We start from the raw sequence: 115,343 nt of genomic DNA, 5'->3' as shown, positions 1-115,343 counted from the left end.
ATGACGATCGCGGTCGACATCGTCCCGACGGTCGAGGCGAGCACCTCGACGCTGTCGCCGCCGAAGAAGTTGATGATGTCGTTGACCGGCCCCTGGTTCTCTCCCACTGCGACGAAGCTCTTGAACAGCAGGGCGACGGCGACGGTGGGCAGCACGGTGGGGAAGAACACGATCGTGCGGACGAACGACGACCCCTTGCGCAGCACGAAGACGTAGAGCAGGGCGAGGCCGTAGCCGAGCGCCACCTGGCCGACCGTGGCGACGATCGCGAAGAAGACGCTGACCCACAGGGACTGCAGAGCCGCGCCATCGGTGAAGAAGGTCGCGAAGTTCTGGAAGCCGACCCACTCGAAGCCGCGCAAGGTGTTGCCCTCGAAGAAGGACAGGCCGAACGACCACAGCACCGGCACGATCTTGAGCAGCGTGTACAGCAGGAGTGCCGGTGCCAGCAGGATGAAGATCGTCTTGCGATCTCCGAAGATCGAGTTCATCCTCGAAACTGCTTTCTCTCAGGGAAGGAGCCGGCCCCCGGAGGCGAGAGTCTCCGGAGGCCGGCGTCGGGTCAGCTGTTGGCGTCGATGCTCGCCTGGAGCTCTTTCATGTAGTCCTCGGCCGTCATCTGCCCCGTGGTCAGCAGCGTCGCGTTGGTCGAGGCCAGGGAATTGCTCTTCGGGTCGAACAGCGCCTCGAACCACAGGACCGTCTCGTCGATGCCTTCGATGCGCTCCTGGATCTCGGCGGTGTTCTCGGAGAGGTCGGTGACTTCGCCGTTCACCTTGAAGCCCGAGATGACTCCGGCGTCCTGCAGCGCCTGCTGGCCGTAGTTCTCTGCGATGCAGCTGATCCAGTCCTGAACCTTCGGTCCGAACTGCTTCGCGTTGACGATCATGGGAGCGCCCGCGTTGGCCGGGTACTGGTCGATCGATCCCTCGCCGCCCTCGACAGCCGGGAACGGCATGAAGCCGACGTTCTCGCCGCCGATCTGGTTGCGCTCCGGGTCGTTGACGGCGCTGAGGAGCCAAGTGCCGTCGTACGTCATCGCCGCCTTGCCGGTGAGGAACATGTTCGACGACGTGTCGCCGTCCCGAGTGGTGAAGCCCTCACCGAAGTATCCCGCATCCGCGTAGTCGGCCAGCGCCTGCGCGCCGGCGACGTACTCCGGATCCGTGAGCTTCGCCGAGCCGTCCTGGATCGCCGTCATGGCCTCGGGACCGACGTTGCGATAGATGTACAGGCCCATGATGCGGGTCAGCGGCCAGCCGTTCGCACCGGCCTCGGTCATCGGGATGACGCCCGCGTCCTGCAGCGTGGCCGAGGCGGTGAGCAGGTCATCCCACGTCTGCGGCTCCTCGACGCCGTTGTCGGCGAAGATCTGCTTGTTGTAGAAGATTCCCTCGATGTTGTACTGGTACGGCATCGAGACGAAGCCGCCGTACACCTGCTCGACCGTGGACTCGGCGGCCGGAAGGACGTTGTCCCAGGTTCCGGCCTCCTCGAGAGCGGCCTTGAGGTCGCCGACGAGGCCGGCCTTGCCGAGATCGCCGTCCGGGCGGATCAGTGCGGTGCCCGCGATCGTGTGCGTCGGCATCGCGTCCTGACTGGCGAGCAGCGTGATCTTCTGCACCGTGTCGGCCTGCGCCACCTTCTGGTGTTCGAGCGGAAGCGCCTCGTTCTCGGCGGTGCAGGCGCCTTCGGCGAGCGCGGTGAGCTGCTCCTCGAGGACAGGGTTCTCGTTCGCCGTCATGACGGTGAAGGTTTCGGGGTCGGCGCCGGAGCCGCCTTCGGATCCGGCACCGTCGGTGCCGCCGGCGCATGCGGCGAGCGGAACCACCGCTGCCAGTGCGAGACCGAGCGTCGCGAGCCGGCGACGGTTGCTGCGTGAGTCCATGGGGGCGTCCTCCTTGACGGGTGCGAAAGGTACAACGACGACAGTAGGAAAGAATTCGAAGTGTGTCAACAGTCAGGGTTGAAATTCTATTCACTTCGTGGTCAAATCGTGACTACAGTGACGTGAACGCCACCTGGAAGGGGCCCACATGACCGCGACGACTTCGCCGCGAGCACACGCTCGCCTGCGTCCGCTGGATGCCGCAGGCGCACGATGGACGAGCGGATTCTGGGGAGAGGTGCACGATCGCACCCGCGATGTCACCATCCCGCAGATCTGGTCGTCTCTGAGCGATCCGAGCGTGAGCCCCGGGCTGACGAACTTCCGCATCGCCGCGGGACTGGAGCAGGGCGAGCACTCGGGCCCGCCCTTCATGGACGGCGACTTCTACAAGTGGCTGGAGGCCGCGATCGCCCGGCTGGAGACGGACCCGGATGCCGAACTCGCCGCCCGCATCGAGGAGATCGCGTCGCTCATCGCCTCCGTGCAGCGCGAGGACGGCTACCTGCACACCCCGACGGTCATCTCCAGCCGCAATCGGGAGGAGGCGATCGAGCTCGCCGACCGGTTCAACTTCGAGACGTACAACCTCGGGCATCTCATCACCGCTGGTGTGCGCCACCACGAGGTCACCGGCTCGAACACCCTGCTGGATGCCGCGCGCAAGGCGGCGTCGTTCCTCGAGGACCTCGCCACGAACAAGCCGCTCGAACTCGCCCGCAGCGCGATCTGCCCGTCGCACTACATGGCTGTGATCGACCTGTACCGGGTGACCGGCGATGAGCGCTACCTGCGTCTGTCCGAGGCCTTCGTGCGCGTGCGGGACGACTTCGAGGGCGGTGACGACAACCAGGACCGGCTCCCGGTGCGCGAGCAGACCGCCGTCGCGGGCCACGCCGTGCGGGCGAACTATCTCTACGCGGGTCTGGCCGACCTCGTCGCCGAGACCGGGGACGCCGAGCTGCAGGCCGTGCTCACCCGGCTGTGGCGGGATGTCGTGGACACCAAGCTGTACATCACCGGCGGCGCCGGCGCCCTGTACGACGGCGCTTCACCGGACGGATCGCCCTGGCAGGGACAGATCAGCCGCGTTCATCAGTCGTACGGACGCGCCTACCAGCTGCCGCACACCACGGCCCACAACGAGTCGTGCGCCAACATCGGCCTCATCTTCTGGGCGGAGCGGATGCTGTCGCTCACCGGCGAGGCGCAGTATGCGGACGTCATCGAGCAGGTCGCATTCAACAGCCTGCTCTCCAGCATCAGCCTGGCAGGGTCCGAGTACTTCTACACGAACCCGCTGCGCCAGGTGCGCGATCTGCCGTTCGCGCTGCGCCGCCCCGGCGATACCGCGCTGCATCCGGTGCCGTCGCCTCCGCCGTCCGACGAGCGACTCCGCGAGTCGTACCTCAGCTGCTTCTGCTGCCCGCCGAACATCGCGCGCACGCTCGCCCGATTCCATGAGCGCGCGGCGTCCGTCGGCGAGGATGGCGTCTACATCCATCTCTACGGCGGCAGCACGATCGACGCGACCGTCGACGGCGGCCGACTCGCACTTCGCGAGGACGGCGGCTACCCCTGGGGCGAGACCGTCCGATTCACCGTGACGGACGCAGCGGGCAGCATTCCTCTGCAGCTGCGGATCCCCGGCTGGTCCACGGATGCGTCGCTCACGGTCAACGGCGAGGCCGTCACCGTGACCGCACCGGGCTCGTACACACGGATCGAGCGCTCCTGGGCCACCGGCGATGTCATCGAACTGACGCTGCCGATGCCCGTCCGCGTCCTGCGCGGTCACCGGCTCGCGGAGGAGACCACCAATCAGGTGGCCGTCCGCCGCGGCCCCGTCGTGTACTGCCTGGAAAGCGCCGACCTGCCGGTCGGCGTGACGCTGGAGCAGGCCGCCCTCCGCCGAGGCACAGTCTTCACGCCGGTGGACGCCGATATCGCCGGCCACTCGGTCGTCGCACTCGAGGCCGAGATCGCCGTGATCCCGCCGACGGACGAGGACTCGCTCTACGCCGATCTCGCCGATGTCGAGCCGTCGTCGGCCGTCGTCCGACTCGTGCCCTACTACGCGTGGGGCAACCGCGGCGCCGGCGAGATGTCCGTATGGCTCCCCCTGGTCTGGTGACGCGCATGGATGCACAGCACGTCATCGCGACGTACATCATCGAGACCTCCCTGCCCCTGCGGCATGCCGCCGAGGTGCTCGCCGGCGAGCAGTCGACCGGCACGTTCGTGCGGGTCGAACGCGAATCGGACGACCTGCGGGCGCGATTCGCCGCTCAGGTGGAGTCGATCGAGGAGGTGCCGCTGACCGGATCGGCTCCGCTGCCCGGCTCGGTCGGCGATCCGGCGCTGCGACGCAGGGCGGTCATGCGCCTGCGATTCCCGCTCGACAACTTCGGACCGTCGCTGCCGAATCTCCTCGCAGCCGTCGCCGGCAACCTGTTCGAGATCAAGGAGCTCGCCGCGATCCGTCTGATCGACCTGGAGCTTCCGCCGGCATTCGCCGACCGGTACCCCGGCCCCGCGTTCGGCATCGAAGGCACCCGGCGTCTCATGGGCCGGCCGGAGGGAACCATGATCGGCACGATCGTGAAGCCCAGCATCGGGCTCTCCCCCGCCGATCTCGCCGACGTCGTCGGCCAGCTCGCGGAGGCCGGCATCGACTTCATCAAGGACGACGAGCTGCAGGGGAACGGGCCTTCCGCTCCGCTCGCCGAACGGGTGCGGGCCGTCATGCCCGTCCTCGAGAGGTATGCCGACCGTACGGGGCGCAAGCCCATGTACGCCTTCAACATCACGGACGACATCGGCCGTCTGGAGGCGAACCATGATCTCGTGGTGTCCGCGGGCGGGACCGCCGTCATGGCGTGCGTCAATCTCCTCGGCATCCCGGGCCTGGAATTCCTGCGGCGTAACGCCGCGGTGCCGATCCATGGGCACCGCGCGATGTTCGGGTCCTTCGGGCGCTCGGATCAGGTGGGGATAGGATTCCGTGCGTGGCAGAAGCTGGCCCGTCTCGCCGGAGCCGATCATCTGCACACGAACGGCATCAGCAACAAGTTCTACGAGACGGACGAACAGGTGCTCGACTCCATCGCCGCCGTGCGCGAGCCGCTCCTCGGCCTCACACCAACGGTGCCCGTGCTGTCGTCCGGGCAGTGGGCGGGTCTCGCGCACGCCACGTACGCCGCGGTGGGGACGACCGACCTGCTGGTGCTGGCCGGGGGCGGCATCCACGGGCATCCCGACGGCGCCGCTGCCGGCGTCTCGAGCATGCGTGAGGCCTGGGCCTCCGCAGCGCGCGGAGAGAGCGCCGACGACGCGTTCGCGGCATCCGAGGCGATCCGTCGCGCCGCCGAGCGGTTCGGGCCCGTCCGTGTCTGATCCGTCGCACGGGGTCGTCGCGTTCTACGGCGACGATTTCACCGGCAGCGTGGATGCGCTGCTGCAGTTCGCTCGGCGCGGCTGGTCAGGACGCCTGTTCACGACGCTGCCGGATGCCGAGACGCTGGCCCGTGCGGCATCCGAAGTCGACGTGGTCGGCGTCGCGGGCATCTCCCGATCGCTGGGCCCGGCGGAGATGGATGCCGAGCTGCGGCCGGTCCTCGAGGCGTTCGCCGCACTGCAGCCGACGCTCGTGCAGTACAAGGCCTGCTCGACGGCGGACTCGGCGCCGGACGTCGGCAGCCTGGGCCGGGTCGTCGAGCTCGGCCGGGAGGTCTTCGGCGAGCGCACCGTGCCGATGCTGTTCGCCCAGCCCGATTTCGGCCGCTACACCGTGTTCGGTCAGCATTTCGCCGCGGAGCGCGGCACCGTGCATCGACTGGACCGCCAGCCGACGATGTCGCAGCATCCGACGACGCCCATGACGGAGGCCGATCTGGCCGTGCACATCGGCCGCCAGACGGATGCCGCGATCGGAGCGGTGTCCCTCCCGGAGTACGACGACCTTCCGCAGCGCCTGCAGGCGAGCTCGATGGCGGGCGTCGTCCTGGATGCGCTGACGGATGATGATCTGGAGGCCGTCGGACGCGCACTGCAGCAGCTGCCCCCTCCCGTGTTCGCGATCGGATCCGGCGGGCTGTCGCACGGCGTCGCGGCGGCGTCGCCCGGCACGGCGCCGTCGATCCCCGCGGCGACGGCGACCGACCAGGCGGTGCTGGTCGTCTCCGGCAGCCGGTCGGCGCAGACCAGACGCCAGGCGGACGCCGCGTCCGCCGCGGGATGGCTCGTAGCGCCGCTCGCCCTCGACGGGACAACTGCGACGCCTGCCGTGATCGAGGCGCTCCGCGCGGGACGCGGCGTGGTCCTCACCTCCGACGACGCCGACACCGGTTCTGCCGCTGGACGCCCCGTGCTGGAAGCGATCGCGGATGCCTCCGCCTCCGTCATCGCCGCGGCTGTGCGAGCCGGCGTGAGCCGACGGGTGATCGTGTGCGGAGGCGACACCTCCAGTCGGGTGACCCGGCTGCTGGGCGTCGACGCCCTGTCCATCGCCGCGAATCCCTGGGGGAACGTCGTGATCCTGCGCGCGCACAGCCGCGATGCGTCGATCGACGGTCTCGAACTGCTGCTCAAGGGCGGCCAGGTCGGAGCAGACACGCTCTTCACGGACGTCTCCGACCTGGGCTCCTCACCCGTCAGCCGCTGAGCGAGCGTCTCGCCCACGGCTCGTCGAGCGAGCGGAGCGAGCCGAAACGCGCCCACCGACGAACGAGGGCCCGCGTCCCGCTCATCGAACGCCGAAGAGCACGCTCCATGTGGTGCGCTCGCGCTTGATCCGATAGCGCTCGGGCAGCGCGGGGCCCACTGACGCGGAGCCGAGGCCCTGCTGCGCGTGATCGATGTTCAGCCACACACGCCCCGAGTCGACGAGCTCGTGCGGCTTCTGCGCGCGCTCCAGGTCGTGCGAGGTCCAGCGGCGAGCCGTGAAGTCGAAATCGGGAGCACCTTCCACGCGGAGCGTCGGCAAGCCCTCGCCGTGCACCTCGAGCCAGCACGTCCGGGTGTGATTGCCGTTCTCCTGCGGCACAGGGTACGGCACCTGCATCTCGTCGATCGATGACGTGAAGCGACCGATGCGCGACCCCTCGACCGAATCGACGTAGGTCTCACCCGGTCCACGACCGAACCAGGTCACCCGGTCGACAGCGCCAGGAAGGCCGAACAGCAGCCCGAGCCGAGGCACCGGGATGTCGCGGTTCATGTACGGCGTGTTCGTCCACGGGCCGACGAAGTCGGCCTCCGCCTCCAGACGGACCCCTTCGCCCTCGGCTGTCCAGGTCATCGTCCACTCGACGCCGTGCGGGTGCGTCCGCGGTGCAGTACGGCCGCGCACCGTGAGCCGGCCGTCCTCAGCGGACACCGAATCCACGCGGTGCAGCAGTCGATCGAGCATCGTCTTGCGCCACACAGCCGCGAGGTTGTTGGTGTCGCCCTGACCTCGATCATTCTCGGTCGGCGCCCTGTGCAGATCGAGCACGGGGCCGTCGATCTCGAGACCGCCGAGACGCAGCAGGCGTCCCGTCGTCGCATCGAAGACCGCGGTGCCCACGTTGAGCTCGCCCGACGCCGCGGCAGCAAGACTCGGCGCCACCGCCGCCTGCTGGACGGGAGCCGCGCGACCCACGACGTTCTGCCCCCAGGACACGATGTGCCCCGCCGGCGCCCACACCGTTTCGGCGGCGAGCGCGGCCTCGACTGTCAGCACGGCATCCCCCGGCGCATCGCTCGAGGCCAGAGCGGCGACCGCGGCATCTGGGATCGGCATGGCGACCCGATCGCCAGGAGCCAGCACCGGCACGTCCAGGATGCCGTCCGCGACGGCCGCGCCGTCGCACTCGACCGACCAGCGGAAGACGAGATCGCCGGTCGAGGTGCTGTGCCGATCGTTCCCGACGGTCACCGCATCCGCGCCGACCGCGATCGGAACGGTCTCGTGCGCCTTGGTCAGCTCGCGCAGCCCCGGCGTCGGCGTGCGATCGCTGAAGACGAGACCATGCAGGCCGAACCGTCCGCCGCGCGGCTCGTAGTCCACGTCGTCGCCGTGCATCGTGCAGGCGACGCCGTCCTCGGTATGCGCGGTGAAGCCGTGGTCGATCCACTCCCAGACGAACGCCCCGCAGAGCCGATCATGCGCGCGGATGATCTCCCAGTAGTCCTGCAGCCCGCCGGGGCCGTTGCCCATCGCGTGGGCGTATTCGACCAGCAGGAACGGCAGGCCCCGCCGGCGCTCGTCGTCGGCGTCGGAGATGCCATCAGGGGCGTCGTCCTCGGCGTCGAACACCATGCCGTGCATGCTGAGTCGTCCGCCGCGCGGTTCCTCGCGCCGCCCGATCTGCTCGAGCAGGTCGAGAGACGGATACATCAGCGAGTAGAAGTCGGAGTCGCGGTAGCGCGGGTCGCGCTCGTACAGCACGGGGCGCGACGGGTCGCGCTCGTCGAGCCACCGGCGCATCTCAGCGAATCCGTCACCGGTCATGCTCTCGTTCGCCAGCGACCATACGACCACGCTCGGTCGGTTCTTGTCGCGCTCGACGGTGCGTGCCAGGCGATCCATGAGCGCATCGCGCCACTCGGGCAGCGCCGGCGGGTTGTGCTCCCAGCCCTCGTAGATGAAGCCGTGCGTCTCGAGGTCGACCTCCACGACGACCCACAGCCCGTATTCGTCGCACAGTCGGATGAACTCGGGATGCGGCGGATAGTGACTCGTCCGCACGGCATCCACGTTCGCCTGCTTCATCAGCACGATGTCGCGGATCATCGTCTCGCGGTCCAGCGTCCTGCCCGTCTCGGGGTGATGCTCGTGCCGGTTGACGCCGCGGAACGTCACCGCCCGCCCGTTGACGGTGAAGACGCCGTCCACGATCTCGACGTGACGGAAGCCGACGGCCAGCTCCACCCGTTCGCCGGCCGAGCGCAGGATGCCGCGATAGAGCCGCGGGCTCTCGGCGCTCCACGGCTCCACCGGAATCGTCGCCGTCTCACCCGTCGCCATGACGATGCCGAGCTCGGGGATCTCCACGACCGCATCCACCGAGGCATCCACCCGCAGGATGCCGAGTCCGGTGGTGTGGTCGTAGTCGGCGTGCACGAAGTGGTCGTCGATCGCGCCCTCCGGTCGGGCGATCAGCTCGACGTCGCGGAAGATGCCGGGCAGCCACCACATGTCCTGGTCCTCGAGATACGTTCCCGCCGACCAGCGCTGCACCCGCACGGCCAGCACGTTCCGGCCGGCGCGCACCGGGGCGTCGAACTCGAACGGCAGCCGCGAACCCATCGACCAGCCGAGCTCTGCACCGTTCAGCCAGACCTTCGCGCAGGAGTCGACGCCTTGGAACCGGAGCACGGCCGGGCCGAACCCCTCGGGCACGTCGAACTCGAGACGATAGTCACCCGTCGGGTTCTCCGTGGACACCCGTGGCGGATCGAGCGGGATCGGGTACGCCGTGTTCGTGTACAGCGGCCCCTCCTCGGTGCCGAGCATCCGTCGTCGTGGACCGCCGGCGAGCGGGGTGAACTCTTCGAGCACCCAGTGCGACGGCACGCGCATCGGATCCCAACCGGAATCGTCGAAGTCCGGGCGGATGAAATCCGAGCCGGTGCCTTCGCCCGTCGCGCTGAGGCGGAATCGCCAGGTCCCGTTCAGGTCGATCACGGGCGCATCGGTCACCGCATCCGCGCGCGGCGCGCGACGACCGTCACCCGGCCGCGTGCTCTCCCAGTAGCGTTCGGTCACGCCTCCACCTCGTATCGCGAGTCGTCGACCGGCGACGGTGCGGGACCGAGCGCGTCGACCGCCGACCAGAGCGCGTCGGGGATCTCGACCGCGTGCAGTGCCAGGAGCTCTTCGATGCGGCGTGCCGACGAGACGCCGACCACCGTGCGGTCCACGAGCGGCGACCGCGTCGAGAAGCGCAGCGCGACGGCGGCGGTCGGAACAGCGTGCTCGGCGCAGACGCGGAACAGCGACGCGGTCCATGTCGCGAGGGCGTCTCCGATCGGGCGGTACTCGTAGCGCGCGCCATCGCGCGGGCCCTTCACGAGCAGGTCGCCTCCGAACGGAGCGGCGTTGAAGACCGTCATCCCTCGCTCGCGCGCGGCCTCGAAGAGCGATCGTGCGCTGTCATCGACGAGGGTGAAGCGGTTGTGGCAGAGCACGGCGTCGAACAGGCCGCTGTCCACGTAGCGGCGCATGAGCGGGACCGGCGCGGCGGCGATTCCGATCGCGTCCACTGCGCCCTCTTCCCTGAGCTGCACGAGGGCTTCCACTGCACCGCCGGGCGCGAGCGCCTCATCCGAGGTCACGGTGTACGGATCGTGCAGATGCAGGAGCGAGAGCCGGTCCACACCGAGCCGTTCGCGCGTTTCATCGAACGAGCGGCGGACGCGGGCGGCATCGAAGACGCCGGTCTCCCGGTCGCCATCCGCTTTCGATACGATCCGGGATGCCGCGGCATCCCGCTCGTCGGCTCCCAGCGCGGCGAGGGCCTCGCCCAGTGCACGCTCGGATGCTCCTCCGGCGTACATGTTCGATGTGTCGACGAGCATGCCGCTGCGGAGCATGGCGCGTGCGGTGTCGGCGGCGGTGTCGGGATCCGAGCCCAGCGACGACGTGCCGAGGACGAGGGATGCGGGGGCGTTCAGCGTCATTTGCATATCCATTCGGTTCTGAATCAAATCTACTTCAGGTGATCGCGCGTGTCCAGGATCTGTCGATCGAGGGGCCGATCTCCATGGAATCGGTCCCACGCAGCGCGGTCGACTACCCTCGGGAACAGCGTCGATCACCCGATGGCGACGCACCCGAAGCCGTGAGAGATGTGTCCTGATGCTGCACCACCCTGTTCGACGCGCCCGCCGTCTCGTCTCAGCCATCGCGGTCGGCGCCCTCGCGCTCACCGGTGCGATCGTCGCCCCGCTCGCCGCAGCTCCGTCGGCCCAGGCCGCCTACCCCGAGACCTTCAATCCGCTCGCCATGAACGGCGGATTCACGGTCTACGCCCGCGAGGACATCACGCTCGGCAACCAGGAGACCGAAGGCAGCATCGCCGCCGGCGGCGTCGCCACCAAACCCGGCGACTCGCAGTACGCGATCATCCATGTCGCTGCGGGCACCGGCGACTACACGATCCCGTCGATCGACGGCGACCCGACGCGACTCCTCGTCGGCGCTTTCTCCCCGTCCAGCGGTGGCATCACCGCGATCACCAGCGCCGGCACTTCGGATCCCGCGCTGCACGGCGACCTGAAGATGGTCGACCGCGACGGGCCGTGGCAGGCATCCGCCAGGGCGGACTGGCTGCGACTCAATCCGAACGCCGCCTCGCCGGACCAGACCCCGATCATCGACGCGACAGCGCAGACATATCCCGATGACGCCGCACCCCCGGCATCCGGGAACGGCGACGGCAGCATCTACACGGCCGACACCTCTGCCACGGCGGTCGCCGACTACGTCGAGGCGAGCGCCGAGGCGTCCTACGACGATGCAGCCGCGTGCCTCGCCGGGCTGCCGACGTCGGCGCATCAGGTCGACGTGACCGAGAACACCGGCGACCGTGCCGTGCTGGCGCCGCTCAGCCCGGACGAGGTGAACGTCGTCGACTACACCGAGATCGCCGGCGCCTCGCTCATTCAGTTCTCCGCCGGCCCTACGCCGGGAATCGAGAACCCGCTCGTCATCCAGGTACCGGCCGGTACGACGTCCGTCACCGGGGCGCGCATCGACCCGCAGGGCGCGTACTCGCCCTACACGCTGTGGGACCTCTCCGCCGTCACGGGCGACGTCTCGATCGACGCCGCCGGGGTGCGCATGGACGGATCGATCTACGCACCGGACGCGAACGTGACCGTGAACGCGTCTCCCCTGGACGGCCAGGTCATGGGGCGCAACGTCATCCTCGAGGGCGGCGAGGTGCACTCGTTCCTCTTCGCCGGTTCGATCGCGTGCGACGACTCCGAAGGCGCCTTCCGCATCCGCAAGGGCCTCGAAGGAATCGACGCGGATCAACTGCCTGCCGGCACGACGTTCACCGTGAACTTCACGGCCACCGAGCCCGATGGGACCGAGACGACGGGAACCCTCGAGGTGCCGGCGGACGGATCCTGGGTCGCCCCCGCCGGATCGTTCCCGGCCGGGACCGTGATCGTCTTCGACGAGCTCGATCCGGAGTCCGTCCCCGGTTACGAGTGGACCGATGCCACGATCACACCCGAGGAGATCACCGTCGGAGACGGCACGGCCGATGTGGTCGTGACGAACGTCGCCGCCGCGCAGACCGGCACGTTCAGCGTGACCAAGAACATCGAGGTGCTCGACGCCGACGCTCCCACGGTCGACGCGACCGGAACCGTCCCCGTGAACTGGGTCGCCTTCTACGCCGGCGAACCGATCGGTTCCGGCAGCATGGACGTCCCCCTCGACGGCACCGCGGTCGCCGTCGACGAGGACTTCCCGACCGGTACCCGCATCGTTCTCACCGAAGACCTCTCGGCTGCTCAGGCGCCGGACGGCTATCACTGGGTCGCGTCGTCCTGGGATCCGGGCCGCACGTTCCTGATCGGTGACGACACCACCGTCGCGGTCTCCCTCATCAACACACTGGCTCCGGATGACGCCGAGCGCACGATCTCGATCGTGAAGTCCGCCGTCGGAACCGATGCCGACTACGAGTACACCGTCAGCTACAACACCGACCCCGCCCCCGCGCGCACCGACCGGGTCCTGCCGCTCGGCGACCCGGAACTGCTCGACGACATCGAGACCGGCGCCGAGACGCTGGAGCTCGCAGAGCACGTGCCCACGCTCGACGGCACCCCGACGGACCCCGCGGACTGGCAGGACCCGGTGTTCATCGTCACTGCGGACGGCGAGACGCAGGAGTACCGCCCCGGCGGCTTCGACGAGATCGCTTCGATCCCCCTGCCCGACAGCGGCGACGTCGTCATCGAGGTCGCGAACGCGCTCGACCAGGGCACCTTCCAGCTGAACAAGGAGTTCGCCTCCGGCATCCATCTTCCGTCCGGCCTCGAGTTCAGCGTCTCCTGGAGCGCGACCACTCCGGGAGGCGTCACCACCGAAGGCGTGCTGCGCCTGCCGGGCGACGGAACGCCGGTCGGACCCGTGGATGCCGCGGGCGACCCGTTCCTTTTCCCGTACGGGACGGTGATCACGTACGGCGAGCTCGGAGCACCCAGCCCGGAGTGGGTCCGGTGGGAGACCCCCGTCGGCAGCACATCCGGTGAACTCGTGATCGGAACCGACGATCAGGGCACCGTGTCCGCCACGATCACCAACGTGCACTCGGCCCGACTGGGGACGTTCTCGGTCGTGAAGGACCTCGCCGGCATCGATCCGGACGAGCTGCTCATCGACTCGTTCACGGTCGAGTACGTGGCCAGCGTGCCGCGCGGCGACGTTCAGACGGGCAGCTTCGTTCTGCCGGCGGACGGCACTCCGGCGAGCCCGACAGATGACCAGGGCAACCCGATTCTGTTCCCGCTCGGCACCGTCGTGCACCTGAAGGAGGCCACGCCCGACGCATCGGCTCTGCCGTCGGGCTACGTCTGGGCCGGCACGACCTGGAGCCCCTCCGATTCGGTCGTCATCCTGGGCGGAGTCCGCGAGCTCGAGGTCACGAACACGGCCGTCGAGATGACCCGTTTCTCGGTGGAGAAGCAGGTCGTCGGGGATGCCGCGGCCCTCGTCCCCGCCGACACCCTGTTCCCGGTCGAATGGCACAAGGTCCTCATCCGCGAGGAGCCGTTGATGGCCGGAATCGACGCACCAGCTGTGTCACCGTACCTGCCCGTCGGAACGGTCGTCGAGCTGCACGAGGGCGAGCTCCCCGTGATCGACGGCGTCGAGTGGGGGACGGTCAGCTGGAGTGTCGGTGGCGAGGAGCTCACCACCGGCCCCCTGGGCGGGGTCACCATGCAGCTGGAGGGCGGCGACGCCCCGGACCCGATCGCTCTCACGATGACCAACACGGCGAACAGCACGCCGACGTCGGCGTTCAGTGTCGCGAAGACGGTCGATGGAGACGGTGCCTCGGACGTGCCGGACGACACGGTCTACACGATCGAGTACTCCCTCGACGGCGGCGCGGTGCAGACCGCGACCCTGACCGCCGGGGAGAGCGCCAGCGTGACTGACCTTCCGGCCGGCTCGTCGCTGCGGATCCGCGAAGTCGCTCCGCCAGCGGTCGACGGCGTGACCTGGGAGACGGCGACCTGGGCGGTCGACGGACAGCCCCTGACGACGGATGCCGATGGCTGGGCGAGCGTCGACCTCGTCGGCGGGGAATCGCTCGCCTTCTCGGTCGTGAACCACGCGGACGCGCCGGACGGCGGCAGCGATACGGATGCGGACAGCGACGCCGGAGCCGACAGCGACGCCGACGCGGACAGCGGCGCGAACGCTGACAGCGGGGCGAATGCGGATACCGGAGCCGACGCGGACAGCGGCGCGAACGCGGACAGTGGTGCTGGTGCGGACGGCGGAGACGGCGAGCTGCCGACGACGGGCGGGCCGGGGGTCCCGCTGCCCGTCATCGTGGGGGCCGTCGTACTCGTCGTCGCCGGAATCGTGTTGATCGTGGTGCGCCGCCGCCGGAACCAGGACTGACCCGCATCGCCCCCGCCCCCATTCGTTCGTTGAGCGACGCTTCGACTCGCTGCGCTCGCTCAGCGGACGAAGAGGGCGGCCCCTCGTTCAACAAGCGAAAACGGTGACTCAGCCGGCGGTCGAGGCGCGGACCACGAGCTCGGGGCGGAAGCGCACGTTGCGCTCGTAGTCCCCGCTCGGGTCGTCGATCGACCGCAGCAGCAGGTCGACAGCGGTGTGCCCGATGAGCTGAGCCGGCTGGCGGATCGAGCTCAGCGGGACGACGGTCGCGGCGGCGAAGTCGATGTCGTCGTAGCCGATCAGCGCGATGTCCGCCGGCACGCGCACGTCGCTGAACATCGTCAGCGCCTGCAGGATGCCGACGGCGAGCAGGTCGTTCGCCGCGAAGATCGCATCCGGCCGGTCGGCGGCGCTGCGACGGACGAGATCCTCCCCCGCGTCCCGTCCGTGCAGCACCGTGAGCGCCGGCATCTCGATGACCTCGAGCGCGGCATCCGCGACCTCGGCCACGGCCCGGCGCGCACCGGCCAGACGATGCCCGACCTGCGCGATCGCCGCGGGGCCTCCCACGAAAGCCAGTCGACGTCGGCCGACATCGAGCAGGTGCTTCGCCGCCAGGTAGCCGCCCTCGACGTCGTCGACCGATACCGAGCTGAAACCGCTCCCCGGGATCTCGTGGTCGACGAGGACGACCGGGGTTCCGGCATCCTGCAGGCGGCGCAGCTTCGCCGCGTCGTCGGATGCCGGTGTGATCAGCACCCCGTTCACCCGCTGCTCGCGGAAGAGGTCGAGGTAGCCGTCCTCGCGAGAGGCGTCCTCGTCGCTGTTGCCCAGCAGGACCGAGAGCCGGTCCTCCTCGGCGCGCGCCTCGGCGCCTCGGGCGACGTCGGCGAAGAACGGGTTGCCGGCATCGAGCACGACCAGCCCGATGCTGCGACTGCGACCGGCGCGCAGCTGGCGAGCCGCGTCATTGCGCACGAATCCGAGCTCGGCGATGGCGGCCTGCACCCGCTCGACGGTGGCGGCGGCGACCTTGTCCGGCCGGTTCAGCACGTTCGACACCGTGCCGACCGAGACCCCCGCGGTCGCCGCCACGTCGCGCACGCTCACTGCCACTGTCCGCCTCTTCCCGGCGCGACCTCTGGTGCTGTCGCGCGCTGTCCGCGAGTGTACGGCATCCGAACGAGCGCTTACGCGCCCGTGCTCCGCCTGCTGCTGAGGGCGGCCAATCGCTGCTCGATCTCGGCCCGCACCTCCGGACCAGCCAGGTGCGCGAGCCGGTCCTCCAGCACCAGCCTGTCGCCCCACTACGTCCTGGCGCGGAAGTCTTCCGCGGCAGACGGGCGCCACGCGTTCAGCGCACCGACGATCTCGGCATATGCCTCGGTGTCGTCGATGATCGCGGCGAGGCTCGAGGAGAGTCCCACCTCGGCCGGGGCGTCGACCGTCGACCGAGCAGCGCACGAGAACCTGTGCTCGCCGGAGCCGACCGCATGCCGCTGCCCGTCGGGCAGGACGACGTCGGCCTCGGTGTTGGCCGGGACGCCGACCTGCACGACGATGCCGTCGCCCTCGCGATCCCAGCGCACCCGCGCCCGGCCGTAGGGCGTGATGTGCTCGGCCTCGGCGAAGTCGAACCCGGGCAGCGGGTGCGGCTCGATGTGCAGGCGCGCGTACCCCGGCTCGGCCGGCGCGAGACCTGCGAGCGAACGGTGCAGCCAGTCCGCGATCGCGCCGAGCGCGTAGTGGTTGAACGAGGTCATCTCCCCCGGGTTGATCGTGCCGTCTGGCAGCATCGAGTCCCAGCGCTCCCAGATGGTCGTCGCCCCCATCGTGACCGGGTACAGCCAGGACGGGTTCTCGGTCGCCGTCAGCAGGCGACCGGCCACGTCCAGATGTCCGGTACGGGTGAGCGCGTCCTGGATGATCGGCGTTCCGACGAAGCCCGTACCGATCCGGTAGCCGCCGAGCCTGGTCAGCTCGGCCAGCCGGTCGCCGAGCGCCTGCCGGCGCTCCGGCTCGATGATGTCGAACACGATCGCGAGCGCGTACCCGGTCTGCGCGTCCGACATCATGCGTCCGACCGGCGTGACGTACTCGGCGAGGAACGCCTGCCGCACCTCCTCGGCGATCCGGGCGTATGCCTCGGCATCCGCTGTTCGTCCGAGCAGCGCGGCCGAGCGGGCCGTCAGATCGGCGGAGCGGAAGACGTATGCGGATGCGACGATGTCGGTCGAGGTCTTGGCCCTGGCCGGCTCGTTCGGCGGAGCATCAGGGTCGAGCCAGTCGCCGAACTGGAACATCCCCTCCCACAGCCGCCGGTCGCCGGCGAGCGCGACGATCGCATCGGTCCAGGCCTTCATGCTGTCGTACTGCCGCTCGAGCGTCTCCCGATCGGCGAACCGCTCGTGCAGCACCCACGGCACCACGGTCGCGGCGTCGCCCCATGCCGCAGCCGGTCGCGCCGGCCCCAGCACGTTCGGCACGACGAACGGCACGACGCCGTCGACCTGCTCAATCTCGAGATCCCGCAGCCACGAGTCCAGGAATCCTCGGACGTCGTAGAGGAAGCTCGCCGTCGGGGCGAACACCTGGATGTCTCCGGTCCAGCCGAGGCGCTCGTCGCGCTGCGGGCAGTCCGTGGGCACCGAGAGGAAGTTGCCTCGCAGACCCCACACCACGTTCTCGTGCAGCTGCCGGACGAGCGCGTGGGACGTGTCGAACCACCCGGTGCGCTCCATGTCGCTGTGGATCACGACCGCGGTGACGTCCGCAGGGTCGAATGGACCGTGCCAGCCGTCGATCTCGGCATAGCGGAAGCCATGGAAGGTGAACTCCGGCTCCCACACCTCGACACCCGAGCCGGCCAACGTGTACCGGTCCGTCGCGGCCGCAGCGCGCAGCGGTCGGGTACCCAGTTCGCCGTGCTCGAGCACCTCCGCATGCCGCAGCGTCACCACAGATCCGGCAGGACCGGACACACGGATGCGCAGCCGGCCGACCAGGTTCTGGCCGAAGTCGAGCACGGTTCTGCCGCTGGGCGTCGTGATCACCTCGGTGACGGCGCGTTCCTCGATGCGCCGCACGAACGGCGAGACGCGGGCCTCGGGGACGGGCAGGTCGTCGACGACCGCGACGGCAGCCCAGTCCTGCGGTGTCCGGCGCGCGTCGTGGTCCTCCCCCGCGTACAGACCGCTCGCCGTGATCGGCCCTGGTGCGCTCTCCCATGTGTCGTCGGTCGTGACGAGCTCAGAGCGGCCGTCGGCGTATTCGATGAGCAGCTGGGCGGCGAACCGCGGCTGGTCCGCGTAGATCGGCTGCGCGTTTTCGCGGAACCCGTACCTCTCGGTCGCCCACGCCCCGGCGAGACGCACGGACATCTCGTTCTCGCCTCCGCGCAGCAGGGCCGTCACGTCGGTGCTCTCGTGCACGGTGCGCGCCTGGAAGGGCGTCCACCCGGGCTTGAGCACCTGGTCGTCGACATCGGTGCCGTTCACGGCGGCCTGGTAGACGCCCACCGCGGTCGCGTACAGCGTCGCCCTGTGCACGTCGCCCGACACCGCGAACGAGCGCCGCAGCACGGCAGGCTGCGCCGGCCCCGAGGGGGCGGCGACCGCGATCGTGCGGGCCCGCCACTCGCCCTCGGCGAGGAAGCCGGCGACGATCCGGCGCGGTGCGCTCCAGTCGGATGCCGAGCCGTCGGCGCCCGTGACGCGCACGCGCAGCGACACCTCCTCACGAGGAGCAAGGGCGCGGAACGGCCAGGCCAGCCGGACGGACCGGCGCCCCTCGACGACGTGAGCGTGCGTGCCGTCGGCCGCGGTCAGCTCGAGCTCCGCCGTCGCCTGGCGCCAGCCCTCGGCATCCGTCTCGGTGATCCATCCGATCGCGGGCGACGCCGTGGCGACGACGTCGCTGCCATGGGGCGCGTCGACGTCGACGCGCGTGATGGTCGTACTCATGCTCACCTCTCGTTCGTGGCGACGGCGGGCGCCGTCACCGTGATCTCGTGCGTTCCGCTGGACAGGGGTCCGGATGCCGGTGCCCCATCGACCGTGACGATCGACGCCGCGGTCACGGGAGGATCCAGTTCCGCCGTGACGCCGAACGGCACCTCCACCGTCGCGCGCAGCTCGCCGGCGTCCAGTCGCCAGTCGATCGCGAGCCGACCGTACGGGGTGTCGACGGATGCCGCGGCATGGTCGAGCCCGGCCGCCGGCCGCGGAGCGATGCGCGCACGACGGTAGCCGGGTTCGGCGGGCGCGAGGCCGGCGACCGTCCGGTAGACCCAGTCGATCATCGCGCCGTACGCGTAGTGGTTGAACGAGAGCATGCTGCCGCCGGAGTCGTGCGAGCCGGCATCCATGTCTCCGGAGTGGATGCTGCCGTCGGCCCGGATCGCATCCCAGCGCTCCCAGACCGTGGTCGCGCCGCGGTCGACCTGGTAGAGCCAGCTCGGCGCCTCACGGCGCAGCAGCATGAGGTAGGCCTCGTCCAGGTGCCCGTTGTTCGAGAGCGCGAACAGCACGAGCGGCGTGCCGAGGAAGCCCGTCGAGATCCGCCCGTTCTCGGCGCGGACGTTCGCGGCGAGTCCGTCGGCGATCGCGGTGCGTTCGACGTCGGGTGCGAGGGCGAACTCCAGCGCCAGCGCCGCGCCGGTCTGGGTCGTCGCGGCCTCGGCACCCCAACGGTTCCACGTCTCGGCCGCGACGCGGTCGGCGAGATCGTCGTACTCGGCACCGCGGGCCGGATCGCCGACGAGGCGCTCGGCTCGGGCGAGCAGCCGGGCGGAGTGCACGTAGAACGCATTCGCGACGTAGTCGCTGGAGACCTTCGCCTCCCACGGCCGCTCGCCAGGAGCATCCGGGTCGAGCCAATCGCCGTACTGGAACGGCTCGGTCGGCAGCACGACGCCGTCGCCGGCGCGGCGCCGCAGGTGCTCGACCCAGCGGCGCATGCTGCCCAGCTGCTGCCGCAGCACCTCGTCGCTGCCGGAGGCCTCGTACACGGCCCAGGGGACGATGGTCGCGGCATCCGCCCAGCCGGCGCGGCCCATGTTGTCCACCGGGCCCTCCCCCATCCGCATGTCCTCGAAGCGGATGATGTCCGGCACCACGGAGGCGACGCCGCCCTCATCGGTCTGGTCGGCCTCGAGGTCGCGCAGCCAGTTCAGCCAGAAGGCTTCGGCATCCATCAGGGTGCTCGCCGTCGCGGCGAACGCCTGCGCGTCGCCGGTCCAGCCCAGGCGCTCGTCGCGCTGCGGGCAGTCGGTCGGCACCGAGACGAAGTTGTCGCGCTGCGACCAGAACACGTTCGAGTGGAACCGGTCCAGCGCGTCGGATGCCGAGCGGAACGTCGACCGCGCCGGCAGGTCGCTCGAGATCGCGACCGCCGTGGCCGAGACGACCTCGACGGGGCCGGTGACCTCGGCGTGCTGGAAGCCGTGGAACGTGAACTGCGGCTCGAGCACATGCTCGCCGTCGCGATCCAGCGTGTAGAGGTCCGTGGCCTTCGCGCTGCGGAGAGCTGCCGTATGCAGATCTCCGGACGGCTCGAGGATCTCGGCATGACGGACGGTCACGACGTCGCCGGCGCTCCCCCGCACCACGAGACGCACCCAACCGGAGATGTTCTGCCCGGCATCGAACTGCACGGCGCCGTCGCGATCGGTGCGGGTCATGTCGCGCTCCGCGACGATGCGGATCGGCGGGGCGGAGCGCGGTTCGAACCGTGCCGGGTCGCTCTCGATGACGGATGCCGGAGTCCACCCCGAGTCGTCGAACGAGGCCTCGTGGACGCCCTGGGCACGCAGGCGCAGATCCGTGACGGTTCCGTCGTAGATGCTCGCGGACCGGACGGAGCCGAAGCCGCCGCGCCAGGTCTCGTCGGTGGCGACGAGGATGCCGTTCTCGGTGTCGATCTGCGCGATCGCGCCGGAGCGGTCGCCGTAGATCGCGGTGCGGTTCGCGAAGCCCATCCGGCCGCGGTACCAGCCGTCGCCGACCTCGAGCACGATGACGTTCTCGCCCTCGCGGAGCAGCGCTGTGACGTCGATCGTGTCCACGAGCACGCGGGTGCCGTACGACGTCCATCCCGGGGTGAGCCGGGCGTTGCTCGCCCGCTCGCCGTTGATCCAGGCATCCACGAGTCCGAGTGCACTCAGTCGCAGGCGGGCGCGTTCGGGAAGCGCATCGACGGCGAAGACCGTGCGCAGCAGGGCGACCGGGCCTTCGATTTCGCTCGGGATGCCGATGACGGCTGCGCCGAGATCACCAGCGTCCAGTCCTGCCTCGACCACGAGCTCATCGCTCCACGGCGTCCAACCGGTTTCGGTGGCGATCCGGACGGAGAACGCCCGGCGCTCACCCGGCGCGAGATCGCCCACCGGGACGGACACGGACTCACCCGATTCGACGACGTCGCCGACGGACGGCTCGGTGCCGACGGACCCGGTGGCGAGCTGGTAGGCGAGCTGGCCGGCACCGGGCGTCGTGCTCTCCGAGCGCCAGGTGAGACGCAGCCCTCGCGACGGGATGCCGAGCAGCTCGGCGCCGTGCTGCGAGCGCAATGACACGACCCGCGTGGAGGCGTCGGTCTGCGTGAGAGGTGGGGTGGCCGCCATGGCGTTGGTTCCTTCCACTGCGCGCGTCGTCGCGCACAACTCATTTCGGAAACGATCGTTGACTCTCGCCGCGGATCGTCGTACCTTACGAGAGTTGAATGGTTTCAACCTCATTCACCATCATGACGGTCTCGAGGCCGAGACCGCAACCGAGAGTCAGCTTTTACATGGAGGTAAAAGGATGGACAGCACCCGTACCCGAAGGGTTCTCCTCGCCGCAACCGGCGTCGCCGCCCTCGCAATTCCACTCGCAGCATGCAGCACCGGCGGCGGCAGCGCCGACGGAAAAGTCGAGATCTCCTTCCTCACGCAGAACACCGGAACGAACATCGAGGCCGCCGAAGCGCTCATCGCGGCGTTCGAAGAGGAGAACCCGGACATCACCGTCAAGTTGGAATCCCAGCCCGCCGGCACTGAGGGCGACAACCTCATGAAGACGAAGCTCTCCACCGGCGAGATGGAGGACGTCTTCTACTACAACTCCGGATCGCTCTTCCAGGCGCTCAACCCGGATCAGAACCTCGTTCCGCTCGACGACCAGCCGTGGGTCGGCGATCTCATCGACACCATGAGCGCCGTCGTGTCGACGGAGAACGGCATCTACGGTGCACCGTTCGGTGCGACCCAGGCCGGAGCCGTCGTCTACAACAAGAAGGTGTATGCCGATCTGGGCCTCGAGGTCCCGACCAGTTGGGACGAGTTCGCCGCGAACAACGAGGCGATCAAGGCCGCAGGCATCACCCCGGTCATCCAGACCTACGGCGACACCTGGACCAGCCAGTTGTTCATCCTCGGCGACTTCGGCAACGTGCTCGCTCAGGACCCGGACTGGGCGGACGAGTACACCGCGGGCAACCGCACGTACGCCGAGGAGCCCGCACTGCAGGGCTTCGCCAACCAGCAGGCGGGCTTCGAGGCCGGCTGGTGGAACGAGGACTACGCATCGGCTCTGTACGACGACGGCGCCCGGATGGTCGCCACCGGTGAGGGAGCGCACTACCCGATCCTCACGGGCATCGTCTCGACGTTCCAGCAGAACTTCCCCGACGAGCTCGAGAACATCGGCGTCTTCCCGCTGCCGGCACAGAACGCCGAGGACACGAAGCTGACGGTCTGGCTGCCGAACGCGGTGTACATCCCGAAGACCACCGAGGGCGACAAGCTCGAGGCCGCGAAGACATTCGTCGCGTTCATCAACTCCGCCGGCGGCTGCGAGGTGCAGACGACGGCCATGGTCCCCAGCGGACCGTTCGCGACCAGCGCCTGCGAGCTGCCCGACGATGTGCCCGGCCTGCTGACGGACATGCAGCCGTACTTCGACGAGGGCAACACCAACCCCGCCCTCGAGTTCCTCTCTCCGATCAAGGGCCCGAACCTCGAGAACATCACGGTCGAGGTCGGCAGCGGCATCCGTCCGGCCGACGAGGGCGCAGCTCTCTACGACGAGGACGTGAAGAAGCAGGCCCAGCAGCTGGGCCTGGACGGTTGGTGATCCGCGACTGACCATGGTGCGGGCCCGCCGTGCGGGCCCGCACCCCCACCCCTTCGACGGAGACATCATGACCGCACCCGCAGCAACGGCGCCCGCTGCCGTCTCAGCTCCCCCGGGGAAGCGCAGAGGCATCAAGAGTTCGTACCCGACGTGGTTCTACATCCCGTCCGCCGTGCTCTACATCGTCCTGTTCGCGATCCCCACGTTCGCCTCGTTCTACTTCAGCCTGACCCGGTGGTCACTGTTCGACATCGAGTTCATCGGCTTCGACAACTACGTCCAGTTCTTCACCGAGCCCATGCTCGTGCAGGGCTTCGTCAACACGTTCGTCTACGGCTTCGTGACCTCGCTGCTGAAGGTCGTGCTCGGCCTCGCCCTCGCCCTGCTGCTGACCGGGTCGATCCTCGGGCGCGGCTATCTGCGCTCGACGATCTTCTTCCCCGTGCTGGTGTCGACCGTCGGCATCGGCATCACGTTCAAGGTCCTCATGGATCCGTTCGACGGCCTCATCAACCAGACTCTGGCACTCATCGGCATCGAGGGCCCCGGATGGCTCACGGACCCCGCGTGGGCGCTGATCTCGGTGGCGCTCGTGGATGTCTGGAAGGGCGTCGGCATCGCGACCCTCATCTTCATCGCCGGCCTCGTCGCCATCCCGCAGGAGTACTTCGAGGCGGCGAAGGTCGACGGCGCGAGCGCCTGGCAGCGCTTCAGGAACATCACGCTGCCTCTCGTGCAGCCGGCCACCGCGACCGTCATCCTGCTCTCGCTCATCGGCGGGCTGCGATCCTTCGAGCTCATCTGGGCGATGACGAGGGGCGGCCCCGGGTTCACCAGCGACGTGATCGCGTCCGTCATCTACAAGCAGTACCAGGCCGGCTTCTACGGTCTGTCCACCGCCGGGAACGTCGTGCTGTTCATCGTGGTGACGGCGATCATCGTGCCCATCCAGTACATCCTCAACAAGAGGCAGGTGGAGTCATGACGCTCACCCGCACCATCACCACCGCCGGGTCCTCGAAGGCGAAGATCGCCCGCTCCGATCGGCGCCCGATGACCCCTCGACTGTTCTTCACCCGCTATGTCATCGGCATCATCGCGATCCTCGCGTCGATCGTCGTGTTCATCGTGCCGTTCGCGTTCATCTTCCTCACGGCGGTGAAGAACCCGCAGGAGGCGTCGCTGTTCGAGTTCTCGCTCCCGGCGCAGGGCTGGTTCCTCTGGGAGAACATCGTCACAGTGCTGCAGGCACGGGACTGGATGCTGGTGACGGCGTTCATCAACTCCACCGTCCTGACCGTGGCGAGCGTGGCGATCATGGTCGTGTTCGCCGCGATGGTCGGCTACATCCTGCAACGGCGCAAGTCGAAGTGGAACCACGTCATCAACATCTTCGTGCTCGCCGGACTCATCGTGCCTCCGGCCGTGGTGCCGACGATCTGGGTGCTGCAGGGCATCGGCCTGTTCAAGACCATGCCCGGCATGATCCTCATCGAGGCGACGTTCGGGCTGAGCTTCTGCATCCTGTTGTTCCGCGCGTTCGTCTCGACCATCCCGCGCGAACTGGACGAAGCGGCTGTGATCGACGGGGCTGGACCCCTGCGGCTGTTCTTCCAGGTCGTGATGCCGCTGCTCAAGCCGGTCGCGGTGACCGTGATCGTCGTGCAGTCGGTCGCCGTGTTCAACGACTTCACCGGCCCGCTGTACTTCCTGCCCGGCGACGCCAACGCGACGGTGCAGCTGACCCTGTACAACTTCCAGAGTCAGAGCCTGAGCCAGTGGAACCTGCTGTTCATGAACATCCTGCTCATCACGATCCCGCCGCTGGTGATGTACGTGTTCTTCCAGCGCCAGATCGTCGCCGGCATGACCAGCGGCGCGGTGAAGGGCTGAACGACGTCAGAAGTACTCGGCCGGGATCGTGCCACGCAGCCACGCGAGCTCGTTGTCGCGGATGAACACCGACAACGACTCGTCGCGGGTCTGATCCCGGCCGAGCCAGTCATCGAGGACGGCGATCAGCGCGTTCGCGGTCGCGATCGACGGCCCGGCGACCACGGCATCCCACGCCGCGACGAAGCCGTCGGGACTCGGGATCTCGCGCACGAGCCGATGGATGTACTTGGGCCCTGGCATCAACCGGTGCGCGCTCGCGAGCGCGGCCCTCGCGGCGGCGAGCGTCAGGTGCACCGCGGCGTGCTGCAGCAGGAACGGATCGCCGTGCTCCTCCGCCTGGCGCAGGAAGTACCCGCCGTACAGGTGCGCCTGCGCGAGGTGCGAGCGGACCCGGCCCGCCCACGCGCCGTCGTCGAGCGTACTGATCCGCTCGACGAGGGACGCGAGTTCGTCGGAACGGCTGAAGACCACCCTGGCTCCGGCGAACGACGCACGCGTCGGATCGTCAGCGCGGTCGACGGCTGTACGCAGGTAGTCGAGGTCCGCGAGCTTCACGTCGATGTACGACCCCGGGTAGTCCAGACCATACCGATCGACCCAGGCCCACCGGTCCTCGGCGGTGGAGGCGGCGAACGCCTCCGCCGTGACGACGAGGTACACGTCGACGTCGGAGTCCTCGCGTTCGGTTCCGCGTGCGACCGAGCCGATCACGACGACGCCGACGGCGTCGGGATCTGCGGCGACCTGTTCGACATAGGCGTCCAGCGCCCGCTGCTGATGCTTCATACCGAGCCACCGTAGCGGACGAGCGATGTTGCGGATCTCGATTCCCAGCCCTATTCTTGAAACGATTCATCCCATTTGAACGAGGAGCCCGTCGACGATGACCTCCCCCACCCGGGTCTGCTTCCAGCTGCAGGTCCACCCAGAACTGCTGGACGAGTACCTGGCACGCCACTCCCCCGTGTGGCCGGAGATGCTCGCCGAGATCGCGGCATCCGGCCGGCGCAACTACTCGCTGTTCCTCGGCGAGCGCGGCACGCTCATCGGCTACTACGAGACCGATGACGATGCGGCAGCGCAGGCGTATCTCGCCTCTTCCGAGATCGCCGGCCGCTGGGAGGCCGAGATGGCCCGCTTCTTCGTCGGCCTCGAAGGCCGCCCCGACCAGGCGGCCGCGCCGCTCACCGAAGTCTTCAATCTGGCGGAGCAGCTCTCCGCCGCAGCATCCGACACCGTAGAAAGCGAGCTCTCATGAGTATCCTCACCCCAGAGAACCTGTCCGCACTGGAACAGCAGGGCATCGAACTGCCCAGCTGGGCGTTCGGCAACTCCGGCACCCGGTTCAAGGTGTTCGGCACGCCAGGCACGCCCCGCGATCCGTACGAGAAGATCGCGGATGCCGCGCAGGTCAACAAGTACACCGCGCTCGCGCCCTCGGTCGCTCTGCACATCCCGTGGGACCTCGTCGACTCCTACGACGACCTGCGCAAGCACGCCGAGGACCTCGGCGTGACGCTCGGCACCATCAACTCCAACACGTTCCAGGACGACGACTACAAGTTCGGCGCGCTCACCCACGAGGATGCCGCGGTGCGCCGCAAGGCGATCGACCACCACCTCGCGTGCATCGACGTCATGGACGCCACGGGCTCGCGCGACCTGAAGATCTGGCTCGCCGAGGGGTCGAACTACCCCGGACAGGCCGACATGCGCGGGCGCCAGGACCGCCTGCACGACTCGCTCGAGCAGATCTATGCGCGACTCGGCGACGAGCAGCGCCTCGTGCTGGAGTACAAGTTCTTCGAGCCGGCGTTCTATCACACCGACGTTCCGGACTGGGGGACGTCCTACGCGCAGGTCAGCGCCCTGGGCGAGAAGGCGATGGTCTGCCTCGACACCGGCCACCACGCGCCGGGCACGAACATCGAGTTCATCGTCATGCAGTTGCTGCGCCTCGGCAAGCTCGGCTCGTTCGACTTCAACTCGCGCTTCTACGCGGACGACGATCTGATCGTCGGCGCGGCAGACCCGTTCCAGCTGTTCCGCATCGTGTTCGAGGTCATCCGCGGCGGCGGGCTGAACAACCCCGACGTGGCGTTCATGCTCGACCAGTGCCACAACGTCGAGGACAAGATCCCCGGTCAGATCCGCTCGGTGCTCAACGTCCAGGAGATGACGGCGCGCGCGCTGCTCGTCGACCGCGACGCCCTGACGGCGGCGCAGAAGTCGGGCGACGTGCTCGCGGCGAACGCCGTGTTCATGGACGCGTTCTACACCGACGTCCGTCCTGCGCTGGCCGAGTGGCGCGAGAGTCGGGGCCTCGCCGCCGATCCCATGGCGGCCTACGCGGCATCCGGTTACCAGCAGAAGATCGCAGATGAGCGCGTCGGCGGCGTCCAGGCCGGCTGGGGCGCCTGACCCGTCTGACCCACAGACCCGCCGGGGATGCGGGATGCCGATCCCCGCATCCCCGGCGTTCACCGTGAGAGGAACCGTATGACCACGCCCTATCCCGCCGCAGATGGACTCGTGCGCGTGTACCCGGCAGAGACGCCCAACGGCACCGGACTCGTCTGGGCCCACGGGGGCGGCTTCCTGTTCGGCGACATCGACATGCCCGAATCCGATTGGGTCGCCCGACAGCTCGCCGCCCGAGGCACGACCGTGGTCTCGGTCGACTACCGACTCGCCCCGGTGCCGGAGGAATTCCACCCCGGCGTCGAGGAAGCGCCCGGCCACGTCTATCCGGCCGGGTCCGACGACATGGTGACGGCCATCCGCTGGACGCGCGAGCACGCCGACGAGCTCGGCATCTCGCTCGATGCTCTCGCCGTCGGCGGAACCAGCGCCGGCGGCAACCTCGCGGCCGGCGCCGCACTCCGCCTCGCCGGGACCGCCGAGGCACCGGCGCTCGCCCTGCTCGCCTATCCGACGCTGCTCGCGGTCCAGCCCACCCCGGATGCCGAGCTGCGCGCCGCCCTCGATGCGAATCCGGACGCGGATCGCTTCGGCCCGGCATCCGTTCTGCGGATGTACGAGAACTATCTCGGCGGCTCGATCGACGACGCACCGCTGCCGGCGATCCCCGGCAATGCGACGGCATCCGACCTCGCGCAGTACCCGACGACGTTCATCGTCAACGGCGACACGGACGAGCTGCGCGTCTCCGGCGAATTCTTCGCCGCGACGCTCGCCGAAGCAGGTCGCGCCGTCGACGTCCTCACCGAACCGGGAACCCAGCACGGACACCTCAACCGACCGGAGGAGCCGGCCGCGATGCGCACGATCGAGCGGTTCGCGGCGCGGCTATCGGCATTGGTGGCGTAGCCGGGCGCGCCCTCAGTGCTCGGGAATCCAGTTCCCGTGGAGCCCGAGCGGGACGCGCGCCGGAAGGTGAACCCGCGCCAGCGGTTCGCCGCTGAAGTCCTGCGCAGCCAGCACGACCAGGTCTGCGGCGCCGCGTTCGGGATCATGGACGTAGAGCAGGTTGTATCCGTCGTCCTCGCCGGTCGCGTTCGCCGCCGGCACGAAGACCGTCTCACCGACCGCCGCGTCGCGCCCGAACTCGCGCGCCTCGGTCGTTCCGGTGGTCAGATCGTGCTTGAGCACGGCGTTCGAGAAGCCCTCTTCCGGCCGGTCGGGATCCGTGACGCTGGTCGGCGCGTACAGCTCGGTGGCTGCGGAGTAGCCGTACCGGTACGGGCGGCCCTGGTATCCGCCGTTCATCCGGGGGAAGTCCTGCGGCCTGTCATGGAGCAGCTCGGTGCGGACCCGCCCTGCGGCGAGGTCGACGGTCCAGCGCTCGAGGACCGGGCGTCCAGCGCCGATGTCGACGAGGCTGAACACGCCGCGGTGCACGACGACGTCCGCGACGACCCGGCCCGCCTCCTCGTAGGCGTTGAGGGTGTGTCCGACCATGCCCGGCGGCAGGTCCATCCAGCGGACGGTGCCCCCGGCCCGCGGCATGACACCGATCCGGGTCGGCAGATCGTGATTCCAGCCGAACGGGACGCCGGTGGCGAAGAGCTCCGGGTTGAACACCATGGGTGACACGTAGATGAGAACGAAGTTCTCGGTGAGTCCGAAGTCGTGCAGGTACGGCATCGTCGGCGCGGGAATGTTCGTCGCACGGCGGACGGCACCGCCTGGCTCGAAGACGATGTGCTGGATGAATTCGACGCCGTACTGGAACGCCAGCGAGTGCATCTCGCCGGTCCGGTGGTCGTATTTGGTGTGGGCATTGGCATTGAAGCCCTCCGGCGTGGCACCGAGATCGGAGGGCCCGACGGTGTCGAGCTCGCCGGTCAGCTCGTACGGCGCCAACCCGCCCTCGATGAGGGCGTAGAAGCGTCCGCCGTGGCCGGCGACCTGCACATTCGGAGCGAAGTCGAACCGTTCGTCCACGGCTCGCCCACGACGTGGTTCGCCCAGACGGTCAGCGACGGACGCCGAGCGCACCCAGCGGTTCCGGTACCACTCCGCGCGTCCGTCGCGCAGCCGGACGCCGTGCACCATGCCTTCGCCGAGCGTCCACAGATGCGCCGAGGCGTCCTCCAGCCCGAGCGGGTTGGGGCCGATGCGCAGGTATCGCCCATCGAGGTCCTCGGGGATCTTCCCGGTGACCGGCAGGTCGAAGGCGGTGATCTCTTCTGTGACCGGGGCGAAGTTGCCTCGGATGTATCGCTCGAGTCGCACGGCGGTTCCTCTCGTCGGTTTACACGAACGTATCATACGCTTGTATAAATAGTGAAGAGGTCGCCTAGAATCGGAGGCATGGGACACCGGGAGGACCTGCTCGAAGGCGCCAAGCGCTGCCTGATCGAGCGCGGCTACAGCCGGACGACCGCCCGCGACATCGTCGAGGCATCGAACACCAACCTCGGCTCGATCGGCTACCACTACGGCACGAAGGACAAGCTCCTCCTGCAGGCGATGATCGAACTGTCCGGCGACCTGGCCGAGACGATGATCACGGTCGGCACCGGAGCGGATGCCGAAGACGCCGGCGAGCGGCTCCGCACGTTCTGGTCGGGCATGATCGACTCCTTCCGGAACGACAGGGCCCTGTGGAAGGCGAACCTCGAGATCCTCACGCAGACCCTGCACGACGACGAGCTGCGCCAACGGCTCGCGGATACGCAGGAGCGCGGACGCGTCGGCCTCGGCGAGGCTTTCACCTCGGCGGGCGGCGATGCGGGGCGGGCCGCCGGGGCGATCCAGTTCGCGCTCATCACGGGCGTCATGACCCAGCACCTGGTCGACCCCGACCGCGCCCCGACCGCCGATGACGTCATCGCCGGGCTGCGGGCGATCGCCGCAGTGCGCTGACGCGCGGATAGATTCCTCTCATGGCACTCTCCGGCAACCTGGACGCGCAGCGTCGCAGAGACGAACTCGTCGAACTCGCGGGCACACCCCGTGGCGTACTGATCGACGAGGCGGCCGAGCTCTTCGCGGTGTCTCCGATGACGATCCGCCGCGATCTGCTCGAGCTCGAAGCCGAGGGCCGCGTACGTCGGGTGCGCGGCGGCGCCACCGCGGCGCCTCGCGCCCGCCCGTTCGATGCGCGTCGGGCAATGCGCGCCACGGCCAAGCGCGCCATCGCCGAGAAGGCACTGGACCTGGTTCCCCGTTCCGGGAACGTCGCCTTCGATGCGTCGACCACCGTGAGCACGCTCGCGTCGGCGATCGGACCGAGGGACGGGCTGACCGCCTACACGAATTCGTTCGAGAGCTTCCAACTGATGCAGCCCTTCGACGGCGTCAGCGCGGTGATCTCCGGCGGCACGGCGGAGCCGACGACCGGCAGCCTCGTCGGCCCGCTATCGCGGCGCAGCATCCGCTCGGTGTATTTCGACGTCTTCTTCTCGTCGGCGGACGCTCTCGACAGCACGGACGGAACCTCCGAGGTCTCGCTCGAAGAGGCTGAGCCCAAGCAGGCCATGGCGACGAATGCGGCGACGACCGTCGTCCTGATCGATTCGAGCAAGCTGGAACGCCGATCTGTCGCTCGCGCCCTCGAGGTGCGCGAGATCTCCGTGCTGATCACGGAGCTGGACCCACGGGACGACCGGCTCGACCCGTTCCGCGAGATCGCCGACATCCGATGATCCCTTCCGTCGAATGTTAGTTTTGTGTTATATTTCACATGATCTAACAGCTCGACCGCGCGGGTCGTGCGTCGTTCCTATCCTGGAGAGCTCATGACCAACCCGACCCCCGCCGCCCTCATCGAGCGATCGAACCGCCTGGGCGCCGACCCGAAGAACACCAACTACGCCGGCGGCAACACGTCGGCCAAGGGCACCGAGACCGACCCGGTCACCGGCCAGCCCGTCGAGCTGCTGTGGGTCAAGGGATCCGGCGGTGACCTCGGCACCCTGAAGGAGTCTGGCCTGGCCGTGCTGCGCCTGGACCGCATGCGCGCGCTCGTCGACGTCTACCCCGGCATCGACCGCGAGGACGAGATGGTCGCCGCATTCGACTACTGCCTGCACGGCAAGGGCGGCGCCGCCCCGTCGATCGACACCGCGATGCACGGACTCGTGGATGCCGCGCACGTCGACCACCTGCATCCCGACTCGGGCATCGCGATCGCCACGGCCGCAGACGGAGAAGAGCTGACGACGAAGATCTTCGGCGACAAGGTCGTGTGGGTGCCGTGGCGCCGCCCCGGCTTCCAGCTCGGCCTCGACATCGCCGAGATCAAGAAGGCCAACCCGCAGGCCATCGGCTGCATCCTCGGCGGCCACGGCATCACCGCGTGGGGCGACACGTCCGAGCAGTCCGAGGCCAACTCGCTGTGGATCATCGACACGGCTGCCGCCTACATCGAGGCGAACGGCAAGGCCGCGCCCTTCGGCGGCGTGCGCTCCGGTTTCGAGGCCCTGCCGGATGCCGAGCGGCGGGAGCGCGCGGCATCCCTCGCCGCCACGATCCGCGGCATCGCCTCGCACGACAAGCCCATGGTCGGCCACTTCACCGACGCAGACGTCGTGCTCGACTTCCTCGCCTCCGAGCGCGCCCCCGAGCTCGCAGCCCTCGGCACGAGCTGCCCCGACCACTTCCTGCGCACCAAGGTCAAGCCGCTGATCCTCGACCTGCCGGCGACGGCACCCCTGGAGGACCAGATCGCCCGACTGCACGAGCTGCACGAGCAGTACCGCGCCGACTACCAGGCGTACTACGACGCGCACGCGACGGCCGAGTCCCCCGCGATCCGCGGCGCGGACCCGCTCATCGTCCTGATCCCCGGCGTCGGCATGTTCTCGTACGGCGCGAACAAGCAGACGGCGCGCGTCGCCGGCGAGTTCTACATCAACGCGATCAACGTCATGCGCGGCGCCGAGGCGCTGTCGACCTACTCCCCCATCTCGGATGCCGAGAAGTTCCGCATCGAGTACTGGGCGCTCGAAGAGGCCAAGCTCCAGCGGATGCCGAAGCCGAAGTCCCACCAGGGCCGCATCGCCTTCGTCACCGGCGCGGCATCCGGCATCGGCAAGGCCATCGCCACCCGTCTTGCGGCTGAAGGCGCCTGCGTCGTCGTCGCCGACCTCGACCTGGAGAAGGCGCAGGCCGCCGCCGCCGAACTCGGCAGCACGGACGTCGCGATCGGCGTCGCCGCGAACGTCGCGGATGCCGAGGCGATCCAGGCAGCGCTGAACGAGGCCGTGCTGGCTTTCGGCGGCGTCGACCTCGTCGTCAACAACGCCGGACTCTCGCTGTCGAAGCCCCTGCTGGAGACCACCGAGAAGGACTGGGACCTGCAGCACGACGTCATGGCGAAGGGCTCGTTCCTGGTGTCGAAGGCCGCGGCCAAGGTCCTGATCGACCAGAAGCTCGGCGGGGACATCATCTACATCTCGTCGAAGAACTCCGTCTTCGCCGGGCCGAACAACATCGCCTACTCCGCGACGAAGGCCGACCAGGCGCACCAGGTGCGGCTGCTGGCCGTCGAGCTCGGCGAGTTCGGCATCCGCGTCAACGGCATCAACCCCGACGGCGTCGTCCGCGGATCCGGCATCTTCGCCTCCGGCTGGGGCGCGAACCGCGCGGCCACCTACGGCGTGAAGGAAGAGGACCTCGGCCAGTACTACGCCAACCGCACGATCCTCAAGCGCGAGGTCGTCCCGGAGAACGTCGCGGACGCCGTCTTCGTGCTCACCGGTCCGGAGCTGAGCCGCACGACCGGCCTGCACATCCCGGTCGATTCCGGCGTCGCGGCCGCGTTCCTGCGATGAGCATGCACGTCTCGCTCGCCCCCTCGTTCAGCGAACGATGCGGGATGCTCCGATGACACGCGCGGTCGCCGCAGTCGATCTCGGCGCGACATCAGGACGCGTCGTGATCGGGCGCATCGACGATGACATGCTCGATCTCGAACTCGTGGCCCGCTTCCCGAACGGGCCGGTCAAGCGCGAGGACGGACTGCACTGGGACTTCGACGCCCTGTACGGGCACATCGTCGACGGCCTCGCCGAGGCCGTGCGGCGCGAGCCTGCGATCGAGAGCATCGGCATCGACTCGTGGGCGGTCGACTACGGTCTGCTGCGCGACGGCGAACTGCTCGCGGAACCGTTCCACTACCGCGACGAGCGCACCGAACGCGGCGTCGCCGAGGTGCATGCGATCGCGCCGTTCGCCGAGCTCTACCAGCGCGGCGGCCTGCAGTTCCTGCCGTTCAACACGCTGTACCAGTACCGGGTGGACGCCGCTGTCGCGGGCGCCGACGCCGCCCTGCTCATCCCCGACCTCGTCGCGTACCTGCTCACCGGCGTCCAGGTCGCCGAGCGCACGAACGCCTCGACGACCGGACTGCTGGCGGTCGGATCCTCGGAGTGGGATCTGGAGCTGGCCGAGCGTCTCGGCATCCCCTCCGGCATCCTGCCCCCGCTCGTCGACCCTGGCACCGTGATCGGAACGCTCCGCCCAGAGCTCGCCGAGCGCATCGGCAAGGACCTCCCGATCATCGCCGTCGGCTCGCATGACACGGCATCCGCTGTCGTGGCCGTGCCGCTGTCGACCGCCGATTCGGCGTACATCTCGTGCGGCACGTGGGGCCTGGTCGGCGTCGAGCTCGCAGAGCCGGTGCTGACGGATACCGCGCGCGAGGCGAACTTCACGCACGAGCTGGGTGTGGACGGCCGGTTCCGGTTCCTCCACAACGTCACCGGCCTCTGGCTGCTCAGCGAGTCGGTGCGCGCCTGGGAGGCCGAAGACGGCACACCGATCGATCTTCCGGACCTGCTGGATGCCGCGGCCGCCGTGACCGGGGATATCCCGCGGTTCGATGCGAACGACCCGTCGCTGAGCGCCCCCGGCGACATGCCGGCGCGCATCGCCGCGGTGCTGACGGCGGCGGGTTCGGCCGTGCCGACCGGTCGCGCGGCGTTCGCCCGGACCATCGTGGAGTCGATCGCGCAGGCCTTCGCGGATGCCGTGCGCACTGCCGGTGAGCTGTCCGGCCGCGAGATCGATGCGATCCACCTCGTCGGCGGCGGATCGCTGAACAGGCTGCTGTGCCAGGCGACGGCCGACCGTTCGGGCGTTCCGGTGCTCGCAGGTCCTGTGGAGGCGACGGCGCTGGGCAACGTCCTCGTGCAGGCGCGTGCGCTCGGTGCCGCACCATCGACGCTCGAGGAGCTGCGCGCGCTGGTGGCTCGCACGCACGAGCCCGTGAGGTACGCCCCGCGCTGACCGCCGACACGCATCTCGCTCGTTGCGCCCCGCCCCCTCGCTCGTTGAGCGAGCGATGCGAGTCGAAACGCGGTCGAGGCCGATCAGCTTCTCCCGCGTTTCGACTCGGTCGGCTACGCGCCGTCCTCGCTCAACGCGCGTCGCGAGGGGCGATCACGACCTCCACCGGCTCGAAGCCCTCGGCCGACGCCGTGACGCGCACCTCCGCATCCGGATCGGGACGCACGATCGCCAGTGCGCGGCCGTCGTACGTGGTCACGGACGGATCCGCGAACGATTCCTCGGTGCGCGCACGGCCGGATCCCAGCCCCGCGAGCGCACCGCCGGAGACGGACACCGTCACGAGCGCATCCTGGTCGCAGACGACGGCGCCCGCAGAATCCTCGAGCGTGATCGCGATGTAGGCGAGCGCGGGGTCGACGTCCTCCTCCAGCCGCGCGACGAGCACCGGCGCACCGGCCGTCCGCAGCGACGCCCGCCCGGTCTCGGTGCCACGGCGATACGCCACCGCGACCAGCTCCCCGGGTTCGTACGACGTCTCGAACCGCGCGATCAACGGCCGCGGCTTCCCGACCGCGCTCCGGCCCACCGGCGTGCCGTCGCGAAGAAGCTCGACCTCATCGGCATCCGCGTAGACATCGACTGTGACGGGCGACCCCGAGGGAACTCCCCAGCTCCAGCTCGAGACCACGTCATCCCATGACCACGGCGTCTTCGCCGTCGGCCGCCCGTGGTGCTGGGGACGGTGGACCGCGATCACCGGCTCGGCCCGCAGCCCGAACGCGATCTCGCGGTAGTACGACGCCGGCAGCCGGTGCCCGGTGATGTCGATATCACCGCACTGCGCGAGCAGATACGGGTACGGACCGGCCGTCCCCGTCGGCTCGTACCCGTCGACGTCCGTATAGTCGACGCGGCCGATTCCGGCTTCGCCGATGTAGTCCCACCCCGTCCAGGTGAAGTCGCCGATCACATGCGGCAGCCGTGCGACGGCATCCCAGAGCGCGGCGATCCGATCAGGGAAGGTCTCAGACCCGACGATCACGCGGTTCGGGAACAGCTCGGCGTCGAGTTCGTAACGCGAGTCGGCGTAATTGAACCCGACGACATCGAGCACGGCCGCCGACTCCTCCGTGGAGTCCGTGACGAGAGTCGAAGCGTTCATGCGCGCCATCTGCTCGCCCATGTCGGCCATCATCGTGTTCGGATCGGATGCGTCGGCCGATGCCATCGCCTCCTGCACGCGCTCCAGGTTCGCGATGATCCCGTTGATGCCGTTGGTCACGAACCGGTCCGGGTCGAGCCGGCGGAACTCCTCGGCCAGCCGTCTGCTCCATGTCGCCCCGTGCGGCGTCGCGAGCTCGAGGATCTCATTGCCGATCGAGTACATGATGACGCTCGGGTGGGCGATGTCCTTCGCGACCAGTGCCGCGACGTCCCCCGGCCAGCGCTCGTCGAACCCGAGCGACGAGTCGAACGCCGTCTTCGACTTCGTCCACACGTCGGTCAGCTCGTCCATCACGAGCATCCCGTGCCGATCGCAGGCGTCGAGCAGCGCGCGACTGGCCGGGTTGTGCGCGCTGCGGATCGCGTTGAACCCGGCGACCTTGAGGATGCGCACGCGGCGGTCCTCGGCTGCGGCTATCGAGACGGCTCCGAGCGGGCCGTTGTCGTGATGGATGCAGGCGCCGCGGAGGTCGACCGTCTCGCCGTTGATCCGCAGGCCGTGCGCCGTGTCGAGCTGCAGTCGACGGATGCCGAGCACGGTCTCATCGCGATCCACCAGTTCGCCGTCGATCGCCGAGAGCACCGTTCGCACCCGATACAGATGCGGGGCGTCCGGACTCCACAGCCGCGGGGCCGCGACAGGCAGGCGAACGCGGGCGACGGCATCCGCACCCGGCAGGATCGTCACCGGCGCGGTCCCGGATGCGACCTCGCCATCGCGTTCATCGACGACCGTCCAGCTCAGGCGCCGGGTCGCCGTGTGCCTGGTGCCGTTCTCGACGCGTGTCGAGATCTCCACCATCGCGCGTTCCGCATCGATGTCGGATGCCGCAGCCCTCGTGCCGTCGAGCGCGATGTGCACCGGATCGCCGACGACGAGGTGGACGGGCCGGTAGATGCCGCCGCCGGTGTACCAGCGGCTGTCCCGGTGCACGCGCGCCTCGACGGCGATCGTGTTCGTCTCGCCGTGCTTCAGGAACGGATCGGCATCCACGACGAACGCCGCATAGCCGTTCGCCTCGTGCGCTGCGAAGTCGCCGTTGATGTAGACCGTGGCGTCGCGGTAGACGCCCTCGAACTCGATCCGGACGGTCCGGTCGCGCCACTGGGCCGGAACATCGAACGTCCTGCGGTACTCGAAGACCCCACCGGGGATGTATCCGGCGTGCACGCCCTGCCCGCTGTCCGCGGAACGGGGCAGGTCGCGGAGCGCATCGTGCGGGATCGACACGGGCACGGCTGCTGTCGCGGCATCCCGCGCTTCGAACGCGCCGAGCTTGGGGCCGACGGTCCAGCCGTCGACGAACGGAAGGCGGATCACGCGGAGCCCTCCTCTTCGGACGCGACGGGCCCCTGCGCATCCCAGTCGATGTCGACGAAGGCGGAGAACAGATCCCGCAGTTCCTGTGCCATGTCGACCACGCTGCGATCGAGCAGCCATTGGACCTGCAGTCCGTCCATCATCGCGATCATCGTGACCGCACCGCGCCGCGGCGTCATGCCGGCGCGGAGACGGCCCTCGGATTCGAGAGCCGTGAACGCCCGTTCGATGTTGGCCCTGGTGTACTCGTAACGGCGCACGAAGTAACCGTGGGCCGGATGATCCGGCGAGGTCCCCTCGGCCGACAGCGTGCAGTACAGTTCGACGACGCCGGGGATGGAGGCGTTGTGGGCGGCGAGTTGCACGAGGCCTCTGAGCACGGCCGCGCCGTCGTCCGATTCGATCGGGACGAGCAGGCGCGAGTTGTCGTCACGGTGTTCGAGGACCGCTTCGAGCAGAGCGACCTTGTTGCGGAAATGATGCAGCACACCCGCCTCGCTCATGCCGACGCGGGAAGCGATCTCCCGGAGCGAACCCGAGCGATACCCCGCCTCGGCGAACACCTCGAGCGCGGCATCCAGAATCGCCTCGCGCGTCTCCCGCGATTTGGCGTACTCGCCGCGCGGCGCGCGCCGGGGCGTCATGGTCTGTCTGGTGTTCGTCATCGTTGTCACCGTATCTCAGCCGGATTCGCCCTCGTCGGCGCCGGTCAGCGGACCTCTCGAGTCTGTTCTATAACGAATTCCGAGCAATCGCTAGTTTTTTGGGGCAAAAACCTAGTGTCCATTCGTTTTTCCTGCTAGCTTCACTCGGCAAGAGGTGATCCACAGGGGTATCACCGCATCGAAGGGACCAAGGATGTTCCGTTGGAAGGCCACAGCAGCCACCATCGCCATCGCCGCTCTCGCTCTCACCGGCTGCACCGCCGCGACTGAGGACACCGGCGACGGCACTACGGGTGGAGGCACACTCACCCTCGGCGCGATCCTCGCGCCCACCACCCTCGACCCCGCCGGCGCGGAGTGGGGCAACCGCGCGCCGTACTACCAGGCAGTGTTCGACACGCTGCTGCTCGCCACTCCCGAAGGCACGATCGAGCCGTGGCTCGCGACCGATTGGTCGTACAACGACGAGAACACCGAGCTCACTCTCACCCTGCGCGATGACGTCACCTTCTCCGACGGCTCCGCACTGACCGGCCAGGTCGTGGTCGACAACCTGCAGCGGTTCAAGGAGGGCACCTCTCCCGACGCCAACTACTTCGCCGGCGTCTCGAGCTTCGCAGCCCCGGACGACACCACGGTCGTCATCACGCTCGCGGCTCCCGACCCCGCTTTCCTGAACTATCTGACCCGTGATCCGGGACTCGTCGCGAGCGGGGAATCGCTCGCCAACGACGATCTCGCCACCAACCCGATCGGCTCGGGGCCATACGTCCTCGGCACCGCGGCGACCGTCACCGGTACGAGCTACACGTACACGAAGAACGCCGACTACTGGAACCCCGACGTCCAGCACTACGACACCCTCGTCATCAACGTGCTGGCGGATGCCACGGCATCCCTCAACGCGATCAAGGCCGGAGAGGCCAACGGCGTCAAGCTCGCCAGCAACGACAACCTCGCCGAGGTCGAGGGCGCCGGCTGGACGATCAACGCGAACGAGCTCGACTTCCAGGGTCTGCTGCTGCTGGATCGTGCCGGCACCATGAACCCCGCGCTCGCCGACGTGAAGGTGCGCCAGGCGCTGAACTACGCGTTCGACCGCGAGGGGCTGCTGCAGGCGCTGCAGCTCGGCAACGGCACCGTGACGACGCAGGTGTTCCCCGAGGGGTCCGAGGCGTACGACGAATCTCTGGACGACTACTACACCTACGACCCCGAGAAGGCCAAGGAGCTGCTCGCCGAAGCGGGCTACGCCGACGGCTTCACCCTCGAGATGCCGAGCTCGACCCTGCTGGGCGCTGCGACCTACACGCTCATCGAGCAGCAGCTGGCGGATGTCGGGATCACCGCCTCCTACACGGACCCGGGCAACAACTTCATCGCCGATCTGCTCGCGCCGAAGTTCCCCGCCTCGTTCATGGCGCTCGAGCAGAACCCGGACTGGCAGCTCATCCAGTTCATGATCGCTCCGACCGCGATCTTCAACCCGTTCGACTACTCCGACCCGCAGGTGGACGAGTACATCCAGCAGATCCAGTTCGGCGACGAGGAGACGCAGGCCTCGGTGGCCAAGGAGCTCAACACGTACCTGGTGGAGCAGGCATGGTTCGCTCCGTTCTACCGCGTGCAGGGCAGCTTCGCGACCGACGCGAACACCACGGTCGAGATGCTCCCGACGAACGCGTTCCCCGCGATCTACGACTTCACTCCGAAGCCGTAGCACCGACCCCGGCCCGCTCGCCCCGCGAGGGCGGGCGGGCCGGATCCAGCCTTCTCCACCGACACAGGAGCGCAGCATGCTCATGTTCATCATCCGGCGGATCCTCGCCGGCATCGCCCTGCTCTTCGTCATCTCCCTGGTGACGTTCGGGCTCCTCTTCCTCGACAGCGCCAACATCGCACGCCGCATCCTCGGCCAGAACGCGACCGAGGAGCTGGTCGCCCAGAAGTCCGCCGAGCTGGGCCTGGACCGGCCGCTCGTCGTGCAGTACTGGGACTGGCTCACCTCCGCCCTCACCGGCGACCTCGGCCGCTCGTGGTTCAACGGGCAGCTCGTCTCCGTCAGTCTCTCCGGCAGGCTCAGCGTCAGCCTCTCCCTCGTGATCGGCGCGACCGTCATCTCTGCGATCATCGCCGTCGTGCTCGGTGTGCTGGCCGCCCGCCGCGGTGGCTGGGTCGATGCCCTGGTGCAGCTGATCTCCGTGCTGGGCTTCGCGATCCCCGGCTTCCTCATCGCCCTGTACCTCGTCCTGTTCTTCGCGATCAACCTCGGCTGGTTCAAGGCCACCGGCTACATCCCGATCGCCACGTCCTTCACCGGATGGATGTCCTCCGTCACGCTGCCGATCATCGCGCTCTCGGTCGGCGCCATCGCCGCCGTCGCGCAGCAGGTGCGCGGATCCGTCACCGACGCGATGTCGCGCGACTACGTGCGCACGCTCCGCTCCCGCGGCCTTTCCAGCGGCAGCGTCGTGTACAAGCACGTCCTCCGCAATGCCGGCGGCCCCGCGCTCGCGGTGCTGGCCGTGCAGTTCATCGGGCTGCTCGGTGGCGCCGTCATCGTCGAGCAGGTGTTCGCGCTTCCCGGCATGGGGCAGCTCACGGTCGCCGCCACGACGCAGGGCGACATCCCGGTCGTCATGGGCGTCGTGATCGCGTTCGCCGTGATCGTGATCATCGTGAACCTCGTCATCGACCTCGCGCAGGCCGCTCTCAACCCGAAGGTGCGACTCTCATGACCGCTATCGACGTTCCCTCGGTCGTCCCGACGCCGGCCGTCAAGACCTCGCTGTTCCGCCGCCTCGTCCGGCGACCCGTGGCACTGTCCGCCCTGATCTTCCTCGTGTTCGTCGTGATCATCGCGGTCATCGGGCGCTGGATCGCCCCCTACGACCCGAACCTCGCCTCTCTCCAGCTCGTGCTGGCGCCGCCGAGCGCCGAGCATCCACTGGGCGCGGACAGCGCCGGCCGCGATGTGCTCTCCCGCCTGCTCGCAGCGACCCAGATCACGCTGGCGGCGGCTCTCGTCGCCGTCGTCACCGCGCTCGTCATCGGCGTCGTCTCCGGTCTCATCGCCGGGTACTACCGCGGCTGGTTCGACTCGGTCGCCTCGTGGGTGACGTCGCTGGTGATGGCGCTGCCCGGCATGGTCGTGCTTCTCGCGGCCCGCGCCGTGCTCGGCCCGAGCGTCTGGCTGGCGATGTTCATCTTCGGCATCCTGCTCGCCCCGGCCTACTACCGCCTCGTCTACGCGGCCGTCACGGGCGTGCGCGGCGAGCTCTACGTCGACGCGGCACGGGTGTCGGGCCTGTCGGACATGCGCATCATCGGGCGACACATCCTGTCCGTGGTCCGCGCGCCCATCATCATCCAGTCCGCCATCGTCGCCGGCATCGCGGTCGCGATCCAGTCCGGCCTCGAGTTCCTCGGTCTCGGCGACATGAGCGTGCCGACCTGGGGCGGGATGCTCAATGACGGCTTCGCGAACATCTACAAGCAGCCGCTGCTGATGCTCTGGCCGTCGCTGGCTATCGCGCTCACGTCGATCGCACTGACCCTGCTCGCCAACGGCATGCGCGATGTGCTGGAGCGCACCGCCGTGATCCGCCGCCGTCGGCGTCGCGCGGTCACGACCGCCACAGGATCGATCGCCGCCGTCACCACCTCGATGAGCACGTCGGGGCGCGATCTCGACGATCTGGAGGACTCGGCTCCGCTGCCGATCATCGGCGACACGATCACCCACTCCGACGACGACCGCACCGCCGCATTGCCCGCGACTCCGATCCTCACGGTCTCCGATCTGAGGGTGGCGTACGAGCAGACCGAGGGCGAGGACATCGAGGTGGTCCACGGCGTCTCGCTGCAGATCCGCAAGGGCGAGGTGCACGGGCTGATCGGCGAATCCGGATCGGGCAAGACGCAGACGGCATTCGCCGTGCTCGGCCTGCTCCCGCGCGGCGGACGCGTCACGGCGGGATCGATCGACTTCGAGGGCACGGAGCTGGCGGATGCCGCGGAGCGGGCGTACTCCGGCATCCGGGGCAAGCGCATCGGCTACATCCCCCAGGAGCCGATGAGCAACCTCGATCCATCGTTCACGATCGGATCGCAGCTCGTCGAGCCGCTGCGCAAGAACCTGGGGATGTCGAAGAAGGACGCCACCGAGAAGGCGCTCGCCCTGCTCGATCGCGTCGGAATCCCGAACCCGAAGCGCACGTTCGACGCGTATCCGTTCGAGGTCTCCGGCGGCATGGCGCAGCGCGTCCTGATCGCGGGAGCCGTATCGACGGATCCCGATCTGATCATCGCCGACGAGCCCACCACCGCCCTCGACGTCACGGTGCAGGCCGAAGTGCTCGACCTGCTGCGCGACCTGCAGCGCGAACGGCAGATGGCGATGCTGCTGGTCACGCACAACTTCGGCGTCGTCGCCGACCTGTGCGACCGCGTCACGGTCATGCAGCAGGGCCTGTTCGTCGAGCAGGGGCCTGTCCGCACGATCCTCGGCGCCCCCGCCCATCCGTACACCCAGTCGCTGCTGGACGCGATCCTCGACGAGGGTCCGGCCAGAGGCGCACTGAAGACCGCCACCGAAGGAGCTCAGTCGTGAACGCTCTCCTCGAGGTCGAGGACCTCCACGTCACCTACCCGGGCAAGGGCTTCCGCGCCGAACCGTTCCACGCGCTGAAGGGCGTCTCGCTCGACATCCGGGCCGGCGAGACCGTGGGCCTGGTCGGCGAATCCGGGTCGGGGAAGACCACGCTCGGCCGCGCCGTGCTGGGGCTCGCTCCCGTCACGGGCGGCTCGGTCCGGTACGACGGGCAGGAGATCGCGCATCTGAAGCGCCGCGAGCGCCGAACCCTGTCCAGCGAGATCCAGGTCGTCTTCCAGGATCCGTACTCGTCGTTGAACCCGTCGATGACGATCGCGCAGATCCTCGCCGAGCCGCTCACCGCGCGCGGCGTCTCGTCCAAAGCGGCCAACACGCGCGTCTCGGACCTGCTCGACCGCGTCGGTCTGCCGGCGGATGCTGCCCGCCGACTGCCCCGCGAGTTCTCGGGCGGGCAGCGCCAGCGCGTGGCGATCGCCCGCGCGCTGGCGCTGGATCCGAAGCTCATCGTCTGCGACGAACCGGTCTCGGCGCTGGACCTGTCGACCCAGGCGCGCGTGCTCGATCTGTTCATCGAGATCCAGGAGCGCACCGGGGTCGCATACCTCTTCATCTCGCACGACCTCGCCGTCGTCCGTCACATCAGCCATCGCGTTGCGGTGATGTACCGGGGCGAGCTGGTCGAGACCGGCGACGGCGACCAGGTCACGGCGCACCCGACGCACCCGTACACCCAGCGGCTGTTCCTGGCCGCGCCCGTCCCGAACCCCGACGCGCAGGAGCAGCGACGCGTCGAACGCCGCGCACTCCTCGACGCGCAGCTCACCACCGAAGGAGCCGCATGACCGCCGCGAACCCCGAGACGACGGCACATCTGGTGCCCCTGCTCGAAAACCTCACCCTCGAGCAGAAGGCGGCCCTCGTGCAGGGCGCCGACTTCTGGACGACGGTCGCAGTGCCCGAGATCGGCCTGCGCGCGATGACGCTGTCCGACGGGCCGGCCGGTGTCCGCGGACCGCGGTGGGATGAGCGAGAGCCGTCGCTCAACCTTCCGTCCGGGTCAGCCCTCGCCGCGTCCTGGGACGTCGGCCTCGCGTACCGCTTCGCGGCCGCCGCGGCATCCGAAGCGCGCCGCAAGGGGGTGGATGTCGTGCTCGGCCCGACCATCAACCTGCATCGCTCCCCCCTCGGCGGACGTCACTTCGAATGCTTCAGCGAGGATCCGGAGCTGACGGCCGAGCTGGCGAGTGCCTACGTCCACGGCCTGCAGGACAACGGCGTCGCCGCGACACCCAAGCACTACGTCGCGAACGACTCCGAGACCGACCGGTTCACGGTGGACATCGACGTCGACGATCGCGCCCTGCGGGAGCTCTACCTCGCACCGTTCGAGCGCGCGGTCGAAGCCGGCGCCTGGTCGATCATGAGCGCCTACAACGCCGTCGACGGTGTCACCATGTCCGAGAACGACCTCCTCGAGACCCCGTTGAACAGCGAGTGGGGCTTCGACGGCACCGTGATCAGCGACTGGACCGCCGTCCGGTCCCTGGATGCCGTGCCCGCAGCCCAGGATCTCGCGATGCCGGGGCCCGCACCCGCATGGGCAGACCTCGTCGACGCCGTGCGCGACGGGCGCGTGCAGGAGACCGACCTCGATCGCAAGGTGCTGCGCATCCTGCTGCTCGCCGAACGGGTGGGCGCGCTGGACGGCTCCCCCGCCATCGAACCGGCTGCCGTCGACGGACCGGCATTCGCTCGCGAGGCGGCTGTCGAAGGCTCCGTGCTGCTGCAGAACACCGGCATCCTCCCCCTGGATGCCGCATCGCTCGGATCCGTCGCCGTCATCGGACAGAACGCGCGCGATGCGCGCACGCAGGGCGGGGGTTCGGCCACGGTCATCCCCGAGAAGGTGGTCTCCCCGCTCGACGCGATCCGCGCGGCCCTTGCGGGTGCGGACGTGCGCTACGAACTCGGCGCGGTCGTGCAGGAGGGGGTGGCCGAGATCCCGCTCGAACGGATCGTGAACCCCGAGACCGGCGCACCCGGCCTGCGGGTGCGGTTCCTCGACGCCGACGGGCAGGAGCTGTTCGCCGAGGATCGCCGTGCCACCGGGCTGGTCTGGTTCGGCGGCGATGCGCCGATCCTCTCGAGCCGCACCATCGTGCTCGAGACGCGCTACACGCCGACCGACACCGGCGAGATCCAGCTCGGCTTCGCCGGTGCGAATCCCGGGAAGCTCTTCGTCGACGGCGTGCTCGTGCTCGACGACGTCCCCGTGATCGAAGGCACCGACCTGGGCGCCGCGTTCCTGAACCCGCCGTCGCTCACCGTCGGCGTCCACGTCGAAGCGGACCGGGCGATCACTCTGCGCGCCGAGTTCACCCGGGAGGGCGCCGGCGCTCTGAGCGGCGCATTCAGCGCCACGCTCGGGATCGCTCCGGAGCGCACCGACGCGGACCTGCTCATCGCGAGGGCCGTCGAAGCGGCCGAGGCGGCCCAGGTCGCGATCGTCGTCGTCGGCACCAATTCGAAGGTCGAGTCCGAGGGATACGACCGCGTGGACCTGGATCTGCCCGGCCGTCAGGACGATCTCGTGCGTGCCGTCGCCGCGACGGGCACGCCGACCGTCGTCATCGTGAACGCGGGTTCGCCCGTGGTGCTGCCCTGGGCGGGTGAGGTCGCGGCGATCGTGCAGGGCTACTTCGGCGGCCAGGAGTTCGGTCACGCGATCGCGGATGTGCTCACCGGCACCGCGGAACCGGGTGGACGTCTGCCCACCACCTGGCCGGCCGCTCTCACCGACGTCCCCGTCACCGAGGTCGCCCCGACCGACGGGCGTCTCGTCTACCGAGAGGGCCTGCACATCGGCTACCGGGCGTGGCTGAAGGATGCCGCCGTGCCGGCGTTCCCGTTCGGTCACGGCCTGGGGTACACGTCCTGGTCGTGGGGTGCCGCGCAGCGTCATGAGGATGCGGTCGAGGTGACGCTGGCCAACTCCGGCGAACGCGCCGGCAAACATGTCGTCCAGGTCTACGCCGAACGCGCCGACTCGGCCGTCGAACGCCCCGTGCGCTGGCTCGTCGGCTTCGCGGTCGTCCGCGCCGAGGCCGGGAAGACCGTCACCGCCACGGTGCCGGTCCCCGCCCGCCGCCTGGCGCACTGGGCGGGCGAATGGGTCGTCGAACCCGGGATCTACACGCTCCGCATCGGCGCCTCCGTCGCCGAACTGCCCCTCTCGATCGACTGGGAGATCGCGTGACCCTCGCCGGCCTCGACGGCCCTCTCCGCGGCAGCGCCGATCCTCGCCTCAGTGAGATCATCCAGACGCTCGACGGCTATCTGACCGCCGACCCCGATCTGTCCTTCCAGGTCTCGGCGTTCCACGACGGGACACCGGTTCTGGACGCCTGGGGCGGCCCGCACCTCGGCGAAGAGACGCTGATCGTGCCGTACTCCGTCACGAAGAACACGATCGGCGTGTCGATCGGACTCCTCGTCGAGCGCGGTGAGATCGACCTGGACGAGCGCGTCGCCGAGTACTGGCCGGAGTTCGCCGCGGCCGGCAAGCACGACGTCACGGTGCGTCAGCTGCTCTCCCACCAGGCGGGCCTGCCGCAGGCGACGCCGGCGCTGTCCTGGGCGGAACTGCTCGATCACCACGCCGCCGCGGAACGCCTCGCGGCGAGCCGACCGTTCTGGCATCCCGGCAGCGCGTTCGGGTACCACGCGGTCACGATCGGGAATCTCGCCTCCGAACTCGTGTTCCGCATCACCGGCCGCACGCTGCACGAGTACTACGAGCAGGAGATCCGGCAACCGCACGGAATCGACTTCCATCTCGGTCTTCCCGACCGGTTCCGCGAGCGCAGAGCCGATGTGCTTCCGATGATCCGTCCCGCTTCGGATGCGACGGAGTCGGCGTACTCCGCTCTGGGCCCCGTCGTCTTCGCCACGCCGGGACCATCCGTCGATCTCGCGAACGACGAGCAGAGCTGGAGCTTCGGTCATCCAGCCGGTTCCGGAACGGGCTCGGCGCGTGGGATCGCGCGGCTGCTCGCCGCTGCGGTCACCGGCGTCGACGGCGAGCAGGCGTTCCTGAGCGCGGACACGGTCGGGCAGATCGGTCAGCAGCAGATCCGCGGCTACGACGAGGTGCTCCACCAGCACGATCGCGCCCACGCCATCGTCTTCCAGAAACCGTCGCAGCAGCTCGCCTTCGGCGGACCGCGCTCGTTCGGTCATGACGGAGCCATGGGCGCCCTGGCGTGCGTCGATCCCGACACCGGGCTGGCCTTCGCGTGGACGATCGCCCGCGGGCCATGGCCGGGCGGCGCCGATCCCCGCGCCGTCGCGCTCGCCCGCACGCTCGGCCGCACCCTCTCCGCGTGAATCGCCACCGACACCCAAGGACCGACCGCATGACCACGCTCTACAACCCGCTGCTCAACGGCTTCCATCCCGACCCCTCCGTCGTGCGAGTGGACTCCGCGGACGGACCGGAGTGGTTTCTCGCCACCTCGACGTTCGAGTATCTGCCGGGCATCCCGATCCATCGGTCCCGCGACTTCGAGAACTGGGAGCTGATCGGCCACGTCGCGACCCGCCCCGGCCAGCTCGCGGTCGAGGACGTCCCGACGGCGGGCGGCGCCTGGGCGCCGACGATCCGCCACCGCGACGGCGTGTTCCATCTCGTCATCACGGATGCGATGGGCCGAGGGATGCTGCACTTCACCGCGACGGATGCGGCGGGTCCCTGGAGCGACGGCGACCTGATCCTGAAGCAGGACGGCTCGGCATCGCTCGACGGCATCGACCCGGACATCGCCTGGGATGCCGACGGGACGGTCTACGTCACCTATTCCGGCCTGATTCTCAGCGGTGACGGCATCGGTCAGCACCTGGGCATCCAGCAGGTGACGGTGGACCTCGAAAGCCACCGCGCTCTCGAGGAACCGCGGTCAATGTGGTCCGGCACCGGCGGCGGATTCCCCGAGGCACCGCACCTGTACGAGGTCGATGACCGCTGGTATCTGATGATCGCCGAGGGCGGCACCGAGCGCGGGCACGGTGTCTCGATCGCCCGCGGAACGTCTCCGGTGGGCCCGTTCGAGACGGCGCCGCACAACCCGCTCGTGTCGGCCAGGTCGACCACCCGGCCCGTGCAGAACACGGGCCACGGCGACCTCGTGATCGGCCCGGACGGCGACTGGCTGTGCGTGCTGCTGGGGGTGCGCCCGCGCAGCATGACACGCGCCTTCTCGGCACTCGGCCGGGAGACCTTCGTGACCCCGGTGCGCTGGGAGGATGACGGCTGGCCCGCGATCGATCCCGTACTCCTGAACCCGCGTGCGGGCACGCGCGTCGAGATCGCCTTCGCGGACTCCCACGAGCTCGATCACGAGTGGATCGCCGTCCGAGCGCTGCCCGGCTCACTCGCCGAGCTCTGTGATGGTGCCCTCGTGCTGCACGGCGACGGCTGCACGCTGGACGATCCACGCCCGATCTTCGTCGGCCGCCGACAGGAGCACCTGACGAACGCCGTCACGGTGAGCATCGACGTCGGCGCCGGAGTCGGGGGGCTCGCCGTGCGCTACGACGAGCGCTTCCACGTCGAGGTCGAAGCCGGCGAGGGCGTGCTCACGGCCCGCGCCGTGGTCGCCGACCTCGTGCAGGAATGGACTGTGCCGCTGACGTCCACGACGCTCGACCTGCACCTCGACTCTCGAAGGCCCGACGGCGACGGCGGCTTCCCCCGTACGAGCGACGTCCTCCACCTCGGCGCCACTGTCGACGGCGAGCGCATCGATCTCGCCGCGGTCGACGGCCGCTTCCTCGCCTCGGAGACCTGCGAATCGTTCACGGGCCGAGTCATCGGCGTCTACGCTCGTTCCGGCGACGTCGCCGTCCGCAGCTGGGTCGCCGAAGGAGACGACGAATGACGGATGCCGCAGCCACCGAGCCCCGCATCGCCACGGTGCGGGCGGAGCTCCGTGACGACACGCTCTTCGTCGCGACGCCGACGCCGCGCCTGAGCTGGACCGTGGAGGGAGCAGACGGCTGGCTGCAGGCATCGGCCGACCTCACCGACGGGTCGACGGACGTCACCATCGACGGCCGCGACAGCGTCCTCGTCGCGTGGCCCTTCACCGCCTTGAACCCCGGTGAGACACGGGACATCCGCGTGCGGGCGCGCGCGGACTCCGGCGCCGTCACCGAATGGAGCGCTCCGCTGCGGGTCGAGGCGGGCTTCCTCGGCGCGAACGAGTGGGTCGCGCAGCCGATCGGCCTCGCCGCACCCGAACGCGAGGCGCAGCCGTTCGTCGCCCGCACGTCGTTCCGCCTCGACCGCCCGATCGTACGCGCGCTGCTGTTCTGGAGCGCGCTCGGCGTCGCCGAGCCCGAGTTCAACGGCATCCCGGCATCCGAGGACGTGCTCTCCCCCGGATGGACCGCCTACCGCGACCGGCTCGTGCACGAGACGGTCGACGTCACCACGCACCTGCGCACCGGCGACAACGAGCTGTCGGCGACCATCGCGGGAGCCTGGTACACCGAGAAGTACGGCTTCTTCACCTTCACGAACCGGTTGTACGGCACCCAGCCGTCCTTCCTCGCGCAGCTGCGCGTGACCTACGCCGACGGTACGAGCGAGACCATCGCCGCGACGGGGCCCGACTGGCAGGCCGCAGGGGACGGACCGGTCGTCGACAGCGGCATCTACGCCGGTGAGCACCAGGACCTGCGACGCACGGCATCCGTCTGGGCGCCCGCACGGGTAGGAGCCGCGTCGCTCCCGGGCTATGAGAGCATCCCCGTGCCCGAGGCGCGCATCGCTCCTCCGGTGCGCCGGATCGAGAGCATTCCGGTCGCCGACGTGATCGAGACGCCGTCCGGCGGGCGGATCCTCGACTTCGGTCAGAACCTCGTCGGGCGGCTGCGGATCCGCACGCGCGGCGCCGAGGGAGCCCGCCTGATCGTCCGCCACGCGGAGGTCCTCGAAGACGGCGAGCTGGGTCTTCGACCACTGCGCAATGCGGCGGCCACCGCGACGTTCGATCTCTCCGGCGCCGACGACCTGCTCGAGTCGCGCTTCTCGTTCTACGGCTTCCGATACGCAGAGCTGACCGGCGTCGATGTGGATCCCTCCGACGTCGAAGCGGTCGTCCTGCACACCGACCTGACGCGAACCGGCGAGTTCGCCTCGTCCGATCCGCTCATCGACCGCCTGCACGAGAACGTCGTGTGGGGCATGCGCGGCAACTTCCTGTCGATTCCGACCGACTGCCCGCAGCGCGACGAACGTCTCGGGTGGACGGGCGACATCCAGGTGTTCGCTCCGACGGCGAGCTTCCTCTACGACTGCGACGGCTTCCTGACCTCCTGGCTGCGCGACCTGGCCCACGAGCAGCGACGCGCGGATGGCGCGGTGCCGCTGGTCATCCCTTCGGCGCTTCCCGCGTTCGGCGGCGGCGGACCGACCGCCGCCTGGGGCGATGCCGCGACCGTGGTGCCTACCGTCCTGTTCGAGCGCTTCGGCGACCACGGCGTCCTCGCCGACCAGTACGCGAGCATGCGCGCCTGGGGCGATGCCGTCCTCGCGGTCGCGGGTGACGGCGGACTGTGGGCCGGGCAGATGCAGCTGGGCGACTGGCTCGATCCGTCCGCTCCACCGGAGAACCCCGGGGCCGCCAAGGTCGACGGCGACATCGTCGCCACGGCCTATCTCGCGCGCTCTCTGCGGCAGGTCGCAGACGCTGCAGAGCTGCTCGGTCACGAAGAGGATGCCGCGGTCTACGGCGCGCGCGCCGAACGCAGCCGAGCGGCGTTCGTGTCCGAATACGTGACGCCGTCCGGCCGCATGATGAGCGACGCTCCGACCGCCTATGCGCTCGCGCTGGAATTCGATCTCGTCACCGACGAGGCTCTGCGTCAGGCACTCTCCGACCGGCTGGCCGATCTCGTCCGCGAGGGCGGCTATCGCATCGGCACCGGGTTCGTGGGAACGCCGCTCGTCACCGACGCCCTCACCGGCGGCGGCCACCTTGCCGAAGCCGAACGACTGCTCACCCAGACCGAATGCCCGTCCTGGCTGTATCCCGTCACGATGGGAGCGACGACCGTCTGGGAGCGGTGGGACAGCCTGCTGCCGGACGGCTCGGTGAACCCGGGCGAGATGACCTCGTTCAACCACTACGCGCTGGGGGCGGTCGCCGACTGGATGCATCGCGTCGTCGCCGGCCTCGGCCCGGCATCCGCGGGCTATCGCACGCTGCGGATCGCCCCGCGGCCGCTCACGACGCTGGATCGCGCATCAGCGCGTCACATCACGCCGTACGGCGAGGCATCGGTCGCGTGGCGGCGCGAGGGCGGTGAGATCGTCGTCTCGGCGCTCGTTCCCGCGAACACCACGGCGACGGTCTCGTTGCCGGGGACCGACGAGTTCGTGGTGGGCTCCGGGCGATTCGAGTGGCGGGTCGCCGCGGCATCCGCTCCCGAGCGCTCCCCCTTGCCGGGGCTCGACGCCTCGCTCGCCGACGTCATCGACGACCCGCGTGCCTACCGCGCCCTGCTCGACGCCGTCGCGGCCTTCGACCCCGAGCATGCCGAGGCCGTGCGTCGCGACACGCTGTGGGGACGAGGGCGCACGGTCAACGGCGCCCTCATGTTCACACCGCCGCAAGTGATCGCCGACGTGGATGCCGCCATCCGCGCCGCGACGTCCGCCTGACCCTTCAATCCACGTTACGGAGACACCATGTTCGACCGCCGTTCCACCTTCGGCGAGGCCCTCGACCACCCCGATGCGCGCGCCATCCTCGAGAAGCTGATGCCCGGCATCGCCGCCTCTCCGATGGCGACGCAGTACCGGGACGGCCGTCTCGGTTCGCTCATCGCCTTCGTCCCCGGTCTGGAGGACGCCGACGAGCAGGCGAAGCTGTGGGCCGCCCTCGCCGAGGTCGGCGACGGCGTGCAGCGGGCACCGTATGCGTCCGCCATCGCGCCGGATCCCGCCTATGAGGGCGACGCGGTCGCCCCGGCATCCGCGTCGGTGCACCTGCCGTTGCCGACCCCGCGCTGGGACGTGCTCGAAGTGCGCCTGGACGGACCCTCGCACGGCAACCCGTTCGTCGACGTGGACCTGGACGCGGTGTTCACGCGTCCAGACGGCTCGGAGGTGCGCGTCGGCGGGTTCTACGACGGCGACGGCGTGTACCTGGTCCGGGCCCTGGCCGATGCCGAGGGCCCGTGGTCCTTCGTCACGCGATCGACCGCCCGCTCACTGGACGGCATCACGGGCGCCGCTGTCGTGATCGCACCCCGCGACGGCGTGCACGGACCGGTTCGTGTGGACGGATTCCACTTCCGGCACGCCGACGGCACCAGGCACCGCCCGCTCGGCACGACCGCGTACGCGTGGACGCACCAGCCGGAGGACCGGCAGGAGCGGACCCTTGCGACGCTCGCCGAGGCGCCGTTCACGAAGATCCGCATGTGCGTGTTCCCCAAGTCGTATCTGTACAACGCGAACGAGCCCGCCGACTTCCCCTTCGTGGGATCGCTCGCGGACGGGTTCGACCTCGAGCGGTTCGACACCGCCCACTTCCGACGGCTCGAGCAGCGCATCGCGGATCTCGGCGCGCTCGGCATCGAAGCCGACCTCATTCTGTTCCACGCGTACGACCGCTGGGGATTCGCCGATCTCGGACCCGCCGTGGACGAACGATACCTGCGCTACGTCGTCCGGCGTCTGTCCGCCTACGCGAACGTCTGGTGGTCGATGGCGAACGAGTACGACCTGCTGTGGGCCAAGGACACCGACGACTGGGAGCGGCTGGCCGAGATCATCGGGGAGGAGGATGCCTTCGGGCACCTGAACTCGATCCACAACTGCCGCCCGTTCTACGACTATTCGAAGCCCTGGATCACGCATGTGAGCGTGCAGCGCGTCGACGTCTACCGGACGGCGGAGAACACCGATGAGTGGCGCGAGCGCTGGGGCAAGCCGGTCGTCATCGACGAGTGCGCCTACGAGGGCGACATCGATCAGGGCTGGGGCAACATCACCGGGGAGGAGATGGTGCGCCGGTTCTGGGAGGGCGCGGTGCGCGGCGGATACGTCGGACACGGCGAGACATATCTGCCCGAGGCGCTCGGGCTGGACGACGAGATCCTCTGGTGGTCGAAGGGCGGCGTGCTGCACGGCACCTCCCCCGACCGGATCGCCTTCCTCGAGCAGCTGCTGGCCGAGGCGCCCGAGGGGGTCTGGGATCCGCTGCCCGGCGACTGGGATGTGCCCTGGGGCGGCGTCGACGGCCGCGTCAGAGTGGGCTACTTCGGATTCAACCGGCCGCGGTTCCGCAGTCTGCTGCTCGCCGAGGGCGACTGGACGGTCGAAGTGATCGACACCTGGAACATGACCGTCGATCGTCTTCCCGGCGTCCACACGGGCTCGCTGCGCGTCGACCTGCCCGGACAGCAGTTCATGGCGCTGCGGCTGACCCGCGTCGACTGAGCACGCGCCCGCAGAGGAGGCGGATCCCGCCCGCACCCCGCGACCGATCGTTTCCCGCCCGAACTGGTGATCCGTCGATCAGTCGCGGACGTTTCCGTTCGAGCACGTCTGCTGGGCGGCGGAGTTTCCCCGGATCGTTTCGGGAAGGGCGGCGACCGTCTCGGCGGGCGCGGGTGTTTCGGTCACGGCCGGATCTGACGGCTCGATCGGCTCGGCCGGGGCCGGCGTTTCGACGAGGACGCCTTCATTGCCGGTGTTCTCGTGCGTCACCTGCAGCTGCTGATTGGCGTTGATCGCCGCCCACATCGCTTCGGCGGAATCGCGATCGGGAACGACCCGTGCGGGGTTGTCCGGATCGGTGAACGTCGGATACTGCAGGAAGACGATGTCCTCGAAGGGCACGTCCTTCACGGCGAGCGCGATCTGCGCGAGCATCATCGGGTTCTGCAGCGACGTGCTCGGCGTGACGTTGCTCAGCGTCGTGTCGGCGAGCTTCAGCATGGTCGGCACGTCGCCGAGCACCTCGGAGCTGATGAGTTTTCGCGCCAGCGAGGACATGTACTGCTGCTGGTTGCCGATGCGACCCAGGTCGCTGCCGTCGCCGACACCGTGCCTGGTGCGCAGGAACTGCAGCGCCTGCAGGCCCTCGACCGTGTGGGTGCCGGCCGGCAGATCGAGGCCGGTGTGGCGATCCTTGATGCCGTTCGCCAGACACACTTCGACTCCGCCGACGGCATTCGTGATCTCGATCACGCCACCGAACGTCACGGAAGCGGCGAACGGGATCTCCTGGCCGGTGAGCTCGGTGATCGTCTCCGCGACGCAGTTCAGACCGCCATACCCGTACGCGGTGTTCAGCTGCTGCTTGCTCATCTCGGACGTCTCGTTGCCGTTCTCGTCCGTGCACGACGGGATCGGCAGCATGGTGTCCCGGGGGAAGCTCACCGCGGTGATCCGGCGCGGCTCCTCCGAGACGTGCAGGAGCAGATTGACGTCGTTGAGCGTGCCGTTCGCGTCACTGCCCTCGCAGCGTTCGCGGAAGAGGTGCGCGATCTCGGGCTCGCAGGTGTCCACGCCGGTGAGGAGCAGGTTGAACCCGCCCTCGAACGCGGCGATGTCCGGCGGCACCGGTTCCTGGCCCTCCAGCTCCACCGCGTTCGAGGTGAAGTTCGAGAACAGCGTCGTTCCGATGTAGGCCGCGACGCCCACGCCGCTGACGAGCACGACCGCCATGGCGATCCCGATGATCTTCAGCAGCTGCCCGACGGCGCTGGGGCTGCGCAACTGGCCATGACGGGCGACGGTACGACGGCGTTTCACGCTCACAGAGTCCTTCGGGTCCGATCAGGGCCAGGCCCTACGACGACTCCGCCGCCCGCTACTCCCGGACGTTGCCGTTCGAGCAGGTCGCCTGAGCGGCGGAGTTTCCCCTGATCGTATCGGGAAGGGCGGCCACCGTCTCGGAAGGCGCGGGCGTCTCGGTCGTTGCGGGATCCGTCGGCTCGGTCGGTGCTGCCGGGTCGGTCGGAGCCGGGGTCTCGACGATGACGCCGTCGTTCTCGGTGTTCTCGTGCGTCACCTGCAGCTGCTGGTTCGCGTTGATGGCGTCCCACATGACCTGGGCGGTGTCGCGATCGGGGACGACCCGGTTCGGATCGCTCGGGTCCTCCAGCGTCGGGTACTGCAGGAAGACGATGTCCTCGAAGGGTACGTTCTTCACCGCGAGCGCGATCTGCGCGAGCATCATCGGGTTCTGCAGCGAGGTGCTCGGGGTGATGTTGCTCAGCGCGGTGTCGGCGAGCTTCAGCATGGTCGGCACGTCGCCGAGCACCTCGGAGCTGATGAGCTTGCGGGCGAGCGACGACATGTACTGCTGCTGGTTGCCGATGCGACCCAGGTCGCTGCCGTCGCCGACACCGTGCCTGGTGCGCAGGAACTGCAGAGCCTGCAGGCCCTCGACCGTGTGCGTTCCGGCAGCGAGGTCGAGGCCCGTGTACCGGTCTTTGATGCCGTTCGCCAGGCAGACGTCGACACCACCGATGGCGTTGGTGATCTCGATCACCCCGCCGAAGGTCACGGATGCCGCGAACTGGATCTCCTGGCCGGTGAGCTCGGTGATCGTCTGCGCGACGCAGTTCAGACCACCGTACGAGAAGGCGGTGTTCAGCTGCTGCTTGCTCATCGAAGAGGTCTCGTTGCCGCTCTCATCCGTGCACGACGGGATCGGCAGCATGGTGTCGCGGGGGAAGCTCACCGCGGTGATGCGGCGCGGCTCGTCGGAGACGTGCAGGAGCAGATTGACATCGTTGAGGGTTCCCTCGGAATCCGAGCCCTCGCAGCGCTCTCCGAAGAGGTGGGCGTATTTCTCCTCGCAGGTGTCCACACCCGTGAGGAGCAGATTGAACCCGCCCTCGAACTCCGCGATGTCCGGCGGAATCGACTCCTGACCCTCCAGCTCCACGGCGTTCGCGGAGAAGTTCGAGAACAGGGTCGTCCCGACATACGCCGCGACGCCCAGGCCGCTCACGAGCACGACGGCCATCGCGACGCCGATGATCTTCAGCAGCTGTGAGGCCGCGCTCGGGCTGCGCAACTGGCCGTGACGGGCGACGGTGCGGCGATGGGGGGTCTTATCGCTCACTCGGGGCCTTTCGGGAATTCTGCGGAGGGTGTGGGATTCGAACCCACGAGACATCTCTGCCCACTGGTTTTCAAGACCAGCTCCATCGGCCGCTCGGACAACCCTCCATCGCGCAGGAATGCACCTGCCCGATCAGGCGTCGAGTCTAGCCGAGTTCGGGATGAACACCGGCCAGGCCGACGCTCATTCTCCCGCGGTGACCTGGGGAGACCCTGTAAGCACGGTGTCCAGCGCGAGCGCCAGCCCGCCGTCCGCGACGTCCGCGGTCACCTCGCCTGCAGCATCCTTGACCTCATCCGGCGCCTGCCCCATCGCGACCGCGCGTCCTCCGATGCGCAGCGCCCAGCCGAACATGCCGATGTCGTTGCGTCCGTCGCCGGCGACGAGGACCTGCCCGCCGTTCATGCCGAGCTCGGCATGAACGCGCGCGAGCGCCGTGCCCTTGTCGACTCCCTGCGGGGCGATGTCGAGCCACGCGGTCCATCCGATCGCGTACGAGACCTCGTTGAGTCCGGCATCCGAGACGAGCCGATGGAAGTCCTCCTCGTCGTGCCCCGGCGAGACCACGACGACGCGCGACACCGGCTGCTCGCCCAGCTCATCGAACGAAACCTGCCGTCCGCCGTCGAGCGTCCAGTCGTCCAGGTGAGCGGTGAACAGCCGCTGGCCGGAGGCCAGCTCGACCATGTAGCGCGCCTCGGGCAGGCGGTCGCCGAGCAGCCCGAGCACCGTGTGCGGATCGAACGTCTCGATATGCCAGCGCGTCCACTCGCCGCCGACGCGGCGCATCGTGACGGCGCCGTTCGAGCACACCACGAACTCCGGGGTGATCTCGAGCGCGTCGAGATACCGGTGCGTCGCCATCCAGCTGCGTCCGGTCGCGATCGTGACGACATGGCCGGCATCCCGCAGCCGTGCGACGGCCTCGGGCACACCGGGGCTCATCGACTCGTCCTGCAGCAGGATCGTGCCGTCGACGTCGAGCCCGACGAGCCAGCGCGCTTCCGCTGCGACGACGGTCATGCCTCCGGCTCCAGCACGGCGAGCCCACCGAGGTAGGGCCGCAGCACTTCGGGGACGATGACCGAGCCGTCCGGCTGCTGGTGCGTCTCGAGGATCGCGACGATCCAGCGCGTGGTCGCGAGCGTGCCGTTGAGCGTCGCCACGTGCTGGGTCTTCGCCTGCCCCTCATCGACGGCCGGGCGGTACCTGACGTCGAGCCGACGGGCCTGGAAACTCGTGCAGTTCGACGTCGAGGTCAGCTCACGGAACGCGTCCTGCGTCGGAACCCACGCCTCGATGTCGTATTTGCGTGCCGCGCTCGAGCCGAGATCCCCCGCGGCCACGTCGATCACGCGGTACGAGAGCCCGAGAGCCGTCAGCATCTCCTCCTGCAGGGCGACCAGACGCAGGTGCTCCGCCTCGGCATCCTCCGGTGTGGTGTAGACGAACATCTCGAGCTTGTTGAACTGGTGGACGCGGATGATTCCGCGGGTGTCCTTGCCGTACGAGCCGGCCTCGCGGCGGTAGCAGGTGGACCAGCCGGCATAGCGCAGCGCCCCCTTGGACAGATCGACGATCTCGTCCTTGTGGTACCCGGCGAGTGCGACCTCGCTGGTGCCGACCAGGTAGAGGTCGTCGTCCTTGTCGAGGTGGTAGACCTCGTCGGCGTGCTCGCCGAGGAAGCCCGTCCCCTGCATGATCTCGGGGCGCACGAGCGTCGGGGTGATGAGCGGCACGAACCCGTGCTGCAGCGCCTTGTCGAGCGCCATGTTCATGAGGGCGATCTCGAGCCGCGCCCCCACGCCGCGCAGGAAGTAGAACCGGGATCCGGAGACCTTGACGCCGCGTTCCATGTCGATCGCGCCGAGGATCTCCCCGATCTCGAGGTGGTCGCGCGGCCCGTTCGGATACTGGGCGGCGTCGAACGTCGGCACGTCGCCGACCCGGCGCAGCTCGACGAAGTCCGCCTCGCCGCCGGCAGGGACCCCGTCGATCACCACGTTCTCGATGCGCGCCAGAGCGGATGCCGCGGCATCCGATGCCTCACCAGCGGCGTGCTGCGCCTGCTTGACCCGCTCGGCGAGATCCTTGGCCTGCGCGACGAGCGCGGCCTTCTCCTCCTTGGGCGCCTTGGCGACCTGCTTGCCGAACGCGTTCTGCTCGGCGCGCAGCTCCTCGAACGAGGTCAGGGCGGCCCGGCGCGATCGGTCGGCCTCGATCGCTGCGTCGACGGTGGACGCATCGTGGCCGCGCGCGATCTGCGAGCGGCGGACGAGGTCGGGGTTGTCGCGGAGAAGAGCGAGGTCGATCATTCTTCAAGTCTATGGCGTGGCGCGGACCCCCCAGCGAGGTGCCGGCGCCACCGAAGGCCTTAGAGTATGGCCATGATGACGACCGCGGCTGCCATGCACCGGGTCGCTCTCGTCTACAACCCGATCAAGGTGAACGAGACGCAGCTGAAGACGCTCGTGGCGTCGATCGCTGAGGAGGCCGGCTGGTCGCCTCCGCTGTGGCTTCCGACCACGATCGAGGATGCCGGACAGGGGCTGACGCGCCAGGCGCTGGCCGAAGGAGTGTCCGCCGTGCTCGTCGCCGGCGGTGACGGCACCGTTCGTGCCGTTGCGGAGGCCATCGCCGACACCGGCGTGACGCTCGGGATCCTCCCCAGCGGCACCGGGAACCTGTTCGCCCGCAACCTCGGTCTCCCGCTGACGGATCCGGCGGCCATCATCCGTGCCGCGCTGGCGGGTCGCACGCTCCCTGTCGATCTGGGCTGGGCGACGCTGACACGCGAAGACGGCTCGTCCGAGACGCACGCGTTCGTCGTGCTGGCGGGCATGGGGCTGGACGCCGACATGATCGCGAACACCCGACCCGATCTGAAGAAGTCCGTCGGCTGGGTCGCGTACGTGGACGGCGCCGCCCGCTCGCTCGCCGCCGCGAAGCCGTTCCGCATCGTCTACCAGTTGGACGAGTCGCGTCTGCATTCGACCAAGGTCTACAGCGTGCTGTTCGCGAACTGCGGCATGCTCCCCGCCGGCATCTCGCTGATCCCGACGGCGTCGATCACCGACGGCACGCTCGACATCGCGATCATCCAGCCCTCAGGGCCCTTCGGCTGGCTCGGCGTCTGGCGCAAGATCTGGTGGGACAACTCGGTGCTGCGGCGCTTCCGCGCCGGGCGGCTCGTGCTCGAGCGGCGCGGACGCGACGCGTCGGTCCGCTACCTCCGCGGCGTCGCCGCGGAGGCGGCCAGCACCCATCCGACTCCGATCGAGCTGGACGGCGACGAGTTCGGCACGGCCGTGCGCCTGCACTGCCGCGCCGATCCCGAGGCGCTGACTCTGGCGATCCCCGATTCGGTGTCGACCGACGCGCTGTGACCGCCGTCAGCCGCGGACAGGGATCGTGGCGTCGAGGTTCCCACCGACCAGCGTGAGCTGGAAGCCGTCATCCTCGACCTGGTCGTCCGGGAAGGCGACGATCGTGGCGCGCGGCGCCATGTCCATGGTGCAGGCCTTCTCGTCGTCCGTCGCGAACGTCACGGTCCCCGCGGCACCGCTGCCCTCGACCGACTCGACGATCGGCGGGCAGGACGACGAACCCCACGTCAGCAGCACGAGGCTCTCATCGTCGAACCAACCGGCGCTCGGCGTGTACTCGGTCGACGTGCCCGGGACGCCGGTGAGCGTCGGATCCCCGTCGAGGTCCGCGTCATCGGTGGCGCCGTTGTACGTCACGACGAACTCGACGTCCTTCGTCGGGTCGACTCCCTCGGGGAAGGCGCCGACGCTCGCGCGCGGCGCGAGGTCCTGGGTGCAGACGGCATCCGCATCCGGATCCACCAGCGTGACGGAGATCTTCTGACCGGATGCCGTGACCTCGTCGACCTGCGGGATGCACGTCGAGGACCCCGTCGTGACGATGGCGAACATGCGCCCGTCGTCGAGCCAGGCCGCGTCGGCGTCGAGGTCCGTCACCGGTGCGGGCGCGGCGCTCTGCTCGGGTGCGTCCGAACTGGTCGGGTTGGTCTCCGCGGGTGTCGTCGCGCAGCCGGCGGCGAGCGCTGCGACGGCGGCGAGGCCGGCGAGCGAGAAGGCGGTGCGCGAGATCGTGGTCATGGCACCCACCGTAGCGGCGATCACTGCAGAGCGGAGGTCAGCCTCGCCAGATTGTCGAGGACGGTCGAGCGCAGTGGCTGCCGCATCCACTCCTCCAGCGTCAGTTCGCGGCTGAGGCGGCGGTACTCGTCCTCGACGACGCGCATCTCGCGGACGAACTCCTCGCCGCGCACGAGCAGCGAGATCTCGAGGTTCAGACCGAACGAGCGCATGTCCATGTTGCTCGAGCCGATCACGCCGACCTCATCGTCGATCGTGAGGCTCTTGGTGTGCAGGATGTACGGCTTGCGGTACATCCAGATCCGCACGCCGCCGCGCAGCAGCGCCTCGTAGTAGCTGCGCTGGGCGTGGTAGACCATCGCCTGGTCGCCCTCTTCGGACACGAACAGCTCGATCTCGACGCCCCGATCGGATGCCGCGGTGACCGCCAGCAGCAGCGCCTCGTCCGGCACGAAGTACGGGCTCACGATCATGATCTTGCGCTTGGCCGCATACAGCAGGCCGAGGAACAGCCGGAGGTTGTTCTCGACCTCGAACCCGGGTCCTGACGGCACGACCTGGCAGTCGAGATCGCCGGTTCCCTGCGTGGCGTGAGCGATGTCGATGTCCGAGAGCACCTGGTCGGTCTCGCTGTACCAATCGCTCAGGAAGATCGCGTTGACGCTCGCGACGATCGGCCCGTCCAGTCGCACCATGAGGTCCACCCAGTGCAGGCCGCGTTTGATGTTCTTGGGCAGGTTGTACGTGGAATCCGTGACGTTCTGCGACCCCATGAACGCGACGCGGCCGTCCACCACGAGGAGCTTGCGGTGATTGCGCAGATCCGGACGCTGCATGTGGCCCTTGAGCGGCTGCACCGGCAGCATGACGTGCCAGTCCGCGCGCATGCGGTTCAGCCGGTCGACGGTGTGCTGGTAACGGGGCTTGAACCGGTTCGCCCAGTGATCGAGCAGCACCCTGACCGAGACGCCGCGCGCGGCGACCTCCTCCAGCGCCCGGAAGAAGTTGTCGGTCGCGGCATCCGATTGCAGGATGTAGAACTCGACGTGCACGTAGTGCTCGGCGGTGCGCACGGCATCCGCCATCGCGTCGAGCGATTCCTGGTAGTCGGAGATCAGGTGCGCGCCGTTGTCGCCGGAGAGCGGCATCGCCCCCATGTGCTGGTTCATCCGCACGAGCGGGTCGAACCAGTCGGGTGCGTCCGGACGCAGCGTGCCGAAGTGCAGGTGCTCGCTCGTCTCGGCGATGTAGTCGTTGATCTGCTGCTGCTTGCGGCGACGGGCGCGCGGCAGGCGCGGGTTTCCGATGAGCAGGAAGAGGAACACCCCGAAGAACGGGATGAAGAAGATCGCCAGCAGCCATGCCATCGCAGCGGTCGGCCTGCGGTTGCGCGGCACCACGATGATCGCGGTGATGCGGATGGCGATGTCGATGACGGCGAGGCCGCCGACCACCCACCACGGCCAGGCATCCATGCACGTCACCCCCTGGCTGTCCGCACCGCGTACCTCACGTCGGTGCTGGACTCAGCGTAGTGGGTGGGCCGGACGCCGCCCGGTCAGGAGGACTTGGGCGGCAGACCGCGCGCCGCGCGCTCCTCGGCTTCGATCTGCGCGTGCACCTTGCGTTCGGTGCGATCGAAGCGCAGGATGCCGCGGAGCACGAAGAAGAACACCACGCAGACGGCGATGGTCGGGAAGATCGACCACGCGGCCGCCGTCCAGAAGTTCTCCATGCCTCCATCGTACGCCGCGCCGCTGTGCGCACGATCCGCCACTTGTTCTGCACAGGCACGGATTCGCGGCGGATCCATCCACAGGGGCCGATTCGGCCCCTGTGCAGCGGGCCGCATCGGCACACTCTCGGGATGACCACCGTGATGAAAGCCTCCGGCTCCGCCGAGTTCCTCGGCCTCGTCCCCGCCCTCGCCGGGTTCACCCCGACGCAGAGCATCGTCCTCACGCCGTTCGAAGGCAAACGCACGTACGGCGCCCTGCGCATCGACCTCCCCGAGGACGACCCCGCCGCATTCGCGGAAGGCGCCGTCGCGCTGGCGAGCCGCGTCGAACGCACCGATGCCGTCGCGATCGTCGTCTACTGCGAAGAGACGGTGCAGGTCACCAGGGACGGCCTCGTGCTCCCACACGCAGTCGTCGTCGACGAGGTCCTCGCCGCTGCCGAGGAGCAGCGACTCGGCATCGTGGACGCGCTGTGCGTCACCCCCGACGGATGGGCGAGCTACCTCGATGACGACCCCCAGCTGCATCCGCTGGACACGATCCGCGCGGCCGAGCGTCCGCCGGAGGCGAAGGACGTCGACGGCGACCAGTACGCCGGCACCGAGCTTCCCGCGTACGGGCTGCTGCTGACAGAGCACGTCGGCCGGATGCTGCTCGCCCTCGACGATGTGATCTGCCGCGTGCGCATGGGTCGCGAAGACGAGGCGGAACGCGAGCATCCCGAGGCGTTCGCTGCGGCCATGCTCCTGGACGACGTCCCGCAGCTGTTCGAGGCCGCCGTGAGCCCGCCTGACGACCCGCCGCCGTTCGTGTGCGCTGCACTGATCTGGTTGTTGGATCAGCCGCTGTACCGCGACGTCGCCCTCGTGCAGTGGGCGGGCGATCTGCGCCGGGGGCAAGAAGCCCTCGCCGTTCAGCAGGAGTACCGCCTGGTGGGGGCGCTGCCCTCCGCCGAGAACGGGCAGGTCATCGTCGGCGAAGGCCCGCGCCCGGACATCCCCCGCCTGCATGCGGCACTGCGCACCGCGCGCTCGCTCGCCGGTCTCGCCCCGCGGGCACGACGGAGCGGCCCGCTCGCGCTGGCCGCGTGGCTGTCGTGGGCGATCGGCCGCCCGTCGCACTCCGAGAAGTATCTCGCCGAAGTGCGACGGGTCGCCCCGGACTACAGTTTCGGCCGACTGCTGAGCGAGCTGTTCCGCACCCGGCCGCTGCCGGGGTGGGCCTTCGACCGTCGTGTCGACCAGGCGGTATGACGCCGCACCGTCGTCACTTCACGAGCGGGAAGAGGATGGTCTCGCGGATGCCGAGCCCCGTGATCGCCATGAGCAGACGGTCGATCCCCATGCCCATGCCGCCCGTCGGCGGCATGCCGTGCTCGAGTGCGCGCAGGAACTCCTCGTCGACGCGCATGGCCTCGACGTCGCCGCGCGCGGCGAGCTTCGCCTGCTCGATGAAGCGCTCGCGCTGGATCACGGGATCGACCAGCTCGGAGTACCCGGTGGCCAGCTCGAATCCGCGGATGTACAGGTCCCACTTCTCCACGACACCCGCGATCGAGCGGTGCTCGCGCACCAGCGGCGACGTGTCGAGCGGGAAGTCCATCACGAACGTCGGGCGCACGAGGTCGCCCTTCACGAAGTGCTCCCAGAGCTCTTCGACGAGCTTGCCGTGGGTCGCCTGCGGCGGGACGTCGACGTCGCTCTGCTCGGCGAACGCGATGAGGTCTTCGACCGAGTCGTCCGGGGTCACGGTGCGTCCGGATGCCGCGGAGAGCGACTCGTACATCGAGATGCGGTCCCACTCGCCGCCGAGGTCGTAGTCGGTGCCGTCCGCCCAGGTGACGGTCGTGGATCCGGACACGGCGATCGCGGCCTGCTGCACGAGCTCCTGCGTGAGCTGCGCCATCTGGTTGTAGTCGCCGTAGGCCTGGTAGGCCTCGAGCATCGCGAACTCGGGGCTGTGCGTGGAGTCGGCGCCCTCGTTGCGGAAGTTCCTGTTGATCTCGAACACCCGCTCGATGCCGCCGACGACGGCGCGCTTCAGGTACAGCTCCGGCGCGATGCGCAGGTACAGCTCGGTGTCGAAGGCGTTGGAGTGCGTGATGAACGGGCGAGCGGATGCGCCGCCGTGCTGCACCTGCAGCATGGGCGTCTCGACCTCGAGGTAGTCGTGGCTCGTGAACGTCGCACGCAGGCTGGCGTTGACCGCCGCACGAGCGCGAACGGTCGTGCGGGCCTGCTCGCGGACGATCAGGTCGAGGTAGCGGCTGCGCACGCGTCCCTCTTCGCTGAGCTCGGAGTAGGCGTTCGGCAGCGGCAGGATCGCCTTGGCGGCGATGCTCCAGTCGTCCGCCATGATCGACAGCTCGCCGCGGCGACTGGAGATGACCTCTCCGTGCACGAAGACGTGGTCGCCCAGGTCGACGTACTCCTTCCAATCCGCCAGCGACTCCTCGCCGACGTTCGCCAGCGAGATCATGGCCTGGATGCGCGAACCGTCGCCGGCCTGCAGCGTCGCGAAGCAGAGCTTGCCCGTGTTGCGACTGAACACGACGCGCCCGGCCACACCGACGATCACGCCGGTCTCCGCGCCGGCTTCGAGCTCGCCGAACTCGGACCGAAGAGCAGGGATGCTGTGCGTCACGGGCACGCTGACGGGGAACGCTCCGCCGGAGGCATCGGCGCGCTGGGCGATCAGGCGCTCGCGCTTGGCGAGGCGGACGGCCTTCTGCTCATGGATGTCCTCGTCGTCGTTGGGGACGGGGGCTGGCGCGTCAGGCGCGTGCGTCATGCGGGGCTCCTTGGAAGTCAGCGGCCAGTTTATCGCGGGCGGGTAGCGTGGAAGCCATGAGCGCACGACGAGGACTCCGCCTGCTCGCCGCACTCGCCGTCGCCGCCGCGGCATCCGTTCTCCCGGCGACGGCGGCATCGGCATCGATCTCCGCATCCGCGCCCGGCGACGTGGACGACTTCTCCTACGCGTCATGGGATGCCGAGTACGCGCTCGGCACCGACGACGACGGGCGCGCGACCATGCGCGTCACCGAGACGCTGACCGCCGCGTTTCCCGAGTTCGACCAGAATCGCGGCATCGTCCGTGGACTCCCGATGGGATACGAAGGCGCATCGACCGAGGTGCAGGTGATCTCGGTGGAAGACGCCGAGGGCGGCTCCGTTCCGTACGAGACCGAGGAGGACGATGACGTCCTCTACATCCTCACCGGCACCGACGACTACGTGCACGGACCGACCACCTACGTCATCACCTACGAGATGCGCGACACGATCCTGGCCGCGCGCAACGGCGTCGACGAGTTCTACTGGGATCTGCTGCCGCTGGACAGCACGCAGCCGATCGACGAGTTCACGGCCGACATCGTGTTCGCCCCGGAACTGGCCGCACAGCTCACCGGCGCCTCCGCCTGCTACATCGGCCTGGAGGGTTCGACGGATCCCTGCGACCTCGCGGTCGACGGCGACACGGCGACGGTCTCCGAGAAGGGCCTCGACGCCGGCGAGGGCGTGACGGTCGCGATCGCCCTCGAGCCGGGAACCGTCGTGCAGCCCGGCCCTCGGCAGCCCAACCCCACCACGGATATCGTCCCGGTCGTGACGAGCGGTGCGGCGGCCGCTCTCGCCGCCGGGGGATGGATCGCGACATCGGCGATGGTCCGGTCGCGGCGCCGCGCGACCGGCGTGATCATCGCCCAGTACGACGTACCGGCATCGATGCCGCCGCTTCTCGCGAACGCGATCGTGCCCCGCGCGCGGAACCCGATCACCGCGCAGATCATCCACCTCGCCGTGCGCGGACTGCTGCGTCTGGAGGAGCTGCCGGACGACGCGAAGGATCCGACGCGGCCTCGACTGCGCCGGCTGACCGCTCCGGTCCCCGATCCCCTCGATCACCGTGCGCTGAAGGCCGTCTTCAACAACGATGAACCGGACATCGTCATGACGATCCCGAAGGAGAGCTCCGCCTTCGCGCAGCGGATGCAGAATCTGATCAAGGCGGGGAAGAAGGAGGCCACGGCACGCGGCCTCACCACGACCGCACGCAGCCGCACGGCCGCCGTGCTGAGCGGCATCGCCCTGGTGGTGGGCGTCCTCGGTCTGAGCCTCGGGATCTGGGGCGCGGTGCAGGGCCGCGAGAGCGCGGCGCCCGGCATCCTGCTTTCGGCACTCCTGAGCACCGCGGCTGTCGTGTCGCTCATCGCCGCGCTGGCCCCGCACACCGTGCTGACGCCGGACGGAGCAGCCGCCCTCGAGCATCTCGACGGGGTACGCGAGTTCATCAGGGTCGCCGAGGCCGACCGGCTGCGGATGCTGCAGTCGTACACGGGCGCCGAGCGCCGCCCCGATGGCACGATCGACGTGATCCATCTGTACGAGCTGCTGCTCCCCTATGCCGTCCTATTCGGTCAGGAACGCGAGTGGGGCGAGATCCTCGAGACCGCCTACGCCCAGGACCAGCGGACGCCGGTGTGGGTCAACGGTGCCGCGATCGGATTGTCGATGCGCCTCTCCGGGTTCTCGACGGCGACTGCCAGCTCGTCGACGTACACCTCACCCAGCAGCGGGACCTCGTCGAGCTTCGGCGGTTCGACCGGTGGCGGCTTCTCCGGAGGCGGTGGCGGAGGCGGCTTCTCCGGGGGGCGCTGACCTCAGGGCAGCAACGGGTCCGACGCGTCGCGCAGCGCGCGCTCGACCGTCGACTGCACCAGCGCCGAGAGGTAGCTTCCGGGGTTCTCGACGCCGATCCCGCGTAGCAGGCCGGTCGCCTGGGAGATGATCGATCGGGAGAATTCGGATGCCGTGGCGATCGCCTCGGCGTACGCCGGACGGTCCTCCTCCGCGATGACGACGGGCTCGCAACCGAGCTCGACGGCGAGCGCCTGCGCGATCGGCAGGACCGGAGCAGGCGCCGTCACGGCGGCGAACGACGCCTGCAGCTGGCGCAGGTCGATCGTCGTTCCGGTGAACGTGATCGCCGGATGCACCGCGAGCGGGATGACGCCCGAGCGCTGCGCCGGCTCGAGCACACCGATGCCGTAGGCAGGGTCGGTGTGCAGCACGAGCTGCCCCGGCTGCCACGCGCCGAGCTGCGCGAATCCGGCCACGACGTCGGGGAGGGCATCGTGCGGCACCGCGAGGATGACGAGTTCGCTGCGCCGCAGCACCTCGGAGCCGTCGAGCACCGGGACGTCCGGAAGCACGACGGACGCGCGTTCGTCGTCGGAGGACGCCGTGATGCCGACGATCGCGTGGCCTGCGCCCGCGAGCGCCGCACCGATCACGGGGCCGACGCGACCCGCGCCGATGATCCCGACACCGAGGCGGCCCTCACGATTCACGCGAGGGCTCCTCGGGAGGCGCTGGAGGCGCGGGCGGCGCAGCCGGCGCAGCGGGCGGCGCTGCCGGCGGAGCGGGAGGCGTGGCCGGCGGTGCGGGCGGCGCTGCCGGCGGAGCGGGTGGCGCAGCAGGAGGCGCAACCGGCGGTGAGGCCGGGGCAGCAGGAGGCGCCGCAGGCGGGGCCACCGGAGGAACAGGCGGGGCCACCGGGTGAGCAGGAGGCGCCGCAGGCGGGGCGGGAGGCGCCGCAGGCCGGGCGGGAGGCGCCGCGGGCGGGGCCGCCGGAGTGGGCCGCGCGGGCTGCCCTCCGGGCTGAGCAGGCGGCGTCGCCGGGTGCGGTGCTGCCGGTGGCGGGGCGACCGGAGGAGCAGCCGGCCGCGACGGCGTCCCCGGCGCGGGCTGCGCAGGCGACGACGACGGCGCGGACGGCCCGGCCGGCGGAACCGGCCCGCCGCCAACGAGAGGCGCCCCGAAGGCGGGCACGGTGAAGACCGGTGCCGGTGCGGGCCACGCCGGCTGCTCGGCATCCGACGTCGCTGCTTCCACCTGCACGGCCCAGCGATGCCCCCGATCGCGCTCGACGGATGCCGACGTGCGCCGGGACATGTCATCGAACGCCGCCATGAGCTGCGCACTGTCGATGCCGACGATCTCGCCGAGGATGGGGCCGGTGACGCTGTGGGCCTTCATCCAGGCGACGCGCTGCATGCGATCGATCGGTCCCTGCGAGACCGAGGCGCCCTGCATGCGCGCGAGCGGAAACACCGCGAGCTTGCGCCACAGCACACCGCGGCGCAGGATCAGGCCGAAATCGGTGAGGGCGAACCCGTGCCGCTTCCACGACACCGGGCGACGCCACCAGGCGCGCGGCTGCATCCGCACGTACGGGTCGTCCTGCGCAGGGCCCAGGATGCCGTGCTGCCACACCATCGGCGCGTCGGCGACGGGCAGGTCGGGCAGGATGAGCCCGAGCACCCGCTCGACGTCGGCGCGCTTGCCGACGGGAAGCACGATGTTGAACTGCTGCGCGCTGCCGGACGACTGCTGCGCCGCGCTCTTGCCGCTCATGCGGTTGATCTTGATCGTCCACCAGCCGAACGGACGCCACAGCAGCGACTGCGTGACCTCGACCGCGAAGATGCGCCCAGGCGGGATCGTCTCGGTCACGGTCGTGAACAGCCCGTACGTGATGCGCACCCCGTCCGGCGTCGGCGCGATCGAGTAGCGCAGCGACTTCGAGATCTGCGCCCACGTGATCGCCACGGTCGCGATCACCAGCGGGATGCCGATCCCGAGGCCGATCCCGACGACCGCGAACCAGGCGGCCGGTCCCTCATCGTCGAGGATCGCCGGCATCATGATCGACATCACGATGCCGAAGATCACCGCGAAGAACACGAACCACAGCACGCCGCTGAGCAGCTGAGAGCCCACCAGGCGACCGGTCGGGATCTTCACGACGCTCTCCGGTGCGACATCCTGCAGATCGACGCCGCCGATCAGGTCGGTGATCCCGTGGCTCACCGCTCCCGTGACCTGCTGGCGGACGCTCGCCGCCGCCATCGGCTGGCCGGTGCGAGCGGCCTCGCGCGCCGCCCTGGCACCGGAGGCGAGTCGCAGGATGTCGGTCCGCACGACCTCGGCCTTGGACGTCGAGAGGTACTCGAGCGGCACGTTGGCGTCGGTGCCGGCACCGACCACTTCGAGCTTCGCCATGCCGATCAGACGTGCAGGGAAGGGCCTGGTGAGGTTCACACCCTGGACGCGGTCCAGCGGTGCGCGCCGGTGCGACCGGAAGACGATGCCCTTGCGCACCTCAACATGGTCGTCGGTGATGCGGAACTGGTGGAACCGCCACACGACCCAGAACGCCGCGCACAGCAGGAGCACCACGCCGAGAGCGACGAGCAGTGCGACGAGCAGGAGGTTGTTGTCCATCACCCAGTCGACCGGGTCGCCGCCGCTGTACTCGTCGACGTGGACCTCGTCGGGGGTGAAGAGGTTGACGAACCAGTAGATGAACCGATCGCGGAAGTTGCTGATGATGATGCCGGCCAGCACGATGAGCACCAGGCCGCCCTTGAACAGCGGCGTCAGCGGGTGCAGACGATGCCATTCGCCGTCGGCGAGGCTGTCGCCTGGCAGCGACTGCGCGTTCATCGGCTGCATGCCTGGCGCGCCAGAGGCGCCGGGCTGGCCGAAGGACGGAACGCTCACAGGCCGGTCCGACGGGTCTCGGCGACCTCGATCAGCGTGTCGCGCAGTGCCTCGGCCGCCGGCTGAGCGAGACCGGGGATCTGCACACCCGTGGTCGCCGCCGCGGTGACCATCTTGAGCTGCGACACACCGAAGGCACGGTCCAATGGCCCGTGCGTGATGTCGACCAGCTGCATGCGCCCATAGGGCACGGCGATCATGCGCTGCCACAGGATGCCCTTGCGGAACACGATGTCGTCGTGGCGCAGCATGTATCCGATCGCCCGCGCCTGACGAGGAAGGACCGCGAGCGTGATGAGGGTGATCAGGATCACGACGCCGGCGGGGATCCACACCCACGGCTCGCCGATGATCGCACTGAGCACTCCGGCCGCGACGGCGACGACGGCGATGAACACCAGGTTCTGCACGAGCTGCGACACGACGTAGCGCGGCGAGATCTGGTGCCACTGCCCGTCGAGCGCGAGCCTTCCTTCGCCGCGCGGCTCCCGGATGCCGGTGTAGGTGCCGGCATCCAGCACGGGGTTCTGCGCGAGGCGGGGGTCAGTGCCCGGCGTCGGCTCCAGGGGTGGGGTCGTCTGGCTGTCGGTCATCAGAATCCTTCGGCAGAGTGCAGAACTGTTCGGCGACGAGCGCGGCCGCCACGAGGACGATGGCGCTCGCCACGAGGACTGCCATCGCCACCATCGACCCTACCGGCGGCCCGACCGGACGGGACAGCAGGAACACCAGGATGCCGGCGCCGAAGCCGCCGAGCAGAGCGCCCAGCAGGCTGGACGCCCTGGCGAGGGTTGCCGCGCGCAGTGCGCGGAACGGGTCAATCCGCTTCCCCGATCGCCCTCGCACGCTGCGACGCACCGGCCAGGCGAGACCGAGACAGGTGGCCGCGAGCAGGAGCAGCAGCACGGGCAGCCACGCCGACGGCGTGAACGTCGCCCGCCCGCTGACGGTCAGCAGATGGTCGAGGCCGAATCCGCCGGCCGCGCCGACCAGCGCGAGCACGACCAGCACGAGAGCGGAGGTGCGCTTCATCGACCGCTCTCGCTCTGCTGGTCGCCGTCGCCCGCGGCATCCGATCGCAACCCGGCCGCCAGGTCGACGGCACGGCCGACGCCGGGGATCTCGGCATCCGGATCCAGGTCGAGCCAGGGCTCCAGGACGAACAGCCGCTCGGCGGCGCGCGGGTGCGGCAGCAGCAGGTGAGCGGCGTTCGAGGTGACGTCGCCGTACGCGATGAGGTCGAGATCCAGCGTCCGGTCTCCCCAGCGCTCGCGGCGCTCTCGGCCGTGCTCCTCCTCGATGGCGTGCAGCATGCCGAGCAGCACCTGCGGGGCGAGCCGGGTCGTGACGAGCGCCACCGCATTGACGTACGTCGGCGCATCGGGATCCGGGCCGTCCGGGCGCACCGCGACGGTCTCGTGCAGGGGCGAGAGGCGCACGTCGTCGACCAGTGGCAGCCGCGCGATGCGCGCCGCCGCCTGCTCGATGGTCTCGCGCCGGTCGCCGAGGTTCGCCCCGAGCGCGACCACGGCGACGGTCGTCTCACGGGCCGGTCGCGGATCGATCGGCGGCAGCGGCGGCATCCGGACCATCAGCGCGCCTCCTGACGCCCGCGACGGACCGTCACGGACACGTCCGAGAACGTGTGCGCGATCGGCGCCTGCGGCTTGTGCACCGTGACCATGGCGAACAGCACGCGCTCGTCGGCGAGGGCGACATCGGCGATCCGCTCGGCGAGGGTCTCGATGAGGTTGACCGGCTCGCCCTCGATGATCTCGACGACCTTGTCGGCGAGCTCCCCGTAATGCACGGTGTCGACGACGTCGTCGGATGCCGCGGCATCCGAGAGATGGAGACTCAGCCGCAGATCGACCGTGAATTCCTGGCCGTTCTCGCGTTCGTGCGCGTACACGCCGTGGCGGCCGAACGCGGTGAGTCCGGCCAGGAAGATCTCGTCGATGGGATTCATGCTCCGCCCTCCCAGGCGCGGGCGACGGCGAGGGCGTCGCGGGTCGCGGCGACATCGTGGACGCGCACGGCCCACGCACCGGCGCGCGCAGCCAGCGCGCTGGTGACGGCGGTGGCGAGATCGCGACGCTCGAGCGAGATCTCGTCGTCGGGCTCTGCCTGCCGCGCATCCTGCGCCTGCCGCGCTCCCTGAGCCTGCCGAAGGGTGTCCGCGAGGAACCGCTTGCGCGACGTGCCGATGAGGACGCGGTGACCGATCGCGGTGATCTCGTCCAGCCCGCGCAGAACCTCCCAGTTCGTCTCCCCCGCCTTCGCGAACCCGATTCCGGGGTCGAGGATGAGACGCGACGGCGCGATGCCCGCGGCGGCGGCGCGGCCGACGCCGGTGCGCAGCTCGCCCGCGACCTCCCGGGCAGCCCGGCGGTAGTCCGCCTGGGCGTACATGTCCGCAGACGGCCCGCGCCAGTGTCCGAGGGCGTAATCCGCGTCCGTGGCCGCAACCGCTTCGAGCATGCGCTCGTCGGCGAGGCCGCCGGAGACGTCGTTGACGATCCGGGCGCCGGCCTCGACGGCCGCGACCGCCGTGGCCGCGTTGAGGGTGTCGATGCTGATCGTCGCGCCCTCCGCCGCGAGGGCGGCGATCACGGGGAGCACGCGCTCCTGCTCGACGGACGGGGCGACGCGCTCGGCCCCTGGTCGGGTCGATTCGCCGCCGATGTCCAGCACGTCCGCGCCTTCGCCGAGCAGGCGAAGGCCGTGCTCGATGGCGCGAGCCGCGTCGAGGAAGCGCCCGCCGTCGCTGAACGAATCCGGCGTGACATTGACGACGCCCCAGATCGCGGTCATCAGAACCCGTTCCCCGAGCTCGTCGAGGGGGCGGATGCCGCGATCAGTGCGATGATCTCGGCACGAGCAGCCGTGTCGGTGTATGCGCCGCGGGCGGCGATCGTCAGGGTGGATGCCTCGGGCTGGCGTCCGCCGCGCATCGTGACGCAGCCGTGCACGGCATCCAGGACGACGAGGACGCCGCGGGTGTCGAGGTGCGCGTCGATCGTGTCGGCGATCTGCTCGCCGAGGCGCTCCTGCACCTGCGGACGGGTCGCAAGCGTCTCGACGACCTTCACGAGCGCGCCGAGGCCGACGACCTGCTCCCCGGGGAGGTAGGCCAGGTGCGCGCGTCCGGCGAACGGCAGCAGGTGGTGCTCGCACACCGAGCGGAAGCGGATGTCGCGCAGCACGACGGCTCCGCTGGGCAGAGTCTCCGGTGCGGGCCCCCGCGAGACGCTGATGGTGTGGGCGAGGGGTGCGGCGGCATCCTCACCCACGCCGACGAAGAACTCGGCGTACAGATCCGCGACGCGCTGCGGGGTCTGCTTGAGCCCAGGACGCTCCGGATCCTCCCCGATCGCCTCGAGCAGCTCGCGGGTGAGCGCTGCGACCCGCTCCCTGTCGACGGTCACGATCAGGCGGTGGCCGGACGGGTGTGTCCGGAGGACGGCGCCGAACCGGGCGCACCCTGAGGTGCCGCGGAGTCCGCCGGTGCCGCTTCGGATGCCGCGGCATCCGCGGGGACCAGTCGCTTGGGCACTTCGATGGGGGGCCGCGTCGACACCGGACGCTCGTCGCTGGACAACCAGAGCGGGCGCTCGGGGAGCTTGCGCACGTCGTGGAAGATGTCGGCGATCTGGTTGTGGTCGAGCGTCTCCTCCTCCAGCAGCGCGAGCGCGAGCCGGTCGAGCACGTCACGGTTGTCGCTGATGACCTGGTAGGCCTCGTTGTGCGCCTGCTCGATGAGCGCGCGCACCTGGACGTCGACCCGCTCGGCCACGGTCTCGGAGTAGTCGCGTCCGCGGCCCATGTCGCGTCCGGCGAACGGCTCGCCGCCTTCGGTGCCGAGCTTCACCGGGCCGAGCTCGGTGGTCATGCCGTACTCGATGACCATCTTGCGGGCGATGCTGGTCGCCTTCTCGATGTCGTTGGATGCCCCGGTGGTCGGGTCGTGGAAGACGATCTCCTCGGCGACGCGACCGCCCATGGCGTAGGTGAGCTGGTCCTGCAACTCGTTGCGGGTGACGGAGTACTTGTCGTCCAGCGGCAGCACCATCGTGTAACCCAGTGCCCGGCCGCGCGGCAGGATCGTGATCTTCGTCACAGGGTCGGTGTAGTTCATCGCGGCAGCCGCGAGAGCGTGGCCGCCCTCGTGATAGGCGGTGATGAGGCGCTCACGGTCCTTCATGACGCGCGTGCGGCGCTGCGGGCCGGCGATCACGCGGTCGATGGCCTCGTCGAGGGCGCGATTGTCGATGAGCTGGGCGTTCGAGCGCGCGGTCAGCAGAGCCGCCTCGTTGAGGACGTTCGCGAGATCCGCACCCGTGAACCCGGGGGTCTTGCGCGCGACGACCTCGAGGTCGACGGACTTGGACAGCGGCTTGCCCTTCGCGTGCACGTTGAGGATGTGCTGGCGGCCCTTGAGGTCGGGGGCGTCCACACCGATCTGGCGGTCGAAGCGGCCCGGACGCAGCAGCGCGGGGTCGAGGATGTCCGGCCGGTTGGTCGCCGCGATCACGATGACGTTCGCGTTCGGATCGAATCCGTCCATCTCGACGAGCATCTGGTTGAGCGTCTGCTCGCGCTCGTCGTTGCCGCCGCCCATGCCGGCGCCGCGGTGGCGCCCGACGGCGTCGATCTCGTCGATGAAGATGATGGCCGGCGCGTTCTCCTTGGCCTGGTTGAACAGGTCGCGCACGCGCGAAGCGCCGACGCCCACGAACATCTCGACGAAGTCGGAGCCGGAGATCGAGTAGAACGGGGCGCCCGCCTCGCCGGCGACGGCGCGGGCGAGAAGCGTCTTTCCGGTGCCGGGAGGGCCGTACAGCAGCACACCCTTCGGGATGCGGGCGCCGATGGCCTGGAACTTCGCCGGATCCTGCAGGAACTCCTTGATCTCCTGGAGCTCCTCGATGGCCTCGTCGGCACCGGCGACATCGCCGAATGTGACCGTAGGGGTCTCCTTGCTGACGAGCTTGGCCTTGGACTTGCCGAACTGCATGACCTTGCCGCCGCCGCCCTGCATCGAACTCAGCAGCCACCAGAACAGCAGGCCGAGAAGCACGAGCGGGATGAGCAGCGACAGGAAGCTGTCGAACCAGGTCGCGCGCGGCACGACGTCCGTGAAGCCGTCCTTCGGGTCGGCTGCGTCGATCGCCTCGACGATCTGATCGGCGCGCGCGTCCACGTAGTAGAACTGCACGTCCTTCGCGCCCTCGAACTCCTTCGAGAGCGTCATGTCGACGCGCTGGTCGCCGTCGGTGTTGGTGACCTCGGTGACCGTGTCGCCGGCCAGCAGTTCGAGACCCTGCTGCACCGTGATCTGCTTCGGCGCTCCGAGGTTCGAGATCAGCAGGAATCCGCCGAACAGGAGCACACCGATCAGCGCCACGTAGATCAGGGGATTCCGGGTGATCTTCTTCACATCCATGATGGCTTCAGCGTACCGCCCGCGCGCTTGGCGGCCGCTGTGATTCGCCCACGGCGGACAGGTCAGCTGTAGACGTGCGGGGCCAGCACCGCGACGTCGCGCAGGTTGCGGTAGCGCTCGTCGTAGTCGAGGCCGTAGCCGACGACGAAGTCGGTGGGGATGTCGAAGCCGACGTATTTGCAGTCGATCTCGACCTTGGCGGCCTCGGGCTTGCGCAGCAGAGCCAGCACCTCGATCGACGCAGGGTCGCGCGACGCGAAGTTCTCGAGCAGCCAGCTCAGGGTCAGTCCGGAGTCGATGATGTCCTCGACGATGAGCACGTGCTTGTCGTGCAGATCGGTGTCGAGATCCTTGCGGATCTGGACGACGCCGCTCGACTTGGTGCTGGACCCGTAGCTCGACACGGCCATCCAGTCCATCGGCGCGTGGAACGGAAGAGCTCGAGCGAAGTCGGCCATCACCATCACGGCGCCTTTCAGAACACCGACGAGCAGCAGGTCCTTGCCCGCATAGTCTTCGGCGACTCTGGCCGCCAGCTCGACGAGCTTGGCCTGGATCTCCTCCTCTGTGACGAGGATCTGTGCAAGGTCGTCCTGGATGTCCGCGGCGCGCATGGATTGATTTTAGGTGACGGATGCCCGCGCATCCGCCCGCGTCGCTTCAGCCGGCGAATCGACGCTGCATATCCGCATAGGACGCGACACCGTCGAGGAATCCGAGCGTGCCGGTCTCGAGGAGTTCTCGGCCTGCACGCTCGACGGCGTCGTAGGCGGCCCTGGCGATGCTTCCACCGACGCTGACCCGCGTCACGCCCAGGGCGAAGAGGGCAGGCGCAGGGATCACCGGGGTCGTCAGGCCGGCCACCACATTGATCGGTGCGGGGATCTCCGCCGCGAGCCGTCGGATCGCATCGGCGTCGCGGACGCCCGGCACGAAGACGCAGTCCGCTCCGGCGGCGATGTACCGCTCGGCGCGCGCGATCGTCTCCGCGAACGGATCGCCAGCGAATCGCGAGAAGTAGGCATCCGTTCGGGCGTTGAGGACGAAGCCGCCGGCCGGCGCCGCTGCCCGGGCGGCGGCGAGGCGGTCGACCGCCTCATCGATCGGAATCAGCGCCCCGTCGACGGCGTCCTCGATGTTGCCGCCGGCGATGCCCAGCGCGGCCGCACGCGCGACGGTTTCTCCGACCTCGGCGGCCGTCGTGCCGTACCCGGCTTCGAGATCGGCCGAGACCGGCACGTCGACGACGGCCGCGATGTGCGCCACCGATTCGAGCATGCGCTCCCATCCCAGCGGGCCGCCGTCCGCCAGTCCGCATGACCACGCGATACCTGCGCTCGTCGTCGCGACAGCAGGAAATCCCAGCTGCGCGAGCAGGCGTGCGGAGCCGGCGTCCCAGACGTTCGGGATCACGAATCCAGGGCCGCTGTGCAACGCGAGCAGAGCCTCGGCTCCGAGGTCGCCGTCCATGAGCGCTCCATTCCTCGACGTGTCCGGCAGAAAAGTGCCGCCGCGGATCAGGCGTCCCGGTACTGTGAGCGTCAAAGGCGCAGACGCCTGCCAACCGGAAGGATCCACCATGGCCCTTGACGACATCCTCTCGCAGATCCCTGTCGATGACATCGCTGCGCGACTGGGAGTCTCCCCCGCTGAAGCGAAGAAGGCCGTGGAGGAGGGCGGAGCCGTCCTCCTGACTGGACTGGCGAAGAACGCCGAGAGCTCCGAAGGGTCTGCGGCGATCCAGAACGCGCTGCGCAAGCACGAGGGCGCGACGCCGTCGAAGGTCGACGACATCGATCAGGCCGACGGCGACAAGATCGTGAAGCACGTGCTGGGCGACAAGCAGGCGGAGGTGACGGCGAAGCTCACCGAGTCCAAGGAGACGGCCGGCATCGACTTCGGCAAGCTGCTCCCCATTCTCGCGCCGATCGTGATGAACCTCATCGCCAACGCCAGCAAGGGTAAGGCCGAGAACACCGCGGCGGGCGAGGAGTCCGGTGGCGGCGGCATCGGCGACCTCATCGGCGGTCTCGTCGGCGGCGGATCGTCGTCCGGCGGTGGCGGCATCGGGGACCTGCTCGGCGGCATCCTCGGAGGCGGCTCGAAGAGCGGCACCGGCGGCGGGATCGACCTGGGCGGCATCCTCGGCGGTCTGCTCGGCGGCAAGAAGTAGCACTCGGCGATCGGGGCGCGCGGCTTCCGGCGTCCAGGTCGCAGTTCATGCCGGATTCCGCGTCCGGCCTCGCTTCCCGTCGCAGTTGGCGCCGGTTGCGCGCAGCGTGAGCGACACGAACTGCGACCGGAGCATCGCGTCGCAGACGGATGCCGACACGAACTGCGACCTGAAGCCAGCCAAGCGCCGTTCAGCGGGCGGTGAAGACGATCCGGCCGCCACGGCGCACCGCCGTGCAGCCCGGCAGATCGATCGGACCCTGACCCGACCAGTCGGTCGCCAGGCGTGCGACCTCGAGCGTCTGCGTGCGGGTCAGGCTGGCACCGAACTCGCTTTCGGCGACCAAGCGGATGATCCGGTTGCGCAGGGCGGCCGGATTCGCTGCGAGCGCCGCTGCACTGACCGAGATGCCTGCTTCGGCGTGCTCGACGATGTCCTCGATGGTCTCGTGGATCATCTCGTCGAAGGCCTCGGCATCCTCCCGAAGCTGCTCGGCCGTGCGGGCGAGCGCCTGCGCGATGCCGGGACCGAGTTCGGACTCGAGCACCGGCAGCACGTTCTCACGGACGCGCACGCGCGTGAATCGAGGGTCGGCATTGTGCGGGTCGTCCCAGAAGTCGAGATCGGATGCTGTGCAGAACGCCCTGGTCGTCTCACGGCGCACGGCGAGCAGGGGGCGCATCCAGCGCAGGCCGTCCTCGTCTTCCCGGACCGGGGCCATGCCCTGCAGACTCGTGGCGCCGGCGCCTCGCGCGAGCCCCAGCAGCACGGTCTCCGCCTGGTCGTCGAGCGTGTGCCCGAGCAGAACGGCGGCCGCGCGCTCGGCCCCGGCGATTCCGCGGAGCGCCGCGTACCGGGCCTCGCGGGCGCCGGCCTCCACGCCCTGCCCGCGGCCCGACACGTCGACCTTGGTCTGCAGCGCGTCCGTCACCCCGATCGACTCCGCCGTCACCGCGGCCGTCGCCGCGACCTGGTCGGAGCCATCCTGCATCTGGTGATCGACCGTGACGCTGAGAACTTTCATATCGCGTGGGCGCGCCTCGAACACGGCCGCTGCGGTGAGCGCGAGCGAGTCGGCTCCCCCGGACAGCGCCACGATCACCGTCGTCCCGTCTGGCAGGTCGGCGAGCGCGGAGCGGACAGCGAGACGGATCTCTGCAACGGCGGGATTCAGCGAGGGCACAGCACAACGCTAGGGCACACCGCCTGCCGGCATCCGGTCCCGCGCGTCGGAGATATCCCGGATGCCGGAGCCGAGCCCGGATATTCGTCCGACTGAGCCGACTTCTCCGACTCCGTAGACCGTTTCCGCCCCGGGTAGGCTTGTCCGCGGCATCCAACCGTCTTTTCTGAGGAGCACACGCATGGGCGCACACGACGCCGTCATCGAGATCCCGCGCGGCAGCCGCGTGAAGTACGAGGTCGACCACGAGACCGGACGAGTGCACCTCGACCGCGTCCTGTACACGACGTTCGGTTACCCGGCCGACTACGGCTACTTCGACAACACGCTCGGCGAGGACGGCGACCCGCTGGACGTCCTGGTCCTGCTCGACCACGCGATCTACCCGGGTGTCGTCGTCGAGGTGCGCCCCGTCGCCGTCCTGAAGATGAGCGACGAGGCCGGTGGCGACGACAAGCTCGTCGCGGTCCTGTCGAAGGACCCGCGCTGGGCGCACATCCAGGACATCGGCGACGTCGCCGAGTACACGAAGAAGGAGATCGAGCACTTCTTCGAGCACTACAAGGACCTCGAGCCCAACAAGTGGGTCAAGGTCGACGCCTGGGGGGATGCCGCGGAGGCGCAGCGCATCCTCGACGAGGCGATCGTCCGCTTCGGCGAAGGCCACTGAGCCGTTCGACGCGCATACGCGAAACCCCCGGTCCGCTTCAGCGGCCGGGGGTTTCGCGTATGCGGGGTCAGACGCTGACGCCGCGATCCGCCATGAACGGGATCGGGTTCACCGGCGAACCGCCGATGTAGACCTCGAAGTGCAGGTGGCAGCCCAGCGAGTTGCCGGTGTTGCCCGCGTAGGCGATGACCTGGCCGGCCGAGACGTGCTGGCCGCGGCTCACCACCGTGCCGCCCGAGCGGATGTGCGCGTAGCCCGTGGCGCTGCCGCCGGCGTGCTGGATGCGGATGTAATTGCCGTAGCCGCCGTTGTAGAAGGCCGCATCGACGACACCGGAGGTCGCCGCGTAGATCGGCGCACCGCAGCCGTTGGCGAGATCGACGCCCCGGTGGAAGCTCGACGAGCACTTGCCGTTCTCGCATCTGCTGGGGCGACGGCCGTATCCGGACGAGCGATGGCCGCCGTGCGGGCGGACCCAGCCGCTGGAGCTGGGGGCGCCTCCGCCGCCGCCGCCACCGCCGCCGCCACCGCCGCCGCTTTCGGCAGCACGTCTGGCAGCTTCTTCGGCCTCGCGACGCCGGCGCTCTTCCTCGGCCTTTCGTGCTTCTTCGGCCTTGCGGCGCTCTTCGACACCGACCTGGTACGACGCGACGGTCGCGGCAGTCGCCTCCTTGAGAGCGAGCAGCTGTGTCTGGAGCGTGTCGAGGTTCGCGGACTGCTCATCGAGAGCCGCCTGCGCGGCGTCGGCGGCATCTTGCGCTGCGACCATCTTCTCTTCCGCGATCTTCTGGAGACGGTCGCGCTCCTCGCGGGCGACGACGGCCTGGTCGCTGAGCTGCTGGGCGGAGTTGCGGGCCGCGACTGCGTCGTCGTAGACGGTCTGGTTGAACTCGAGCAGCTTGTCCATCGTGCCGAGCTTGGACAGCAGCTGATCGGCATCCGCTGCGGAACCGGCGAAGAAGAGCTGGAGTGCGGTGTCGTCGCCGCCGTTGCGGTACAGCTGCGCGGCGACCTGCCCGGCCTTGGTCGCCGCCGCGTCGGCGGCGGCGGCCTGCTCGTCGGCCTGGGCCTGGAGCTCGTCGGCCTCGGTGGCTGCGTCGAAGAACGCCTGCTGCGCTTCGTAGAACTCGTTCGATGCGGCTTCAGCGGCGGCCTGGGTCTCGGCGACTTTCTGCGTGAGGGCGGCAATGAGCCCCTCGATGCGCTTGACCTCTGCGGCCTTCGCTGCTTCGCTCTGCATGGCGCGCTGGACGTCATCCCAGCTCGGGTACTCGGCCGCGTGCGCCGCGTTGACTCCGTTGGTGATGCCGAAGGCACTGAGAGCGACGACGCTGAGCGCCCCCACGCCGATGGCCGCGCGGCGAGTCATCGAGCCGCGGTTCCACAGTGCAGTGCGTTCGGCTGCGCTCGGCGCGCAACCGCAATCCTCGGACGCCGCTCGGGCAGCTTCGTCCGTAAGCTCCTCGTTCACACGGCTCCTTCCGCCGGTTTCACAGATGTCACACTAACAACAAGTTTCACATCTGCAACAGTGGTCGCGCACGTTCATCCGGGCTCGGGCGTGCGGATCGGCACGACTCACGGCATCCATCGTCCTCCCGACACGCCCGATCAGAAAGAGGGCGCGCCCTCGATTCGCGTTTTCGTCAAAGCATCCTTTATGCTTGAGCGTCGGCAAGGAAGTCCTCCGGGACAGACTTCGGCCCCATCGTTTAGCGGCCTAGGACGCCGCCCTTTCACGGCGGTAGCACGGGTTCGAATCCCGTTGGGGTCACTCCTACGGTTCCGATACAATTTAAAAGCATGGCCCTGTAGCGCAGTTGGTTAGCGTGCCGCCCTGTCACGGCGGAGGTCGCGGGTTCAAGTCCCGTCAGGGTCGCTCTGAGCGACAGGCCCTTTTCTCGAAGAGGGCCTGTCGTCTAAGACGCGGCAGGTTCGTTCGTGCCGCGAGGCTCTGTAGCTCAGTTGGTAGAGCGCACGACTGAAAATCGTGAGGTCACGGGATCGACGCCCGTCGGAGCCACAGGGTGATCATTACAATCACCTTAGAAACCCTCGCCTAGCTTCTACATGGCGGGGGTTTTGCTTTGCCCTGGTGCTGAGCGAGCGCAGCGAGACGAAACGCCTTCACGCCGGATTCGGCCCGGTCACCGTCGCTGAGCATCCTGCCCCTCTCCGTAGGCTGTGACGATGCCGTCCCACACCCACGACCTGAGCCTCACCGGTTCGGAGGTTCGCAAGCGATTTCTGAACTGGGCCGACGGCGAAGCCGATCGCGAATGGGCCTGTCTGCGCATAATCGACGAGTACGCGCCGGGCATCGCCCCGCGCCCTCTGAGACGCGAGACCGCGGACGGTCATCCCGTGGTCGTCATGGAACGTCTCCCCGGCCATCCCCTCGGTCAGGAGCCGCTGACGGCGCAGCAGACCACGGCCCTCGGCCGAGCGCTGCGCGATCTCTACAGCATCCGGGTCGAGCAGATCCGAGCCGCGGGAATCGGCGAGCGCCGCTACGGACCGTCGACGCTCCCGCACGCACTCGCCGGCTGGCTGGACGAAAGCCACGATCTCTCGCCATGCCAGGATCCCGCGCTCGTCCAGCACGGGATCGACGCCGCGCGGGGCTGGCTGACCCGCCCGGACGTCCTTCCGGCACCGCAGCTCACGGCGCTCGGGATCGCCGATCTCAATCCCGCGAACGTCCTCTGGGACGGCGAGACCTGCCGCCTCGTCGACTTCGAGGACGGCGGCCTCACGGACCCCGCGTACGAGCTCGCCGATCACGTCGAACACATCGCCGCCCGGCTCGCCGGCGTCTACGATCCCGAGGCGCTGTCAACCGCTGTCGGCCTGTCCGACGACGAACGGACGCGGATGCACGCCTACCGCCCCCTGTGGGCGGCCTTCTGGCTGGTTATGCTGCTCCCCGGCAACGGCGGATTCCGACGCAACCCACCAGGGACGACCGAAGCCCAGGCCCGCCACCTGATCGGTCTCATCGGCTGAGCGCCGCGCGTCCTCATTCGCTCCCCCGCGGGCGCCAGCACACCAGCCGCACGAGCGCATAGACGAACAGCGCCGCGCAGAGCACGCCGACCGTCCACGCCGCCGGCCACCCGATCAACGGCCCCGTCATGCAGAAGCTCTGCGACGCGTCCGGCGAATCCGCGCAGAACCCCGTCCACCAGCCGAACGCGAGGAGCGGTGCCGCCACCGCGACGATGAGCGCGGCGACCCACGGCCACCGGCGCTCCCTCACGTCCATCGCCCCTCCGATCCGCCTGATCGCCACGCGATGGCGATGCCCGAAGCGTAGCGCCCGGTAGCGTGAACAGCATGACCTCTGGGACCCGCCGCATCGAGTTGAACCTCCACAAGCCCTGGTTCGCGCTCTACGCCGGCATCCGTCCGACCCTGGTGATCGAGGGCAAGGGCCAGCCGACGCAGTGGGGCCTCGGCACCTGGCAGGTCTCGTCCGAGCACGACGTGATCCTCGGGGTGTTCCTGTTCAACCGCATGTGGCGCTTCGGGCAGGCCGAGATCACCCTGAAGCCGGGCGATGAGGGGATGCTGAGCTACCGCGCCCCGGCCCTGCCGTTCCTGCGCGGGCGGCTCCGGCTGACGCCCGCCTGACCTTCGCCGCTATGCCGCCCACGGATGCGTGGGATCGAGCTGGACGATCGTGTCCCGCAGCCACGAACGCTGGCGCTCATCGAGGAGCCCGAGAGTGGCCTCGGCATCCGCGACATCCTTCTCGCGCACCTGCGCGGCCTTCATGAGCAGCACCACTTCGGGGTTGAGGTAGCGCAGGCCGTCCTCCGCGACCCAGGTGACCTCGTCGAGGTCGCACTCCTGCGACGGGAGCCGCTTGTTGGTCCAGCGGCCATCGTTGAACCGCGTCAGCGGCACATCGAGCACCCACGGCGAACGCGCATCGGCACGCACCCAGATCCCGCTGTCGCTGCGGATCTCACGGAACCGCTCGTCGAACGGACGCAGCCAGCCGCTGTCGACGTTCCAGGTCGTCCACCCGCGCACCGCGAGGAACACGCGCAGCGCCTCGGCATCGTGATGCGCGATCGAGACATCCATGTCCTCATGGGTGCGGCTGACGCCCGTCGCCTTCTCGAGCGCCCATCCCCCGACGATCCACCACGGTCGATCGAATCCCTCGAGGAAGCCGGCGATCGAGTCCGGTGTCAGCGGATCCCACGGCCCGTACCAGCGCGCGAACTCCTCCGGTGGCAGCGGTCGCGCGGACTCGGGCTGAGGAAGCGGGACAGGAGACGACGACATCGCTCAGACCCTCGCGCCGCGCTGCGCCAGGACGTTGTGGACCACGATCGCGACCAGCGCGGCGACCGGTCCCACCAGGACGACCAGCAACGGCAGGTACCACGCGGTCGTACTGAGCATCACGGCTCCGAAGACGATGAGTCCGGCGCCGATCGCCCGCAGCGCGATCGAGCCTTGCGGCACGATCTCGGGCCTGCGGAAGAACGGGATCCGGATGCCGGCATTCGCGCGCACGGTGCTCGCGAGCGCGAGATGGAACACGATGACACCGGTCGCGGCCGCCACGACTCCGAAGACGAACATCGCTCCACGCTACCAATGCGCCTCACGTTCAGCAGCGACCTACTCCGACTCCTCGCCCTTCCTCGACATCTCGAACCCGGCGCCGATCGCGATGCCCATGGCGAGCCCGATACCGGCGCCCAGGACGAGGTTGTCGAACAGCAGCATTCCCAGCGCGGCCCCGAACGGCAGACCGAGCGCGATGCCGACTCCGACGCCGCTGCCGGAGTTCTTCTGCGGGCCCTCTTCCTGATCGGTCATGCAGGAGACGCTACGCGGATACCGGCCATCGCGCCTCCCCCTCGAGGCGGATCCTTGTGCTCACCGCTCCGGCTGTGATCACGTGCCGTGGCCCTCGCTCGGGATCGGCGAGACGCGGACGATCTCGACGGCTCCGAATTCGCCCGCTGCGCACATCGCACCACACCGATCTGGCCCTGAGCCCACCGCCTCGCGCAGCGGAGAAGAGAAATGCCGGTCATGCCCGGGCATGACCGGCATTTCTCTTCCATTCCGACCGCGGCGGCACCGGCGTCACGCCGCGACGCAGTGTGAAACGTTTTTATCACAGAGCCGATTTCGGCTTGACGCACGCGCGGCATGCGGGTTAGCGTTCACGGACGACTTCTTGGGAAAACGCATTCCGAAGATCTCTGCCCCGCCCTGCAACGTTGGAGAGCTGATGACGACGAACGCCGCCTCGCCGGTCTGGGCTCTGCGCGCGCACGCCGCCTTCGAGTGGCTGTGGTGGGTCGCGACGGTCAACCTGCTCTGGATCGTCTTCGCCATCGCCGGCGGCATCGTGCTCGGCATCGCCCCGGCATCCGCCGCCGCAGCAGAACTCACCCGCCGACGCCTGCGCGGCGACGGCTTCGCGGCCACGCGTTCCTTCGCCGCAGCCTGGCGACGCGAGTTCTGGCGCGCCAACGCCGCGCTCGGCCCCGCCTTCGCGATCACGGCTCTCCTCGCGGCGAGCGCCCTCGGCCAGTACGCCGCCGGTTCGCTGGGCGCGCCGCTCGGCATCCTGACCTGCGCCGCCCTGGCCCTCGCCTTCGCCGTCACCGCCGTCGCCGTTCCGATGTTCGCGCACTACGACCTCGGCCTGCGCTCCTACGTCCCGACCGCGTTCCGCTGGGTCCTTCGGAGCCTTCCGCACGCCGTCCTGCTCCTGCTCGCGGCCGTCGTCGTCGTGACCGCGAGCCTCATCCTCCCCGGCATCATCCCCTTCCTCTCACTCGGAGCCTGGCTGACGCTCAGCACCGCGCTGTGCATCGGCTTCTTCACGGCCAACGACCGCCGCCTCGCCGACGCAGGCATCCCGACCTGATCCCCTCCCCACCCCCAACGAAGGAGCTCTCATGAAGCACCGCACCCTCGCCTCCGGCATCGGCATCGCCGCCGTCGCCGCGTTGGCACTGACCAGCTGTTCCGCCGGACCGGATGCCGGAACGGAGGCCGCCGAGCTGGACACGTTGTCCATCATGGCGCCCTACCTCGTGACCAACGCACCCGAGGACGGCAACCAGTTCGAGACCGCGATCGAGGACGAGATCGGCGTCGACCTCGACATCACCTGGGTGCCGAACTCGTCCTACGGCGACAAGGTCAACATCACCCTCGCCGGCGACGACCTGCCCCAGGTCATGGTGATCCAGGGCAAGGATCCCGGCTTCGTCCGCAACGCCGAGGCCGGCGCGTTCTGGGACCTCACCGACTACCTCGACGACTACGACAACCTCAAGACGACGTTCCCCCAGGTGCAGCACTCCTCCAGCATCAACGGCAAGGTCTACGGCATCTTCCGGTCGCGCGACGTCATGCGCGAAGCCGTCATCATCCGCAAGGACTGGCTGGCGAACCTCGGCCTCGACCTGCCGACGACCACCGACGAACTCCGCGAGGTCGCCACGGCCTTCACCGAGAACGACCCCGACGGCAACGGCGTCGACGACACCTACGGCCTCATCATCCCCAAGTGGCCGGGCACGATCGGCACCAACAGCCCGTGGGATGCCATCGAGACCTGGTACGGCGCGGGCAACCGCTGGACCGAGCGCGACGGCGAGCTGGTCCCGAACTTCACCACCGACGAGTGGCTCGAAGCCGTCCAGTTCGAGCGCGAGCTCGTCGAGGACGGCGTCGTCAACCCCGATTACGCGACTTTCGACTCCGCGAAGTGGAACGAGCCGTTCCTCACCGGCAAGGGCGGCATCATCATCGACGTGCACTCCCGTGCCGGCCAGCTGATGACCCTGCTCAAGGAGCAGGACCCCGAGGGCTTCCAGAACTACGTCGACGTCACCGGCAACCTCGAAGGCCCGGACGGCGAGCTGAACGCCCTCCCGACCGCCGGGTACAGCGGCTTCCTCGCCATCCCGAAGGCTCAGGTCAAGACCGAGGAGCAGCTGCGCGCGGTCCTCGAGGTGCTGAACAAGATGAACTCGGACACGGTCGGTCCGTTGCTGAACAACGGCATCGAGGGCGTCACGTACGAGCTCGACGGCGACCTCGCCGTCGCGATCGACGACGTCCCGCAGGCGGACAAGGACACCTCGGCCAGCTACGCGCAGCTCGGCACGAACGTCACCGGCTTCCAGGGCTACCTGCCCAAGCAGGCGTCCGAGTACGAGCAGGAGATGTACGACAAGCGCAAGGAGATCGAGGCCTCCGACCTCGAGTCCGCCGTCTACGACCCGTCGGCCGCCTACGTGTCCGAGACCTACGTGTCCAAGGGCGCGCAGCTGGACACGATCGTCGCCGACGCCCGCATCCAGTACATCGCCGGGCAGCTCGATCTGGACGGCCTGCAGGATGCTGTCGACCTGTGGCGCTCGAGCGGTGGCGACGACGTCATCGCCGAGATCAACGAGCTGGCGGACGCCGACTCCTGATCCGGATCGCTGGGGCGGCACCTGGTGCCGCCCCAGCCTCCCGAGAGGTTCTCCTATGACCATGCTCGACAACGCCGTGACGGCGACCGAGACGCTGACCGTCGAGAAGACGTCCAAGCGGCGCCGCGGCGTCCGTGTGCACTTCACGCAGTTCAAGTGGCTCTACCTGCTGCTGCTGCCAGGCATCATCTACTTCGTCCTGTTCCGTTACTGGCCGATGTACGGCGCGATCATCGCGTTCAAGGACTACGTGCCGTTCCTCGGCATCCAGGACAGCCCGTGGGTCGGCTTCGCGCACTTCGAGGATTTCTTCTCGTCGCCCGACTTCCCCCGGCTGCTCGCCAACACGCTGATCCTCGCGCTGCTGAGCCTGGTGATCGCGTTCCCACTGACGATCATCGTGGCGCTGCTGCTCAACGAGATGCGCCTCATGATCCTCAAGCGCACCGTGCAGACGCTCATCTACATCCCGCACTTCCTGTCGTGGACCGTCGTCGCATCGCTGACCTACCTGCTCTTCGCGCTCGACATCGGTCCGCTGTTCCAGCTGATCAACAACGTCCTGGGCACGGATGTGAACTTCCTCGCCGACCCGGCCTGGTTCCGGCCGATCATCGTGCTGCAGGACATCTGGAAGAACACCGGCTGGGGGACGATCATCTTCCTCGCCGCCCTCGCCGGCGTCGACCAGGCCCAGTACGAGGCCGCGATCATCGACGGCGCAGGCCGCTTCCAGCGCGTGTGGCACATCACGCTGCCCTCGATCCTGCCGACCATCATCGTCATGCTCGTGCTGCAGATGGGCCAGGTCCTCAACACCGGTTTCGAGCAGATCTACCTCATGACGAACTCGCTCAACCGCTCGGTCGCCGATGTCTTCGACACCTACGTGTACTTCATGGGCATCACGCAGGGCTCCTACAGCTACAGCACCGCGGTCGGCCTCTTCAAGGCGATCGTCGGCGTCGTCCTCATCTTCGGCGCGAACTGGCTCGCCAAGCGCTTCACCCAGGCAGGGATCTTCTGATGGCACGCGAGAAGTATCGGTTCAACACCCCCGCAGGGCGCGTGTTCGACGTGTTCAACATCGCGCTCATGGTCGCCGTGGCGATCCTCGCGCTGGTGCCGTTCGTGTTCGTGCTCGCCGGGTCGTTCGCGACCGAGGCGGAGCTCGCGACGCGCTCGTTCTTCCTGTGGCCGGAGACGTTCTCGCTCAAGGCGTACGAGGCGATCTTCACCAGCCCCGCATTCCTCAGGGCGCTCGTCACGACGATCGCAGTGACCGCGGTGGGAACGCTCGTTCAGCTCATGCTGACCGCCTCCATGGCGTATCCGCTGAGCAAGGCGAACCTCCCCGGAGGGAAGCTGATCCTGTCGCTCATCGTGTTCACGATGGTGTTCGGCGGCGGCATGATCCCGACGTTCCTCGTCGTGAAGGACCTCGGCCTGCTCAACAACTACTGGGCCCTGATCCTGCCGATGGCGATCAACCCGTTCAGCCTCATCATCATCAAGAACTTCTTCCAGCAGCTCCCCGCCGAGCTCGAGGAGTCCGCGAAGATCGACGGCGCGAACGAGCTGCAGACCCTGTGGAGCATCATCCTGCCGCTGTCCAAGCCCGTGCTCGCCACGTTCGCGCTGTTCTATGCGGTCGGCATCTGGAACGACTTCATGTCGCCGCTGCTGTACCTCAACGACAACTCGATGTGGACGCTGCAGATGTTCCTGCGCCAGGTGACGGTCGCCACCGACCTGTCGGTCGTCGAGCAGGACCCGACCCAGCTGCCGCCGGCGCAGGGCATCAAGTTCGCGGTGATCATCGTGGCCACGCTGCCGATCATCCTGTTCTACCCGTTCCTGCAGAAGCACTTCGCGAAGGGGATGCTGATCGGATCGGTGAAGGGATGACCCTGCTGTACCGCAACCCGCTGACCTCGGCATCCGATCTGGACGGCTGGGTCGCCGAAGGCCCGGTCTCGGCCGAGCCGACAGGCGAGGGGATGCTGCTCTCCAGCAGCGGCGGCGTCGACGACCACTTCACGTTCTGGTGCCCCGAGTCGTTCGGCGACCGCATCCGGATCACGTGGGAGTTCTCGCCGCGCTCGGAGCCGGGGCTCGCGATGCTGTTCTTCGGCGCTGCCGCGGATGCCGAGCAGCACCCGGATGCCGACGGCATCTTCGACGACGCTCTGGCGCCGCGCAGTGGGGCCTACCCGCAGTACCACTCCGGCGACATCCGCACCCTGCACGTGTCGTACTTCCGGCGCCGATGGGAGGACGAGCGCGCGTTCCACACCTGCAACCTGCGCAAGTCCCCCGGGTTCCACCTCGTGTCGCAGGGTGCCGACCCGCTGCCGCCGGTCGTCGACGCCCGCGAGGCGTTCTACCGCATCACGGTCCTGAAGGACGGCGCGCGCGTCGCCTTCTCGATCGACGATCTGCCGCTGTTCGACTGGACCGATGACGACAGCACCGGTCCTCGCATCCGTGACGGGCGGATCGGGTTCCGCCAGATGGCGCCCCTCGTCGCCTGCTACCGCAACCTGGAGGTTCACTCGCTGTGACCGATTCGACCGTGACCGTTCCGCTCCGCTGGCTCGATGGCGAGAGCCCCGCCCGTCTGCGCGGCGGCTCGACGTGGGGTGTCCCGCTGCCCCGCGGCACCGTCGCCGACCCTGCCGCCCTGCGGCTGCGCGAAGTCGGCGGCGACGCCGTGCCCGCGCAGTTCTGGCCGCTCGCGACGTGGCCGGACGGCTCGATCAAGTGGGCCGGGTGCGCCGTCGGGGCGTTGGACGCCCCCGGCTCGTATGAGATCGCCACAGGGTCGGATGCCGCGCCCGCCGCCGGATCCCCCGTTCAGGTCGAGAGCGCCGGCGAAGAGATCGTCGTGGGCAACGGCATCCTCGAGATCGCGTTCCCGAGCGCGCCGTCGGATGTGCTGGCGCACCGGGTGACCCGCGGCGGTCGCGTCGTCGCCGAGGATCTGCGCCTGGTGAGTCTGCTGCAGGAGGAGCTCCCCGAGGACGGCGGTGCCGCGCCGCGCCGTCGGTTCCGCTCGCGCGTTCACACGGTGGTGCTCGAACAGAACGGTCCGATCCGCGCCGTGGTGCGCGTCGATGGCGTGCACCGTTCCGAGGACGCCGCCCGCGAATGGCTGCCGTTCACCGTCCGCTTCGTCATCATGGCAGGCTCCGCCGAGGTGCGCCTCGTGCACTCGGTGATCTGGGACGGCGACGCCGAGCACGATTTCCTCGCCGGACTCGGTGTCCGCGCCGACGTGCCGCTGCGTGCGGACCTGCACGACCGTCATGTCCGCGTCGCCGGGACGGACGGCGGCTTCTTCGCCGAAGCGGTCCGCGGTCTCACGGGTCTGCGCCGTGATCCAGGCGCTGAAGTCCGCGCCGCGCAGATCCGCGGCGAGCAGACACCGCCGACGGACACCTGGAACCCCGAGGTCTCGACACGGCTCGACCTCATTCCCTCGTGGAATGACCTCACGCTGACACAGCTGAGCGCCGACGGCTTCGGCATCCGCAAGCGCACCGCACCCGGCCACGCCTGGATCGACGCCGGGGCGGGCACCAGGGCGGAGGGATACGTCGCGATCAGCGATCCGACGGGTGGCTTCGGCCTCGGCATCCGCTCGTTCTGGCAGTCGCACCCCGGCCAGCTCGACCTGCGGGGAGCAGCCGGCGAGCGCGCCGAGCTGACGGCATGGCTGTATGCGCCCGAGGCGCAGCCGATGGACGTGCGGTTCTATCACGACGGTTTCGGCCAGGACGATTTCGCGACCCAGCTCGAGGGCCTGGAGATCACGTACGAGGACTACGAGCCCGGTTTCGGTGACGCCCACGGTGTCGCCCGCACCCACGAGCTGACCCTGTTCGCCTATGACGCGACGCCGCTGATCGAGGAGGTCGCCGCCTCCGTCGAGGCGATGCAGCGACCGCCGCTGCTGCAGCCGACGCCAGCGCATCTGCACGCCGTCGGCGTCTTCGGCGACTGGGCGCCGGTCGATCGGTCGACGCCGGCGCGCACCGAGATCGAGGACAGCAACGACTTCCTGCTCGACTTCTATCTCGGCCAGATCGACCAGCGCCGCTGGTACGGATTCTGGAACTACGGCGACGTCATGCACGCCTACGACCTCGATCGCCACGTGTGGCGCTATGACGTCGGCGGCTACGCCTGGGACAACAGCGAGCTCTCCCCCGACCTCTGGCTCTGGTACTCGTACCTGCGCAGCGGCCGCGCGGATGTCTTCCGGCTCGCCGAGGCGATGACCCGCCACACCGGCGAGGTCGACGTCTACCACCTCGGCCGCTGGCAGGGTCTCGGCTCCCGGCACAACGTCCAGCACTGGGGATGCAGCGCCAAGCAGCTGCGCATCTCGAGCCCGATCTACCGGCGGATCTTCCACTACCTCACCGCCGACGAGCGGGTCGGCGACCTCCTCACCGAGCTGCGCGACAGCGACGAGCGCTTCGTCGACACCGACCCGACGCGCAAGGTGCGCACGGACGCCGCGACCTACCGTCCCGATCGGGCGGCGCTGGCCGTCGGGCTCGGGACGGACTGGGGCGCGCTCGCGGCCACCTGGCTCGCCGACTGGGAGCGCACCGGGAACGAGCGCTCCCGCGACCGGCTGCTCGGGACGATGGCCGACATCGGCGCCCTGCCGCACGGGTTCCTCACCGGGGAAGCGCTGTACGACATCGAGACCGGCCGCTTCGACACGACCCGCGACCGCATCGCGGTCTCGCACCTCAGTGCCGTCTTCGGCCTGGTCGAGGTCGCGAGCGAGCTGATCTCGCTGGTCGACGTGCCCGGCTTCCGCGACGCCTGGCTGCAGTACTGCCGGCTCTACCTCGCCTCCCCGCAGGAGCAGGAGGAGGCGGTCGGGCAGCGGCTCACCGGCATCCATCTCGAGCAGGCGCACAGCCGGCTGACGGCGTACGTCGCGGCGGCGACGGGCGACGACGAGCTCGCGGATGCCGCATGGCAGGCCTTCGAGGGCATCGGTGAGTGGCTCGTGCACCGGCGAGACTTCGTCCTGCGCCGCATCGACGGACCCGCGGTGCTCAACCCGGTGGACGAGGCGCCGAGCGTGGGCACCAACGACGTCGCGCAGTACGGTCTCGCTGCGATCCAGAACCTCGCGCTGATCGGTCACCGGCTGCCCGCGGTTCGGAGTGATTCCGGGAGCTGATCTGCCCCACAATGGGGAGATGTCCTCCGAACGCCCGTCGCGGTTCCTGGCCTCGGTGCGCAGGGCGATCCGGACCGATCCGTCGCGCGTCGCGCTCACCGAGGTGCACCCGATCCTCAACGCGACGGTCGTGTCGAGGATCCTGGATCTCGCGCTGCGCATCGGCGAATCGATGTTCGCGGTCGGCGCGTCCGCCCATGACGTGACGTTCGCGATCACTCGCGTCGCGCAGGTCTACGGGCTCAAAGGCGTGCAGGTGGACGTGACCTTCACATCGATCACGGTGTCGCACCACCTCGGCGAGGACGATGCGCCGACGACCCTGCTGCGCGTCGTGCACGCGGCGTCACCCGATCACGCCAAGCTGCAGCGGCTGCAGGCTCTCCTCGCCGACATCCAGGACGGGATGGGGCTCGACGAGGCGCGCAGCACGTTCCGGGCGATCCGGCGGACGCCGTTCCTGTACCGCCCGACCGTCGTGATCGTCGCCCGCGCACTGCTCGCTGTCGGCGTCGCCATTCTGTTCGACGCGACGCCCGCGCTCATCGTGCTCGCCTTCCTCGCGGCGCTGGCTGCGGCCTTCGCACAGGCCGGACTCGCCAAGGCGCGCGTGCCGTCGTTCTTCGGTCAGATCGCCGGCGCGTTCATCATCACCGCGTTCGCGACGGTGGTCGCCGCGCTCGGATCAGCGGGGATCGCGCCGTTCGACGGCGTGCGCCCCTCGATCATGGTGGCCGCGGGCATCGTCCTGATGCTCTCGGGGCTGTCCGTCGTCGCCGCGGCTCAGGACGCGATCGACGGGTTCGCGCTCACCGCCGGCGGACGCATCCTCGATCTCACGATGCAGACCGTCGGCGTCGTCCTGGGCATCCTCATCGGGCTCGGAGTCGCGCAGCTCGTCGGGTACGGTTTCGAGCGTCCCGACGACGCCCTGCCCTTCGGTCCCTTGCCAGCTCAGATCGCGGGGGCCGTCATCATCGCCGTCGCGGTCGCGCTGTTCAACGGCGCAGGTCTCCGGATCATCGTCGTCAGCGCCGCCCTGAGCGTGATCGCGATCCTCGGCTACAGCTCGTCCCTGCTGCTGGGCATCCATGAAGGCGCGGCCAGCGCGGTCGGCGCGCTGCTGGCGAGCTTCATCGGGATCCTGGTCGCGCGCAATCTGCACGTGCCGTCGGTCGCTGTCACGACGGCCGCGATCGTGCCGCTCGTCCCCGGATTGACCGTGTTCCGCGGTCTGCTGGGGCTGGCGGACTCGGACGGCACACCCGAGTCGATGCTGGTGAGCATCGCCCCGCTCGTCCTGGCCGCGTCCATCGGCGTCGGCCTGGCCGCCGGGGCGTCTCTGGGGCTCTATCTCGGCACGCCGTTGCGCGCGACGCTCGCCGGCGTCGCGAAGTCACGCGCCAGGGTCCGGCACTGACGGGCGCCGAGCCTCGGTAGGGAAGGCACATGCCGGTTCCGACGCGCCATGACCGACGTTCGTCTTCCACCGCGCGGCGTATCGATCACCAGTTCGGCGGGTGCGGCATCCGACCGGTGCGACGCTCGAGTTCGGCGGCGAGCGCGATGATCGTGGCCTCTCCGCCCGGGCGCCCGATGAGCTGAACGCAGACGGGGTGGCCGGACGCATCCGTCGTCACGGGCACCACGATCGCCGGAAGACCCGCGACGTTCACGAAGCTCGAGTACGGCGCGTAGCGCACCTGCTGGGCGAAGTTCTTCGCGGCATCCTCCGCGTCGAACCAGCCGACCGGACGCGCCGGCAGTGCGAGGGCCGGCGTGAGCACCGCGTCGAACGGCGCGAACGCCGTGACCGTCTCGCGCTCGAACACGGTCGCCGCGGCGAGCGCGTCGAGCACCTCACGGCCGGACAGCCTGCGCCCCTCGCGGGCGAGCCAGGCCGTGATGGGCTCGACGTGCGCGAGTTCAGCGTCCGTCAGTGCCATGCGGGCGGCGCTCGTGCGCCACAGCGCCGTGAACATCGCCGCGTATCCGTGCGGTCGCCAGTCGAACGCGTCGACGTCATGGCCGTCGACGAGCAGCGCTGTGGCGACCTCGACCGCGCGTGCGGCGTCGGCATCCAGGCGGATGTCCTCGTCGTCGTCCCACGGCGACACCGTCGTGACGCCGATGCGCGTGCGCCCGGCGACGCGTTCGGTCGCCTCGCGAAATGGCCCGTCGCCGGGCGCGGCGGTCGCATAGGGGTAGGGGCGGCCGGTGATCTGGACGTCCAGCAGCAGCGCGGCATCCGCCACGGTCCGCGCGATCGGGCCCGCGACCGCCAGCCCACCAGGACTGTCGAGTCCGGAGGCGAAAGGAACGCGACCGCGCGACGGCTTGATGCCGACCAGCCCCACGGTCGCCGCGGGGATCCGGATCGATCCGCCGGCATCCGACCCCGGGGCCAACGGCAGGAGACCAGCGGCGACGGCGGCGGCCGCTCCCCCGCTGGAGCCGCCGGCGCCGTTCGCCGGATTCCACGGGTCACGCGTCGGCGGGCCGATGCGCGTCTCGGTGTACCCGGTCATTCCGAACTCCGGGGTCGCGGTCTTGCCGAGGCTGATGCCGCCCGCCTCGTCGAGCACGGCCGCCTGGTCCGCCGTGGCGTCCGGGACGAAGCCCGCGTGCAGCCGCGACCCGAAGCGCGTCGGGACACCGGCCCTGGCCACCAGATCCTTGTCGGCGAACGGGAGTCCCCACAGTGCGCCGTCGGGATCCGCGGAGTCCAGTGAACGGGCGCGTGCCAGCGCGGCCTCTGCGGTGACTTCGACGAACGCGCCGAGCTCGGCATCCGTCCGGGCGATGCGGTCGAGATAGTGCGACGCGAGCTCGACCGGCGAGATCTCCCGCGTCCGCAGCGCGGCCAGCTGTTCGATCGCGGTGAGGTCATGCAGCTCGCTCATGGGACGAGCCTACGGATACCCCGGGTGCCGGGGCGCATCCACCGACCGGTGGACCCCGGAATCCGTCCGTCCACGGCTACCGCTGCGCGCAGGCGCCCGCCACGCTGGAACCATGACCGACACAGTGATCCAGGTGCAGGCGCTGCGCAAGACGTACGGGGCGTTCACCGCCGTCGACGGCATCGACTTCGACATCCGCCGCGGCGAGACGTTCGCCCTGCTCGGGCCGAACGGTGCAGGCAAGTCCACCACGATCGAGATCCTTGAGGGATACCGGCACCGGACATCGGGCGACGTCCACGTCCTCGGAGTCGATCCGCAACGCGGCGGACTGGACTGGAAGGCCCGTCTCGGCATCGTCCTGCAATCCAGCGGCGACACAGGCAACGTCACCGTGCGCGAACTCCTCACCGAGTTCGCGGGCTACTATCCCCGCCCGCGCAGCGTCGACGAGGTGATCGCGGCGGTCGGCCTCGAGACCAAGGCGAAGGTCCGCATCGGCAAGCTCTCCGGCGGCCAGCGGCGGCGTCTCGACGTCGCGCTGGGCATCGTCGGACGCCCCGAGCTGCTGTTCCTGGACGAGCCGACGACCGGCTTCGACCCGGAAGCGCGCCGCCAGTTCTGGGATCTCATCCGCTCGCTCAAGGCCGAGGGCACCAGCATCCTGCTGACGACGCACTATCTCGACGAGGCCGCACAGCTCGGCGACCGCGCGGCCGTCATCTCGGGCGGCCGGATCGTCGCGATCGGAGCGATGGACGAGATCGGCGGCGCGGCAGCGCGCACCCCGCTCGTGCGCTGGACGGATGCTGCCGGCACCGTGCACGAGCAGCGGACCACCGAGCCGGGGTCCGTGGTCGCCGGCCTGTTCCGCGACGGCGGCGAACCCCGAGCCCTCGAGGTCGTCCGCCCGAGTCTCGAAGACATCTATCTCGGCCTGATCCGGGACGCCCCGTCCGCCGAAGACCTTCTCGTGGAGGAACCCGCATGACCATCACCGCACCCGCACCGGCCTTCGGCCTGTCGCGCACCGTCCGCCTCGGCATCCGTCGCATCGGCTTCGAACTGAAGCAGTACTTCCGCGCCGGCGACCAGGTGTTCTTCACCTTCCTGTTCCCGACGCTGATGTACGTCGTCTTCGCGACCATCTTCACCGGCGACTTCGGCGAAGGGCCGGATGCCGTGAGCATGGCGACGTACTATCTGCCGGGTCTCATCGCCGGCGGCATCCTGCTCTCCGGCGTCCAGGGTCCGGCACTCGAGATCGCGAGCGAGAAGAGCGACGGCACTCTCAAACGCCTCGGCGGCACGCCGATCTCGCCGGTGACCTACTTCCTCGGCAAGATCGGCGAGGTGTTCGTGACCGCGATCCTGCAGATCGCCCTGCTCATGGTCGTCGCCTCGACCGTCTACGGTGCGGCCCTGCCGACCGAGCCCGCCGCCTGGGCGTGCTTCGCCTGGATCTTCGTGCTGGGCCTCGTGACCTGCACCCTGCTGGGCATCGCGCTGTCGTCCGTTCCCCGATCCGGCAAGACCGCGGGCGCCGTCGTGATCCCGGTCGTCCTGCTGATCCAGTTCATCTCGGGGGTCTACATCGCCTTCGCGATGCTGCCGGAGTGGTTGCAGACCGCAGCGGGAGTCCTGCCGGTGAAGTGGATCGCGCAGGGCATGCGCTCGGTGTTCCTGCCCGACGCGTTCCGGGGCGCTGAGGTGAACGGATCGTGGGAGCTCGGCATGGTCGCGATCATGCTCGCCGTCTGGCTCGTGATCGGGTTCGTGCTCAGCCGGGTCACCTTCCGGTGGATCCGTCGTGACGGCTGATCGCACCGGCCGGGCGGAGGTGCCAGAGTGGGTGAGATGAGTCGGATCGGCAAGGAGCAACTGGGCTGGGACATCGCCGTCGGCGCTCTCATGGTCGTGATGTGCACGCTGGCCCTCACCGAGGATCCGCGGACGCCGGGCACGCAGTGGCTCCTGGTCGCCGTGGCTCTGGCCATCGGCGCGGTGTACGCGTTCGGCGCGCGCCGCTACGTGAGCATCCGCGAATCCCCGATCCCCTCCGTCGGCATCTCGTACGGCCTGCAGTCCGCCATGATCGTCCTGCTCGCCCTCGGGGTGGCGATCCAGCCGAACATGCTCCTGCTGCAGACGATCGTGCTGCCCCTGCTGTGGATGACCGCGCGCTCTCCCCGCCAGGCGATCGTCGCGACGATCATCAACGCCGTCGTCCTCACCGTGTCGTACTGGAGCTGGGGTGGATTCGCCTCCTGGGCGCTGCTCGGGGGCCTGCTCACCTCCGGGCTGTCGGCCGCGTTCTCGATCGCCCTCGGGCTGTGGATCACCCGGATCGCGGAATGGGGCGCCGAGCGTCAGCGCCTGCTCACGCAGCTCACCGACGCGCAGGCGAGTCTCGAGGCCGCGAGTCGCGAGGCCGGCGCGACGGCCGAACGCGAGCGGCTCGCCCGCGATGTGCACGACACGATCGCGCAGAGTCTGACGAGCATCGTGATGCTCGCCGAACGCGCACGCCGCGACGGGTCGGCAGCGACGATCGCGCTGATCGAGGATGCCGCACGCGATGCGCTGCGCGAAGCACGGGCCCTCGTGGTGGTGGAATCGCCGGCGACGGATCCGACGGGCTCGCTCGCCCAGGCGCTGCACCGCCTCGGTGCACGCTTCGAGCAGGAGACCGGGACGACGGTGCACGTCGACGCTTCCGAGTGCACGGTGCCCCGCGACGTGCAGGTCGTGCTGCTGCGCTGTGCGCAGGAGGGGCTCGCGAACGTCCGCAAGCACGCCGGGGCGACGACCGTCCGGCTGACGCTGCGGATCGACGCGGATGCCGCGCTCACGGTGCAGGACGACGGTCGAGGCCTCGGGGGAACGCAGATCGGTGTCGGCAACGGCTTCGGACTTGCCGGCATGCGCGAGCGGGTGGCGCTCGTGGGCGGCATCCTGGAGGTGGGGGATGCGGAGCCGGCCGGAACCGTGCTGACCGTGCGCATCCCTCTGACCGCAGAGATCCCGCTGACCGCAGAGAAGGACCCGTCATGATCCGAGTCGTCGTGGCCGACGATCACCCCGTCGTTCGCGCGGGCATCGTGGGCCTCATCGCCCTCGACGACGGCATCGAGGTGGTCGGCGAGGCTTCGGACGGCGCCGAAGCCGTCGATCTCGCCGCATCGCTGCGGCCGGACATCGTCCTCATGGACCTGCGGATGCCGCGGCTCACCGGCGCCGAGGCGACCGCCCGGATCGCGGACGAGTTGTCCGGCATCCGCGTCCTCGTGCTCACGACCTACGAGTCGGACGACGACATCCTCGGTGCGATCGAAGCCGGGGCGAGCGGATACCTGCTCAAGGCGGCTCCGCAGGAGGAGATCGTCGCCGGCATCAGGGCCGTGGCCGAAGGGCACACCGTGCTCGCCCCGTCGATCGCCGCGACGCTCGTCACGCGCATGCGTCAGGATGCCGCAACAAAGCCGCAGCTCAGCCCGCGCGAGCTCGAAGTCCTGCGCCTCGTCGCGGCCGGCCGCAGCAATCCGGAGATCGCGCGCGAACTGTTCATCGGCGAGTCGACGGTGAAGACGCACCTGCTGCACGCCTTCGAGAAGCTCGGCGTCTCGGACCGCACCAGGGCGGTGACCCTGGCGCTGGAGCTCGGGATCCTCTGACCTGCGCCGTTCGAATGACCCTTCATCCGCGTACGGAAGGGGTCATTCGTGCGATTCGAAACCTGCGGGCTACGCGCGGCGCATCTGTGCCGCGGCCGGGCAGTCGAACGGGTCGCTGGCTGCGAGGCCGACGCGGTTCAGATACTCGATCACGATCGCGTAGGAGCGCAGGATGCTCGTCTCGGTGTACGGGACGCCGTTCGCGGAGCAGTAGTCGCGGACGATCCCGCGGGCCTTCGACAGGTGCAGACGCGACATGTTCGGGAACAGGTGGTGCTCGACCTGGTGGTTGAGTCCGCCCAGGAACCAGGTGGCCCACCAGCCACCGGTGACGTTGCGCGAGGTGCGCACCTGCTTCGAGAAGAAGTCCAGACGCGCGTCGGGCGCGATGATCGGCATGCCCTTGTGGTTCGGGGCGAACGATGCGCCCATGTAGACGCCGAACACGGCCAGCTGCACGCCCATGAAGGCGAACGCCATGCCCAGCGGCAGAACCAGGAACACGGGAACGAGGACGACGGCGAAACGGACCGCGATCAGGCTGAGCTCGGTCCAACGGCCCTTGACGCCCTTGCGCGTGGTCAGGTGCTTGAGCCCGAGGTAGTGCAGGTTCAGCCCCTCCAGCGTCAGCAGCGGGAAGAACAGCCACCCCTGCTTGCGGGTGATCAGGCGGATGAGACCACGCGACTTCGCGGCATCCTCCTCCAGGAACGAGATCGTGTCGACGGCGATGTCCGGGTCCTTGCCGACCTGGTTCGGGTTGCCGTGGTGGCGGGTGTGCTTGGAGTCCCACCAGGCGTAGCTGATGCCGACGACGCCGGCGGCGAGGATGCGCGCCAGGCGGAAGTTCGCCGGTCCCGACGTCAGGATCTGGCGGTGCGCTGCCTCATGGGCGAGGAAGGCGACCTGTGTGAACAGGATGCCGAGGGCACCCGCGATCAGCAGCTGGAACCAGCTGTCGCCGAGGAGGATGAAACCCGTGATGGCTCCGCCGAATGCCAGCGCGAGAGCGCCGCCGACGAGGGAGTAGAAGATCGGAGTGCGCTGCATCAGGCCCGTCTCGCGGACGACCTGCTGAACCTCGCGGTACGCATTGGCCATCGGCGGGATCTCGGCGTTGCCCGCGTACGTCTGCCGCACGGGTCCGAGGGTCGAAGTGGTCGAGTCGAGCTGGGTACTGGAGATGATGCTCTCCTGCCGATCGGGAGCCCTTTGAGCTGCGGAAGCCAAAGGCAGTTGCCGATCGCTTCCCCCAGCGTAACCCCGGTGGTATGCGGTCTCCGGTATACGTCGGGCCGGCTCCGACCGGGCGGCGAGGGTCTCGGCTCAGGTCAGGCGCGCGCCCGACGGATGCGGCGACGCAGCCGCAGACGCAGCGGGTGCGCCTCGGGGCGGTCGCCGCCCTCGAGCGCGCGGCGCGCGTCGGCCAGGGTCGGGAAGGACCCCAACTCGGTGCCGTGGTTGTCGCGCACGAGGTGCGCTGCGCCGTCGAACTCGACGAAACCGGCGAACTCGCCGTCGCGGGTGGCGACGTGCACGTCGTCGTCGGCCTGTTTCCAGTCGAAGGACTCGTGGATGATGCTCATGGTGTTGCTGCTCATTGCTCTGCTCTGTGGCGGGCGCGCGCGTGCGCACCTCGCATCTCTGCGATCAGAGCGGATGCCGCGCGCGTCGGTGTGCGTGGTCCGTGATGGCCCTGATCAGTGGCGACGTGATGGCCGAATCTGCGGCGATGTCACTCACGTTGCATGGACAGTCTAGCAGGAGGCCTCGGACACGGGCTGGGAAGGTGGCCCGGGCCCGTCCATACGGCGCTTCGGTACGCGACACGCCGAGGGCCCTGTGCACACGCGCCATATGGACGGGTGGGGACGTCAGCTCACGGCTGCCGACAGGATGCTGAGCGGCACGGGATCCGCCGGGACCCATACCCGGCGGGGGTGCGCGGACGAACCATGCACGACCCACCGGCCGTGAGGTTCCGGCTGGTCCGGTTCCTCGATGGTCGGCACGGGCGCCGCACCCGACGGGCGCTCGGGCACGGGATCCGGTGCGGGCACGGGCACGGGATCCGGTGCGGGCACGGGCATCGGCCCCGGCACCGGCACCGGCACCGGCACCGGCACCGCAGCATCCGCGTCCTGCCAGGCCTCGCGGATGATGCGCCGCGGGTCGTAGCGGCGCGGATCGAGCGACTGCCAGTCCTCGCGGACGATCGCGGCGCCGGCCTCCTCCTCGGCCCGGCGCTTGGCCTCCAGCGTCATGTCCTTCAGCTGCCGCAGCACGGCGGCGAGACGGCCGGCGTACTGCGGCATCCGATGCGGGCCGATCAGCACAGTGGCGATCAGCGCCACGAGGAAGAGCTTCTCAACGGTCAGTCCGAACATGCCCGCGCCTCCCTCCGGTCATGCAGCCAGGCGATGAGGAGCGCGGTCAGGAACAGCGCGGTCATCGGGACCGCGATCAGGAACATCGACAGCACGTCGGCAGAGGGCGTCACCATCGCGCTGAACAGCACGATGGCCACGATCGCGATCCGCCAGCTCCGAGCCAGCGTGTGCGCGGGCAGGATGCCGAGCAGGTTGAGCACCACGAGGAACACCGGGAGCACGAACGCGATGCCGGTGGCGATCACGACCTTCAGGACGAAGTCGACATACGCGGATGCCTGCACCAGCGTGCTGTCCTCGGGATCCGCGAAGCTCGCGAGGAGCTCGACCATGTGCGGGAACAACAGGAAGCCGGCGGCGCACCCGGCGGCGAACAGCGGCACGGCCGCGCCGAGGAACCCGTAGGTGTACCTCTTCTCGCGACGCGTGAGCCCCGGCGCGAGGAACGCGAACAACTCGTACAGCCAGACCGGGCTGGCCAGGGCGATGCCCGCGAACAGGGCGATCTTGAGCTTCAGATCGAAGGCACCGGTGATGCTGTCGTAGTTGAGGCTGGCATCCTGCGACTCGGCGATCTCAAGGATCGGCGCCCGCAGCACCTCCAGGATCGGCCCGGAGAGCAGGTACCCGAGGATAACCCCGGCCAGGAGCACCGCCGCCGCCCGGAACACGCGCGTACGCGCTTCTCTCAGGTGCGATGACAGCGGCATCCTGGCCGTGGAGTCCGCCTCGACTCGGGTCGTGGCGAGGTCGGTCATGGCATCACTTCCCGGTTGTCGGCTGCTCTGCGGCCGGGGTCTGCACCTCGGTCTTCAGGATTCGCATCGACTGCCCGACGCTGCGGGCGAGGGCGGGGAGTTTCGCCGCTCCGAAGATGAGGACGACGACGGCGAGGATGATCAGTGCGTGCCATCCGGTGAGGTTCTGGAACATGTCTCTGTCTCCTGTCGGTGGAAGTCGGTCAATCGGACGGGGGCTGGCCGGGGCCGCCCTCGCCGCCGTCGGGGCCGCCCTCGCCGCCGTCGGGGCCGCCTTCGCCGCCGCCGGAGGGCGCAGCCCCTGCGGTCGGGGTCGTCGAGGTGTCGATGCGCACCTGCAGGGTCGCGGTGTAACCGCTCGTCGCGTCCCCCGTGATCGTCGCCAGCTGCAGAGCCCCCGCGTCGTCGCCGAACACGTTGTCGCCGGACAGCGTCGTCTGCGCGAGGTTCTCGGACGAGCCGTCATAGCGGGAGTCCGCGTAGACGGTCGTGCAGGCGTCCTCCGGGAGGGCGATCTGGGAGGTGGCGATGGCATTCGCGGAGTCGGTGATCGAATCGACATCGGGGTAGACCTCGAAGTGGATGTGCGGCCAGCGTCCCGAATAGCACCCGGGGAACACCGAGGTGAACGAGACCTTGCCCTCGGCATCCGCGACCTGGACGCCGCGCAGGTAGGTGACGTCTTCGAGGCCCTCGGAGTACATCGAGTACTCTCCCCCGGCCGTGCAGTGCCAGGCGTAGACGGCGACGCCGGCGAAGGGCGCGTCGTCGTTCTGCATGTCGAGGAGGTCGAGCCGGAACGTCAGCGGCACGCCCTCGGCCGTGGCGGAGCCGTCGATGGAGGATCGGATGTCCTGGCGGACGATGCCCGACTGCTCGAGGACGTCTGGTCCGTTGGATCCGTCTCCGGGGTACGGCCCCGCGGTCTCATCCGGGATCTCGCCCTCCGCCGTCGTGGATCCGGTCGACGCGTCGGATGAGTCCGACGAGGTTCCGGTCGTGCTGCTGGTCGCGGTGGGTGCGCAGGCCGCCAGCACCACGGCTCCGACGCCGAGCCCGGCCAGGCCGATGACGCTGCGTCGGCTGAGGAGGGTGCGGATGTCGAAGGGGGCGCCCTGGTCGACGACCTCCTCGTCTGGGCGGTCGAGCGGGCGGCCTTCGTAGGTCGGACCGTTCGGGGTGTCGACGGGTTCGGGGATGCGGCTCATGATCTTCTCCTTCCGTGAGCTGATGACAGCTTCCCGAGGGAGTCGATCAGGGCACTGTGCCCCGGCTATGCGAGGTCTATGACTTCGGGCGTGCTACCGGCGGCCGGATGACCAGCACCGCCACGATGCCGATCAGGATCACGGCGGTCAGCGCGACCGGAATCGGCAGCACGGGGTCGAGCAGTACGAGCAGGGCGCCGACGGGCACGACGACGTTAACGAGCCGGTCGGCGTTCTCACGGATCGCGATCCACCAGATGCCGACGAGGAACACGGCGATCGGGACGGTCACTGTGAAGGATGCGGCGGCGTTCGACAGCTCGCTGTGGTGCGTGAGCACATCGATCTCGACCTCGATGCCGGCCGAGAACGCGGCCGCGGCGGCGAACACGAAGTAGTGCGTGTATCCGTAGCGCAGCGAACGGCGGAAGGACGAGATGGCGCTGTGATGGGGCGGCCAGAAATAGATCCACCACAGCGCGGCGGTCACGATCAGGGTGAGGGCCGCGATCGCGATGAGCGGGCCGAGGGACTCGACCTCCTCGAGCGCGCCGACGATGGCGTTCGCCGAGGCGAGCAGGCTCTCACCCAGCACGATGAGCGTGAACAGGCCGTAGCGCTCGGTGATGTGGTGGGGATGCCAGGGCGTCTGATGCCGGTGCTCCGCGAAGACGGGAACGGCCATCTCGATCAGCGCGAAGAGCACGAAGGCCGCGATCTGGAAGGATGCCGGCACGAAGAGGAACGCCACCCACAGCAGCTGGACAGCGGCGATGCCTGCCGCGTATCGGCGAGTGACCGAGCGCAGCGGCTCCTCGGCGCGGGACGCCCGCAGCCACTGCGCGATCATCGCGATCCGCATGACGATGTAGCCGACGACCGGGATCAGGAAGTCGCCGTGCTCGAAGGCGGCCGGGACGCCGGCGGCGAGGATCAGGACGCCGCCCATCTGCACGAACGTCAGCACCCGGTACAGCCAGTCGTCCGTCGCGAACGATGTCGCGAACCAGGTGAAGTTCATCCACGCCCACCAGATCGCGAAGAACACCATGGCGAACGACGTGATCCCGTGCACGTAGTCACCCGCGCTGAGCGCGTGGTGCAGCTGCGCGGACGCGACGCTGATCGCGACCACGAAGACGAGGTCGAAGAACAGCTCCAGCGTGCTGGCCGTGCGGTGCGGCTCGTGCGCATCGCGCGGTTGCATGCGGCTCAGGCGGAGACGTCCGAGGGGGTTCTGATCGGTCACGGGATCAGCGTAGGGCAGGCATCCGGCCTTCCCTGCGGACGCGCTTCGTCCAATCGCGTGAAGAATCTTCCCACGGAGGATCCGATCGGCTAGAGTGGGCCGCAGTTCGCAGTGCCTGGTGCATTCGGATGCCGTGTGGGAACGGTATCCACCGCTTCGAGACGTGGGGTCTCGAAGAGCAGCAGGATCCCGAGGGGTCGGGAAGCGGGCGCACCCGCGTGCACAACGCGCGCGGACTGGGGAAATACTGGGGAAGTCATGGCGCGCTGGGGAATTCTGCGTTCATTCTGTGCTCGGGGAGTCCGAGCATGACGTCCGTCGAGGACGCGGTCGGGCTCACGCGTGCCACGACGGCCTTCGCTCCCGTCGCCGCTGCGCGCACGCCAAAGGTCGCGTCGCACACCGTCGTGATGCCGCGGGTGTCTCCGACGCTCGAACGACGTCAGCTCTGGGAGCGGCGGTACCGGATGCGGCTGCGCATGACCGACGCGGCGATCATCGTGCTCGCGACCGTCCTGACCGCCGTCGTCCAGCTGTTCGTGCTCGATGCTCCGGTCGACGCCGTCACGCGCGGTGGGATGCTTCTGGCCATCGCCTGGTTCCTGTCGCTGAGCGTGTTGAACACGCGCGCCGCCGCAGTCTTCGGCTCCGGGGCAGCCGAATACACGCGCGTCGCGCATGCCAGCGGTCTCGCCTTCGGACTCCTCGCGATCGTCGGCGTACTGCTGGAATGGAAGGGACTGCGGCCGATGCTGCTGATCGCCCTGCCGCTGGGGATGCTGGGGCTCATCCTCGCGCGGTGGGGTTGGCGCAAATGGCTGTTGCGGCGCCGGCGCGCGGGACAGTACGCATCGCGCACCGTCGTGGCGGGCGATGCCGAAGACGTCGGGTACGTCATCGACTCGCTCCGCCGCGGTGGCGAGACCGCCTACCACGTCGTCGGAGCGACGTTGTTCGATCGCAACGCCGTGGACCTCGAGGTCGACGGCGAGCGGTACCCGGTCCTCGGCAACGTCAATACCGTCGCGTCCGTCGCCACGCGCCTCAGCGCGGACACGATCATCGTGGCGAGCCGCCCGGAGGGGAACCCGGACTTCGTCAAGGGCCTCGGATGGCAGTTGGAGGGTACGGCATCCGAGTTGATCCTCTCGAGCCGTCTCACGGACGTGGCCGGTCCGCGCGTGTCCCTGCGCCAGGTGGAGGGTCTGCCGCTGATCCACGTGAAGATCCCGACCTACGAAGGCGGGATCCACTTGCTCAAGCGCGCGCTCGACATCGCGGTCGCAGTGGCGGCACTCGTGCCGATCGCCCTGCTCTCGCCGGCACTCGCGTTGATCATCAAGGCGGATTCACCCGGTCCGGTCTTCTTCCGCCAGGAGAGGGTCGGTCGCGACGGCCGGATCTTCCGGATGATGAAGTTCCGCTCCATGAAGACGGATGCCGAACAGGAGCTCGCCGCTCTCCAGGAGCAGAACGAGGGAGCGGGTCTGCTGTTCAAGATGAAGGACGATCCGCGCGTCACGCGGGTCGGAAAGGTGCTGCGCAGGCTGTCACTGGACGAACTGCCGCAGTTCTGGAACGTGCTGATCGGCGACATGAGCGTCGTCGGCCCTCGGCCACCGCTGCCCAGCGAGGTCACCGCCTACGACGGGACGGTCTACCGGCGCCTGTACATCAAGCCGGGAATCACCGGCCTGTGGCAGGTATCCGGTCGCAGCGACCTGTCGTGGGACGAGAGCGTTCGCCTGGATCTGCGATACGTCGAGAACTGGTCTGTGATGAACGACCTGCAGATCATGTGGCGTACCGCGAAGGTCATGGCGCGGCCGAGCGGAGCGTACTGAGACGCGGGGCCGACCGCTGTTCCGAACGGCGGCACCGCAGGCAGACGGGGAGGGATGCCATGCTGACAGTCATCATCGCAGCGCACGACGAGGAGAGCGTGCTCGGGGCGTGCCTCGATGCGCTGCGCGCAAGCGCTGACGGGATCGATCTGGAGGTGATCGTCAGCGCCAACGGCTGCTCCGACGCCACAGCACGGATCGCGGCGGAGCACGGCGCGACGGTCATCGACCGGCCCGAGCCAGGCAAGGCGGGGGCGCTGAACGCGGCGGAACGCGCCGCCACCGGCTTCCCGCGGATCTACCTGGACGCGGACATCCTGGTGCCGGCCGATGGGATCGCCGCGGTTCTCGCACAGTTCGAGCAGCCGTCGGCCCCCCTGGCCGTGATGCCGCGACGACGCATCGACGTCACGGATCGCCCCTGGCCGGTGCGCGCGTACTCCGCCATCAACGAGCGGCTTCCCGTCTTCCGCGACGGCCTGTTCGGTCGCGGCATGATCGCGCTCTCGGCGGAGGGCAGGCGGCGATTCGGGGAGTTCCCGGACATGATCGCCGATGATCTCTTTCTCGACGCGCAGTTCTCCGCGGCGGAGAAGTCCGAGGCCTCCGACGTCGTCGTCAGCGTGGAATCGCCGCACACGACGCGTCAGCTGATCGATCGCCTGGTCAGGGTCCGCCGGGGCAACGCCGAGATGCGCGCAGCCGCTCAACGAGGCGCAGCCCCGAAGGGCGTCCGCCGATCAGACCGGTGGGCATGGCTGCGCGACGTCGTCCTGCCCGAGCCGAGGTTGGCACCTGCCGCCGTCGCGTACGTCGTCATCACGCTGGTGGCCGGCTTGCGCGCACGTCGGGCGGCCACCGACCCGCAGTCGGCCTGGGGCCGCGACGAGAGCACCAGGGCGACGATCGCGAGGACGACATGAACGCTTCGACGTCGATCAGACGACGCATCGGCTGGCTCATCGGAGCCGGAGCGCTCCTCGTCGCCGCTGCCGCGGTGGCCGTCTGGCTGTTGGCCGGCTCCGCTGGAGACGTTCCGGATGCCGGCGGTGAAGCGGGATCGGCAGGCACCGCTGCGAGCGAAGAGCCGCCGAGCACCCCTGGCCCGCTGCCCTCGGCTGCACCCACGTCCGGCTCGGAGGTGCAGGAGCCGACCGGCGACTCCGGCTACACGCTGCCGCCGGTCACGTCCTCCGCGCCGCTCGTGAGCGGGCCGCTCCCCGAGACGGCGAGCGCCCAGGGCCACCTCGTCGAAGGCTTCCCGGAGGACGTCGTGCCACCGATGGAGCGGTCGACCGTCGTGACCAGCTCGATCACGAGTGACGAGGGTCGCATGCAGGTGACCCTCGTCGGCCACGTGGAGGCGCCGGCCGCTGACGTGGTCGCCTTCTATCGCGACAGGTGGTCGTCACTCGGGCTGCGCGATCTGGGCGGGCCGGACGGTTCGGTCGCGTTCACCGGCGCCTACGAATCCCTCACCCTCGCTGTCATCACCACGGGCACGGGTGTGCAGTACTCCGTCTCCGCCGTCTTCCGGATCGAGTGAGCGTGTACATCTCCTTCGCGAACAAGCCGTCCGGCCCGTCACCGACGAGGCGCGCACCCGGCGTGCGGACCGTGTCCTCCACGGTCGTGAGCCTCGGGATCGTTTCGATGCTGACGGACATCTCGTCGGAATCCGTCGCTGCGATCCTTCCTCTCTACATCACCGGCGCTCTGGGGCTCGGAACCATCGCGTTCGGCCTGGTGGACGGCCTCCAGCAGGGAGTATCCGCATTCGTCCGCATCGCGGGCGGCTACGTCTCGGATCGATCCGACCGGCCGAAGTGGGTGGCCTTCGTCGGTTATGCTCTCGCCGCCGTCGCGCGCGTCGGTCTGCTGTTCGCTTCCGGCTTCGCCGCCATCACCTCCGTGATCGTGGCCGATCGAATCGGCAAGGGAATCCGGACCGCCCCTCGGGATGCCGTGATCACCGCGGCTTCCGAGCCCGAGAACCTCGCGACCTCCTTCGGCGTGCATCGGATGCTGGACAACATCGGCGCGGCGATCGGCCCCCTGCTCGCCTTCTTCATCCTGTTGCTGATCCCGGACGGCTATCACGCCGTCTTCGTCGCATCGCTCGCCTTCGCCGTCATCGGCGTCGTGATCCTCGGCCTCATCGTCCCGGACGTTCGCACGCGCGCACCACGTGAAGCCGCGACGACACCTGTTGCGCGGCGGCGTTTCGACTGGACGGCACTGAACTCCCCTGCGTTGAAACGCGTCCTCGCGGCCGCGGGTCTCCTCGGCATCCTGACGATCGGCGACGGCTTCGTCTATCTCGTCCTCCAGTCCCGCAGCGACTTCGCTGCGCAGTGGTTCCCGTTGCTGTACGTCGGCACCAATGCGGCCTTTCTGGCACTGGCGATCCCGTTCGGAAGGCTCGCTGACAGATTCGGCCGCGCGCGAGTCCTCATCATCGGCCATCTCGGGCTCCTCGGGGCGTACGTGATCGCGGCCCTGCCCGTCGCCGACATCGCCGCAACTCTGCTGTGCCTGGTCTTCCTCGGCGCCTTCTATGCAGCCACGGACGGTGTGCTCGCCGCGCTTGCCGCCCAGTTGACGACGCCGGAGACGCGCGCGACGGGAATCGCCGCGGCGCAGACAGTCGTCGCCGTGGCTCGTTTCATCGGCGCGACCGGCTTCGGGATCCTCTGGTTCGTCCTGGGTCGCGAGAGCTCACTGCTCGTCGTCGCGCTACTGCTGGTGATCGCGATCCCGCTCGCCGCCTGGCTGCTGCGGACATTGCTGCGCACACCATCGCCGACGCCACCGTCGGAGGAGGTCACGGCGGCATGAGTGCACGGATCAGATGGCTGCTCGTGGCAGCCGTGGCCGCGATCGCCCTCGGTACGGCGGCGGTCGTGATCTGGACCGCATGGCGGTCATCGCAGGCCGCGACCTCCGCACCGAGCGCAGTGGAGAGCGGATCGCCGCAGGAGTGGGATTCAGGCGATCGGATCGTGTTCCGGAGCACGGCGGTGGGGCAGAGCTACGGACTCGTCGCCTCGGTTGCGATCGAGGACCCTTCCGGGCCGCGCGCACTGACGGATGTCGCCTGCGACCGGGTGGATGCCGTGGCCGACGAGTGGATCTGCCTGCGCACCGAACGGGGCATCGCCACCACCTTCGAAGCGGTCGTGCGCTCGTCGGACGGCGTTGTGACCGAACAGTGGCCGCTGCCCGGCATCCCGAGTCGGACCCGCATCTCGGCCGACGGGAAGCTCCTCGCCACCACCGCGTTCGTGACCGGTCACTCGTACGCCACGATCGGCTTCTCGACCGAGACCGTGATCCGCGGCAGGGATGGCGAGAGCTTCGGCAACCTCGAGGACTTCGCCTTCATCCGCGACGGCGCCATGTCCACGGCCGCCGACCGCAACTTCTGGGGAGTGACGTTCGCCGGCGACGACAGGTTCTACGCGACGGCCGGGCTGACTCTGGATGGGACGACCTACCTCGTCGAGGGCGACCTGTCCGACCGGACCCTCACGACCATCGCCGAGGGGGTGGAGTGCCCTTCGCTCTCGCCGGACGGCAGCCGGATCGCGTTCAAACTGGTGACCGCAGGCGCCGGCCCGACCGTCCATTGGACACCGGCGGTCCTGGAGCTCCGCAGCGGAGAGGTCACAGTGCTGCCCGAGACGCGGAACATCGACGATCAGATCGAGTGGCTCGACGACTCGACCATCCTGTACGGGATGCCGCGCGACGACGCAGCGGGCGACAGCGACGTCATCTCGCTCGCCGCCGACGGCTCATCGGAGCCGGAACTCTTCATCGAGCACGCGTGGTCGCCGTCCGTCGTCCGTCGCTGATCATCCGTCGGAACGATCGGGTGCCTCGGACTGCCCTGCGGCGTGCCTGCGCCGAACCACGATCCAGGCGAACGCCGCGCCGATGGCCGCCCCGAGGACGTTCGCCAGGATGTCCCTCGGGCTGGCCTGACGCGACGGGATCAGGATCTGCGCGAGCTCGGCGCCGACGGACAGAGCGAGCGCCAGCAGCACACCCCTCCACGGGTGCCGGAAGAGCAGGGTCAGCAGGAAGCCGAGCGGTGCGAACATCAGGATGTTGGTGACGAACTCGATCCACCCGGTACCGAATCCGCCGATCCCCCAGCCCTGCAGCACCTGACCGATGCCCGTGACGATCTGGGCGTAGGACACCGGCAGAACGAGCACGGCCACGACGAGAAGGAGGTAGACCACGAGCGACGCCACCACCCATAAGCGCGGCCCCTGCTCGCCACCGTTGTCCACCAGCCGCTCCCCTCGCGCGCTCCGCCTCGACGGCGTTCGGGACTGCTCACTCGCGGGCGGAGGTTGCTCATCCAGATTGGTACTGTACTCTGTCCGGTGGGAGGGGGTCCCACCTCAGACTGATACAGGATTGTGATGATCAGCTCACCAACCAGACCCCCCCTATCGATACGTCCCCCACGAGATCGTTGGCGCATCGCCCTCGCGCTCTTCACGATCTTCGCTATCGCCGCGGCAGGCCTCATCGGTGCCGCCGGCGCTCAAGCCTCGACGAACGGGATCTTCCCCGACGACCTCAAGCCCGGCATCGCGAGCGACCCCGACCGCGATGGAGTCGAGCTGGGCATCCGGTTCACCCCTGAGCAGTCAGGGCGGATCACCGCCCTGCAGTACTACCAGGGCCGCTCAGCGGACGATGTGACCACGGCCACGCTGTGGTCGTCGCACGGAACCGTCCTCGCGAAGATCACCTTCCCCGAAACCGACAAGATCGGGTGGCGGACTATCGCCCTCGACGAGCCGGTCGACATCCGAGCCGGACGCACGTACGTGGCCTCTTACTACGCCCCCAAGGGCGGCTACCCCGTGACCGAGGACGACCTGAAGACCCACGAGACGACGAACGGCTTCACGTTGAGCCCGAACGCCGGCGTGTACGCCTACGCCGATTCCAGCGCCTTCCCCACGAAGACGCACAAGGCGTCGAACTACCTCGTCGACATCGTGTTCGCCCCGCATGCGCAGACCGGTGAACCCAGCCCGACCGACCCCACGACACCGGGCGACCCCACGACTCCGGGCGACCCCACAACACCGGGCGACCCCACAACACCGGGCGACCCCCCAACACCGGGCGACCCCCCAACACCGGGCGACCCGACGACACCGACCGATCCGACGACGCCGACGACACCTCCGACGACGGAGCCCACGCCGACTCCGACGACCCCCCCGACGACGGAGCCCACGCCGACACCGACGACTCCTCCGACCGAGGAGCCGGAGCCGACGACTCCCCCGACTCCCCCGACCGAGGAGCCGACCCAGCCGACTCAGCCGACTGAACCAACTGTTCCTCCGCAGGAGGGCGGCTACATCGTGCTCGGCCGCAGCTTCCCGAGCGCCGAGACCACCGGCGTACCGGCGGGGACCTCGCTCACGCCGTACAACGGCCCCTGCACGATCCAGACGCCGAACGTCGTGATCGATGCGAAGGTCGTCAACTGCACCCTGCGCATCCTCGCGAAGGGAGTGACGATCACGCGCTCGCAGATCAACGGAACCATCTGGACGCACCCGACCGACAACACCGGTTCGTTCACGGTGACGGATACCGACATCCGCGTCGGCGCCGACACCGAGGGCACCGGGATCGGCGACGCCAACTTCACGGCCACCAGGGTGGACGTGTCCGGAGGCAACCGGTCGATCAACTGCTTCAGCAACTGCACCGTTCAGGCGTCCTACGTCCACGACCAGTACCGCGACCCCACCGGGGACGCGCACGAGTCCGGCGTCCGGATGGGCTCGGGCAGCGTGATCCGTGGAAACACGATTGGATGCTCGAACCCTGACGGATCACCGAGTGCCGGATGCTCGGCGGCCCTCACCGGCTACGGCGACTTCGCCACGGTCGAGGACAACACGATCGACGGCAACCTGTTCGTCGGCGGATCCGGCGGCTACTGCGCCTATGGAGGGTCCTCGACGGGCAAGCCCTATTCCGAGGGGGTCAACAACGTCAAGTTCACCAACAACGTGTGGCAGCGCGGCACCTCGGGCAAGTGCGGCTACTACGGCGCGATCGTCTCCTTCGATCGCAGCGCACCGGGCAACGCGTGGAGCAACAACCTCTTCGACGACGGCAGCCCCGTCACCCCGTAGGCTGTTCGCAGCACGACAGGTGCCCGGCGTTCCCCGTGAACGCCGGGCACCTTGGTCGCTCTGGCTCATCACCACGGGCAGAAAGGGAGCCGAGGTTTGAACAGTCCCCGCATTGCGATCTGCGTCGTCACATTCAACAGCGCGGCGTTGATCGAAGACCTCACCGCCTCGCTCCCCGAAGGTGCGTACGGCACGACGTGGACTCTGGTGTTCGCTGACAACGATTCCGCCGACGACACGCTCGCTCAGATCACACGCCATGCGCCGGACGCCGTCGTCGTGCAGACCGGATCCAACCTCGGGTACTCCGGCGGGGTGAATGCCGCCATCGCCGCGGCGGGGGAACAGGACGCCTACCTCGTCCTGAACGCCGATGTCCGTCTCACACCAGGGAGCCTGGTCTCGCTGCTCGGCGCGCTCGGAGACGGTGCGGGGATCGCCGTTCCGCGCCTCATCGACGCGGACGAGCAGCCGCACTGGTCGCTGCGCCGGGAGCCGACACTGCTGCGCATCTGGTGCGACGCGCTCATCGGCGCTGAGCGCGCCGGCCGTATCGGAGCCCTCGGCGAGGTCGTCGCGGATCCTTCCGCATACGAATCGACCCACTTCGTCGATTGGGCTGAGGGTTCGACGCAGCTCATCAGCGCGGAGTGCCTGCATGCGTGCGGCCCCTGGGACGAGTCCTACTTCCTGTACTCCGAGGAGACCGAGTACGACCTGCGGGTGCGCGCTCACGGCTTCGGCGTCCGATACGAGCCGTCGGCGGTCGCTCAGCATCTGAAGGGCGAGTCCGCTGTCTCCCCGCAGCTGTGGTCGCTGCTCACGCTCAACAAGGCCATGCTCTACGCGCGTCGACACGGCCCGGTGGCGTCGACAGCCTTCTGGCTCGCGCTCGTGGTCAGAGAGGCGAGCCGCGCCGCCCTCGGCAAGGCAACCAGCCGTGCCGCGCTGTTCGATCTGCTGCGTCCCCGCCGGTGGCGCGAGCCACGCGGACCGCACTGGCTCGCCGGTGTGCGCGTCTGATCGCGACTCACTCCCAGAGCGGGTGGTGGTCTCGGTCGAGTCTCGCGATGGCGCCGGCGATCCCCAGCAGCAGGAACAGCGTCCCCATCGTCATCGGGAACGCGAAGGCGTCGAAGAAGGCCATGCTGATGAACCCGGCGACGATCGCCCCCGCGATCGCCGCAGTGAGGTCGCGCGTGCGGATGAAGGGCTCGCCCGGTGCGCGTCGGGCCACGCGCCGCAGCTCGGCGATGGCGACCCAGCCGATCAATACGAGGGCGAGCGTTCCGATGATGCCGACGCTCACGAGCTGCACCAGATACTGGTTGTCGAAAATGCGGTACTTCGGCAGAAACGTGCCGAAGCCGCGCCCGAAGAGCGGATCGTGCGCGAGGAATGTCCAGGCGAAGTCGAAGCTGTCCGTGCGCGAGGTGATGCTGGGGTCGTTCTCGGGATCATCGAACAGACTGAAGATGAAACGCAGCATCCGCGGCCAGAGCAGCGAGACGATCACCAGCGCCGCCGCCGCGAGACCGAGCATCCACCGGCGCAGCACCGGGGTCCAGGCGAAGAGGCAGATCAGCACCCCGGCGATGGCGCAGAGATACGCGGAGCGCGAGCCCGAGACGCCGACGACGGCGACGATCGCGGCCGATGGCATCCAGCGCAGCAGCAGCGGCCGGGTCGTGTGATACAGCCCGACGTGCAGCGCCAGCGGCAGGATCATCGCGACGATCGCGCCGTACTCGATCGGATGCGTCGCCGTGCCGTTCGGGCGCACGAAGCCGTTGCGGTAGACCAGATCAGCGCTGCCGATCTCGCGCAGACCGGGAATGCTGATGAGATTGGTGATCGACTGCTCCGTGGCCACCTGGGCGAGACCGAGCAGCGCCAGCAGTCCTCCGGCCAGCGCGACGCGCCAGACGAGATCATCGACCCTCCGCCGAGTGGGAATCGTGTCGGCCGCCAGCAGCATCGTCCCGGCCCACGACAGCAGCGAAAGCAGCGCGACGTCGGCAGGGCTGATCTCATCGACGTTGATCGGACGCGACATCGCCAGCGCGTACGAGATTCCCGACGCGAAGATCAGGAACCCGAGCGCCCATCGCAGCGGATAGAAGCGCAGCACGACCGCCGAGTGCCTGCGCATCATCAGCAGAGTCAGCCAGAACAGCAGGCTCACAAGGCCCATGAGCATCGAGGGCGCACCAGCGCTGCCGAGCGGCCCGACCACGAAACGCGACGGAATGGCGAGCAGCACGATGAGATAGACCGTGAGCCAGGTGACGGTGTCGGCCGTTCGCACCCGGGGCTGCGGAGCATCGCGGACGCTCGCCGCACCGTGGTAGGCGATCGCGCTCATGGCTGCGGAGAGGGGTTCTGCGCCGATCGGGGTCCCGCCGGAGCAGAGAGTGTCTCGTCGAAGTCCAGCTGCGGGTTGTCCGCCGCGATGGGTTCGTCGTCGAGCGCCGGCAACTGCTCGGACTCGATGTTCACGGGCGCCTCGGCTGCGCCGCTCGGACTGACGTTCTTCCCGGGCTCCGCGTGCTCCGGCATGCGCTTCCACCGTGCGGCGGATCCCACCGGTCCGAACTCGTCGTGCCTGCGACGTCGGCGGATCACGATCACGTCCAGCAGCAGAGCGATCGCGAAGGTCAGTCCGAGCCCACCGCCGACGACGATCACGAGGATGCGGATGAGCGACTGGAAGTCGCGCTCCGCCTCGGTGTCGACGGCCAGCAGCATCGAGCGGACCGTGTCCTTGTCCGGGACGCCCACCTCCTGCTGCAGCCCGACGAGCCGATCCGAGACGTTCTGCGTGACGTAGTCGAGCGTCTCGAGAGTCTGCGCTTCGCCGCGGTCCTTGGCCTCGACCGCGATGATCCCACCCCTGGTGGAGTCATCGATGGTCACCTCGACCTCTGCGTAGGGGGAGAACTCCTCGAGGTCCTCCGCGAACGCCGTACTCGAGTACGTGGCCACGACGACGCGCGCAGTCAGATCGAGCCCGGACAGACTCAGGAACGGATTCGCCCCGTCCGTCTCGGCCGTCGGGTCGCCTACAGGCGGCAGCAGCAGCGTGAGCGAGCGAGCGGTGTACTCCGCCGGGGTCATCTGATAGACCTGCCAGCCGGCCCCGAGAGTCAGCAGCAGCCCGGCAACGACGATGTACCATCGTCGGCCCAGCGCACCGAAGATCTCCCGGATCCCCACATCCACTCCCCCCTGACATCGCCTGCTCCCGCGGCGGCGAGCCCTCCCAGCGACCGCGCGGTCGCGCAGGCTACTGTTCTCTGGTGGTCATAACGGTACAACACCACGGCTGAGAGTCGACGGACAAGATGACGCTGGCGGATCTGATGCGCGCATTGATGCGGCGCTGGTATCTGGTGCTGCTCGTGATGTCGGCCGCGCTCGTGCTGGCATTCCTCGCCACGCGGTCCGAGCCGATGTACCACGCACGCACCGAAGTCGTCTTCCTCGCGCCGTCGAGCGCTCGCTATCCGAATGAACTCGTCACCAGTTCCGAGTCTCTCATCCTGACCGCCGGCGCGGTCTCGGAGCGGATCAACGGCGCCGGGAGACGGCTGGACTTCGGGGCATCGACGGTGAATCCGGTCGGCTCTCCCGACACCGGCGAGGACACGTGGATCACCCTGCTCGACACCGGCAATCAGTGGGTTCCCGCCTTCGAGCATCAGGTCCTCGTCATCGATGCGACCGGGACGACGCCCGAGCGCGCCGAAGCACGCATCGCCGAAGCGGCCGATCTCGTCCGCACTGAGCTCATCGCGCTGGAGGACGAGCAGGGCGTCGACGAGATCAATCGCATCGGGCTGCGCCTGTCGCCGGAGACGCCCCAGATCACTGTCATAGACGGAAGCAGCGCGCGAGCGGCAGGGATGACCCTGTTCCTCGGGCTGCTCGCCTCGATCGCCATCGTCGTCGTCCTCGAGGTGCGGGGGTCGAAGGCGCAGGACGAGGCGGTAAAGACCCGTCTCACCCGGCACCGCCGGCGCCGGGTGAGACGGCGTCGGGGCACCGCTGCGCCTCTATGATCGACGGATGGGGATCCCACGCATCGTCCGGCGGCTCGGCGTCATACTCCGACGCCACCTCTTCAACCTGTGGGTCAACGGGTTCGTCTCCTCCATGCTCGTGCCCGACCGAGCACGATGGATCCTGCTGCGCGCCTCCGGCATTCCTGTCCAGCGCTGCGTGATCGACGCCCGCGGCTTCATCGGCAGCCGCACCATCGCGATCGGCCGGGGGAGCTCGCTCAACCACGGCGTGTTCCTGGACGGCCTGGCTCCGGTGCGCATCGGGGCGAAC

General features: G+C 69.1%; 96 protein-coding genes, 4 tRNA genes and 1 pseudogene (2 of these 101 cut by a window edge). 53 read left to right on the top strand and 48 right to left on the bottom strand.

Features of this window, described 5'->3' with window-relative positions:
• A protein-coding gene (locus M2317_RS13605; RefSeq protein ID WP_429460991.1) for a carbohydrate ABC transporter permease crosses the window boundary here: on the bottom strand, nucleotides 1–491 show its 5' portion. It extends 391 nt beyond the left edge of the window; the window shows 491 of its 882 coding nt (coding positions 1–491); the start codon lies at nucleotides 489–491; its stop codon lies off the left edge, out of view.
• 71 nt (nucleotides 492–562) lie between these two features.
• Nucleotides 563–1,888, bottom strand: a complete 1,326-nt coding sequence (locus M2317_RS13600) for an ABC transporter substrate-binding protein (protein ID WP_429460989.1) — start codon at nucleotides 1,886–1,888, stop codon at nucleotides 563–565.
• 148 nt (nucleotides 1,889–2,036) lie between these two features.
• Here M2317_RS13600 and M2317_RS13595 point away from each other — a divergent pair, with 148 nt between their 5' ends.
• From M2317_RS13595 to M2317_RS13585, 3 genes are read left to right on the top strand one after another with little or no spacing between them, the layout of a single operon-like run.
• Entirely contained in the window at nucleotides 2,037–4,022 is a 1,986-nt protein-coding gene (locus M2317_RS13595) for a glycoside hydrolase family 127 protein (RefSeq protein ID WP_429460987.1), read from the top strand.
• 5 nt (nucleotides 4,023–4,027) lie between these two features.
• Nucleotides 4,028–5,284: a RuBisCO large subunit C-terminal-like domain-containing protein gene (locus M2317_RS13590; protein ID WP_429460985.1), complete on the top strand. Its 1,257-nt coding sequence runs from the start codon at nucleotides 4,028–4,030 to the stop codon at nucleotides 5,282–5,284.
• A complete protein-coding gene (locus M2317_RS13585) occupies nucleotides 5,277–6,551 on the top strand; it encodes a four-carbon acid sugar kinase family protein (protein WP_429460983.1) in 1,275 nt (424 codons plus the stop codon). The genes M2317_RS13590 and M2317_RS13585 overlap by 8 nt, the downstream gene beginning before the upstream one ends.
• Nucleotides 6,552–6,632: 81 nt before the next feature.
• On the opposite strand, the gene M2317_RS13580 is transcribed toward M2317_RS13585, so the two are convergent.
• On the bottom strand, nucleotides 6,633–9,638 hold the full coding sequence (locus M2317_RS13580; protein WP_429460981.1) for a glycoside hydrolase family 2 TIM barrel-domain containing protein: 3,006 nt from the start codon (nucleotides 9,636–9,638) through the stop codon (nucleotides 6,633–6,635).
• A complete protein-coding gene (locus M2317_RS13575) occupies nucleotides 9,635–10,552 on the bottom strand; it encodes an aldo/keto reductase (RefSeq protein ID WP_429460979.1) in 918 nt (305 codons plus the stop codon). Before M2317_RS13575 ends, M2317_RS13580 begins: the two co-directional genes overlap by 4 nt.
• 178 nt (nucleotides 10,553–10,730) lie before the next feature.
• Here M2317_RS13575 and M2317_RS13570 point away from each other — a divergent pair, with 178 nt between their 5' ends.
• Nucleotides 10,731–14,528, top strand: a complete 3,798-nt coding sequence (locus tag M2317_RS13570; RefSeq protein WP_429460977.1) for a DUF5979 domain-containing protein — start codon at nucleotides 10,731–10,733, stop codon at nucleotides 14,526–14,528.
• 108 nt (nucleotides 14,529–14,636) lie between these two features.
• Here M2317_RS13570 and M2317_RS13565 read toward each other — a convergent pair whose 3' ends face one another.
• From M2317_RS13565 to M2317_RS13555, 3 genes are all read right to left on the bottom strand, one after another.
• Nucleotides 14,637–15,644: a LacI family DNA-binding transcriptional regulator gene (locus tag M2317_RS13565; protein ID WP_429460975.1), complete on the bottom strand. Its 1,008-nt coding sequence runs from the start codon at nucleotides 15,642–15,644 to the stop codon at nucleotides 14,637–14,639.
• A gap of 191 nt (nucleotides 15,645–15,835) precedes the next feature.
• Nucleotides 15,836–18,490 carry a family 78 glycoside hydrolase catalytic domain gene (locus tag M2317_RS13560; protein WP_429460973.1) on the bottom strand — a complete coding sequence of 885 codons (2,655 nt, stop codon included), beginning with the start codon at nucleotides 18,488–18,490 and terminating at the stop codon, nucleotides 15,836–15,838.
• Between the two features lie 2 nt (nucleotides 18,491–18,492).
• On the bottom strand, nucleotides 18,493–21,150 hold the full coding sequence (locus tag M2317_RS13555; protein WP_429460971.1) for a family 78 glycoside hydrolase catalytic domain: 2,658 nt from the start codon (nucleotides 21,148–21,150) through the stop codon (nucleotides 18,493–18,495).
• 181 nt (nucleotides 21,151–21,331) lie between these two features.
• Between M2317_RS13555 and M2317_RS13550 the strand changes: the two genes are divergently transcribed.
• The 3 genes from M2317_RS13550 to M2317_RS13540 all read left to right on the top strand — a co-directional run bounded on the left by M2317_RS13550 (nucleotide 21,332) and on the right by M2317_RS13540 (nucleotide 24,535).
• Complete coding sequence (locus M2317_RS13550) at nucleotides 21,332–22,642, top strand: ABC transporter substrate-binding protein (protein WP_429460969.1); 1,311 nt, start codon at nucleotides 21,332–21,334, stop codon at nucleotides 22,640–22,642.
• Between the two features lie 67 nt (nucleotides 22,643–22,709).
• On the top strand, nucleotides 22,710–23,627 hold the full coding sequence (locus tag M2317_RS13545; RefSeq protein ID WP_429460967.1) for a carbohydrate ABC transporter permease: 918 nt from the start codon (nucleotides 22,710–22,712) through the stop codon (nucleotides 23,625–23,627).
• 68 nt (nucleotides 23,628–23,695) lie between these two features.
• Nucleotides 23,696–24,535: a carbohydrate ABC transporter permease gene (locus M2317_RS13540; protein WP_429461167.1), complete on the top strand. Its 840-nt coding sequence runs from the start codon at nucleotides 23,696–23,698 to the stop codon at nucleotides 24,533–24,535.
• Nucleotides 24,536–24,541: 6 nt separating this feature from the next.
• Here the strand turns inward: M2317_RS13540 and M2317_RS13535 are convergent, their stop codons facing one another.
• Nucleotides 24,542–25,324, bottom strand: coding sequence for a nucleotidyltransferase domain-containing protein (locus M2317_RS13535; RefSeq protein WP_429460965.1), 783 nt, complete (start codon nucleotides 25,322–25,324; stop codon nucleotides 24,542–24,544).
• 97 nt (nucleotides 25,325–25,421) lie between these two features.
• Between M2317_RS13535 and M2317_RS13530 the strand changes: the two genes are divergently transcribed.
• From M2317_RS13530 to M2317_RS13520, 3 genes are all read left to right on the top strand, one after another.
• Nucleotides 25,422–25,796, top strand: a complete 375-nt coding sequence (locus M2317_RS13530) for an L-rhamnose mutarotase (protein ID WP_429460964.1) — start codon at nucleotides 25,422–25,424, stop codon at nucleotides 25,794–25,796.
• The gene (gene rhaI / locus M2317_RS13525; protein WP_429460962.1) at nucleotides 25,793–26,959 is read left to right on the top strand and encodes an L-rhamnose isomerase; all 1,167 of its coding nucleotides are present in this window, start codon (nucleotides 25,793–25,795) and stop codon (nucleotides 26,957–26,959) included. The genes M2317_RS13530 and rhaI overlap by 4 nt, the downstream gene beginning before the upstream one ends.
• A gap of 78 nt (nucleotides 26,960–27,037) precedes the next feature.
• A complete protein-coding gene (locus M2317_RS13520; RefSeq protein ID WP_429460960.1) occupies nucleotides 27,038–27,868 on the top strand; it encodes an alpha/beta hydrolase in 831 nt (276 codons plus the stop codon).
• 12 nt (nucleotides 27,869–27,880) lie between these two features.
• Here the strand turns inward: M2317_RS13520 and M2317_RS13515 are convergent, their stop codons facing one another.
• The gene (locus tag M2317_RS13515) at nucleotides 27,881–29,236 is read right to left on the bottom strand and encodes a carotenoid oxygenase family protein (protein ID WP_429460958.1); all 1,356 of its coding nucleotides are present in this window, start codon (nucleotides 29,234–29,236) and stop codon (nucleotides 27,881–27,883) included.
• Between the two features lie 78 nt (nucleotides 29,237–29,314).
• Here M2317_RS13515 and M2317_RS13510 point away from each other — a divergent pair, with 78 nt between their 5' ends.
• The 4 genes from M2317_RS13510 (at nucleotide 29,315) to M2317_RS13495 (ending at nucleotide 34,237) form a co-directional block, all read left to right on the top strand.
• Nucleotides 29,315–29,869: a TetR/AcrR family transcriptional regulator gene (locus M2317_RS13510; RefSeq protein ID WP_429460956.1), complete on the top strand. Its 555-nt coding sequence runs from the start codon at nucleotides 29,315–29,317 to the stop codon at nucleotides 29,867–29,869.
• A 20-nt stretch (nucleotides 29,870–29,889) separates the two neighbouring features.
• Entirely contained in the window at nucleotides 29,890–30,651 is a 762-nt protein-coding gene (locus M2317_RS13505) for a DeoR/GlpR family DNA-binding transcription regulator (RefSeq protein WP_429460954.1), read from the top strand.
• A gap of 93 nt (nucleotides 30,652–30,744) precedes the next feature.
• Nucleotides 30,745–32,781: a bifunctional aldolase/short-chain dehydrogenase gene (locus tag M2317_RS13500; protein WP_429460952.1), complete on the top strand. Its 2,037-nt coding sequence runs from the start codon at nucleotides 30,745–30,747 to the stop codon at nucleotides 32,779–32,781.
• A gap of 52 nt (nucleotides 32,782–32,833) precedes the next feature.
• A complete protein-coding gene (locus tag M2317_RS13495; protein WP_429460950.1) occupies nucleotides 32,834–34,237 on the top strand; it encodes a rhamnulokinase in 1,404 nt (467 codons plus the stop codon).
• 130 nt (nucleotides 34,238–34,367) lie between these two features.
• Here M2317_RS13495 and M2317_RS13490 read toward each other — a convergent pair whose 3' ends face one another.
• The gene (locus tag M2317_RS13490; RefSeq protein ID WP_429460948.1) at nucleotides 34,368–36,785 is read right to left on the bottom strand and encodes a glycoside hydrolase family 2 TIM barrel-domain containing protein; all 2,418 of its coding nucleotides are present in this window, start codon (nucleotides 36,783–36,785) and stop codon (nucleotides 34,368–34,370) included.
• Nucleotides 36,782–37,450 carry a TetR/AcrR family transcriptional regulator gene (locus tag M2317_RS13485; RefSeq protein ID WP_429460946.1) on the bottom strand — a complete coding sequence of 223 codons (669 nt, stop codon included), beginning with the start codon at nucleotides 37,448–37,450 and terminating at the stop codon, nucleotides 36,782–36,784. Before M2317_RS13485 ends, M2317_RS13490 begins: the two co-directional genes overlap by 4 nt.
• A gap of 193 nt (nucleotides 37,451–37,643) precedes the next feature.
• Here M2317_RS13485 and M2317_RS13480 point away from each other — a divergent pair, with 193 nt between their 5' ends.
• The 9 genes from M2317_RS13480 (at nucleotide 37,644) to M2317_RS13440 (ending at nucleotide 52,575) form a co-directional block, all read left to right on the top strand.
• A complete protein-coding gene (locus M2317_RS13480; protein ID WP_429460944.1) occupies nucleotides 37,644–39,170 on the top strand; it encodes an ABC transporter substrate-binding protein in 1,527 nt (508 codons plus the stop codon).
• A gap of 76 nt (nucleotides 39,171–39,246) precedes the next feature.
• Nucleotides 39,247–40,188: an ABC transporter permease gene (locus M2317_RS13475; protein WP_429460943.1), complete on the top strand. Its 942-nt coding sequence runs from the start codon at nucleotides 39,247–39,249 to the stop codon at nucleotides 40,186–40,188.
• Nucleotides 40,185–42,062, top strand: coding sequence for a dipeptide/oligopeptide/nickel ABC transporter permease/ATP-binding protein (locus M2317_RS13470; protein ID WP_429460941.1), 1,878 nt, complete (start codon nucleotides 40,185–40,187; stop codon nucleotides 42,060–42,062). Before M2317_RS13475 ends, M2317_RS13470 begins: the two co-directional genes overlap by 4 nt.
• Nucleotides 42,059–42,907: an ATP-binding cassette domain-containing protein gene (locus M2317_RS13465; RefSeq protein ID WP_429460939.1), complete on the top strand. Its 849-nt coding sequence runs from the start codon at nucleotides 42,059–42,061 to the stop codon at nucleotides 42,905–42,907. Before M2317_RS13470 ends, M2317_RS13465 begins: the two co-directional genes overlap by 4 nt.
• A complete protein-coding gene (locus M2317_RS13460) occupies nucleotides 42,904–45,321 on the top strand; it encodes a glycoside hydrolase family 3 protein (RefSeq protein ID WP_429460937.1) in 2,418 nt (805 codons plus the stop codon). Before M2317_RS13465 ends, M2317_RS13460 begins: the two co-directional genes overlap by 4 nt.
• Nucleotides 45,318–46,451: a serine hydrolase domain-containing protein gene (locus M2317_RS13455; protein ID WP_429460935.1), complete on the top strand. Its 1,134-nt coding sequence runs from the start codon at nucleotides 45,318–45,320 to the stop codon at nucleotides 46,449–46,451. Before M2317_RS13460 ends, M2317_RS13455 begins: the two co-directional genes overlap by 4 nt.
• A gap of 29 nt (nucleotides 46,452–46,480) precedes the next feature.
• Complete coding sequence (locus tag M2317_RS13450) at nucleotides 46,481–48,001, top strand: family 43 glycosylhydrolase (RefSeq protein ID WP_429460933.1); 1,521 nt, start codon at nucleotides 46,481–46,483, stop codon at nucleotides 47,999–48,001.
• Nucleotides 47,998–50,790, top strand: a complete 2,793-nt coding sequence (locus M2317_RS13445) for a family 78 glycoside hydrolase catalytic domain (RefSeq protein ID WP_429460931.1) — start codon at nucleotides 47,998–48,000, stop codon at nucleotides 50,788–50,790. The genes M2317_RS13450 and M2317_RS13445 overlap by 4 nt, the downstream gene beginning before the upstream one ends.
• 27 nt (nucleotides 50,791–50,817) lie before the next feature.
• A complete protein-coding gene (locus M2317_RS13440; protein WP_429460930.1) occupies nucleotides 50,818–52,575 on the top strand; it encodes a DUF5605 domain-containing protein in 1,758 nt (585 codons plus the stop codon).
• 78 nt (nucleotides 52,576–52,653) lie between these two features.
• On the opposite strand, the gene M2317_RS13435 is transcribed toward M2317_RS13440, so the two are convergent.
• The 5 genes from M2317_RS13435 to serS form a co-directional block, all read right to left on the bottom strand.
• Nucleotides 52,654–53,895: an LCP family protein gene (locus M2317_RS13435; RefSeq protein WP_429460929.1), complete on the bottom strand. Its 1,242-nt coding sequence runs from the start codon at nucleotides 53,893–53,895 to the stop codon at nucleotides 52,654–52,656.
• A gap of 58 nt (nucleotides 53,896–53,953) precedes the next feature.
• A complete protein-coding gene (locus M2317_RS13430) occupies nucleotides 53,954–55,216 on the bottom strand; it encodes an LCP family protein (RefSeq protein WP_429460927.1) in 1,263 nt (420 codons plus the stop codon).
• 22 nt (nucleotides 55,217–55,238) lie between these two features.
• A tRNA-Ser gene (locus M2317_RS13425) sits at nucleotides 55,239–55,323 on the bottom strand.
• Between the two features lie 76 nt (nucleotides 55,324–55,399).
• The gene (locus tag M2317_RS13420) at nucleotides 55,400–56,239 is read right to left on the bottom strand and encodes an HAD family hydrolase (RefSeq protein WP_429460925.1); all 840 of its coding nucleotides are present in this window, start codon (nucleotides 56,237–56,239) and stop codon (nucleotides 55,400–55,402) included.
• Nucleotides 56,236–57,531 carry a serine--tRNA ligase gene (serS, locus tag M2317_RS13415; protein WP_429460923.1) on the bottom strand — a complete coding sequence of 432 codons (1,296 nt, stop codon included), beginning with the start codon at nucleotides 57,529–57,531 and terminating at the stop codon, nucleotides 56,236–56,238. Before serS ends, M2317_RS13420 begins: the two co-directional genes overlap by 4 nt.
• 72 nt (nucleotides 57,532–57,603) lie before the next feature.
• Here serS and M2317_RS13410 point away from each other — a divergent pair, with 72 nt between their 5' ends.
• A complete protein-coding gene (locus M2317_RS13410) occupies nucleotides 57,604–58,602 on the top strand; it encodes a diacylglycerol/lipid kinase family protein (protein WP_429460921.1) in 999 nt (332 codons plus the stop codon).
• A gap of 6 nt (nucleotides 58,603–58,608) precedes the next feature.
• Here M2317_RS13410 and M2317_RS13405 read toward each other — a convergent pair whose 3' ends face one another.
• From M2317_RS13405 to M2317_RS13395, 3 genes are all read right to left on the bottom strand, one after another.
• Complete coding sequence (locus M2317_RS13405; RefSeq protein ID WP_429460920.1) at nucleotides 58,609–59,340, bottom strand: hypothetical protein; 732 nt, start codon at nucleotides 59,338–59,340, stop codon at nucleotides 58,609–58,611.
• 20 nt (nucleotides 59,341–59,360) lie between these two features.
• On the bottom strand, nucleotides 59,361–60,815 hold the full coding sequence (gene cls, locus M2317_RS13400) for a cardiolipin synthase (protein ID WP_429460918.1): 1,455 nt from the start codon (nucleotides 60,813–60,815) through the stop codon (nucleotides 59,361–59,363).
• An 83-nt stretch (nucleotides 60,816–60,898) separates the two neighbouring features.
• Nucleotides 60,899–61,075: a hypothetical protein gene (locus M2317_RS13395; protein ID WP_429460916.1), complete on the bottom strand. Its 177-nt coding sequence runs from the start codon at nucleotides 61,073–61,075 to the stop codon at nucleotides 60,899–60,901.
• Nucleotides 61,076–61,207: 132 nt separating this feature from the next.
• Between M2317_RS13395 and M2317_RS13390 the strand changes: the two genes are divergently transcribed.
• A complete protein-coding gene (locus tag M2317_RS13390; protein ID WP_429460914.1) occupies nucleotides 61,208–62,332 on the top strand; it encodes a DUF4192 family protein in 1,125 nt (374 codons plus the stop codon).
• 13 nt (nucleotides 62,333–62,345) lie between these two features.
• Here the strand turns inward: M2317_RS13390 and lysS are convergent, their stop codons facing one another.
• On the bottom strand, nucleotides 62,346–63,869 hold the full coding sequence (lysS, locus tag M2317_RS13385) for a lysine--tRNA ligase (RefSeq protein ID WP_429460912.1): 1,524 nt from the start codon (nucleotides 63,867–63,869) through the stop codon (nucleotides 62,346–62,348).
• Between the two features lie 56 nt (nucleotides 63,870–63,925).
• Here lysS and M2317_RS13380 point away from each other — a divergent pair, with 56 nt between their 5' ends.
• Nucleotides 63,926–65,740 carry a DUF2207 domain-containing protein gene (locus M2317_RS13380; RefSeq protein ID WP_429460911.1) on the top strand — a complete coding sequence of 605 codons (1,815 nt, stop codon included), beginning with the start codon at nucleotides 63,926–63,928 and terminating at the stop codon, nucleotides 65,738–65,740.
• Nucleotides 65,741–65,742: 2 nt separating this feature from the next.
• On the opposite strand, the gene M2317_RS13375 is transcribed toward M2317_RS13380, so the two are convergent.
• From M2317_RS13375 to M2317_RS13325, 11 genes are all read right to left on the bottom strand, one after another.
• Entirely contained in the window at nucleotides 65,743–66,432 is a 690-nt protein-coding gene (locus M2317_RS13375; protein ID WP_429460909.1) for a Rossmann-like and DUF2520 domain-containing protein, read from the bottom strand.
• Nucleotides 66,422–68,647 (bottom strand): PH domain-containing protein, encoded by a 2,226-nt coding sequence (locus M2317_RS13370; protein ID WP_429460907.1) that lies wholly within the window; start codon nucleotides 68,645–68,647, stop codon nucleotides 66,422–66,424. The genes M2317_RS13375 and M2317_RS13370 overlap by 11 nt, the downstream gene beginning before the upstream one ends.
• Nucleotides 68,644–69,240, bottom strand: coding sequence for a PH domain-containing protein (locus M2317_RS13365; RefSeq protein WP_429460905.1), 597 nt, complete (start codon nucleotides 69,238–69,240; stop codon nucleotides 68,644–68,646). The genes M2317_RS13370 and M2317_RS13365 overlap by 4 nt, the downstream gene beginning before the upstream one ends.
• Complete coding sequence (locus M2317_RS13360; protein ID WP_429460903.1) at nucleotides 69,191–69,679, bottom strand: DUF3180 family protein; 489 nt, start codon at nucleotides 69,677–69,679, stop codon at nucleotides 69,191–69,193. Before M2317_RS13360 ends, M2317_RS13365 begins: the two co-directional genes overlap by 50 nt.
• Nucleotides 69,676–70,239, bottom strand: a complete 564-nt coding sequence (gene folK, locus M2317_RS13355) for a 2-amino-4-hydroxy-6-hydroxymethyldihydropteridine diphosphokinase (RefSeq protein ID WP_429460902.1) — start codon at nucleotides 70,237–70,239, stop codon at nucleotides 69,676–69,678. The genes M2317_RS13360 and folK overlap by 4 nt, the downstream gene beginning before the upstream one ends.
• Nucleotides 70,239–70,616 carry a dihydroneopterin aldolase gene (gene folB / locus M2317_RS13350; protein ID WP_429460900.1) on the bottom strand — a complete coding sequence of 126 codons (378 nt, stop codon included), beginning with the start codon at nucleotides 70,614–70,616 and terminating at the stop codon, nucleotides 70,239–70,241. Before folB ends, folK begins: the two co-directional genes overlap by 1 nt.
• Complete coding sequence (gene folP / locus M2317_RS13345) at nucleotides 70,613–71,461, bottom strand: dihydropteroate synthase (RefSeq protein ID WP_429460899.1); 849 nt, start codon at nucleotides 71,459–71,461, stop codon at nucleotides 70,613–70,615. Before folP ends, folB begins: the two co-directional genes overlap by 4 nt.
• Nucleotides 71,461–72,075: a GTP cyclohydrolase I gene (gene folE, locus M2317_RS13340; protein ID WP_429460897.1), complete on the bottom strand. Its 615-nt coding sequence runs from the start codon at nucleotides 72,073–72,075 to the stop codon at nucleotides 71,461–71,463. Before folE ends, folP begins: the two co-directional genes overlap by 1 nt.
• A 2-nt stretch (nucleotides 72,076–72,077) precedes the next feature.
• Nucleotides 72,078–74,093, bottom strand: coding sequence for an ATP-dependent zinc metalloprotease FtsH (ftsH, locus tag M2317_RS13335; protein ID WP_429460895.1), 2,016 nt, complete (start codon nucleotides 74,091–74,093; stop codon nucleotides 72,078–72,080).
• Between the two features lie 62 nt (nucleotides 74,094–74,155).
• Complete coding sequence (gene hpt / locus M2317_RS13330) at nucleotides 74,156–74,707, bottom strand: hypoxanthine phosphoribosyltransferase (protein ID WP_429460894.1); 552 nt, start codon at nucleotides 74,705–74,707, stop codon at nucleotides 74,156–74,158.
• 46 nt (nucleotides 74,708–74,753) lie between these two features.
• Nucleotides 74,754–75,563, bottom strand: a complete 810-nt coding sequence (locus M2317_RS13325) for an isocitrate lyase/PEP mutase family protein (protein WP_429460892.1) — start codon at nucleotides 75,561–75,563, stop codon at nucleotides 74,754–74,756.
• Nucleotides 75,564–75,672: 109 nt separating this feature from the next.
• Here M2317_RS13325 and M2317_RS13320 point away from each other — a divergent pair, with 109 nt between their 5' ends.
• Nucleotides 75,673–76,266, top strand: coding sequence for a DUF937 domain-containing protein (locus M2317_RS13320; RefSeq protein ID WP_429460890.1), 594 nt, complete (start codon nucleotides 75,673–75,675; stop codon nucleotides 76,264–76,266).
• Nucleotides 76,267–76,456: 190 nt separating this feature from the next.
• On the opposite strand, the gene tilS is transcribed toward M2317_RS13320, so the two are convergent.
• The gene (gene tilS / locus M2317_RS13315; RefSeq protein ID WP_429460888.1) at nucleotides 76,457–77,449 is read right to left on the bottom strand and encodes a tRNA lysidine(34) synthetase TilS; all 993 of its coding nucleotides are present in this window, start codon (nucleotides 77,447–77,449) and stop codon (nucleotides 76,457–76,459) included.
• A 181-nt stretch (nucleotides 77,450–77,630) separates the two neighbouring features.
• On the opposite strand from tilS, the gene M2317_RS13310 reads away from it, so the two are divergent.
• Nucleotides 77,631–78,119, top strand: coding sequence for an inorganic diphosphatase (locus M2317_RS13310; protein ID WP_429460887.1), 489 nt, complete (start codon nucleotides 77,631–77,633; stop codon nucleotides 78,117–78,119).
• 67 nt (nucleotides 78,120–78,186) lie between these two features.
• Here the strand turns inward: M2317_RS13310 and M2317_RS13305 are convergent, their stop codons facing one another.
• Nucleotides 78,187–79,488: a M23 family metallopeptidase gene (locus M2317_RS13305; protein WP_429460885.1), complete on the bottom strand. Its 1,302-nt coding sequence runs from the start codon at nucleotides 79,486–79,488 to the stop codon at nucleotides 78,187–78,189.
• 332 nt (nucleotides 79,489–79,820) lie between these two features.
• Between M2317_RS13305 and M2317_RS13300 the strand changes: the two genes are divergently transcribed.
• The 4 genes from M2317_RS13300 (at nucleotide 79,821) to M2317_RS13285 (ending at nucleotide 81,125) form a co-directional block, all read left to right on the top strand.
• A tRNA-Glu gene (locus tag M2317_RS13300) sits at nucleotides 79,821–79,893 on the top strand.
• A 31-nt stretch (nucleotides 79,894–79,924) separates the two neighbouring features.
• Nucleotides 79,925–79,998, top strand: a tRNA-Asp gene (locus M2317_RS13295).
• 71 nt (nucleotides 79,999–80,069) lie between these two features.
• Nucleotides 80,070–80,142, top strand: a tRNA-Phe gene (locus M2317_RS13290).
• A 167-nt stretch (nucleotides 80,143–80,309) separates the two neighbouring features.
• Nucleotides 80,310–81,125 carry an aminoglycoside phosphotransferase family protein gene (locus tag M2317_RS13285; protein WP_429460883.1) on the top strand — a complete coding sequence of 272 codons (816 nt, stop codon included), beginning with the start codon at nucleotides 80,310–80,312 and terminating at the stop codon, nucleotides 81,123–81,125.
• 13 nt (nucleotides 81,126–81,138) lie between these two features.
• Here the strand turns inward: M2317_RS13285 and M2317_RS13280 are convergent, their stop codons facing one another.
• Entirely contained in the window at nucleotides 81,139–81,384 is a 246-nt protein-coding gene (locus M2317_RS13280; protein ID WP_429460882.1) for a hypothetical protein, read from the bottom strand.
• A gap of 71 nt (nucleotides 81,385–81,455) precedes the next feature.
• Here M2317_RS13280 and M2317_RS13275 point away from each other — a divergent pair, with 71 nt between their 5' ends.
• Nucleotides 81,456–81,752, top strand: coding sequence for a hypothetical protein (locus tag M2317_RS13275; RefSeq protein ID WP_429460880.1), 297 nt, complete (start codon nucleotides 81,456–81,458; stop codon nucleotides 81,750–81,752).
• 9 nt (nucleotides 81,753–81,761) lie between these two features.
• Here the strand turns inward: M2317_RS13275 and M2317_RS13270 are convergent, their stop codons facing one another.
• From M2317_RS13270 to M2317_RS13260, 3 genes are read right to left on the bottom strand one after another with little or no spacing between them, the layout of a single operon-like run.
• On the bottom strand, nucleotides 81,762–82,415 hold the full coding sequence (locus M2317_RS13270) for a nucleotidyltransferase domain-containing protein (protein WP_429460878.1): 654 nt from the start codon (nucleotides 82,413–82,415) through the stop codon (nucleotides 81,762–81,764).
• A gap of 3 nt (nucleotides 82,416–82,418) precedes the next feature.
• Nucleotides 82,419–82,718 (bottom strand): hypothetical protein, encoded by a 300-nt coding sequence (locus M2317_RS13265; RefSeq protein WP_429460877.1) that lies wholly within the window; start codon nucleotides 82,716–82,718, stop codon nucleotides 82,419–82,421.
• A gap of 39 nt (nucleotides 82,719–82,757) precedes the next feature.
• On the bottom strand, nucleotides 82,758–82,958 hold the full coding sequence (locus tag M2317_RS13260; protein WP_429460875.1) for a hypothetical protein: 201 nt from the start codon (nucleotides 82,956–82,958) through the stop codon (nucleotides 82,758–82,760).
• Between the two features lie 421 nt (nucleotides 82,959–83,379).
• Here M2317_RS13260 and M2317_RS13255 point away from each other — a divergent pair, with 421 nt between their 5' ends.
• The 7 genes from M2317_RS13255 to M2317_RS13225 are packed head-to-tail and all read left to right on the top strand — an operon-like array spanning nucleotide 83,380 to nucleotide 92,217.
• The gene (locus tag M2317_RS13255; RefSeq protein WP_429460873.1) at nucleotides 83,380–84,024 is read left to right on the top strand and encodes a YesL family protein; all 645 of its coding nucleotides are present in this window, start codon (nucleotides 83,380–83,382) and stop codon (nucleotides 84,022–84,024) included.
• 31 nt (nucleotides 84,025–84,055) lie between these two features.
• Nucleotides 84,056–85,588, top strand: coding sequence for an extracellular solute-binding protein (locus tag M2317_RS13250; protein WP_429460871.1), 1,533 nt, complete (start codon nucleotides 84,056–84,058; stop codon nucleotides 85,586–85,588).
• A 55-nt stretch (nucleotides 85,589–85,643) separates the two neighbouring features.
• Nucleotides 85,644–86,615, top strand: coding sequence for an ABC transporter permease (locus M2317_RS13245; RefSeq protein ID WP_429460869.1), 972 nt, complete (start codon nucleotides 85,644–85,646; stop codon nucleotides 86,613–86,615).
• The gene (locus tag M2317_RS13240; RefSeq protein ID WP_429460868.1) at nucleotides 86,615–87,496 is read left to right on the top strand and encodes a carbohydrate ABC transporter permease; all 882 of its coding nucleotides are present in this window, start codon (nucleotides 86,615–86,617) and stop codon (nucleotides 87,494–87,496) included. The genes M2317_RS13245 and M2317_RS13240 overlap by 1 nt, the downstream gene beginning before the upstream one ends.
• Nucleotides 87,493–88,152, top strand: a complete 660-nt coding sequence (locus tag M2317_RS13235; protein WP_429460866.1) for a DUF1961 family protein — start codon at nucleotides 87,493–87,495, stop codon at nucleotides 88,150–88,152. Before M2317_RS13240 ends, M2317_RS13235 begins: the two co-directional genes overlap by 4 nt.
• Nucleotides 88,149–90,797 carry a Tat pathway signal sequence domain protein gene (locus tag M2317_RS13230; protein WP_429460864.1) on the top strand — a complete coding sequence of 883 codons (2,649 nt, stop codon included), beginning with the start codon at nucleotides 88,149–88,151 and terminating at the stop codon, nucleotides 90,795–90,797. The genes M2317_RS13235 and M2317_RS13230 overlap by 4 nt, the downstream gene beginning before the upstream one ends.
• 19 nt (nucleotides 90,798–90,816) lie before the next feature.
• Nucleotides 90,817–92,217, top strand: coding sequence for a threonine/serine ThrE exporter family protein (locus M2317_RS13225; RefSeq protein WP_429460863.1), 1,401 nt, complete (start codon nucleotides 90,817–90,819; stop codon nucleotides 92,215–92,217).
• An 85-nt stretch (nucleotides 92,218–92,302) separates the two neighbouring features.
• Here the strand turns inward: M2317_RS13225 and M2317_RS13220 are convergent, their stop codons facing one another.
• Nucleotides 92,303–93,700 carry an amidase gene (locus tag M2317_RS13220; RefSeq protein WP_429460862.1) on the bottom strand — a complete coding sequence of 466 codons (1,398 nt, stop codon included), beginning with the start codon at nucleotides 93,698–93,700 and terminating at the stop codon, nucleotides 92,303–92,305.
• 112 nt (nucleotides 93,701–93,812) lie between these two features.
• Between M2317_RS13220 and M2317_RS13215 the strand changes: the two genes are divergently transcribed.
• The 4 genes from M2317_RS13215 to M2317_RS13200 are packed head-to-tail and all read left to right on the top strand — an operon-like array spanning nucleotide 93,813 to nucleotide 97,374.
• The gene (locus M2317_RS13215) at nucleotides 93,813–94,691 is read left to right on the top strand and encodes an ABC transporter ATP-binding protein (protein ID WP_429460860.1); all 879 of its coding nucleotides are present in this window, start codon (nucleotides 93,813–93,815) and stop codon (nucleotides 94,689–94,691) included.
• Entirely contained in the window at nucleotides 94,688–95,521 is an 834-nt protein-coding gene (locus M2317_RS13210; protein WP_429460858.1) for an ABC transporter permease, read from the top strand. The genes M2317_RS13215 and M2317_RS13210 overlap by 4 nt, the downstream gene beginning before the upstream one ends.
• 36 nt (nucleotides 95,522–95,557) lie before the next feature.
• Entirely contained in the window at nucleotides 95,558–96,754 is a 1,197-nt protein-coding gene (locus tag M2317_RS13205) for a sensor histidine kinase (protein ID WP_429460856.1), read from the top strand.
• Nucleotides 96,751–97,374, top strand: coding sequence for a response regulator (locus tag M2317_RS13200; protein WP_429460854.1), 624 nt, complete (start codon nucleotides 96,751–96,753; stop codon nucleotides 97,372–97,374). The genes M2317_RS13205 and M2317_RS13200 overlap by 4 nt, the downstream gene beginning before the upstream one ends.
• 69 nt (nucleotides 97,375–97,443) lie before the next feature.
• Here M2317_RS13200 and M2317_RS13195 read toward each other — a convergent pair whose 3' ends face one another.
• The 7 genes from M2317_RS13195 to M2317_RS13165 form a co-directional block, all read right to left on the bottom strand.
• Complete coding sequence (locus tag M2317_RS13195) at nucleotides 97,444–98,475, bottom strand: fatty acid desaturase family protein (RefSeq protein ID WP_429461165.1); 1,032 nt, start codon at nucleotides 98,473–98,475, stop codon at nucleotides 97,444–97,446.
• Between the two features lie 230 nt (nucleotides 98,476–98,705).
• Nucleotides 98,706–98,975 (bottom strand): hypothetical protein, encoded by a 270-nt coding sequence (locus M2317_RS13190; protein ID WP_429460852.1) that lies wholly within the window; start codon nucleotides 98,973–98,975, stop codon nucleotides 98,706–98,708.
• Nucleotides 98,976–99,248: 273 nt separating this feature from the next.
• Entirely contained in the window at nucleotides 99,249–99,761 is a 513-nt protein-coding gene (locus tag M2317_RS13185) for a Sec-independent protein translocase subunit TatA/TatB (RefSeq protein WP_429460851.1), read from the bottom strand.
• Nucleotides 99,749–100,522 carry a twin-arginine translocase subunit TatC gene (tatC, locus tag M2317_RS13180; RefSeq protein WP_429460849.1) on the bottom strand — a complete coding sequence of 258 codons (774 nt, stop codon included), beginning with the start codon at nucleotides 100,520–100,522 and terminating at the stop codon, nucleotides 99,749–99,751. Before tatC ends, M2317_RS13185 begins: the two co-directional genes overlap by 13 nt.
• A gap of 4 nt (nucleotides 100,523–100,526) precedes the next feature.
• A complete protein-coding gene (tatA, locus tag M2317_RS13175) occupies nucleotides 100,527–100,697 on the bottom strand; it encodes a twin-arginine translocase TatA/TatE family subunit (RefSeq protein ID WP_429460847.1) in 171 nt (56 codons plus the stop codon).
• 28 nt (nucleotides 100,698–100,725) lie between these two features.
• Entirely contained in the window at nucleotides 100,726–101,730 is a 1,005-nt protein-coding gene (locus tag M2317_RS13170; protein ID WP_429460846.1) for an intradiol ring-cleavage dioxygenase, read from the bottom strand.
• Between the two features lie 76 nt (nucleotides 101,731–101,806).
• Nucleotides 101,807–102,937, bottom strand: a complete 1,131-nt coding sequence (locus M2317_RS13165) for a low temperature requirement protein A (protein WP_429461162.1) — start codon at nucleotides 102,935–102,937, stop codon at nucleotides 101,807–101,809.
• 350 nt (nucleotides 102,938–103,287) lie between these two features.
• Between M2317_RS13165 and M2317_RS13160 the strand changes: the two genes are divergently transcribed.
• The 5 genes from M2317_RS13160 to M2317_RS13140 are packed head-to-tail and all read left to right on the top strand — an operon-like array spanning nucleotide 103,288 to nucleotide 108,680.
• Entirely contained in the window at nucleotides 103,288–104,823 is a 1,536-nt protein-coding gene (locus M2317_RS13160) for a sugar transferase (protein WP_429460844.1), read from the top strand.
• Between the two features lie 59 nt (nucleotides 104,824–104,882).
• The gene (locus M2317_RS13155; protein WP_429460843.1) at nucleotides 104,883–105,746 is read left to right on the top strand and encodes a glycosyltransferase; all 864 of its coding nucleotides are present in this window, start codon (nucleotides 104,883–104,885) and stop codon (nucleotides 105,744–105,746) included.
• The gene (locus M2317_RS13150; protein WP_429460841.1) at nucleotides 105,743–106,369 is read left to right on the top strand and encodes a hypothetical protein; all 627 of its coding nucleotides are present in this window, start codon (nucleotides 105,743–105,745) and stop codon (nucleotides 106,367–106,369) included. The genes M2317_RS13155 and M2317_RS13150 overlap by 4 nt, the downstream gene beginning before the upstream one ends.
• A 2-nt stretch (nucleotides 106,370–106,371) precedes the next feature.
• A complete protein-coding gene (locus M2317_RS13145; protein ID WP_429460840.1) occupies nucleotides 106,372–107,661 on the top strand; it encodes an MFS transporter in 1,290 nt (429 codons plus the stop codon).
• Nucleotides 107,658–108,680, top strand: a complete 1,023-nt coding sequence (locus tag M2317_RS13140) for a hypothetical protein (RefSeq protein ID WP_429460839.1) — start codon at nucleotides 107,658–107,660, stop codon at nucleotides 108,678–108,680. Before M2317_RS13145 ends, M2317_RS13140 begins: the two co-directional genes overlap by 4 nt.
• On the opposite strand, the gene M2317_RS13135 is transcribed toward M2317_RS13140, so the two are convergent.
• Entirely contained in the window at nucleotides 108,681–109,124 is a 444-nt protein-coding gene (locus tag M2317_RS13135) for a VanZ family protein (protein WP_429460837.1), read from the bottom strand.
• Between the two features lie 135 nt (nucleotides 109,125–109,259).
• Between M2317_RS13135 and M2317_RS13130 the strand changes: the two genes are divergently transcribed.
• Together M2317_RS13130 and M2317_RS13125 are read left to right on the top strand one after the other, a co-directional pair.
• Nucleotides 109,260–111,008: a DUF4082 domain-containing protein gene (locus M2317_RS13130; RefSeq protein ID WP_429460836.1), complete on the top strand. Its 1,749-nt coding sequence runs from the start codon at nucleotides 109,260–109,262 to the stop codon at nucleotides 111,006–111,008.
• A gap of 96 nt (nucleotides 111,009–111,104) precedes the next feature.
• Entirely contained in the window at nucleotides 111,105–112,031 is a 927-nt protein-coding gene (locus M2317_RS13125; protein WP_429460834.1) for a glycosyltransferase family 2 protein, read from the top strand.
• A gap of 7 nt (nucleotides 112,032–112,038) precedes the next feature.
• On the opposite strand, the gene M2317_RS13120 is transcribed toward M2317_RS13125, so the two are convergent.
• Nucleotides 112,039–113,373, bottom strand: coding sequence for an O-antigen ligase family protein (locus M2317_RS13120; protein ID WP_429460832.1), 1,335 nt, complete (start codon nucleotides 113,371–113,373; stop codon nucleotides 112,039–112,041).
• Nucleotides 113,370–114,224, bottom strand: coding sequence for a hypothetical protein (locus M2317_RS13115; protein WP_429460831.1), 855 nt, complete (start codon nucleotides 114,222–114,224; stop codon nucleotides 113,370–113,372). Before M2317_RS13115 ends, M2317_RS13120 begins: the two co-directional genes overlap by 4 nt.
• Nucleotides 114,225–114,352: 128 nt before the next feature.
• On the opposite strand from M2317_RS13115, the gene M2317_RS13110 reads away from it, so the two are divergent.
• On the top strand, nucleotides 114,353–115,069 hold the full coding sequence (locus M2317_RS13110) for a hypothetical protein (RefSeq protein WP_429460829.1): 717 nt from the start codon (nucleotides 114,353–114,355) through the stop codon (nucleotides 115,067–115,069).
• Between the two features lie 262 nt (nucleotides 115,070–115,331).
• A pseudogene (locus tag M2317_RS13105) lies at nucleotides 115,332–115,343 on the top strand (DapH/DapD/GlmU-related protein); its annotated part runs 243 nt beyond the window's last position; the annotation flags it as partial.

The organism is Microbacterium sp. ZKA21, assembly GCF_050434165.1.
Lineage (GTDB): Bacteria > Actinomycetota > Actinomycetes > Actinomycetales > Microbacteriaceae > Microbacterium.
This window is presented reverse-complemented; position numbering and strand designations above follow the sequence as displayed.

Excerpts from the sequence above, each read along its gene's own strand:
- M2317_RS13325 (WP_429460892.1), bottom strand. The coding sequence starts at position 75,563 with ATGGACGGCGACCTCGGAGCCGAGGCTCTGCTCGCGTTGCACAGCGGC.
- M2317_RS13255 (WP_429460873.1), top strand. The coding sequence starts at position 83,380 with ATGACGACGAACGCCGCCTCGCCGGTCTGGGCTCTGCGCGCGCACGCC.
- M2317_RS13575 (WP_429460979.1), bottom strand. The coding sequence starts at position 10,552 with ATGACGCTGAACGCCCCCGCATCCCTCGTCCTCGGCACGTCGTCGCTG.
- M2317_RS13120 (WP_429460832.1), bottom strand. The coding sequence starts at position 113,373 with ATGAGCGCGATCGCCTACCACGGTGCGGCGAGCGTCCGCGATGCTCCG.
- M2317_RS13220 (WP_429460862.1), bottom strand. The coding sequence starts at position 93,700 with ATGAGCGAGCTGCATGACCTCACCGCGATCGAACAGCTGGCCGCGCTG.
- M2317_RS13380 (WP_429460911.1), top strand. The coding sequence starts at position 63,926 with ATGAGCGCACGACGAGGACTCCGCCTGCTCGCCGCACTCGCCGTCGCC.
- rhaI (WP_429460962.1), top strand. The coding sequence starts at position 25,793 with ATGAGTATCCTCACCCCAGAGAACCTGTCCGCACTGGAACAGCAGGGC.
- M2317_RS13320 (WP_429460890.1), top strand. The coding sequence starts at position 75,673 with ATGGCCCTTGACGACATCCTCTCGCAGATCCCTGTCGATGACATCGCT.
- M2317_RS13360 (WP_429460903.1), bottom strand. The coding sequence starts at position 69,679 with ATGAAGCGCACCTCCGCTCTCGTGCTGGTCGTGCTCGCGCTGGTCGGC.
- M2317_RS13460 (WP_429460937.1), top strand. The coding sequence starts at position 42,904 with ATGACCGCCGCGAACCCCGAGACGACGGCACATCTGGTGCCCCTGCTC.
- M2317_RS13185 (WP_429460851.1), bottom strand. The coding sequence starts at position 99,761 with ATGTTCGGACTGACCGTTGAGAAGCTCTTCCTCGTGGCGCTGATCGCC.
- M2317_RS13475 (WP_429460943.1), top strand. The coding sequence starts at position 39,247 with ATGCTCATGTTCATCATCCGGCGGATCCTCGCCGGCATCGCCCTGCTC.
- M2317_RS13305 (WP_429460885.1), bottom strand. The coding sequence starts at position 79,488 with ATGACTCGCCGCGCGGCCATCGGCGTGGGGGCGCTCAGCGTCGTCGCT.
- M2317_RS13485 (WP_429460946.1), bottom strand. The coding sequence starts at position 37,450 with ATGACGAACACCAGACAGACCATGACGCCCCGGCGCGCGCCGCGCGGC.
- M2317_RS13445 (WP_429460931.1), top strand. The coding sequence starts at position 47,998 with ATGACGGATGCCGCAGCCACCGAGCCCCGCATCGCCACGGTGCGGGCG.
- M2317_RS13215 (WP_429460860.1), top strand. The coding sequence starts at position 93,813 with ATGACCGACACAGTGATCCAGGTGCAGGCGCTGCGCAAGACGTACGGG.
- M2317_RS13595 (WP_429460987.1), top strand. The coding sequence starts at position 2,037 with ATGACCGCGACGACTTCGCCGCGAGCACACGCTCGCCTGCGTCCGCTG.
- M2317_RS13495 (WP_429460950.1), top strand. The coding sequence starts at position 32,834 with ATGACACGCGCGGTCGCCGCAGTCGATCTCGGCGCGACATCAGGACGC.
- M2317_RS13570 (WP_429460977.1), top strand. The coding sequence starts at position 10,731 with ATGCTGCACCACCCTGTTCGACGCGCCCGCCGTCTCGTCTCAGCCATC.
- cls (WP_429460918.1), bottom strand. The coding sequence starts at position 60,815 with ATGGATGCCTGGCCGTGGTGGGTGGTCGGCGGCCTCGCCGTCATCGAC.
- M2317_RS13510 (WP_429460956.1), top strand. The coding sequence starts at position 29,315 with ATGGGACACCGGGAGGACCTGCTCGAAGGCGCCAAGCGCTGCCTGATC.
- serS (WP_429460923.1), bottom strand. The coding sequence starts at position 57,531 with ATGATCGACCTCGCTCTTCTCCGCGACAACCCCGACCTCGTCCGCCGC.
- tatC (WP_429460849.1), bottom strand. The coding sequence starts at position 100,522 with ATGACCGACCTCGCCACGACCCGAGTCGAGGCGGACTCCACGGCCAGG.
- M2317_RS13550 (WP_429460969.1), top strand. The coding sequence starts at position 21,332 with ATGGACAGCACCCGTACCCGAAGGGTTCTCCTCGCCGCAACCGGCGTC.
- M2317_RS13390 (WP_429460914.1), top strand. The coding sequence starts at position 61,208 with ATGACCACCGTGATGAAAGCCTCCGGCTCCGCCGAGTTCCTCGGCCTC.
- M2317_RS13500 (WP_429460952.1), top strand. The coding sequence starts at position 30,745 with ATGACCAACCCGACCCCCGCCGCCCTCATCGAGCGATCGAACCGCCTG.
- M2317_RS13150 (WP_429460841.1), top strand. The coding sequence starts at position 105,743 with ATGAACGCTTCGACGTCGATCAGACGACGCATCGGCTGGCTCATCGGA.
- M2317_RS13130 (WP_429460836.1), top strand. The coding sequence starts at position 109,260 with ATGATCAGCTCACCAACCAGACCCCCCCTATCGATACGTCCCCCACGA.
- M2317_RS13450 (WP_429460933.1), top strand. The coding sequence starts at position 46,481 with ATGACCACGCTCTACAACCCGCTGCTCAACGGCTTCCATCCCGACCCC.
- M2317_RS13160 (WP_429460844.1), top strand. The coding sequence starts at position 103,288 with ATGACGTCCGTCGAGGACGCGGTCGGGCTCACGCGTGCCACGACGGCC.
- M2317_RS13310 (WP_429460887.1), top strand. The coding sequence starts at position 77,631 with ATGGGCGCACACGACGCCGTCATCGAGATCCCGCGCGGCAGCCGCGTG.
- M2317_RS13405 (WP_429460920.1), bottom strand. The coding sequence starts at position 59,340 with ATGACCACGATCTCGCGCACCGCCTTCTCGCTCGCCGGCCTCGCCGCC.
- M2317_RS13245 (WP_429460869.1), top strand. The coding sequence starts at position 85,644 with ATGACCATGCTCGACAACGCCGTGACGGCGACCGAGACGCTGACCGTC.
- M2317_RS13560 (WP_429460973.1), bottom strand. The coding sequence starts at position 18,490 with ATGAGTACGACCATCACGCGCGTCGACGTCGACGCGCCCCATGGCAGC.
- lysS (WP_429460912.1), bottom strand. The coding sequence starts at position 63,869 with ATGACGCACGCGCCTGACGCGCCAGCCCCCGTCCCCAACGACGACGAG.
- M2317_RS13600 (WP_429460989.1), bottom strand. The coding sequence starts at position 1,888 with ATGGACTCACGCAGCAACCGTCGCCGGCTCGCGACGCTCGGTCTCGCA.
- M2317_RS13210 (WP_429460858.1), top strand. The coding sequence starts at position 94,688 with ATGACCATCACCGCACCCGCACCGGCCTTCGGCCTGTCGCGCACCGTC.
- M2317_RS13170 (WP_429460846.1), bottom strand. The coding sequence starts at position 101,730 with ATGAGCCGCATCCCCGAACCCGTCGACACCCCGAACGGTCCGACCTAC.
- M2317_RS13110 (WP_429460829.1), top strand. The coding sequence starts at position 114,353 with ATGACGCTGGCGGATCTGATGCGCGCATTGATGCGGCGCTGGTATCTG.
- folP (WP_429460899.1), bottom strand. The coding sequence starts at position 71,461 with ATGACCGCGATCTGGGGCGTCGTCAATGTCACGCCGGATTCGTTCAGC.
- M2317_RS13540 (WP_429461167.1), top strand. The coding sequence starts at position 23,696 with ATGACCCCTCGACTGTTCTTCACCCGCTATGTCATCGGCATCATCGCG.
- M2317_RS13555 (WP_429460971.1), bottom strand. The coding sequence starts at position 21,150 with ATGGCGGCCACCCCACCTCTCACGCAGACCGACGCCTCCACGCGGGTC.
- M2317_RS13205 (WP_429460856.1), top strand. The coding sequence starts at position 95,558 with ATGAGTCGGATCGGCAAGGAGCAACTGGGCTGGGACATCGCCGTCGGC.
- M2317_RS13420 (WP_429460925.1), bottom strand. The coding sequence starts at position 56,239 with ATGACCGTCGTCGCAGCGGAAGCGCGCTGGCTCGTCGGGCTCGACGTC.
- M2317_RS13200 (WP_429460854.1), top strand. The coding sequence starts at position 96,751 with ATGATCCGAGTCGTCGTGGCCGACGATCACCCCGTCGTTCGCGCGGGC.
- M2317_RS13535 (WP_429460965.1), bottom strand. The coding sequence starts at position 25,324 with ATGAAGCATCAGCAGCGGGCGCTGGACGCCTATGTCGAACAGGTCGCC.
- M2317_RS13395 (WP_429460916.1), bottom strand. The coding sequence starts at position 61,075 with ATGGAGAACTTCTGGACGGCGGCCGCGTGGTCGATCTTCCCGACCATC.
- ftsH (WP_429460895.1), bottom strand. The coding sequence starts at position 74,093 with ATGGATGTGAAGAAGATCACCCGGAATCCCCTGATCTACGTGGCGCTG.
- folK (WP_429460902.1), bottom strand. The coding sequence starts at position 70,239 with ATGGTCCGGATGCCGCCGCTGCCGCCGATCGATCCGCGACCGGCCCGT.
- M2317_RS13505 (WP_429460954.1), top strand. The coding sequence starts at position 29,890 with ATGGCACTCTCCGGCAACCTGGACGCGCAGCGTCGCAGAGACGAACTC.
- hpt (WP_429460894.1), bottom strand. The coding sequence starts at position 74,707 with ATGCGCGCCGCGGACATCCAGGACGACCTTGCACAGATCCTCGTCACA.
- M2317_RS13140 (WP_429460839.1), top strand. The coding sequence starts at position 107,658 with ATGAGTGCACGGATCAGATGGCTGCTCGTGGCAGCCGTGGCCGCGATC.
- M2317_RS13195 (WP_429461165.1), bottom strand. The coding sequence starts at position 98,475 with ATGGCCAATGCGTACCGCGAGGTTCAGCAGGTCGTCCGCGAGACGGGC.
- M2317_RS13155 (WP_429460843.1), top strand. The coding sequence starts at position 104,883 with ATGCTGACAGTCATCATCGCAGCGCACGACGAGGAGAGCGTGCTCGGG.
- M2317_RS13275 (WP_429460880.1), top strand. The coding sequence starts at position 81,456 with ATGACCTCTGGGACCCGCCGCATCGAGTTGAACCTCCACAAGCCCTGG.
- M2317_RS13270 (WP_429460878.1), bottom strand. The coding sequence starts at position 82,415 with ATGTCGTCGTCTCCTGTCCCGCTTCCTCAGCCCGAGTCCGCGCGACCG.
- M2317_RS13235 (WP_429460866.1), top strand. The coding sequence starts at position 87,493 with ATGACCCTGCTGTACCGCAACCCGCTGACCTCGGCATCCGATCTGGAC.
- M2317_RS13250 (WP_429460871.1), top strand. The coding sequence starts at position 84,056 with ATGAAGCACCGCACCCTCGCCTCCGGCATCGGCATCGCCGCCGTCGCC.
- M2317_RS13520 (WP_429460960.1), top strand. The coding sequence starts at position 27,038 with ATGACCACGCCCTATCCCGCCGCAGATGGACTCGTGCGCGTGTACCCG.
- M2317_RS13280 (WP_429460882.1), bottom strand. The coding sequence starts at position 81,384 with ATGGACGTGAGGGAGCGCCGGTGGCCGTGGGTCGCCGCGCTCATCGTC.
- M2317_RS13545 (WP_429460967.1), top strand. The coding sequence starts at position 22,710 with ATGACCGCACCCGCAGCAACGGCGCCCGCTGCCGTCTCAGCTCCCCCG.
- M2317_RS13590 (WP_429460985.1), top strand. The coding sequence starts at position 4,028 with ATGGATGCACAGCACGTCATCGCGACGTACATCATCGAGACCTCCCTG.
- M2317_RS13410 (WP_429460921.1), top strand. The coding sequence starts at position 57,604 with ATGATGACGACCGCGGCTGCCATGCACCGGGTCGCTCTCGTCTACAAC.
- M2317_RS13440 (WP_429460930.1), top strand. The coding sequence starts at position 50,818 with ATGTTCGACCGCCGTTCCACCTTCGGCGAGGCCCTCGACCACCCCGAT.
- M2317_RS13480 (WP_429460944.1), top strand. The coding sequence starts at position 37,644 with ATGTTCCGTTGGAAGGCCACAGCAGCCACCATCGCCATCGCCGCTCTC.
- M2317_RS13265 (WP_429460877.1), bottom strand. The coding sequence starts at position 82,718 with ATGTTCGTCTTCGGAGTCGTGGCGGCCGCGACCGGTGTCATCGTGTTC.
- M2317_RS13530 (WP_429460964.1), top strand. The coding sequence starts at position 25,422 with ATGACCTCCCCCACCCGGGTCTGCTTCCAGCTGCAGGTCCACCCAGAA.
- M2317_RS13365 (WP_429460905.1), bottom strand. The coding sequence starts at position 69,240 with ATGACCGACAGCCAGACGACCCCACCCCTGGAGCCGACGCCGGGCACT.
- folB (WP_429460900.1), bottom strand. The coding sequence starts at position 70,616 with ATGAATCCCATCGACGAGATCTTCCTGGCCGGACTCACCGCGTTCGGC.
- M2317_RS13470 (WP_429460941.1), top strand. The coding sequence starts at position 40,185 with ATGACCGCTATCGACGTTCCCTCGGTCGTCCCGACGCCGGCCGTCAAG.
- M2317_RS13260 (WP_429460875.1), bottom strand. The coding sequence starts at position 82,958 with ATGACCGATCAGGAAGAGGGCCCGCAGAAGAACTCCGGCAGCGGCGTC.
- M2317_RS13190 (WP_429460852.1), bottom strand. The coding sequence starts at position 98,975 with ATGAGCAGCAACACCATGAGCATCATCCACGAGTCCTTCGACTGGAAA.
- M2317_RS13225 (WP_429460863.1), top strand. The coding sequence starts at position 90,817 with ATGTCCTCCGAACGCCCGTCGCGGTTCCTGGCCTCGGTGCGCAGGGCG.
- M2317_RS13165 (WP_429461162.1), bottom strand. The coding sequence starts at position 102,937 with ATGCAACCGCGCGATGCGCACGAGCCGCACCGCACGGCCAGCACGCTG.
- tatA (WP_429460847.1), bottom strand. The coding sequence starts at position 100,697 with ATGTTCCAGAACCTCACCGGATGGCACGCACTGATCATCCTCGCCGTC.
- M2317_RS13285 (WP_429460883.1), top strand. The coding sequence starts at position 80,310 with ATGCCGTCCCACACCCACGACCTGAGCCTCACCGGTTCGGAGGTTCGC.
- M2317_RS13240 (WP_429460868.1), top strand. The coding sequence starts at position 86,615 with ATGGCACGCGAGAAGTATCGGTTCAACACCCCCGCAGGGCGCGTGTTC.